We start from the raw sequence: 102,409 nt of genomic DNA on the forward strand, positions 1-102,409 counted from the left end.
CCCCGCGCGTGAGCTCCGACACCGCCACCCACGTGCCCGCCCGACGGCTGAATTTAATCTTGTACGCTTGCTGGTTCATCGCTTTGTTCCCTAAAGACATTCAGGGCGCCCCCGCCCATTCCGATAACCAGCATTCTCGGGAAGCGCGCCTCCCAATACCACTCAACATTTGTTAAATCGCGACCAGGTCCTTCGACTATTTAATATCAAGCGCCAATCCACCGGCCCCCGAGCTGTGGCATCAAGACCCGGATGAGCGATTCAAAAATGCCTCAAACAGGGCAATCGCATAACGGGGCATTAGCAATCAAGGGCTTACGGGAGAGGTGTAAGCTGAATCGATTCAAGCGTTTACTTCTATCTCTCGCGGAGGCATCGGATGGAGAAAGCGCAGCCTCCGAGCATTGCAGACGCGTTTGGCGATTTTTTACGAGACCCACGCAGCCGGACACCTGCTCACGAGTTGACGTCCATGCTGCTGATCGCGTTGTGCGCCATTCTGTCTGGCGCGGATAGTTGGGGGGGCGATTCAGGTTCGGGGCGAGAAAAAGCTGGCGTGGCTGCGCCGCCATACGCTACTGCCACATGGCATTGCGTCACACGGCACCTTCGGCCGGGTGTTCGCGGCGTTCAATGCGCGCCAGTTCGAAGTCTGTTTTATGTGCTGGATGAGCCCGCTGTTGCCTCCCGCACGGCCGACAAAAGCAATGAGATCAAGGCAATCCCGGAATTGCTCGACGCGTTGCTGCTCAAGGGGGCGATCGACGCGATGGGCTGCCAGCAGGCAATCGCCCGACAGATCGTCGAGAACGGTGCCGACTACGTGCTGGCGGTCAAGGAAAATCAGCCGAGCTTGCTGGCGGAGATCCGCTCCAGTCTTGAAGCGATCGAGCGCTTGCCTGCTGATGATCGGGCAGTCTGCGCCAACGAGTTTCGAGAAGTCGAGAAGGATCATGGTCGGATCGAAACGCGTCGCTGCATAGTCAGCGACTTGCTGAGCAAATGGCGTCCGGTCGCGCTCTGGCCGGGTATGCGCTCGATCGCGATGGTCGAGTCCATACGCGAGATCGGTGACACGGTGTCGGTCGAGTGCCGCTATTACGTGAGCAGCCTGCCGCCTGATGCGGCACGCATCGCGCATGCCGTGCGCTCGCATTGGCGTATCGAGAATTCGATGCACTGGGTGCTCGATGTCGCGTTCGGCGAAGATCAGTGTCGGGTGCGGGTCGACAACGCGGCGCAGAACTTCGCCATCCTGCGTCGAATCACCATGAACCTGCTGCGGCGCGATACGTCGACCAAGGCCGGCATCAAGATTCGACGCTTGAAGGCCGCCACCAGTGACCCTTACCGCACCGAACTCCTTGGCTGGTAAGGCTCTTCATGCGATTGCCCTGGCGATTGCGAATGCACCTGACGATTGTTGATCCTCATGCAACCCGATCCTGCCTATCATTGACAGTAACGATCGGTCGGGGTGAAAGGACCGGTAGATCGTGGGTCGTGGTTTGTTGAACTACCTCTCTGTCTCCTCCTCGTTGACGCCGGACATGTGTCCGGCGTTTTTTTTGCTGAGAAGGCACGACCAGGGCTGGTCTGCAACTGGACATGCACGACAAGGCGCGAACAGGGCACGGTCTGTCGGCTCAAGATTGTCGCGGAGCACCGTCGATCCCGCGCGCCGCGTCATGTTCAGCTTCGATCGTCTTGCCACGCTCTGGCCCCTCAGGCTCTGAACGGTTATTTGATGAAACGAAGCCTATCCGTATTGACTATGGTCGTATGCGTTCTGCTTGGGTTTTGCGGGGGAAGGATGTTTGAGCGCTTTGCCTATGACGATGCATGTCTGGACCTGGGAGGAGGGCAACTTCCCAATGGCTATCCGATCTGCGTAATAGAGAAACCTGGCGCACATGAATAAGCTGCGCTGTTGGCGGGCAGAGAGGAGAGGCGCGCCCCGTGCCCCGCTCGGCGCTGGGACCGCCCCTTCCCGTGTTGGCTTGCATCGCAACAAATTGAATGCATTTCGTAATGTTTATGTATACATTTTTAAATATTTGGATAGAATGCTCAAACCCCTTGGTCAGGGCCTTGGCCGTGCCGCTTGCATGCGAGTGGCACGGCGACCGGGCGGTACGCGATCGCATCAAGTGCTCTTCGGTTGCCCTGTTTTTTTGGCGGCTCGCCTGGATGAAACGTTCTGCCACGCGATCGCCTTCGTTGGTCAAGCTGCGCTTCTGGGACGACCGATTTTGGCGCCTCGTGCACGAGCCGCGGCCATCCCCGCACGCGTGCGCTCGCTAATCAGGGAGCGCTCGAACTCAGCAAGCGCCGCGATCAGGTGAAACATCAACATGCCCGTCGGCGATCGCGTATCGATGCTCTCGGTCAGCGAAACAAACTCCACGTTACGCTTTCCTAAACCGCCGACCACCTCCACCAGATGACCCAGCGATCGTCCAAGTCGATCAAGACGCCATACGACCAGGGTATCGCCCGCCTGCACACCACTCAGCGCTTCATGTAGCCCAGCTCGATCGAATCGCGACCCGGAAGCCCCATGGTCCGATAGGATCTTGTCACATCCCGCGGCCTGTAGGGCCAAGAGCTGCAGATCCAGACTTTGTTCCTCTGTTGATACCCGAGCATAGCCGATCTTCATGTTCGACTCTGTTTAGTATTACGAATCCTTGACATCAATTATTCCGCAGACGGAATCAATAAAAACAAAATATATTAAGATTGAGAGAACACAAACTAGATCTTTACCGATTTACATGCGCCCCTCCTTCCTGTAGCACCATGCAAAACCCAAACAACAGTCTTTCATTCGCGTACGAGTCGCATTCCGCTTCCACCTCTCAGAGACGTTGTTTGGGCGCCGCTATCGCGTGCTTCCCGACTGTCAATCGGCCTGGTCCCAAGAAGATCGGTGAGCGTTTTCGGGAGCCGCAGTTCATACTCCCAACGCCCGATTGAGCTGCCAGCCATACTCGAACGTCTCGTTCTCCGGCCGCCGCTCGGCCAGCTCGATGTAGAACACTGACTGCTGCGCGGCAATCATCCCCAGCAGCACGCCATGCCCCTCTGCGCCGCGCACCTGCAGGAACGCCTTCAACGCTGCGATCGTCATCGGGCCAACGCGGCCATCAGTCGAGATGTCCGGGAACGTCTTTTCGTTCTGATTCAGCACGTTCAGCGCACGCTGCAGGAACTTCACGCCCGTCACGGGCCCCGCATTCACGCCGATGTCGAACAGCTTCTCGGCCAGCCTCGATGAGATGGCCTCGAGCTCGTCAAACCTCGGCCCTCGCCAGTAGCGCGCCTCGTAGATCGCTACGGCCATCGCCCGCGGCAACGCCTGCATCGGCCCCGTATAGCCGCTCGTGCGCGCCTGCGCCGCCGTCACTCCCCACATGGTTCCCTCGCACTTGCCGAGATACCAGTTCCCACGATCGTTCGGATCGTCCGAGAACCCGCCTTCGCACCCGATCAACGCCTCAATTTTCGACATCGTCTTCATCTCATTTCTCCCCAAACAGCCGTTTTGCATGACGGCGCAGCAGCGCTTCGAGGGACTGCGATCCCACAATGCCGAGCGCACTCCCGAGACCTAGCAGCGCGATCGGCGGCAGATCGGGGATCTGCAACAGCGCGATGCCGGCCACCATCGACGTGGCGGATCCCAACATCGCTCGCCCGGCCACCAGCCGAAACGTCAGTTGTTCACCGCCCACCAACACCTTCGCAATGCCAATCAGTCCGCCCATCATGATCAGCTCCAGAATCGTCTTTTCGTGGTCTTGCATCGGTTCCCCTTGCCCGATAAGAAGAAAGGCCGCTCCGGTTGCCCGTGAGCGGCCTTCAAATAACAGTGCGCGGCGTTACTTCGGCGCCGGCACCACCAGATCGATCTTCTTGCCCTTCTTCTTCCCGTGTCCGACCTTCGCTTTCCCCTTGTTCCCTCCATTCAAAGTCACGACCGTGACCCACCCGCGCGATGCGAACGTATGTTCGACCGACTCGATCAAAAACTCCCCGTCCACACCAGACTTGAATCCCTTCAGCGCGATCGTCTTTTCCGCCGACAGATCCGACCGGCCGCGCATCGTGAGCCGGCTCGTCGACGTGTGCCGATTGAGCGTCGCCAAGCGTGACGCCGCGCCCGCTTTCGCAGCCTCCGGACTCGCGAACGCATGCCGCTCCGTATGCACCGCAGACGCACCTGGCGGCGCATCCGGATTCGGAATCGTGAGATCGATCTTCTTGCCCGTCTTGCGGTTGTGCACCTTCGTGCGAACGGCCGCGAAGCTCGCACGATCCGGAAAGTTGATGTCGTAATCGATCAGGTCGCCGGGCGCGAGCGTGACGATCGGCAGCGGCTTGCCGCTCGCGCTCCTGCCGCCGCCGCGTGGCAGCACGATCAGCTTGCCGGCCTTCACGGTCGCCGTCGCACCGTACAGGCGAGCCACGCGCGTGATGAAGTGCAGATCACTCTCGCCGAACTGATCGATGCGCGGCACGACGACGTCGACGTCGCACACGGCGACCATTTGTTACGGCGCGCGACGTCGCCGACGATGTCGGCCAGCTTCGCATTCGACCAGCTCCCGTATCGCTGCGTTTTCGACGTCGCGCGCATGTTCGCGGGCTTGCCTCGGATCACGACGCTGGCCGGCGGGCCGCGCAATCCGACCTCGTCGACCGCGTACTCACCGAGCATCGATAGCCCCTCTGGTGCCCAACCGATCGACACCTTCAGCGTCGCGCCCTTCGGCGGAAACGCGATCCGGCCGTCGCGATCGTCGAGCGTGATCGTGCACTCGTCTGCGTCTAGACCGGGTTTGTCGACCGCACGGATCTCCAGCACGCGGTCCTGAATGACCTTGGTCACATCAGAGCCGTTCGCGACGACCTGAAAAATCGCTTCCATCGCACCTCGCTATGTCCAGAGCTGGACCGATTCAACACGCGGCGCATCGAGATCCGGCAGCAGGATCTCGACGCCGGCCGGGAACGGCTGCGGCCGAGCCGCCAGCCCCGGATTCGCGTCGTACACGGCTTCGACCGTTCCCTGCAACGTGCCGTAGTACCGAAAGCAAAGCGTGTCGAGCACGTCGCCGTCAGACGTTCTTAAAGTCTTCGCCATAGCGGCCGAACTCCACCGAAAAAGTTTGCTTGCGCGGCATGCCGTCGACGAGCAGCGCGTCCTGCTCCTCCTCGATCGACTGCAATAGCCACCGGCCGAGCACCTCGCCGTCGCCCGTTGTGAGCTGCACGGGCTTCATGCGCCCGCCGATCGCCCGCAGCCGGTTGATCTGCTTCGTACCGGCCCCAAGCGACGGGAACACGACGCCCGACAGCGTGATCGTCTCGCCCCCTTCGCTGACCGCCTGCAGCGCCTCCTGACGGTTCAGACGCTCCTGCGATGCCACGCGATACCGCGTCGCCCGCCGCAGCTTGTCGTGAGCGGCCGTCGACAGGTTGAAGTGGAACGCGTCGCCCGCGTCGGTCGTGATCGACATCAGGTGCGGCGTGCCCGACGTCGCGCCGTCGACCAGTCCGGACAACATCGAGCCGACACCAGTCGACTTGATGACGTCCATAACCGCCGAGTCCTTCAGACCGACCGCCGCGTTGAACTGATTCCACGCCCCGCCGAGCGCCGACTTCACGCTGTCAGCGGCAGCCTGCACAAGGGGGAAATTCGAGCCGTCGACCGCCTTCAGAATCGAGCCGATCGACGCCTGCGTCGCGTTGAAGCTGCGCAGCACTGCGCCGACCTGCGGGAACAGATCGCCGGCCACCGCGAGCGCCCCCTTCGCACCCGTCAACAGCTCGGCCACGCTGCTCAGATTGCCGGTCGCGAGACGTTGCAGCACGTCGACCGTCGACATGCTCGCCGCGCGATTCCGATCGAATATGCGGACCATCTGCCGCACGCGCTCGGTCGCGATCCCGGCCTGCGTTGCCGCTCTCGTGATCTGTCGAATCACATCCATTGCGCCCTCCCGTTACATATGCGGCGAATCGAACATGGCCGTTCGACTGTTCGCCTTGCGTTGGTGCTCGTCCATCATTCGCGTCAACTGCGGACTGACCTGCGCGAGGAACTTGTTAGCCAGGTCCGTATCGCTCGCTTCGATCTTCACGTGGAAGACCGGGGGCGAAGGTGTTGGTCTGCTCGATACGCGGCTCCGGTCGAGCGCCGACGCCTGCCGCCCCGTCTGTCGCGAGCGCCTTCGCTTTCGCGAGCGCTGCGACGTTTGCTGGCGTCTCGTCCGGCTTGCGGTCCAGCACCTTGCGCGAGATCGCGCTGAACACCTTGTCGCCGGCAAACGTGCCGACGGCGCCGCCGATCACACCGAGCACCGCCGAGCCAATCGGCCCGCCAAGCGCCCCGATCATCGCGCCGACCTTCGCGCCCATCACGCCACCGGCAAGGCTGCCCGCGATCCCCGCGAAGCGGTTCGCTTTCTCCTTGCTGGTATCGGTGCTCGACGCGACGGCGTACGCTTCCCGTGCCGCGAGACCAAACTTCAGCACCGTGCCCGCGACGGCGAGCTTTCCGGCATACGGCGCGACACGGCCGAACAGCGAACGGCCGGCATTGAAGACGCGCCCCAATCGTCCAATCTGCCCGCCCCGAGTTGCAGCACGACGTGCAGCACGGCCGGCACGTCCGCCCCCCATCAGGTCGCCAAGCCCGCGACCATCGACGCCCCCGCCGGGCATGTTCACGACGAACACGCGCTGCACCCCGCCAGCGGCACCGACAGCCCCGCCGAGTGCGTCGACTGCCCGTCCCACGACGCCACCCGCCGAACCGGCCCGCCCTGCGGCTGCTCGACCGCCACGCGCGAGCACCGTGCCGCGCGCGATGTCGAACACGCCCCGGCCAATGTTCCAAAGTGCCTTTGCGCCACGCGCCGCGATCACCGCGCCCGCCACGCCAATGACGGCTGCAGTCGCCTTCGGTGCACCGTCCGCCGCCGACTGGACGCCGCTGCCGACCGCCTTCGCAACCTCGCCCGCTCGATCCGTGATCGGGCGAAGCGCGTCGCCGATACTGCGCATCGCGTCGTCCCATCGTTGCCCGACCTCGCTCCAGATCTGCTTGGACGTCTCGCGGCGAGCCTCCAGATCCTTCTGGATCTCGCCGCTCGCCTGCTGCGCGTTGCGCTTCAGATTGCTGTACAGCTCCGCGTTCTGCATGTAAGCCGTCAGCGCCGCCTTGACCTGCATGTCGTTGAACAAATCGCCGGTCTTCATCGTCTCGGCGAACGCGGCCATCTGCGCCTGACGCTTGGCCGGGTCCATCTCCGAATTGAATTGCTTCGCCGCCGTCGCGAGCTGCTTCGCCTTGGCCGGGTCGACGCGCTCGATGTACGCTCGTGCGAGCACGAACGATGCTTCCAGTGTCGACCAGCCCTTGCCGATCGCCTCGCGCATCTTTGCCTGATAGTCGACGCCGGCCTTCGCGTAGTTGCGCTCGGTCTCACCCGAGCCGATCTTCGAAAACCAGTTCTTGAGGTTGTTCGCCGCCTCGTCGGAGCTGCCCGCCGTCTTCATCTGCACCTGGAGCATCGCCCCGAGCTGCGTCACCGAGTCCTGCCCCGTGATGCCGATCTTCTTCATCTCGGCGAGCAGCACCGGAAACCATCGCGCCATGTCGACCGATTCGAACGAGCCTTCCTTACCGAGATACGCGATCGCTTCGAGCGCCTTCGCCATCTGCTTCGGGTCGACGATCTCGGCGTTTTGCTGCAGTGCCTGAATCATCTTCGCGGTCTCGACCGTCGTCGCCCCTTGCCCGATCGAGAACTTCGCGACGAGCGGTGCGAAGTTGAGCGCCCGATTCAGATCCATGCCACCCGCAACCATCTGGTTGACGGCGTCGGCCAGCTCGTTGCGACCGATACCGTTCGCCCCGGCGTCGCGCCGGATGCGCGCACCCATTGCGGCCTCTTCCTGCGTGCGCGCGATGCCGGCCTTGATCGCGATGTCGCGAATGATCGCCTGATAGTTCGCAGCGATCGTCGCCGGCACCGCGACCGCTGCCGTCAGCTTCATCGCGTCGCCGACCACGCCGCGCCCGGCTTCCTGACCGGCCACCAGACGCTCGTAACCCGCAGCCTTCAGATCCAGCCCGCGCGTCGTCCGCCCAAGCCGCGCATACGCACGGTCGAGCCGATCGACCTCGATGCCGGCGTCCCGCGGCGACTTCAAATTGCCGTCCAGCTTGCGGCGAATCCCGTCCGCCGCGCTGTCGCCCGCCAAATGCAGCCGGCGGAACTCGTCCTGCAGGCGCATCGTCTCGCCGATCTGGCGCTTCCAGAGCCGCGAGTCGTTCGCCCGCTTCTTCATCGCGTCGATCTTCGACGACGTGTCGGTGATTGCCTTACCGAACGTCGCCGACACGGCCCCGCCGATCACGATGCCAAGCGCTAAGTCTTTCGCCATCCCGGCCCCCTCAATCCGTCAACCACCACAGCATGTCGTCGACCGTCATCTCGTCGATCGACGCCGGCGACATGCCAAACTCACGCACCAGCCGGTTCGCCAGCGCCTTGAGCGTCTTTCGGTCCAGCCTTGCGTACGGATCGAAAGGAGTAGTAGGCGTCCTGCACGCGCTCGTAGTCGGCCATGTCCATCTCTTCGATGTCGTCCGGTGCAACGTCGGCGAGCGTCGCGAACAGGATCAGCTCCTGTTGCTCGGCATCGTTCGGCGCGAGCTTCTGAGCCCCGCGCATGTCGCGCACCTTCGGCCGGCGCATCGTGAATTTGTCGCATTCGACGCCATTGAGTTTGATCGGATAGTCGAGCGGGATCGTGACCTTTTCCATTGCGATTCCTGAAAAGAAAATGGCGAGCCATCGGCTCGCCATTGATTGAATAAAGTAGCTTTGCTGCCGAATTTGCTGCGTTAGCGTCGAGTGACGGCCGCGTTGCAGTTACATGCCGAGACCCTTACGGACTTCGGCGAGTTGATCGACGCCGTTGATCACGCGCTTGCACGCGAAGAGGTCGATCTCATGCACGATCGCGCCTGCGATCTCCAGCTTGTAGTAGTCGCACGCCACGCTGAATTTCGCCTCGACCTTGTCACCGGGCTTCCAGTCGCCCGGATCGACTTCGTACAGCATGCCGCGCAGATAGACGGCAACGGGCTTCGCTTTGCCGCTACGGTCCATGAACACCGCGCGAAAGACGCCGTTGAACGCCCCCTGATCCACCAGCCCGAAGAAGCGCAGCACCTCGTATTCCATCGTCGACATCGAAAACGACGCATCGAGCGCTTCCATGCCCTGATCGATCTTGACCGTCGCGTCCATCCCGCCCGCACGGAAGTCGTCCGTCTTGATCTTCAGCTTCGGCGGCGTCATGCTCGTCGCACGGCCCGCGTAACCGCGACCGTCGATATGCGCGGTACAGTTGTACAGCGTTTCCGGAATCATCGTCCCTCCCTTAGATCTGGTTATCGAGCACTTCGGTCAGCCACTGATTCGTGACCTCGAAGCGGAAAATCGGGTTCTCTGCCGGCGGGACATCGGTGAAGCGAATGTTCCAGTACACCTTGCCGTCTTCGAGCTGGCTCGCCGTGTTCAACTGTGGATCCGGGTAGACCTCGAAATTGATCACGGCACCCTGACGCTTCAGGTCGCGCAAGAATGCCCGCAGACCTTCGGTCACGTCGCTGACGTACGTCGCCGTGATGCCGCGATCGACCGCCCACTTGTGGCCGGCCTGGACAGCGTCCATCACGATATCGAGCGTCCGAACACGCGTGACGAACTTCCATTTCGGATCGGCCGACAGCGTGCGGTTTCCCCACAGGCGATAGCCGCCGTCGCGAATGATCGTCGCGATGTTCGCGTTGTTGAGCAGGTTCGCGCGGCACGTCTCGTCACCGTCGAGGTATTCGATCGGCCTTCCGGTTCCCGTGATCTCGACGATCTCCTTGTTCGACGGCGACGCCCAGAAACCGATTTTCGCGTCGGTCTGACAGAACAGCCCCGCCGCGTACGTCGACGCCGGCAGCGAGATGTCGCCGTTCGTCGCGTTGTTCCATGCCTTAGCGCCAGGGTCGACCATGTACAGGCGCTTGCTGCCGAAATTTTTTGCATACGCAATTGCAGCCTCGTCGTCGGTATTCGGACCATCGATCACGGCGACCGCGCGCAGCTTGCCGGCGAGCGAGTCGGCCGCCGTCGCGACCGGTTGCTTGGACGAATGACCGGGCGCGATCAGCAAGCGCGGCTGCGCATTGAAGCGCGACTTCGCGTCGAGCAGCGCCTGCATGCCGGTACGGGCACCGCCGGCCGAAACGCCACCGATGATCGACGACGTGAGCTGCGCCGCGTCGGCCGCTGCCGGCACACCAACCGCGATCACAATCGCGCTGCTCTGCGCATAGATTGCGCGGGCAGCCCGTGCGATCGCGCTGTTCTCCCCAAACGCTCGCACCGCTTCGCCGTGGCTGGTCAATTGCACGGGGACATTCGGCTGCGCCAGATCAGGCCCGGGCGTGTAAGTGTCGACCATGCCAACGACCGACGACGAAGGCACCGCAATCGTACGCGGGCCGCTGTCGACGATGGTCGTCGTGATACCGTGAAAAAAGGATGTCGCTGCCATGCGGATCTCCGGAAATGAAAAAAGCCGCTCGATTGAGCGGCTTACGAAAACGGGACGGCGTGTTATCGCGCCGGGAAAGTTACTTTGTGTCGACCTCAACGGCCGGCGCGGTATCGCTGACGCTTGCGCTGTCGGCTGACGTTGTGGATGCAGCGTCGGCTGCCATTTCGTCCGCGCTATCAACACGGGGGGCCTCCTCCTCACGCCGAGCGGCTTCCTCGGCTTCGCGAGCAGCTTTCTCCGCCCGTTCGGCCTCGACCTTGACCAGCACGGCGGCCGGATCAGGTTCGTCAGGCCACACGATGTCCTTGGGGAAGGTCGGCAGATCAACCACGCGCACAAGTGCGACCTGATATGCGGCCCATGCGTCAAACATCGCCTCCTCGACGTCAGACAGCAGGTCCGCTGCTCGCGCGTCCATCTTGCCGAGATTCTGCTGACGCGCCTTTTCCATGCGCACGTAGAAGTCCGTCATCGCAGCGGCTCGCACCCGTTCGGCGACAATCGCCTCGTCGACGATCCACGCGCCATCTCGCCAGACGTACTCGTCGGACGGACGCGGCAACTCGGTGAGCCCTTCACCGTCCGGGCTGATACCGGCGACCGTGATCTCGCCGGGTTCGCCCGTATCGGTTCGATACAGGCGCACGCCGCGATAGTCAGGACGCACCACCCACTTCCCATCAATCCAGAAGGGCCAGGAACGGGTCGGCACATCGGGAAGCGGTGTGAGCGTGCAAAAGGCCGGCACGAGATACCGGTCCGCGCTCATCGGATCGCGCTCGGCGAGAAAGCTCACCACGTAGCGCCCCGTCAGGTTGTCGTATTGATTGCAAAGCATGTTCTACCTCGATTTAGTAAGCGCGAATCATGGCGAGCAGCGCAAGATTGCGCGGGCGGCTTTCGTTGCCGCCGTCGACGGCGACGCTGATCGTGTGCGAGTGAGCGCCGGCCGCGCCGATTCCGACGTTGTGCGCGTGGTTGCCGTCTGCCGCGATCGAGATCCCCGTGCCGGAGCCCGACGATCCAAAATTGTCGCCCTGATCCCAGTTATATGGGCCGCTGCCCTGACCGTAACCCGTACCGACGACCCCGACGCGACCGATGCGCGTACTGTGCGCGTGCCCCGGATCGTTGACCCCGTGAGCGTGGACACCTTGAGCGTCCGTCCATGCGCCGTGAGAGTGGTCGCCAACAGCAGCGGCAGACGCACCGTGCGCGTGTAAGCGATTCAAGCTGTCCTGCCAGCTCCCGATCTGGCGCTGCGCATCCGCACCGCGCGCATCGTCCCAACAGCGAATAAACTCGCCCCGAAGATCCGGCAGCCGGAACGTCGTGTTGCCGTCTCCACTGGAAAAGCAACCGTGGCGACCCTTGCCCCAATCAGCGTCTGCGACCATCGCACCGCTGCCCTGCGCGTACGCCCACAGCAGCGGATAGTCAGCACGCTTCAGCTCGGTGCCGTTCAGCTTCAGAAAACCGGCACGCGGCGCAGTTCGAGCCTCCCAAACGATCTGCCCGATCTGCACGTCGGCGACCGCCGCCGCAAACCATGCCGATGTGATCAGCTTGTTCGAGTTGTCGCCGGCCGGCGGCGACACGGCAGTGACCATGCCGCCGATCTGCAATTGCGTGGAACCGTCGTCGCCGACCTTCCCGACCACGACGCGCCCGCCCTGCGGCATCAATTGCAACGTGCCGAGCGAATAGCTCGAACCACGAGTCACGTTAATCGCGGCCTGCGAGTTGCTGTACGCGTCGTTGACCGTACGAACCGCCAACGAGCCATCCGCGCCCGCGATCATTTCCCACGTTTTCTGGTCAGTCGGTGCGCCCTCCCGTATCAGATGAAGCGATGTCTGCCCCGCACCACCTCCGTTCGAGGCGACGAGGGCTCCCGCCGAGTTAATGCTCTTGAGCGTACCTTTGTTTTGGAACGACGAACGCCCGTCATCCCACGCGCCCCCGGACAACACGCGCCCGGTGTTTGGTACAAGCTCCAGCGTCTTGATCGACGTGCCGAGATTGACGCGCATGATGCGAATGGCCGGGATGCCGACCGTCCAGTCGTCGTCGAGTGCACGAATGCTCATGCTCTCGTTGTTCGACTGAATGTCCCACATCTTCATATCCTTGCCGGCACCGGCAGCCCGCAGGACGACGTCGCCACCCGTATTGGCGCCGAGCGTGACGCCCGAGCCCATCGTTTTAGCGTTACCTGCGCCGCCGCCGAAATAGCCGACGCCTGCGCATTCCACGTTTCCGGCAACCCGAGCGTAACCGCCGAATACTGTGCCGCAGCCCGTTCCATCGAGCCGCACCACCCCGGTTTCGAGATTCCATGCAAATGGTCGATAGTCGTTCCAAGGCCCGAGTGGATCACCTTTCTTCGTCTGGAACAGATACAAGTCTCGGTCGTCGTTGCGCAGTATGACGCCGTAGTTGCCCCCTACAGCTCGATACTGCCCCCCATAGTTCCGTCAAGGTCCATCCCCGTAGAACGGACCCCGCTTGCGAACGACGCCCGGTATGCAACCTGCAATCCATCGCGCCCGTTGTCAGCCGTCGTCCCCAAGAGCGCGCGCCCCTCGGGAGTAAAGCGCATCCGCTCTGCACCGCCAGAGATAAGTGCAAGCCAACCATTCGCAGCCGCCGGTCCGACGAAGCTGTTGTTGCCCTGGGCTTCGAGGTGCGAAACCCCCTGCGCCCCGATCTGAAGGTACCCGTCTTGCGGCGAGAACATGCCCGTATCCGGATCGTTGTCGAATCCATAGCCGGCGTTATTGGCGTTGTTCGGAGTGATCGCACCCGCCTTCGCCTTCAACACTCCCTTCATTGCAACGCCACCCGCAATCGGCAGCTTGTCGGTGCCGAGCAAGTCGACCTGCTTGCCAATCGCATCGACCCGCTTGTCGTTAGCATCGGCCCGGTCTTTGAGGTGCCGTGTCCGATTCGCGAGTTGCTTTGACGGTACGTTGTCGACCCCATCCGGGCCGCCCTGTACGGGGTCCGACGTCTCGAACTGATAGACCCCGTCCTCCCACTTACTTTCTTCTTTCAGATTGGCCATGTACCGATCACCCCTCGCGTAAATTGACCATTGCGCGTCGCGACACCGTTGTGTCGAATCGCCACCTCAGAAAAATCGAGCCATGCCAGCGCACTGCGAGCCGGCGCGTAGCGCTCAATAGCCCGTTTCAGGTTTTCCCCCTGATCGCGCGTCACCGGTTGCCGTAGCGTCACGATGTACTCGGCCCAAGCAGTCAAACCGCCGTACAGATACCGACCGTTGCGCTTGAATGACCCGTCACGGCGCTTGATCTGTCGCCCCTCCTGAATGTCGATCTCGCCGAAGCCGAGCCGCCGCACGATCTCGCGGATCGCCCAAGGCGTCCCCTTGCGCTGGTAGATCGCCAGCGACGACTTGATCAGCGCCCGTCGCGCGTCTTCGGACTCCGCCAGTTCCCACCCGTCGACCGCGAGTGACCACGCAAGCCACGGAAGGAAAGCGGCCGGACAGCGGTCCGCATCCCACAGCGTGCGGATCGCGTCCGGGTCCACGCTCGGGCGCATCACCTGTGCGAGCGCAGCCTCAAGACTCGTCTGGTTCGTTGGCAGCAGCGCTTCAGTCGTCATCGTTTACCTTCGGATTCAGCACGATCGATGTGCATCGCGCGAACTGGTCGACCGCGCACACAACATCGAGCGCAGACGACTTCAGATCGACACGGACGACGCCCGACTCCTTCGGATGAAGCGCACCGGTAACGGCCGATCGCGGCATGCCAACGCGCAAACCCTCGCCGGCTGCAACAGCGATATCCAGATCCTGCCGTCGTGCGGTAAGCACGACGCCCGGATCAGGCCCGCGACCGACATACACATCGGCGACGATCTCGTAATTGACGGGCCGCGCCGGCACGACAAGCAATTTGTCGTTGAGCGGCCGACGATCTTCCGGCGAAAGCGCGCGGCGCACCGTGTCGAGCAATGCAGCGCTCGCAATTCCACCGTTCGAATACGACTTCACGACCACGCGCACCACGCCCGGCTCCGGACGGTCGACGCGCACGTCGGCGACGTCGGCCGACGCGTCCATTGCGAGTGACCGATACGAACCGGACGGCCCGGCCGTCGACGATCGCTCGATCCCCATCTGCGTGCGCAATCGCAGCCGTTCGTCACGCTCACCTGTCGCGGGAATCGGCGGATGCGCTTCAGGGTCGCCGGGATCAACAATCTCCCGCCGCAGATTCCAGAGCACCGCGAGGTGTTCGAGATCCGCGCCCGTCGCATAGGCCAGCAACACCGCACGCCCCGCATCGTTCACGCGCGCACGAAACCGGATCTCTTCGTATGCCGCCAGCTCCAGCAGCTTGACGACCGGATCGGATTCGAGCGCAGCCGTCCAATCCGGATAGATGCTCTTGAAATGCTGCAGCTTCAATTGATACGCGGCCTCGAAGTCGAGCATTTCGACGAGATCGGGCGGATCAAGCGCCGACAGATCGATCGCTGTCATATCGTCACCTCGAATACAACATCGTCGCCGTCGTAATGACCGGCGATCCGAAAAGTTACTTTGCCGTCCACAACCGACAGCGCGTTCACGCGATCGAGCGCGATGCGCGGCTCCCATCGGCCGATTGCGCGAGCGGCCTCTGCCTGCGCGGCCGAGATCCATCCGCGCGTGACGGGCAGGTCGACCATGGCCGGAAGATCCGAACCGTAGTTGGGCCGCTCACGGCGCGTGCCCTTGCGCGTGCCCAGAATGTCCGCGATGCTCTGCACCAGATGATCGAGTCCGCCGATCAGCCGGCCCGTATGGCAACACATGCCGACCAGCGCGACCATTACTGCACCTTCGTCGGCACGCGCTTGAAGCACCCGCGCGATTCGAGATATGCGATGTGCTCGGGCTGCGTGACTTCCGTCTTGCCCGCCAGCACGGCGACGTGCGAGCCATCCGGAAACACGATCACGCGACTGCGGAACTCGGTGTCGATAAACGTCACGGGCGCTGTCGCCGTGCTTTGCTGCGTGTCTTTCGCCATAACCACCCCCACAAACGAAAAACCCCGCGCGGGGCGGGGTCCAAAGTCACTTTGATTTGCTCAGACTGGCGGGCTAACCAGTTCACCGTCGCCTTGCTCGCGATGCTTGTGCTTGCTGACCGACTTACCCGTCGCGACAACGTCGTCGGTAAATTCAGCGCCGCCCGCGACCTTCATCGCGACGCCGCCACCCTCGCCGGCCCTGCCCTGCATGCCACCGTTGAACGTCAGCAATTTCTCTGTCGTCTGGTTGCCGGTGAACGTCGAGTCCGGCACGTCGGCGAGCAGCTTCGCGCTGCGCAGCAGCGCACCGTCCGCCTTCAGCTCGAACTCCGTCCCCCCGATACGAAACACGATCCGACCACCCGCCGGCACCGACAGCACGTATTCATGGGTCGCATGGTTGTACTGTTCGAATGCGCCGTCCGGGAAGTCGGTCGCAGTCTCGTCAGGACTCGACCGACCAGAACCGCCGTGCTGCTCCGTGTAGTAGCCGGGCGCGACGAACGCGCCTGCGAGATCCCCGGACGGCGCCCACAGCGCGACCTCTTCGTCGACAGACGGCGGACGCCACTGCCTGACCTTGCCAGCGGCTCCGGTCTGCCATTTGAGCCAGTCGCTGACCCAATCGCCAATGCGCACCTTCACGCGCGGCGGATCGTACGAGACCGCCTCGACAACGGCCGACTGCGTCAGGCACGCCATGCGGCGATCCATTTCGCCAAGCTCGAAGTCGCTCACATCTCACCCCGCTACGTGATCCGCCGGATTCCAGTAACGGTCTTCGTGCCCCGGTCCCGTATCGGGATCAACGCCCCACAACACCGTGCGGCCCTTCGCCGGCGGCTCGAATTCGTCGCCCAGGTCGAATTCGTGTTCCCATTCGACGAGCCAGACGAGATACGTATCGAGCTCCGGACGAAACGGATCCTCTCCCGCCGAGCCGACCTGTCTGCCGGGCGTCACGGGCAAATCCCATGTCGCACCGTGTACCGCCTGCAGCACACGCGCGGACAGCTCGCGCACCAGCAGCTCGGCACCAGGCACGATCGGGTCGACGATCACACGCGCCTGCAATCGTCCAACCAGCGGCACACGGCCCGTTCCGTCATCGCGCCCCGGCTCCAGCTCCGACAGCTCGATCGCGATAAACGGCGTCTCGATCGCCTTGCCGATCCTCGGATACGCGTGAATGCGTTCGAGATCCGGCAGCTTTGCGCGCAAGCCGGATTCGACGCCGTCGTGTAGTTGCTTCAGGTTATCGAGCACGGTTCGCCGCCTTTTGCAGTTCATAGTTGACCTCTTGCCGCAGCACCGTCATCAGCCGTGCTTCGCACGCTCGGGCAGCCCGGCGAAACGCCGGATCGCCCGTCTGCGACCATTCGACCTTGACGACCTCGAACGGCGTGCGCGCCTTGCCGATGCGCCGATAAATCGGCCCGTCGGGCTGCCGGTTCGTCTTGCGCCATGCGCTCTCGAACAGCGTTTTGCCCGCCCGCATCCCCTTCTTCGTGCGCCGGACTGAGCCGAGCCGGTGCGCCTCGATCGGGTTCAACCCAAGCCACACCTTGCCGGTATCGAGCGACCGCATGAAGAAGTACATCCGCTGCCGCAGCAGTTTTTGCTGGATCCCGGTCGCGTTGCCGACCTCCTTCGCGGTCTGACTCCTGATCCATGCTCCCGTCTTGCGCAGCGTGCGCCGCCATGCCGCCTGCATCGCGGCAGGCGGCAGGCCCGCGAGCGCTTCGAGCACGCCCTTCACGTCCATCTCGACCTTCAGCAGATCCATCGTCACCTCAGAATCAGGATCGTCCAGCCCGTCCCATCGGGGTGCAGCTCGAAGACGCGATAGCGTCCGCTCGGCGTCACGACGATGCTGCCCTCGGTCACGTCGACCGCGTCGGCGTCGGTGATATGCAGGACGGGGGCAACCAGCTGCGTGCGCTGCGTCCCGAGATCAGGCCCAAGCCACGGCGACGTGAACATCCCGTCGACCGGCCGACCGTCGATCGTGATATCCGCGTCACCGAGATCGCGTAGCACCGCAGCATCGACGTCCGCGATCAAATCCCGGAACGCCATGTCACGCCTTCAGCTTGACGATCGCCTTCGGGCGCGTGCACAGGTGCACCGGATTCGACTGCGCCTCGATGTCGACGCCCTTGCCGAACTGCGCCAGTTCCTGCTTCGCGTAGTACGGCAAGCCGGTCGTATTGACCGCCTCGACGTAGTCGGCCGGCGCAAAGCGCGTGATGAACAGCTCGGGCACGCCTTCGGGCACCGCGTACGCCTCGTCGTCGGCCACGTAGCCGATGTCGCCGACGCGACCGCGATAGCGCTCGAACGTGCAGCCGCCGAAGTCGAATGCGTCGCGCGCATCGCCGCGAAGCGATGCCGCCATCGCGGTCGCGAGATACGTTTCCTTCACCGTCTTCGCGACGATCAGCTTGTTCCAGAATGCCCGGCCGCAGAGCACGCGCACGCCGGTGTACGTCGTCGCCCCGAGCGCATCCTCGATTGCGTCCTGCACCTCGGCGCACTTCACGCGGATTTCCGTGTCGGCCCTGCCCAGCTCGAACGGAACCACAGTCTGCTCGATGCCGAAGTACTTCAGCAGGTCGATCAGGACCGTCTTGCCGTCCGCATCGAGCACCGCGCCCTTGATCGCGCCGATGCGATGAAACTCGTGCGTCGCGTCGAGCTGGCGGCGCAGCTTCGCCAGACGCCGGTTCACCACGGTCTGCAGCGCCTCCAGCTCCGTTTCGGAACCGAACGCGCGCAGATTCTGGATCTCGTCGGCCTTCACGAACGCACGCTGCGGCAGGTGCACCGTGTTGAACGGGATCATGCTGCGCTTGCTGCCGACCACGATCGCCGACGGCGAGCCACGCTCGCCTGCGGAAACCAGCGACAGGGTGTCGCCGTCGCGCTCGATCTGGATCGTCGTCGTGGTGATGCCATCCTCTTCGAACAAACCGAGTGCACCAACGCGGCCGGGCACATGCGGCTGATCATTGATCGCTGCGGTGAGCGACGACAGCGAGAACGCGTCATCTTGAAACAGGGCGATGTCCGCCATACAACCTCCAACAGGAAAATGGATACAAAAAAGCCACGCAGTGCGTGGCCTTGGGTGTGCTTCAGGTGGCGTGTGCTGCGATCAGCGCACGATCACGTGACGCTCGGCGAGATCGTTACGGCCGGCGGCATCCAGACTGGTCAGGCGTGCGGCCGCGACCTCGGCAAGCCGCACAATGCCCGTTGCCGAGCGCGGGGCGTCGGATGCCGACAACGGCGCGTACAGCACCGCTGCGGCAACCTCCGATCCGTCGTTCGCCGCGTTGTCGTACGGCGCGTACTCGCCGGTGCTCGTCACGCCGAGCACCTGGCCGGCCGGCAGCGCCGGTCCCGCCTTGACCACGATGTGTTCGCGCGAAATCTGCCCGTTGCCTTCCGACACCAGAAATTCCGCCGTCTGGCTGCCCTGTACCTTCACGTTCGACATGAGTGTTCCCCTCCTCGGGTTTCGTCAAAGTTACTTGCCGCTCTTGCGAGCCGCGTAGATGGACGCCGCGCGCGGCGCATTCGCGACCACGGCCGGCTCGTTTCGCGCTGTCGGTTGAGCGCGGGGATTGATGCGCGTCTGCGACGCCGTCACTCGCTCGAACAGCCGCGCGCGCACCTGATCGGGCGTCAGTCCGTCCGCGACCAACTGCGCGGTCAGATCCGGCACGCTCGCCGCAAGGCAAATGCCGGCGATATCCGCGGCCTGCTCAATCGCCGCGTCGACAGTTGCCCGGTCCTTCAGGCCGGTCGCCGTCACGATCGCCTCGGCGCAGTGCGACAGACTCGCGTCACGGCAGGCCGCAAACACGTGCGACGCGAGCGCCGACACGCCCGGTGCCGGCGGCACCGGCTGCGGATCGGGCTTCGATTCAGGAACCGGATCAACCTTCGGCTCGGTCGGCTCCTCCGCGTCAACGAGTGCCCGCACGACCTCGGGCACCGCCGAGAAGCGCGCAAGCAGCGCCGTCGAGCTGGCCGACGCCGACAGCTTCACCGCCGCCTCGATCGTGTCGCAGAATCCCTTGTCCTTCGCCTGCGCCGCCGTCAGCCACGTCTCGGCGTCCATCATGGCCCGAATCTCGTCGACCGACTGACCGCTCTTGGCCGCATACGCGGCGAGGATGCCGTCACCCGCGTTATCGAGCAGGTCGGCAACGCGTCGCAGGTCTTTTGCTTCGCCGGCCGTCACCGTATGTGCGTTATGGATCATCAGCAGCGCGTTCTCCGGCATCACGATTTCGTCGCCGGCCATCGCGATCAGCGATGCGGCCGACGCCGCAACGCCATCGACGCGCACCTTCACCTTGCCCTGGTGCCGCCGCAGCGCGTTATAGATCGCGAACGCGTCGAACACATCGCCGCCCATCGAGTTGATCGCGACCACGATCGCCGAAGCGTTGGCCGCTGCTGCGTCGAGCTGCGTCACGAACATCTGCGCGTCCGTGCCCCAAAACCCGATCTCGTTATAGATCCGGATCTCGACCTCGCCGGCCGCGTTCGCCTGCGCCCGGATATCCCACCACTTACGATTGCGCTTCATCTCACTCCCCATTCGTGTGCGCGAGCGGATCGGTGTCGTCCGCCGCGTGCGTGTCGTACTGCAACCCCAACCGTTGCGCTCGCTGCTGGTCGGCTGCGTTCTCGTCGTCGACCTGCTCCGGATCCTCGCCCTTCGCGAGAATCGCGCCGGTGCGGCTCGTCAGCCCCGCCCGGATCTCCGCACGCTTGGCCGACACATCCTGCACCGGGTGGATATACGGCCAGCCCTGCGGCACCCACCGCACGCGCAGGTACTCGCGCCGCGCGCGGTGATAGTTCGGCATCCGCAATGCGCCGGACAGCGCGCATGCGTCGACCCACCAGCGCCAGATCCGCCGGCAGAACTGGTGGATGAACACGTTCTGCTGCAACTGCTCGATCGAGCGCCGGAACTCGTTGAGCAACACGCGCAGCACGCGATCGCTGACGTCGCGCAGGTCGCCGGTCAGCACTTCGTACGGCATGCCGACCGACGCGGCTGCAGCCATCAGCTGCTGGCGCATGAACGGCGCGTAGTCGGCCCCCGCACCGGGTGGCGTTGCGAACTTCACGTCTTCGCCCGGCGCCAGTTCCTGCATCGCGCCCGGTTCCAGCGACACGACCGGAGAGAAGCCGTCGACGTCGAAGTCGATCGGCGCACCCGAGACCGGATCGCCAAGCGGCCCGACCTCGGCTTGCGGCTTCACGATGAAACCCGCGAAGAGGTTGCTCACCTCCTGCCGGAACAGCACCGCATCGTCGAAGTTATCGAGCGAATGCAGCCGCAACAGCACCGTCGACAGCTCCGGCACGCCGCGTACCTGACCGGGCCGCAACCCATGGAACACGTGCGCGATCTCGTCGGCGGGCACGCGCACCGTCTGCACCGCGTCGCCGGCATAGCGGTTGTACTCGCCCGGATGCCGGCGCAACAGGTGATACGCGATGCGCTCGCCGTCTTCGTTGAACTCGACGCCGTTGATGATCTCGCCGCCTGGAACCGGCTCGTTCTTCGTGACCGGCAACAGGTCGCCTTCGAGCAACTGGATCTGCATCGGCACCGCCAGCCCGGCGTGCGGCGGACGCAGGCGACGGCGCACCAGCACCTCGCCGTCGCTGAAAAACGCGCGCGCGGCAAGCGTCTGCAAGCCGTACAGGTCGTGCACGCCGTCCACGTCCAGTTCTCCCGAGCTGTCGTCCCAAAGTTGCTTTTGGGCGCGACGCACCTCGGCGTCGGGGTGCTGCGGGTGCGCCTGAATGCCGGTGCCGATCGTGTTCGACACCAGCCGCTGGATCGCTGTCTTCGCCCACGGGTCGTTACGGATCGCATCACGCGCGCGGTGCCGCATCAGCGGCAGGTTCTGCACGGCCGACGCATTCGGCCCGGCGCTCGACGCCTGCCACGACTTCGCCCGCGCCCCACGTGTGCCCGCCGATTCGTATGCCGCCGCCTTCAGCCGTGTCGGTACGACAAAACCGCGCTGCGCCAAGACCGGATACGCGCGGCTCATCGCACCCCCTTGCCGGCATGACGCAGGCGAATCAGCCGCGAGCGGCCGGTCGCGCCGTCCAGTGCGCGGATGATCTCGGTCTGCGCATCGCGCAGCTCGGCAATCGACCGGTAACGCACCTTGCGATCCGCGTACTGGACCTCCAACTCGCCCTTCGCAATCGCCGACTGGATGCGTTGCAGGTCCGCCATCGTGTATGCCATGTGTTTCTCCTAACGGCGCTTCAGGTACGTCGAACGACCGACACGCCGGCCCTGAATGCGCGAAACCCCGCTCGATGGCGGGGTTTCGGGTAGTTGCGGTGTCGCCTGAACGACTGCGGCCGATTCGACTGCCGATTCGTCCGGCGGGTCCGGCGGTTGCTCGAACGGATGCGCGAGCGGCAACGCCTCGATCACCGGCACCGCATCGAACAACGACACCTGCGAGATGCGGTGTTGCTCCAGCAACCAATGCTGCTCGGTCAGCAGGTGCGTCTTGAGACTGCGCGCTGCGTGCAGCGCATACACTTCGCAATCGAGCGCCTCGTTACGCGCACCAGCCTTCTTCTGCCAGACCCGCTTGCCACCGATCCGGCCCGGCACCTTGACCTCGGCCGTGACCTGATTCAAATAGTCCGAGCGCACGTCGCGATACCAGTGCATCCGCCCCGGCCCGTCGCCGTCCAGCTTCAGCCGGTTGTCGAGGATCAGGTCTTTCGCCTTGCTGACGCCGACCATAAATGGACGCAGGCCGTATTTCGCGGCCTTGCTGTTGTTGCGCGTCGAGTCGATCGACGCCTTCGGTACGCTGAAAATCTCCGCACCGGTGTCGGTACTGCCCTTGATCGCCATCACGTTCAGGCCGGCCCGTTGCGCCGCACGCACATACTTGTATACGGCGTCCGACGTGGAACCGTCCGACGAGTCGATCGATGCCGCGCGGATACGCGCGACACCACCGTTTTCGTGCCGGTACGCCTGCGTCAGCAGCTCGGTCAACGCGCCCCATACGCCGCCGACTAGCGGGTTCTCGCCCTGCTCCAGCACGTTGCCGTGCAGTTCGTCCCACAGCACCAGCCAGCTTTCCTCGCCCCGGCCCCATGCGCGGATGACGATCGCAATGCGATCGTGCTGCACGTCGACGCCGATCGTCAGCAGCAACCCACGCGACGGCACGGTGAATGACGCGTACGGCAGCGCCCGTTCGGCCAGTCGGTCCAGCTCCGGCAAGTCCGACTTGTATTTGTACGGCCGGCCCTGCGTGTTGTTCACGAACGAACGCATCTTCGTGTCGTCGCCCGCGCACAGCGCCCGCTCGGCGGTTAGCCACTTCTTGACCAGCTCACCCATGCGCGAGCCGGGAAACGGCGATACCAGCTCGTTCAGCCGAAAGCCGGCCACGCCGTAGAACGGCGCAGTCGCCAGCCACCTGCCACGCCGCACCGCGCGAATGCGCGCGTTGTCGTCCCACAGGCTGCCGCAGTGCGGACAGGTATAACGCGCGGTCTCGGGCTGCGCCCGGCCGAACACTTCGTGCTCGACTTCGGCCCCCTCCAACCAGGTCACGTTCTCCCACGCCAGTTCGTGCTCTTCGCCGCAATCCGGACATGGCACCAGATAGACGCGCTGATCCGACGACTCGAACGCCTGCTGGATTCGCGAGAAGCCGTCGACGGTTGGCGTGCCCCCGAAAATCACCTTGCGGCGGCTATCCGAATAGCTCTTGTTGCGCTCCTCCAGCAGCGTGATCGAGTCCCCTTGATCGCGCACGTTGGTGTTCGCGTCGTCCGGCTCTTCGACTGCGACGACCGGGGCCGGAGTCGACTTCACGTCGTCCGGTGCGTTCGACGTGATGAACTTCAGAAAACCGCGCGGGAACGTCTTGTGATCCCACAGGTTGTTCTTGTCGCGGCCGGCGTGAACCGGCACCTTGGCAGCGAGGCGAGGCGTCACCTCGACCATCGGCTCGAACTTCTCCAGGTTGAACTTCTTCGCCGACTTCTCTTTCGCGAACATGACGATCATCGGACACGGGTCGACGTCGATGCGCCGGCCGATGTAGTTCAGCAGCACACCGTCCGTCCACGCGACCTGCGCGGATTTCATGCAGACGACCTTCTGTACGCGCGGATCGTCGAGCGCCGCGTGCATGCCGAATACCCACGGCATGATGTTCGGGTTATAGCGGCCGGGACTGGCTGTCGCCTTCGCGCTCATGCGCCGGTACTGACGCGCCCAGTCCGTCGTGCCGATCCGTTCAGGCGGGCGCAGCAACAGCGCAATCCGGCGGATCACCGCGTGGACGGTCTGGATCGTATTGAGATAGCTGCTCAAGGCATCCATACATATGCTCGTTCAACCACTCGACGTCGACCTCGACGTCGTACAGTGCACCCAGCTCCTGAACGAGCTTGTCGGGCAGCGCCAGCAGTTCCGTTTGAAATGCGCCGACCATCTGGCCGAACGCCTGTTCGAGCTGCGCGACGTTGACGAGCTGGCCTTTCTTCTCGGCCAGCGTCAGCAGCTTGATCTCGCGCTCGACGATCTCGGTCTTCGCGCGTTCGGCAACCAGATCGATGCCGGTGCCGCTCGCGCGGCCAGCGGCCATTTCGCGCAGGTGCTGGATATACGCGATGCGGATCGCGTCGAGCGTCGCCGCGCGATAATCGATCTGGACCTTGTCGACAAACCGCGAAACGGCCGACTGATCGAGGTCGAGATGCTCGGCGATCTGTTGTTGGGTCGGCATGAATATGACCCCCTATGGAGATTCGACAGTAGAGAAAAAACGCGGGTCTGCAGCCCCGCATGTCAGGTCGCCTACAGGGTCCCCGCCTGCTCAGAAAATGGGCAGGCCCGCCCCGATCACGACATCCGCGATCGCGCCGTCGTCCGCCCGGTCCATCGCCCACACGATGCGGTCCATCGCATCGTCAAACACGAAGCACCGCGCGCTCACGCGCCCCATGCTTCGATCTTCATCCCACGTCGACCAGACCTCATGCGGCCCGGCGCTCGTCGACTCGATTCGCATTTCAGCGCCCCAATGCAAAAAGCCCCGAGGGCTTTCGCACTCAGGGCTTCAGAATTCATTTCGTAGGGACGAACGCCCCCACACGACCTAACGGGCTCCACTATGTGTTCTTATGTCCCGAGAGGTTTGCACGACTAACGCGCGGTGCCAGCGAATATCCAGTGACGCGGTAAAGGATGTCCGAAGTTTACGCGATCCGCTCTTGGAATGGAAGACGTTTCATTCTCGCAATTGGCGGCGCATTGTGTCGGACACCGATCCATTCACGTGATCGAGCAGCGCGTGCATGTCGTGAAAACGGCGTGACCAGTGCCGGCGATATTCATCAAGCGGGACGCCGATCGCTTGCGCACGCGCTGGTTCGTCGATCGGGCGCTTGCCCGAGCCAGCGCAATCCGGACAAATGTAGCGGCCGTCTCGCCGCACGATGCCGCGCCCTTCGCACCGCACGCACTGATCGTTGATCCATTCGTCGAGCAAGCGCAACGCGAAGCGCTCGACGATATCAACCTTGGCACGCTCGACGTCATGCCCTGCACGCTGATCGCGTCGCTCGTCACGCTTCAGGCCCGTGAACCGACTGCGCTTGAAACGGCCCGACAAGCGGATCATCTGCGCAAACAACAACGTCGCCTTGCGGATCGTTGCTGGCTTCGTCTCCTGCCCTGCCTTGATCCGAACCAGCAACCGACCGAGATCGTTCGCAAAGGCGAGTGCGCCCAAAGTAACTTTAGGATCGGCAATCGGGTCGGTGAACTGACCACGAACGCTCATTGCGATGCCTGCCCGCTCCATCAAATCGATCACGACTCTCTCCTATTCGTCCTAATGTCTCAATGTCCCAAGGGAAAAGGCTTGCAGAGGTGCGCGCCTGCGACATGCGCGACATGCGCCGCTCACGTCGCGCATGTCGCGCCCCCGCCCCCGCACCCGCACCCGCGCCCGAGACCGCGCCTTGGGACGTTGGGACACGGGACGTCCACAGCGCGCCAAGGCGGGGTAAGTGGCGCGCCTAGCGTGCAGGCACAGCGCGCCACGCCATCACAGCGGACTGTCGTCATCGCCCGCCGCGACCAGTTCACGCTCGACTTCCGGTTCCTGATCCTCGCGCACGTAGTACCACCCGCGCGAACCCGTCGACTCGCGCTTGCGCACCCACCCGAGCGACTTCAGCGCCTTGCCGATTCGACGCTGTTCCGGCAGCGACCACTTCGACGTGTCAAGCTTCAGAATGTCGGCCAGGATCTCCTCCATCGTCGTGCGCGTCACGAATTCCAGGGCCTTGGCGATCTTGTCCTCGTACACGTCGCCTTCGTATCGCTCGGCCTGCTCGATCTCGAACAGCGGGCGTTCCTGCTCCGTTACGTGCCATACGACGCCCGAGCGGTACAGGTGGACAGCTTCGGCCCAAAGCTGATCACGGACGGCCACAATGCCGTCGATGTCGACTAGACCGCCGACACGCAGCGGCCAGTAGCGCCGGTTGCCCGATTCATCCTTCAGGTACGTGTCAAAGTTGACGGAACCGGCGAACACGCACTGGCGCGGTACGTCGGTCGCCCGCTTGCCGTAGAAGTTTCGGAAGCGGTCGACGGCCGTCGCAAAGAAGCTCTTCACCGCCGACGAGTCGGCCTTGTTCAGCGAATCCAGCTCGGCCAGCTCGATCACCCACTTGCCGGCCAGCACCGCGTACGTGTCCTTGTTGCCGATCTGGATCGGCGTGTCGGTGAACCACGGAGCGCCCGCCAGCACTTTCAGCGCCGTCGATTTGCGGTGCCCCTGCTTGCCTTCGAGGATCAGCACGTTGTCGACCTTGCAGCCCGGCTCCATCACGCGCGCGACGGCCGCGATCATCCATTTCATGAACGCGAGCTGCACGTACTCGCTGTCGGCCACACGCAGGTACGTCGACGGCATCGAACGCACGCGCGGTACGCCGTCCCATTTCAACCTTTCGAGGTATTCGCCCACGTCGTGGAAGTGGGTCGCGTCTGCAACGAGCAGGACCGCGTTCATCACGACATCGGTGCGCGTATCAAGGCCGTACCGTTGAGAGAGCCAGAGAACGGTCCGCTGATCGTCCATGTCGGTCCATTCGCCCGTCGTACCTTGCGAGAACGGCGAGGCCTTACGCTTCATCACTCGGCCGCCAAAATCGTCTTGTTCGATGACGCCCTGCCACGCCTTGTGGTTCGACAGGATCAGGTGGACATTGCCGAGCGTTGGCAGCAGCCGTCCCTTGTCCGACCGCGCCAGATCCTGCTCCCACGTGTGTGCGCCGTTCTCCGCTTCGCGACCGTCCCATTCCGGCTGTTGTGCGGCAGCGGACGTCGCGGCTGGTTTCGATTGCGCAGCGTCCGCGGTCGACACGGCGATCGTCGCCGGTCGGATGTCTTCGTTCGCTGGCGCGATGACGCGCAAGATTGCCGCTTGCACCTGCTCGGCGACGGCGTCGAGACCGTCCTCGACATGCAGATCGTTGAAGTCCGTGAGCTTGCGTTCGCCACGATTGGCGAATACCGGATAGACGACGCTCACGTCGGCGACCTCGGCTGCCGCCTCGTACGCACGCTTCAGGCCCGTGTTCTCGAAGCGCTTGCGGCGCAACGGCATCACATCGTTACCGTAGCTCACCTCGACGTACGGCACGCCGTTGTCGTCGCGACGGCGAGCTGCGGCGACCATGTACCACGTGTTCTTCGCCTCAATCCGGACCGGTTCCGCACCGAACACCAGTTCGCCACGGAAAGCGAACTCATCGGCGAGCCAGTCGCGCATACGCTGCTCGATCTTCCAGTCGTCGTCGGCGCAGATCAGCACGTGGACGTCCGGGTACGTTGCGCGCAGGTGGCGCACGGCGGGGAGGATGCCGCCCGCATCGAAGCAAACATCGACCGCGAACGCGTCGTCGATCGCCATGCGGATCGATCGTGCGGTTGCGTAGCCTTCGGCAACCAGCACGAGCTGGTCGTCCACGCCGACCTCGCCGAGCAGATACGATGCGCCCTTCTTCTCCATGCCCTTGTTGAAACGCTTCGCGCCGTCCGGCGTGATCTTCTGCAGGCCGACGAGGCGAGCGTCGTCGCCGTACTGATACATCGGCACGAGGATCGTGCCGTCCGCGTCGAAACGCACGCCCTCAGCGCTGATCTTCTTGCGCTCCAGGTACGCGGACTCGCCCTGCTCGGACGCCCGGCTCCACTGATCACGCGCACGGTTCGCGGCCAGCTTCGCCTGTCGCGCGTCACGCTCGGCCTGCTCGCGCTCGGCCGCTTCCTGCCGGCGACGCGTCTCCGCGAGCACTTCCTCGCTCATCGGTGCGCCGCTCCACTCGAAACGCTCGGTGCCCGGATCGTCGCCCGAGAAGTGGCCGAACGTACCGCCATAGCCGATCACTGCGCCCTTACTGATGACCTCGCGAAGCTGATACCAGTATTTTTTACGCGGCCCGTACCGATGATGTTTGCCGTCCGCGACCGGATGGCCGGCGGGCAGGTCGGGATGCCCTGCTGCGCGCAATTGCTGAATGATCTGGTCAAGTGTCGCCATACGAAAATCTGCCCTCTGCAAAAGTTACTTTGGCCGCCCGAGTGACTATTGGCGGCCGGATCACAATTCCTTGAGCTGCGCCTGTAGCTGGCGCAGCACCCGTTAGCTCACGCGCCGGGCCGCTTCCAACTCGGCAAGTCGACGATCCCGCGCGACCTTGTGAGAAAAGCTTCGCCATACGCCCCGTCCGGCCGCGTAGCACTGCCGTCCGCTGGGCGAGCGGCTGTACTGCGATGTGCCGCGCCGCAACGCGCTGCTGATTCCGTTCACGTTCACCAAGGTCTCCGGTTATTTGCCGCGCAGTCGACGCCACTCGGCCGACATGAGATCGTCGAACGCGGCAAGGTCCAACGCACAGAGACGATCGGTAAGCTGATCGCGAAACGCGTGACGTTCCGCCTTGGTTGCAAGCGCGGCGCATGTGCGCGCAGCTCGCTCGACGAACAAGCGCACGCGCCCCGCTGCACTCGCTTCCGCGAGAAACGGAGCAAGGCGATCGGGGAACGTGGCGATCAGTTCGGACAACAAGCGCCCCGCGTCGGCGGGGGCACACTCGAATCGGGATGCGAGTTTCGTAACTGCGCACGCCAATTGCTGCTCAGGCGAGCAGCAGAGGTCGATCTGTTCACGCTCGGGCCGGCAGCAGCCCATGCCGGGCTTAAACCGCTCCATGACGACGGCGGCGACGTGCGGCGAGATTGCGAGCGGCATGAATCAGCCGCTGGAACAGACGCTGGCCCTTGCGGCCGGTCGCGATGATCTTCTCGGCGTCGTGGTCGTCGATTCGCTGATCGGCCAGTGCGCGCGTCACGTCGTCAGCGACGAGACCCACATGTGCCTGCAGGTGCAGCGCCGTTGAAACGAGACGCAGCGTGCCGGGTTCGCTGGCATCGTCAGCGACATGGTCGTCGACGTGTTCGGCAACCAAACCGAATCGCGCATTCAACGCATGCAGCGCATCGAGCGCATACACCTCGCCTTCGGCTTTTTCTTGCATCCACTCGATCAGCAACTCGAACATCTCCATCGACAGGCGGCTGTCGCCGACACCACGCAATCGTAGACGCAGCGATTCCGGCGTGATGTTCTTACCGCGTCGGATCGTCAGGTGATTCGCCGCGTCGGCGACGCCGCCGGGCGTGTTGCGAACGGACGTATAGAGCACGTCCAGCCATTCGGTACTGTCGTATCGGCAGGTCATATCGAAGCTTTGGGATTGAGCCGCTTTCATCCTGTCGTGCATCAGCGCACATCGATAGGATTTGCGGTGGATAAAGCGGAGAGAAAGAGATCCGGGCGTTCGACTTTCACGGCGGAGGGAATCCCGCGTGCGAGCCAGTTGCAAACTCGCTGCGTGCCCCCCTGTTGCTTCCCATAGCCGAGAAGCTCGGCGACCCTTGCGGGGCCACCAAGGCGGGCGATCGTGATACGGTCGGCTTCAATCCGGGCGGTCTTGTCCATCCCCTAATTAAACACCATGTTTATTCAATTTGCAAACAGGCCGTTTAACAACGCCGCGTTTACTTCGCCGACTATTTGTCGCATGAAGAAACTGCACGAAACCATCGAGCGACTGTATCGCGCAGCGAAGGAGCTTCAAGGCGTCGAAGGCCCCGCGAATGTCGCTCGCCTGCTCAACGAATCCCCCCAACTCATCAATAATTGGGAGCGGAGAGGCATGTCTGCAAGCGGAATGATCCGTGCCGCTTCGGTAATAGGCTGCCGAGCGGATTGGCTCAAGACGGGCGATGGCCGCATGGCAGACGAAGGCTCAACGAAAGAAACATTACATTCTAGTAATATTCGCGTCGGCCAACATGATGAACGCCACACCAAGGCACCGGCTGCAGCTCACACCGATGTAGAAACGCGGGCGCGACGCTTGGCTTCCATGCTTACTGAAGCGGCATCGAACGGCATGGTCTCGGAACGATTAATGAGTGCTCTAGAAGGAATGCTGGAAGCGGGAATATCGCAAACCTCGGCGGTGTCATTCGCTAAACACTCACGTGCTGCCGTAAGAGCGTCCGTGAGTTCCGGGGAAACCAGCACCAATGAAAAACCGAAGCGGAGATCAACCCAATAACGTTGTAGACCTCGAAGTCTTCCGATCCACACGCGCCAAACGGCAAGTTTTTGACGAACACGATTTCAGCACCGACATTCGGTTTGCCGTGACCAACCACGGCAAGATCGTCAGCCCTCCTCCTCGCCTCCATCCCCAGCACTTGCTCGCAGTCCTGTCGTGGTGCCACGACATGGCTACGCACGTCCTCGACACATATCTCGAATCTACAGGCTAACCCAAAGTAAACAAATTGTTTGCTCAATACATAAACATGATGTTTAATTCGATTGTCGCGTCATCCGACGCTCAACCGGAGAACAACCATGAAGCCGCCCGATTTGAACGTGGAAGCCCGTCACGACTGGCTCCGCGACGAGCAAACACCTCGCGTTACCCCATCCCAACCGGCCCGCCAAAGCAACTTTGAGAAGTCCGCGATCTTCCGCTGGACCGTCGTCGCTGCGTTGTTGTTTGTCGCCGTCAACATTTTTCAAGACGATCCGGTCGTCGCTCCGACGACCGCCTATCACGTCACCGTCTAATCCGCCCCGACCCTGCCGGGGCAAGCGGCCCCGGCGTCATGGAGACCACCATGCCGCGCAAGAAACTCCTGCCCCTCCCCCTCGTCGACGTCGAGCGCCGCGACACCCTGTCCCTTCGCACGATCGTCCGCTACAACCCGAACGCTCGACGCCCCTCAACGCCGATTCTCGTCGGCAAATACGTTGTTGGTCGCCGCCCCTTGGCGGACAGCGTGCATACGCTGTATATGATCCTCGACGGCACCGAGATTGCAGACAAACAGATCTCGATCCCGAGCGAAGGCGATTGCGCTACAGCGATCAAGCGCCTGCGCGACGCGAAGCGCGCGGCGGGCATGGCAGCATCCGAGGCGATCAGCAAAGCGAAGAAACCCGGCAAGGCGCGCGCGGCGGCGACGCAGGAGGTTGCGTAATGGACGACCGCACGCGACAGCTCGACCTGACCGCGCCGATCCCGACCGGGAACACGAAGGCCGCAGCCGCCGCTGCGGGCGCAACGTCAGCGGACCTGTGGATGGTCCCCTACAGTCAACTTCACTATGACCCGGCGGACAACATTCGCCCGGTCGACCCCGAGTGGGTAACGCACCTCACAGCGCTGATCGAAGAGAACGGGTACGACAAGGGCTCGCCGCTCCATTGCTACGTGCGAAAGGTCGACGGGAAGGATCTGCTGTACGTGTACAAGGGGCAACACCGCTACCTTGCGGCCGGCAACGCAATCAAAGCCGGCAAGGACATCGGCAAAATCCCTGTCGTCGTCCGCGATGCCAAGACCGTCAACCGCGCCGAAATGGTGATCGACGGCTATCTCAGTAACAACGGCAAACAGTCGTCGCCGCTTGATCTGGCCGCCGCCGTTGCAGAGCTGCGCGACATTCACGGCATGACCCTCGCTGCGATCTGTAAGCGCCTGAATGTCACCGACCAAACGGTCCGCGACGTTGGCCTGCTCGAACGCGCCCCGGCCGAACTGCACCAGCTCGTACGCGCCGGTCAATGCACCGGCACGCTTGCGATCGAACAGATTCGCCAGCATGGCGGCGAAAAGGCCCTCGAACGCATCGTCGTCGGCATCTCCAAAGCTGCGGAAGCCGGCAAGTCGAAGGTGACGAAGAAGTATCTCTAAGCCACGCCCCTGCTCGATGCGCTCCCGGACCCGGCATCTTCGGGCGAGCAGACAGCATCTACAGCCGCCACCACCGACGCCGAACCTCTCGCCGCGTCGACGGCCGCGGAAGTCACGGTCGAGACGCAGGCGCTGGCACAGCCAGTCCCGCGCCAAAGCGCCCCCGCGAAGATCAACGACGCGCGCGCAAAGCAACTTTTGCGGGCACTGCAGTCGGTGTTGCACGACGACGGTTTCGGCAAGCTGGCACCCGCGACGATCGATGCTGTTCACACGGCGCTGATGCCGCTCAGCGATCGGCTTGATACGAAGCCCGCCGCGAAATCGTGGCCTGTCACTGAGCCGGATGAAAACGGAGCCTGCCAGCCCGTCGAGACCCTGCGCGGTCCCGAGCGAACCGGCCGGATCAAGGGGCCACTCGCTCACATTCGCATCGCACAGCCGTCTCCGGGAGCGTGGATCTACGCGATCGAATACAACACCGGGACCAGCTTCGCGAGCGACCCGCTGAAGGTGTCGCCCCAGACGCGCGCGGTATGGACGCGCGTTCAAGCGATTCGTTCCGGCGCAGCGCGGCTCATCGACACGATCAAATCACCGGTCCATGGGCGAACGAAGGCCGAGCAGGCGTCATTTAAGCGCATTCTCGAATGGGCGAACGAGATCATCGACATGCCTGATCCCGACATGACTGCCGAATTCTCAACCACCACCGCCAAGGGGGGAACGCCCCGATTTGTCGGATGTGTTAACGGCCATCGGGCATAAGCAGCAGATCTCGTCGAATAAGGCGCTGCTCGATGCCGCATTCCCGGCACGGAAAGCAAAGCCCGGTCTCGACCCCGCGTCCGCATGGCCGTTCCCGACCGGAGCCGCAAATTGACCCCGCGCCCGGCCCTTTCTACCCCACGTCCGCTGCCGCGAAAGCGGGAACACGCGGAGAAGCGCCCGGCTATCGCGCTGGCGAGCGTCAACGGTACTTCGATGCAGTCGAACAACGAGGGGCTGACGCCCGAAAAAGCGATCCAGAAGGACAAAGCGCCGCTCGCGCGGCGCAAACATATCCAGACGAACGAAGCCTTGGCGGATACCCGCCAAGGCAGGCTCGCGCGGTTCGACGCACTTCGCATCGAGATCCGCGCGTTGATCACCGAGATCTCGCACGCGGCCGACGTCGAGCTGCTGGACCTGATGGCCGACGAGATCGGATCGTTCGCTCGCCACAAGGCGGCGCAGGACGCGCGCACCTGGGCAGCAACCGCCAGCATCACGCTGGAAACTGGATTGATGCAGCTCGACCGCGCACTGCCGCACCGTGAGGTTGATTCCACAAACTATGGATTGAAATTGAAATGATCCCATCACGGAACAACCCCGCCGACGTGTACGGACTTAAGCCAGTCAAGCAAGACAGAGACGGCCCTCTCTATAGCAACCTAGAAGCGCTGACGATGGTTGCGAATTACATCAACGCTGAAACACACTATTTTCAAAGACGAGCAAAAGATATGAATACCGATTTCTCAAAAGCCCAATCGACAACTGAAGAAGCAATCGAACTCTTCGCACGCTCGCTGTCCCGTTTGTCCGCCGCCGAAAAGCAAGTTTCTGAGTCCACGAAGAAAGCAGCGGGGAGTGTTCGGAAGTCGGCAAACGAACTCGGCGACACGATGCAACGCCTTTTGAAGACGGCCGACATTGACCGCCTCGAACGGTATGCCACCGTCCTCGAACGCATGGCAACCGCTATGCAAGCATTGGCCACCTTGGAGATCGACGGCAAGCTCGATCGTATTGTCAGCGCCATTCGATAATCGGGGAGCTTCATGGAAAACGTCACCAGCAATTACGATGCGCTGTATGCGGCCGCCGAAAAAGCCACCAAGGGGAACTGGATCAACGTTGGCGCATGGGTTGAGAACGAGCGCGACGACTTGAAGGATATCTGCGATTGCCGCCCGAACGGGAACGAAGACTACGAGCAAGCATTGCTCGACGCCACCTTTATCTCCCTCGCGAACCCGGACACCATCCTTCAACTTCTCCGTGAACGACGCACCGCGCTCGAAGCGGCAAGCGGCGAGCGTGCCGTCATCGAACCGCTGACGGAGCCGGTCACGATCAGCAAGGCACTCCGCGCCGGGCGTGTGGCACGCGTGGAAGGTACCGCGTCTGCCGCCACCGCATTCCTTGCCAACATCCAGATCGCGCCATGGGGCCAATCGAAGGAGTGGGTGCAAGGATATGTAGACGGCTTCAACCGAGCCGCGAAGTGGATGCAGGACGCCCTGAACAGCACGCCCGCATATGCTGGAGCGGCAATTCGCAACAGCGCTCTTGAGGAAGCCGCACAGGCCATCACCGATCACCAGCGCGACGGTCGCGCGTGGATTCGCGAAAACCTGTGGGATACGCTGAATGCAGAAGCAGCATCCCGGATTCGCGCGCTGCAGTCCACCTCACAATCGACGCCCGCCGCGCCTATTTCGAGCGCACCCGCATGGATTAGCGTCAGTGATCGGCTTCCGCCCAACGATACGTGGATACTTGCGCACAACGGAAAATGGACAGGCGTCGCGATGTACGCGTCGGCCGCGGAATTCCTTGACGAAAGCTGGCCAGACGAGCGCCGCGAGTTCATCGAACTGTTAGGCCCCGCCGTGACTCACTGGACACCGCTGCCAGCAGCACCTGCGAGCGCGCAAGCCAAACATACGGGAACGACCACCACCTCGACGCACGCAGTACGCGACATGCTCGCCGAGCGTCGGCGACAGGTTCTGCATGAAGGCATGACGTCTGACCAAGACGACTGCTACACCGAAGCGGAATTGCCCCGTGCTGCGGCCTCGTACATTCTCAGTGCCTGCGGATTCAGCAACGCGATTACTCTGGACTTCTGGCCATGGAGCACGGACTGGTGGAAGCCGACCACGCCTCGACGGAATTTGGTCAAAGCCGCCGCACTGATCATCGCTGAGCTTGAACGGATCGACCGAGATCCGGGCGATGAATCCCACCATGACCACCTGAACGGGGGATCGTTGTGAGCCTGCTGACCCGCGCCTATATCCTTGAAAAGTACGGCCCGCGCATGACACTGGCGCAACTTGCGCAACTGCTGCTGATGTCGGAGGGAACCATCCGCAATCAGATCAGCGCCGAGACATTCCCGATCCCCACGTACAAGGAAGGCGGCGGCCGATTTGCAGCGTACGACGCCGTTGCCGACTACCTCGACCAAATGTCGGCCGAAGCGCGGCGTATGGCCGCTTAACCCCAAGTTACTTTAGAGTATCCAATTGAATCCAATCAGCGAAGAAGAAGCCCGTTATCGAGCCCTTGAACTGCTCCGGACACAGTTTGACGGTATGTCGCTCGGCGACATTAAATATGTTCTTCGTCAGGCCGAAGGCTGGCTAAACGGGCAGCTCATTCTTGATTGCTCTACGAACGATTTTCGGACAGCATCTGAAGAATGCGCTCGCGAGACTGCGAAATCATCTTGACAGCTTCTGGCACATAGTAACCGGACGTCGTATTAGTATTCTTCTCGGCCTGAATCAGCTTCGAGAGAATCAGCACTTGTGTTACCAGCACGGTATCGAGTTTGTCTTGTTCCATCAGGTCGCCCTCTCGTTGAATGTCAATGGTAGCGGAAATCCGCATCCGCATTCTAACGAGAGGCGCGCCCGCAGTTCCGTCTCTTGGCCCGGATGCCGATCGAGCCGAACGCATGCAAGCTATACTCCAGCTGTTGCAACCGTCGCAGACACTTCCGCTTGAAATCCAAACGCAGAGCATCACGATCGCCACTGCTAGGAAAGCACGCTTCGAGCGGCACGCCGATGCGTACACTCGGGTTCCCCGACACCCTTGTCGAGCCGCTATTTTTGTGGCGAGAGGATACCCAGCTCAAAGCAAATCGTTGGTATGCCCAAGCCAAAGCTGGCGACACATTCGCCGCGATCGAGCTAACCCTTGATGTTGGCGAACTGCTTGCGCAACAGGTCAGCGAAATGGTGCTTACGAAGCGCTGGCCCGAACCACTTATATTCGTCGCCCCACACGCGCGGGAAGCACGCGGAGACAATGCGATCCCCCAGGTGCTCGCCGTTCTACTAAGCTTTGGTGTTGGCGAAGTCGACGAACAGATTGTGCAGACGACGAAGGTGTATCACACGGGGGCCGATGCGATGGAACGCCTCATTGCTCGGGCCAGCTTCCAAGGACCGGTGCAACGTGGTGGAAACTACGTTCTTGTCGACGACGTCACGACTCTCGGGGGCACGCTCTGCGATCTATCCGACTACATTCGCCGGAACGGCGGAAACGTGATAGCCGCCGTCGTGCTGGTGAACGCCAGCCGGTCTGGTAAACTGTTTCCTGCACGAAAAACCGTGCGCCGTCTAGAGGAGCAATTCGGCCATGTTATCCGCGAAACGTTCCGCATCGAGCCAACTGCGCTCACGGCCGACGAAGCCCAATACCTCGTCGGCTTCCGTACCGCTGAGGAAGTCGGAGGTCGCAGCGCTAAAGCAAAGCAAACGACAGATCTCCGACTCCGCACGAAAGGCATTTTCTTCGATCGCAGCGGGGCAACGCCGCGCCAAGGTGCGGTAAGGAAAGCGCATCGCGTGCCGTTTCCGGGCGCGAGCGCAGTTCGATCCGGGCGCTGGATCAAAAAGCGCCCGCGATAGGGGGTCTAGTCCCCGTTCACCACCTTCAACTGTCCCTTCTTCGCAACCTGATCCGGCCGCAGATTCGTGTAGCGCTTCAGGTTGCGCCAATCCTTGTGGCCGGTCACGGCCGCTACCTCCGGAATATCCCACCCGTCCTCGAAGAGCGCACTCGTCGCTTCGTGCCGCAGATCGTGCAGTCGAAGGTCGACGATGCCCTTGTCGACGCAGGCCAGCTTGAAATACTTGCTCGCCGTGCTCTTGTCGAACCGAAAGATGTACTCGTTCGGATGCGGCTCGATCTTCGGGTCCGCCTTGCGCTTCGCCTCGTGTGCAGGAGGCACCGGATATCGCGCCTGACGCAGCAGCACTTCGAGCGAGTCGCCGATCAGCGGCACCCACTCGTCGTTACCCTTCTTCTGTCGCGGATGTTTGCGATCGCGGACGAGCGCGAGCCGGCGCTCGACGTCGAGATCCGACCACGTCAACCGAAATAGTTCGCCACGCCGGAATGCGCTTTTCATCGCAACCCGGATCACGTCCGGCACCGCCTGCTCGCGCTCCGGATGTTCGGCGAACCACTCGAAGATCTTCACGATTTCTTCACGCGTCGGCCGCCGGTCGCGGTGCTTCCCCGGGCCGATGAGCTGGAGGTGATCGAGCGTCGGGCGTGCGATGCTCGGCGCGTGTGGCAGCCTCAGATCCAGTAGTGAAGCCATGTGCTTATAGACAGTCCCGAGCTTGGAAATGTCCATGTCGATCGTGTACTGCCCCGCCCCCTCTTTCTTGCGCTCCTGCGCAAACTTGACGAGCCGCTTGGTCGACAGCTTCGCCGCTACCTCATTATCAAAGTGACTTTCCAGCCGCTTGAGCATGTAGTCTTCATTCGACTTCTCGGTCACGGGCCGGCCGGAATCATTCCGAGCGTTCCGATACAGGCGCACCAGTTCGCCGACCGTGATCGTCTGCTCGTCAACGGCGGCCTGACCTTTGTCTATGCCGCCCTCGATCTCACGCGACCATGCTTCAGCCGCGCCCTTGGTTCGAAATGTCTTTGCTATACTCTGTCCCCGCCGGCGGACTTGAGCACGCCAGCGGTCGCCGATCTTGAGGATCGAAGCCATGAAATACCCCGTTTGTGGACTGTAGCAATGCGTCATCCACATACGCTGCTACAGGGTCGATTTGTAGCAGAATTGTAGCAGGCGGGGCGTTAAACTATGCTTCACAGCCTGTCATTCCACGTCATACGCGGACAGGCAAAAATCCCGGAGACGCACACAGGACAAGGCTAAGAGCCTAATTTAAAAGGGGTCAGTCCTCCCCGCTCAAGCTATCCGCTCCCCGTAGTTCAATGGATAGAACAAGCGCCTCCTAAGCGCTAGATACAGGTTCGATTCCTGTCGGGGGGACCAGTTTTTCAGAAAAAATACTGTAAAATCAAGCCTATCAAGGCTCAGGGCATGATGATAGTTACCACAAAAGGTATCACATTATGTCCACATTCCGATTCGGCATCATGGTTGTGCGACTCCAATACTCCTGGCAGAAGCCCGGAAGCTCCCTTCTCTATTACCGCCGCCGCGTCCCCGAGGACCTTCAGGAGGTAGTTGGAAAGAAGCAAGTGGTGGTATCACTCCAGACCTCTGACCCCAAGGTAGCGGCCGAGCGGATCCAGAAGTTGGCCCGCGAACACGACGAGGAATGGGCAGCGCTTCGCAAGCCGACACGCTCCGGGAATCTCAAGCTGGCACAGAAATTGTTGGCCGAGCATGGGGTAGATCCTGTACAACCCGCCGAGGGTCCGCTGTGGGCATTCGAGGATCACCTAGAAGAAAGGCTGGTCAACGACCGACTTCCCGAGCCACACGCGACCGCCCTGCAGCTCGTCCAGGGGACCCGTGAGTTCACCCTGGAGGACTGTCGAGATCAGTACGTGGAAGCGCGGCCTCACAGCAAGGAAGCCGCCGAGCTGACCTACCGCTACCTCCTGGAGTACCTGAAAAGCGACCGAGACATCCGCAAGGTTCGCCGGATGGATGTGAACGGGTTCGTCAAGTTTCTGCTCGCAAAGGACCTGTCCACCACCACCGTTTCCCGCTACTTGGTACCGCTCAAGGCGTCGTTCGGCCGCGCCATCCGCGAAAACGAGATGGGCATCGAGAACGTCTGGGCGAAGGTTGAGATTCCGGATATGGGCAAGGACGCCGAGGACCGCGAGGTCTTCACCCTGAGCCAGTTCAAGGCGCTGGACAAAGCGATCGACAAGGTGCCGCCGGATACCCTGCGGTCGATCTTACTGGTACTCAGCGAGACCGGCGCACGGCTTGCCGAGGTCGTCGGCCTGGCCAAGTCTGACGTTATCCTCACTGGCCCGATCCCGCACATCGCCCTGAAGCCGCATCCCTGGCGAACCCTGAAGACCCCCGGGAGCACCCGGCAAATCCCGTTGACGCCCCGGGCTGCTGAGTCCCTGCGGGCAGCTATCGCACGCTCGTCGGACCCGGTCATCCTGTACCCGCACTACTGCTCGGTGGACGAGTGCAAGTCGGACGGCGCCAGCGCCTCCTTGGTGAAGTGGGTGCGGACCCGCGAGGGCCTCAAGGGTACCAAGCTTGGCAACCACTCGCTGCGGCATGGCATGAAGGACCTGCTCCGCTCCGTAAGGTGCCCGACCGAGGCTGCAGACCAAATCATCGGCCACGCGACGCCGGGGATGGGCGCCAACTACGGAGAAGGGTATCCTCTCGATCTTCTGTATGAATGGCTCCTCCAAGCCAACGCCCTGAAGACCAAGTAGATACGCGATGAAGACCATCCTCACCCTGCTCGCAGTCGGTTTCCTTGCCGGCTGCTCGACCCCTGACATCGACTGGAGCGCGGCCGACCGAACGTGCTCGATGCATTGCTCCGACGCATACAACCAGTGTCTGTCGTCAAACCCGCTGACTCCAGGAATCCAGAAGCTGAACTGCAACTCGTCGCTGAAGCTGTGCGCGGCAACCTGCGGCGGTAAGGTCGTCTCAAACTGAGCTGTTGCAAAAAACCCCCTCCAGGTTCCCGTATGGGTTCCCGAGGGGGTTTTTTGCTGAAGCTCACATTACTCGCCAGGTCTGCGTACAGGAGACCAGTCCACTGACTGCGCCTCCTCGAACTTTAGACGGTCGCGCAACTCGGGATGCACCCCCGCTTGCATCAGCAGAGCCATGCCACCCAGCCGCCGTGCGTCCTCATCGGTGATCTCGCAACCATCGTTCGGCTCGGCGTGCGGTGGGATCGTAATGACAACGCCCTGGTTGATCTCGCGGTCCAGCACTGCCTGCACGTCCTTGCGGAACACGGTACACAACGTTACCTGTTCGGTGTCCTCGTCGTAGAACACGATGGTCGCGCGTCTCGGTTTGCTCATGTCACATTCCTCTGCAAGTCTGGTATTTGTCGAATGCCCGCTGCGAGCATAGCGCATAGGTCCGAGGGTCTTTGTACATCGCGCCAGCAGCCGCGCACATTTCCATGTCGATTTCGTATCGCGCGAAGCACTGTTCTTCCTGAAACGGGTCGACGGCCGCCATCTGCAGCGCGTCACCCAAGGGAGAATCATCCATCGAGAATGGCGCAGCGTCGCCTAGCGGTGTGCTACCTACCAGCCCTGACGCGGTATCTGCAACAGCAGTTCCGGCCCCTGCTACGACGCTCTCCAGATAGCTTATCAGTTCGTCCGCAGTCACGTCGCTAGGTGTTGCCCAGCTCGGTAGAGGGGAGTCTGCGGGTAGCGAGGCCACCCCAGGCACGCTGGAAAACCTGTTTGCCTTGGGAAACGGTGGGGTCGACGGGGAACCGCCAGCAGAACCCCCACGGGATACGGGACGGTCGATAGACACCGCCACGCGCCCCTCCTCAATGGCAGCCCTCAGAGCAGCAACCGGATCTCCGCGAAACACTCCGATCCCTAAGTCTCGTAGGTAACCAGCAGCGGCCGTCGTCAACCCTGTGTACTTCGGCCAGTGCATCATCAATTCGGAGACGGCGCTGCGTTGGTCCGCCGCTAGGGGTGTAGAACCAACAGCGCTAGTCAGCATAGCGCGTTTTCCATCACCCAACTCGATAGTCACAGTGGCCATGAATGTCGTTCTCCGTATGCAGTTCGCATGCAGTGGAGCCGATACTTTACCCTACCAGCTCCTTAGTGAAGGACGAGCTTGGCGATGGTCTCCTTGAGACCCATGGCGTTCACTGCCACTACCGCGCCGGCCCCGTAAAGGCCGTACTGGATCCGAGTGAGGATGCGTTCGATAGCTTCCAGGGAGCGGCCAAAGGTCGCTTGCGTGTCCTTCAGGGTTCGGATCTCGCCGTCCTGAGCATCCGCTCGGAACTCCAGGCGGGCCACACGGCTGTCGAGTTTGTCTTCCATTACGTACCTACCGGTTGTGCTTGGGCGATGATCGCCGTCTTATCGTTGCTCGAGTTCGTGTCGCCGAACCAGAAGTGGATCGTGGCGAGCCAGGCAGTGCCCAGCGAGCCGATGAGGCTGTAGAAGATCGCCTTGTTGGCGTCGGGGATGTTGCAGAACATCAGGGCCGCGACCAGGCCGAAGAAGCCCAGCGTGATGAACAGCGTCAGCACCGGAGGAACCCAGGAGCGCGTCGACGTCTGCATGGTGCGGGCGCCTTGGACGTCCTGAACGTTCAGCGCGGCGAGCGCCTCCTTGTCCTTGAAGCCCAGCTCGGCCATCTGGACCTGGAAGTCCTGGTCGGCCTTGCGCATGTTCGCGAGCTGCTCAGGGGTTGCGCCAGCGATGGCTGCGGCCACGGTGTCCTGGCGCCCCGAGATCGTGTCGGTGGCCGTCGGCGTGAGGCCGAAGACTCGCTCCAGGGCAGAGACCGCCGTGCCGGCGAGCGGGCCACCCACACAAGTGGCGATGGTCGGCGCCAGGCTCTCTACCGCGCTTGCTACGTTTGCCCAGCTCATGCTGCCTCCCCTGTCGTTGCCTGGGCCTGCCCGAGGAGGCTGGGGGACCCTACGGTGAAATCCGCACCGAGCAGAAACTCGGCCATCTCGGCGTTGCGACGATTCAGGAGACCCTGCATCACATGCCCAGCGGCCATGTCCCACTTCAGGAACTCCTGGCTGGCTCCTTCGATGTCCCCAGCGTTCAGCTTGGTGCGGAGCGTCGAGTGGTCAAAGTTGCCCCGGCCCACGTTGTACGTGAAGCTGATGAGCGCCGCCTTCTCCTCGTCGGTGAGCGGGATCTTGACCTCGGAGTCGATGAAGGCCCCGAGGGCCGTCACGCGGTCCAGAAGGTCCTGGTCGGCCTGCACCTGGGTCCATACGGTCGCGGGGCCAATCAGCGGGCCAGTAGCGCCATAGCCGACAGTCCACGGGGCCGCGCCGGTTGCGGGATCCGGGTAGGCCTTGAGCTTACATCCTTCGAACTGCTTAATAAGTTTGCAGGCTTCGGTTTGCCATGCCATGGTGTTGTTCCTTACTTGAAATGGTTGTTGGTTACGGGGTAGGCACCTCGGGCCACACGACGTCCAGCGGGAAACCTGGCTGCTCGGTTATGTCGCGCAGCGCCTTGCGGTACTCCAGCCACGCGGAGGCTTTGGCCTGTACGGACGGGGGAGCGTCAGGAGGGACAACCGAGTAGCGATCCGACCAGTGCAGCCGGTCGTCGCGGTGGTAGCGCACGTACTGAGCGCAGAGGTCCGCCCGGTTCTGCTCGAAGTAGGCCTTCACTGCAGCGTCCGACGGCTGGGGATCCGGGGCGGTCCAGGAGGTGATCCAGGGGTCCCCGCACTGCTCCCCGGTTTCCTTGGAGATCGGGTGAGCGACCTTGTAGTCTTTCCAGTGCGCCAGGTGGGGGAATAGCGCCGCCAGCGCAAGGATCATGTGATCATGCGTGTATTCCATCAGTATTCCTTAGATTTTCAGCCACGCTGCGCGGAGGTAAGTCACGTTGGAGCCGTTCTGCGAGCGCATGCCGCTAAGAACCCACGGGGATCCCGCGTCGGTGGTGTTGTTCGCGTACCCCACGTTGATCGATCCGAATTCGTTGCCGTCCGCTCCGTGGTAGCACTGCGTGCCGTGGTCGGCCTTGGCGTCGAACCAATTGAACAGCCAGGTGTTGCGCCCGTTGAGCCAACAATTGCCGTCCGTTTGGAAGGACGATGGCCCGACGTGAAGGTTGTTGCTCTGCCAGGTTTGCCCGCCGTCGTCACAGGACCATGGAACAGCGTTGTAGGCGCTATTGATGATCTCCAGGCCCCCGTTGTCGCGGGCGCGGATCCACACGTTTGAAGGACCAACGCCTGAACGGTTGTTGGTGAGACCAAGGTCGGCCTGCCAGTTGGAGCCGACCAATGACAGGCGACCCCACATCGTGCTGCCGCCCCGATAGACGTAGTTGTTCGCAAGGAAATTACTAAGCCAGCCGCCCCACACCGAACCGTAGACGTTCCCATCCGTCGCGAAGGTGGCATTGCTTCCGCCGCCGACTGAACTACCCCCGACAGTTAGACTGCCTCGGGTCGCTACTTGCCCGCCGTCGTACACCGACAGGTTGTACGCGGTGTTGGCTGCATTGACGAAGCCGGTCATCGAACTACTGCTCGATGTTTGGATACGAGGTGCGTACCCGTTCGCACTTAGCACTACCCCCGCGTACCCGGTAGAGTTCGACACCGCAATGAAGGGCGCCGTGAGGTTCCCGGTCATCGTCCCGCCGCTCAGGTGCAGCAGGCTGTTCGGATCGACCGACGCGGCGCTGGCCGCTGCTGCGGATGCCGAGTTAGCGGCTGCGGTTGCTGACGAAGAAGCGCTGGACGCCGAGGAGGACGCCGAGGACGCAGACGTTGACGCGCTGCTGGCAGAGTTGCTCGCCGCAGAAGCGCTACTCCCAGCAGCCGTGGCGCTCGAAGTGGCCGAAGAGGCACTTGCGGCGGCTGCAGATGCGCTGGACGCGGCCTGGGACGCGGCGAGTGTTGCATTCGACGAGGCGTTCTCAGCCGTCAGATCCTGGTCCTGCCACCCGGAAGAGGTGTAGACCCGTACCGTCGGAGGGCTAACCGAAGTCTTCAGGTACTCGGCGCCAACCGCCAGAGGGTTTCCGTTGTTGTCGACCGTAGGGTCGCTTGCGTGCGCCCCGAGCCACACCGCGTTCATGCTGGCGAGCACTGCGGCCACTGATGTGGCGTTCGATGCTGCAGAGGACGCGCTGGAGGCGGCGTTGGTGGCCGAAGTGCTGGAGTTCGCTGCTGATGCGCTTGCAGCGTTTTGCGATGCCAAGGCGGCGGCGGCTGACGTGGATGAGGTCTGAGCCTGCGTGGTCGCAATACTGGCCTGCGTGGTGGCCGTGGTTGCCGCCGTGTTGGCCGTGTCAATGGCCGTGTTTGCCTGGGTCAGCGCGGTGTTCGCTGCGTTCAACGTGGTGGTAGCCTGCTGGGCCAGGTTGGAGACGTTCGCCTCCGAGATCCCCGCGTTCTTTGCCGAAGCCTCTGCTGCCACTGCGGCCGCCTGAGCTTCGGTGTTCGCCGTGGCAACCGTGGCAACCTGGGCCGTCAGGGTGTTGATCAGCGCGTTCGTGGAGTCGGCTTCAGGGGGCGTGGAGGACCCGTTGAAGAACCCCGAGTTGTTGACCGGCTCGGCAGTACCGGAGCCGCCAAAGAGACTAGTCATCAATACTCCATGGAATATGCGGGCGAGATCGCCATGGAGGACTGCTCCATGTCGGTCATGCGGCCCTGCTCTTCGATGTCCGCGTAGAGCTGCGTGAATCGGGATTCGAATGCCTGGACGCGGTCGTCGACGAAGTAGTCGGTCGCGTAGCTGAGGGCGCCGTAGATCAGCAGATCAGCGGCGACGTTCGAAAAGAAGTTGGTGTCGGTGTCGACGAGTAGCTGCGGCTGGGCCGCGTAATAGACCATCGTCGCCGTGTCCCCAAGGGCCAGCGTGGGCTTGATCAGGAACGACGCACCGACCCGGCTGTAGTAGCGCGGGTGTGTGCAGTTGCTGAACCCAGGATCCTGTTGGATCTTGAGGAAGTGCCCGAGGTCCTTGTTTTCCATGAGGGTCTCGCCTGCGTACAGGTACTTGAGGCTCAGGAAGTCCGACGGGATGACGATGGCGTTCGTGGGGGCCACGGACGGATCTGCGCCCGTGGTGACGCTCATGTTTTCCATGCCCGGTACGCGGAGCGTGCGCTCGAGACGCGTCTGGGCCATGCTGATGAAGTCGTTCGCCAGATCCGTAGTGCAGTCGTTGCGGTTGAGAATGGCGAGGAACTTGTTACGAAGCTGGGCGAGGTTCATTCTTAGATGTCCTTAGCAGTCGCGAGGAAGTACTCGAGGTTTTCGTTCTTGAGCTTGGCGACCGTCTTCTTGATCGGCTCTTGGAACACGTCGTAGCCTTCACGCAACCAGCGGTCCACAAGGGCCGCAGGGATCGAGGCGACGTGCATCATTTCCCGCTCGCGGACGTTGTGAGACGCGAGGCGCTTGTCGGCGAGGGATTGGAGGAGCGAGTCGGGGATAACTTGATGCGTCTCGATGATGTGGCCGTCCGTGTTGGACGCGACCGACACGTTGACGCCGTTGTCGAGTTTCAGCATGGGGAGAAGAAAAGACCCCGCTGCGCGAGAGTGGACGCAGCAGGGCGAAAAGGAATTTGGAGAGGCCGCGAATGGGCCTCAGGAGGGAACTGCTAAGGGGATCCAGGAGGACCCCCAGGGCCATTACTGGCCGATAACCGGGTTCGAGCCGGTCAGGCCGATGATGCCGGCCGACGCCTTCTGGTTCAGGTGCTTCAGCGAGAACTCGCCCAGGATTTCCTCCTTGTGCGCGTCGCCGGTCACCGCCAGCGGGATGCGCGTCCACGGACGCAGCACAGCCAGCTTCCAGTACTGCGGGTCGAACAGGAAGGCGCGGTCGGCCTTCATGAAGCGGTTGATAACTACCTTCTGCTCACCGAACGGCGAGACGTACAGGTCGACCACGTTCACGACGGTCTTGTCTGCCGAGCCGTCGAACGTACGGTAGCGGCCCGCTGCGGCCGTGAACGTCGCCACGATCAGCGAGTCGGCCGGCTTGATCATCATGATCTTGGCCTCGCCACCGCCCTCGTAGAGGTGCTGGTTTGCCGTCAGGATGTCGTTTTCCGACAGAGCCACCGGGGTAGCCGTGTGGTCGATGATGTTGCCGGCGTCGATCATGTTCGCGCCCGTGGCACCCGTGCCCCACACGTTGCCGAACTTGCGTGCCGTGGTTTCGTTGCCGACCGCTGCGTTCTGCGCGATGCCCAGGAGGGCGTATTCGAGTTCGCGCTTCACTTCAGCCGACTTCTTGCCGAGCTGGTACGCGGTTTCCTTCGCGCGACCGTACGTCGAGATCGTGTCAGCCGTGCCCGACACCGAGATCGCCTTCGTCAGGATCTGGGTGTAGTTCGACAGCATCGTCGTCGGCGTCATCGTGCTGAACGACGCGTCCGCACCTTCAACTGCCGAGTTGGCGCCGACAGCGGCCAGCGAGTCCTCCTGCCACTGGAACAGCGTGTTGTGTACGCTTTCCGTCTTGACCAGCGACTGGAACGGGGTGTTCGTCGGGGAGATGTTGGTGATGACGTCCGAGATGTCTTCCTTCACGCCAACCATGTCGTACGTCTTGAATGCGGTGCTGCTCATAGTTTGTATTCCTTACTAAAAAGAGTGAGTGTTCGGCCGCGTCCTTCCGGCCTTAGGTGTTCTGGAGGGAGCTACTTACTTCTTGACGTTCCAACGGGCGAGGAACAGGTCCGCAGCGTCGTCGGTGGATCCCGTGCGCTGCAGGCGCTGCTTTGCCTTGATCGTCGTGTCGACGCGGGTGTCCTTGGTGGTCACCGTCTTGGTGGTCTTCATGACCTTGGTTGGCGTCTTGTTGACCTTCTTGGTCACGACTGCCTTGGCCTTGTCGAACTGCATGGCCTTGTGGATCATTTCGAGCGCGAACGGATCGACAATCCCGTCCACGATGTGCTTCGGCATGCCCGTCGATTCGGCATAGGTCCGCACTTCGTCGTAGACCTTCTGGTTCCAGCCGCCCGGTACCTTCTCGTTGAGGACCTTGACGGCCTCGTTGGCTGCGGCCTTCATAGACGCTTGGCGCTGTTCGTTCGCGGACTTGACGAACTGGTCGACTTCTTGCGTGATGAAACGATAGTCGTCGTATGCCGCCTGAGCCTCGGCACGCAGCGCCGTGAACTGCTCGGCGTCGAGCTGCTTGCTGGCGACCAGCATGTCGATCTTGCTGTACGGCTCCCACCGGGCCGCAGCCTTCTGATGGAGACGGTCGAGCTGCGCTGCTGCGCGTTGGTTCGCTGTCTCCAGCTCCGTGCGCTGGGTCGCGAGTGCTTGGGACTTCTTCGTCAGGGCCGCTTCCTGGCCGTAGAGACGCTTCAGGTCCTTTACGGATACCTCCAGCTCCTGGTCGTCGACCTTGACTTTGACGATCTTCTCGTCGTCGAGCACGCGGGACTCTGCGGAGTCGTCCGCTTCATCGCCCTCGTCACCCTGGGTCTCGTCCGACTCCTCGTCGCTTTCCTGAGGGTCCTCCTGGTCCTGCTCGTCGCCTTCCGGCGTTTCGTCGGCTTGTTCCTCGACTACCCCGGATTCGTCGGTTTCCGGGGTGTCGTCGTCGCGCTCGGGGTCGTTGGATACCGTTTCCGGGTCCTCTGCGCTCCAGCGCGACAGAAATGCGTTTGCTGCGTCGGTTTCATCGAATGACGGCGCAGCGGTAGCCACGCCCGATTGGGTGGTGGTCGTCATGTGGTTGTTCACTCTTCGGTGGGGGTAAGGATCTGGGCCTTGAGTTGGACCCAGCCCTGGAGTTCGGTGGTGATGTCCTGCAGGCCTCGGAGGAGGAAGAAGCGCGACTCGCGCAACTTCGTGTCCTCCAGGGAACTGCCGGTGATCTCAGCGAAGCTCTGGTTGTAGAGTTCATTCACGCATGTGATGAACGCCTGGTTGGCTAGAAGCTCCTCGGCAGCGGTGCCGCGTTGGAGCGCGAGTTCGGGGGTCATTGGTTACACCTTGGCCACCGCTTGGGTCTGCGGCGGGTTCTGTTCCATCTCCTTCTCGACCAGCTTCAGTTCGTGCTCCTTCATCGCGGCGGTGGACGCTGCGACGAACTGCTTGACGTCGATCTGGCGGTTCTGCAGGAGCGCGTCGATCTGCGCTTGCTGCTTCTCCAGCATGATCTTCATCTGCTCGACCTGCATGTGGTCTGCGACCTTCTGCTGCGTGGTCTTGGCGACGGATTCCTGGACGGCGACCTTGCGTGCCTCGAGCTGCATTTCCTGAACCTTGAACGGATCCGGTTGCGGCGCCGGCAGCGTGCTGGGGTCGGTGAGGTACTGACTGATCTGCTTGATACCGGCCTTCTCCAGGGCAGTACGGAACACCGCATAGCGGTTCTGCTCGCTGTAGATGCGGCCGTTCTGAGGATCGCCGCCAAGCTGCGCGTTGATCGCGATGTACTTCATGGCGTCTTGCTGCTGCTCGTTGTAGCCGAGCTTCATTTCGACGGTACAGGTGACCTGGTCGGTCCACTCCTGCGGGTCTACCTGCACGAACTCGCCCGCCAGTCGAACGATCTTGGTCTGCTTTTCGTTGAGGAGTACCAAGCGATAAACCTCAAGATAAAGCTCCTTGACGAACTGGTTGGCGAAGTTGCGTGCGATGATCTTCTCGCGCTGCTGGGACAGGCTGACCATGTCTTGAACCATGGCCTGACTGTTCTGCTGGGAGATGGCGTCCTTGTTGAGGCCCTGGGACAGCCGGGAGACACCGGTAACCTCCTCCTTGTCCTCGTCCAGGAGCTGGATCGTCTGGAACACGAAGGGGTTGAGGCCGGCCTGCGGGAGGGGCGCGATGCCATCTGGCCGGGTCACGTTTACCAGACCCCCGACGCGGTTCTCCAGTAGCTCCTTGGGGTTCATCACGGCACCCTTAACCACCATCATGCGGGGGTTGTTGGTGATAACCGTGTGATCCAGGATGCCGCGCATGAGCACCGTGCGGGCGTTCTGCGTCGGGATGACGCGAGCAGCGTAGTTGGAGCCGTAGAACGTGTGCGGCAGCGGGATCGGCGTGAACGAGAGGAACGGGCGCTTGTCGACCAGCTCCTTCTCCAGGATCGTGCGGCCGGCCATGACGACCTTCCAGAGTTTGGCCTCGCCGCTGCCGTCCATATCGAGCGGCATGTAGCACTCGTAGACCATGACGTGGCGCGTCTGGAGCTGCTGCTCCTCTTCGCCAAGGTCGATCAGGCCGGCGCCGATGTCCTCGAAACGCGCTAGGCGCTCCGGGTCCATGGCAAGCTCGTCGTTGCCCTCGGAGTCGTTGATCGAGTACACCAGGTCCTTGGGATACCCCATTTCGATCAGCTCGGTGCGAGTCTTTCGGGTCCGGTGTGCTACGAAGGGCGCGTCGGACAGGCTCGGCGCCGTCTCGGTGATCAGGAACTCCTCGGGGGCCACAGGGACGTAGCGCACCTGGGACTTGTCGATCCGGCGCATGAGCGTGCCATCAAACAGGCCGCTGTCTTCGTTGTGCTCCAGCTTGAGGTCGGTCACGTCGTCCTGGGACAGAAGCAGCTCTGCAGCCTCTGCGGTGACGTTGTGGAACTCTTCCTCCTGCTCTTCGAAGCGCTCGTCCCAGAAGACCTTGACGATACCCGTGCGGGCCATCAGACCGTCCTGGATGACCGACGAGAAGACGTTGTATGAGTCGTTCTGCCGGTGGACAACGTAGTCCGCGTACTCGGTCGCGACGCGCATTGCATCGACGTCCTTGTCGGTCTGTGGGTCGAACGACACGATCCGGTTGCCTGCGCTGAAGGTCTCCAGAAGGACAGCCTTCAGGGATTCCACTGCGTCGAAGACGTCCATCGAGACGTACTTCGAGTTGCCCGCGTGGGCGGGACGGGGCTTCTCACCGTGGTAATACTCCATGACGTTCTTGCGCTCTTCCGAGAGCTTCGAGGAGTAGTACAGCACGCTGGATTCTGCGTGCTTCTGGACGATGGTGAGCAGCTCCGATTCCGTCACGGGCTGAAACTTCTTGGAAGCCTTAGCCATTGATTAAATCATTTCGATGTAGAAGGCATCGGTACTCTCAACAGGAGTAAAGTGGCCTTCGTGGATGAAGTTCGCGATTGCCAGCGACATGACGCAGTCGTCGAAACACCCAGGCTCTGCTTCCATCTTCCCGTCGTCGGTGACCACATACGTGATCAGCTCCCTGAGGGTCACCTTGTCGTACACCTGGATGTCTTCCTCGCGGAAGGCCTGGCGCAGCTTGTCGATGATCAGGGGCTTGGTCTTGACGGTCGTGCGGAAACCGTAGACAACGGTCTCGTCTTCCGTCTGCTTGTCGACGTGGGTTTCGAAATAGAGGTTGGGGTACGCGAGGTCTTTGCCGAGGCGGGTCGCGGTGAGGATCCCGTGGTTGTTGTTTTCCACGGCGATCTTGGCGGTGTTGAAGTGGTGCCCGAGGGCGTTGAGGATGGTCGCGAAGTAGTCCGGGTGGACCTGGGATCGGTAGATGCCGACCACGCGCTTGCGAGAGTCGAGGATCTGCGCCACCGACCAGTCGCCTCCTCGGACGCCCATGGCCACGTCAGCGCCGATGTAGTAGGTCTCGCCCGGATCATGCAGCCGGTACAGCAGCAGATCGCCGCGTGGGGCCTCCTCGAGGCGCTCCCCGATCAGCTCCATGCGGACCTTGATGTCCGGGGCCTTCTGGAGGTATCCGTGGATCTGCTGCGTGTGGAACACCGGCCGGCCCGAGGTCAGGAAGGCCTCGTCGGCGTGGCACGGGTATTCCTGCTGGAACATCTCCTCGCCGTTGACCGCGATCTTGTGACGGCGGAACATGAGCTGCTCATCGTCCAGACCGAACTTCTCGACCAGCTCCTCCTCCTTGGGGGTCCGCGAGAACCCCTCGGGCACCGGGGCGCGATACTCCTGCTGGACGAACCAGGGGATGAAGATCGCCTCGTATTCCGACTTGCCCTCGACTGCGGAGGTCCAGATGTTGTGGAACGGGTTGCCGATGCCGTTGGCGGTGCTCTCGACGAACACGAACGTGCCCTTGGCGTTCGGGATGGCCTGCATCAGGCCGTTGATGTTGTCCTTCGCGGTTGCGGGAGGATAAAAGGCGGCTTCTGAGAGGTGGGCGAGCTGGATGGTCTCACCTCGACCGATGCCTTCACCGCCAGCGGTAGCAACCATGTAGCTACTGTCGAGGAGATCGAACGCAAGCTCTTTCCTTGATGAGTATTTCGTGTGGGGACGAAGGATCTCTGGGCAGTTTTCGTGGTACCGCTTGGCCATGTCGAACAGGGCCTTCGTGGACTCCCCGAGGTGGGTCATAACGATGGACTTCACAGCCTTGTGCTGGCTCGTCCACCAGTAGATGATCCCTTCGATGATCGTCGACAGGCCCTGCTGGCGTCCCTTGAGGACGACGATGCGGACCTTGCCGGTGGTGTGAAGCTGGTTGATGACCCGCTTCATGAAAATCTTTTGTGCTGCGTTGAGGACGAGGGGAACAACCGTCCCCTCCTTCGTTCGAATCTTCAGCGCGTGCTTGGCGTAGTACTCGAAATCCTCGTACAGGCGCTTGCGCACCGCCTCAATACTCATTCGTCGTCCTTGTCTTGCGTTGCCAGGTCGGCCAGGAAGTCCTCAGCCTTCTTGACGGTCACGTTGGATTCCGACGCAGGCTTCGCCATCGTGAACTCGAGGACCAGACGGGCTGCTGCCAGTTGATCCTTGGGGCTAATTTCCTTGCGACGGACAATCTCGACCGCCGTCTCGAGGGCTTCACGGGCGAACCCGTCCTTCGGGATGTTGCTGCCGCTCTGTTCCATCAGTTGTACCAATCGTTTTGCTTCGGCTTTCGCCGCTGCGATGCTCTTCTCACGCTCGATGGTTGTGGTTCCGTCGAGCGCACCGTGGGGACGCCCCAGCCCGCGCTTAGTGCCGCGACGGGCACGCCATTCAGCAAGCTGGGCGCGACCTTCAGGCGTTTGGCTCAGTTTTGCGAAGTGGCTTTGCCTTGGACTTCCCTGGACGTTCTTTCGACCCGTCTTGGGGTTCATTACTGCCAATGGGCTTCTCCAATTCGTCGATCCGGTCCCTGATTGAGCGTGTGACGGCTGTCAGGGTCCCCTGGACCGAGTGGAGGATGCGCGCATAGGGTAGTTGTGAGAGAACCTCCTCCCCAATCACGCGCTTTTCCTCGTTGGTTAGCGTGGAGTCCTCATAAACGCGGTTGAAGGCGCTCCACAGGTTGATGATGTCGATCGTTTTCAAGAATTACCTGCCGTAGGTGATCAGCGGCTCGGCCACACGCTTCGCTTCGATCTGTTGAGGGGCCGATTTGCCCTTCATGAAGTCGTTGAACAGCTCCGCGCGGTCTGCCGCCTTACTGGTGGTTGACATTTGGGTGATCAGCTTCTTCACTTCGGGGTCATGGGCCGCTGCGAGCGCGTTCCTCTGCGCCGCTTGGCGGGCCGCGATGCCTGCCTTGTACGCCAGAGGGTTCTGGACGCTGCTCGTCGCCTCTGCAAGGGCCGGCGCGGACTGCGAGACCGCAGCTTGGACTGCCTGCGGGGGTGTCTTGGCGCCGTGGATGCCCTGCAGAGCCGCTTGGATGCCGTAGAAGTCCTGTTTGGGCAGGTTCCGGGCACCCGGCGTGAGCAGTTGGGCGATCTTCTGCCCCATTTCCGGGTTCTGCTGCGCGATCTGGGCCAGTGACTGCTGTACTTCCTTCATCCCCGGGTGGTCGACGTATGAGAGCAGCGTCTGCACCTGGGGCTTGTTGAAGTCGAGACCGCTGAACTGCCCGCTTCCGACCCGGTTTGCTGCTGCCTGCATCTCTGCCTGCGCTGCTTGGGTCTGCGGATCGGCCTGCATCTGCGCCTTCATGACCTTGGAGAACTCGGACATCTCTGCCGGGTTCCTCGGGGCGCCGAATTCGTTCGACATTCCGAGCAGGTACGTGGGGTCAGCGGACTGCGTTTCGGCTAGGGCCTGACGCTGGGCCATTGCAGTCTTTGCCTGCGCCGCTTGGGCCACTTGGACGGCCTTTGCTTGAGCTGCGAGTTCGGCCTGAGCCGGCGCTACGGCTTGCGCTGCTTGTGTGCGGAGCTGGGCACCGCCTTGGACGGCGTTCGCCATCGTCTGACGAGCTTGCGCCGCTGCTGCTGCCTGCTGCGCCGCGTTCTGGACCCGCGCCTGTTGGGCTGCGATCTGCCCGTTCTGGAGCACTTGGGCCGCTTGCGCCTGCCCCGCTGCTGCCTGCTGGCGTGCCTGCATCGCTGCGGCCTGCCCACGCCCAATGAACCCTTGGGCCTGCCGGTTGGCACGCTGGGCCTGCGCTGCTGCCACAGCCGCCTGACGGGCAGCGATGGCGCTCTGCGCGGACTGCGCGAGACCTTGGGCACTTTGGGACGCCTGGGACGGCCCGTACTTCCCGAGGAACGCCTCAGCCTGATCAGCTCGGCCGAGGGCGCTGGCGATGTTGCCGGTGCGATTCTCCCGACCCCCGAGCACGTTCATCACCGCAGTGCGGACGGACTTCAAGTTGAGGAGGTGGCCGGCGACAGGGACCAGTCCGAGGGCGCCGTTGTCGACAGCCGTGCGTGCGACCCCGAGCACCGGGTTGGTGTTAGCAGGGGTCGGCGCGGTCATCGAGAGCGCTCGCTGTCGCATCTGGATTGCATCCGCCACGGCATCGCCGTTGGGGAGTTGTCGCAGCGCGTTTACCTGCTCGTCGTTCATCCCACGGGCGTTGTTGAGCGCGTTGAGAAGCGCCGAGCGCTCCTGGGACGGGTCCGTCGTGCGGATGGCCTGTGCTGCCGCCTGCGTGTAACTGTTGGCGAGAGCGTTGGCATCTGCGGGGCCGAGAGGAGATCCGCCCTGGGTCGAGCGATTCTGGAGAGCCGACAGGCCCTTCACAATCTCTGCGTCCCGCTGGGCGTTACCAACGTCACCACCGGCCTGCCGCAGGAACGAAGAGGCCTTTTGGGCCTGCGTCGCTTCCATGGTGAGGCCGGGTAGCGTGCCACCGACAGCGCCTAGCGCCGCGTTGGTGGTGAGGTTGCCGGTGTCCACCGGACCGTCGTTGTGGCCCAGATAGTTCGCAGCCCCCTCGCCCGCACCAGCAGCCGCACCAGCGAGGACGCGAGCCGCCTTACTGGCTGTGGGGATGGCCTTGGCCGCTGCAATCGGGGCGCTGATGGGAACCAGGGCACCGCCGAGCTGGCCGGCCGTGAACGCGGTTCCGCCGTTCTGGTCCTGCTGCCGCTGCTTGAGCAGCTCGTCATCGTAGGACGTGCCGTTCTTCTGCGACTCGATCAGTGCAGCGAGCTTGTCGGCGCCTCCGAACGTCAAGGTATCTGCCAGGCCTCGAATGCCACTGTCCACCGCATGCACCGGATCGGCTACGATCTGTTGCCCGAGATGGACGAGGCCCTGCTTAGTGTTGTTGACCAGGCTCGCCGCGACGTCACCTGGATGGTTGTAGACCGCCTTGCCGAGGCTTACGAGGCTGTCGAGCGTCGATGGAGCCTTTGCAGATACCGGGGGGCCGACGCTGTCTGCCGTGCCCGGAACGGGAGCCGTAGGAGCGCCAGCAGCAGGCCGCTGGGGTGCAGCCTGCGGGTTTGCTTGGGGAGCACCTTGCGGGGCCGCTGTGGGACTCCCTGCGGGTGCCGGCGAGATCTGGCCGATCATGCCTTGGATCTGGTTAACGGCGTCGGCATCGTTGGCAGACTGCGCTGTCTGCAGACCCTTCTGAAGACGCGGCATAAGCGCGTCCGAGAGTTGCTGCATTGCGTCTGTGTCCTGCGCCGCCTGAGCACGCTGATAAGCGTCAAGGAGCTTAGGAGCAGGAACAGTGGACATGTCCCCAGCGTCGGCTCCAGGGGCATCGGCAGCGTTGGCGCTCGAAATGGGACCTCCTGAACCGCTTTGCCCTAGTGCCTGGGTCACGTACGCCTGGGAGCGCTTCGGCTGCGCTGCCTGCGACGAAGGCAACGATGCCCACGTCTTGCCGTCCTTCTGTACAGCAGCGCTGTAATTACCGTTCACCACGTCCTGCAGCGAGCCGTTCTGGTGCATCAGGTACAACGCACCGATGTCCTGGGAGCGCGGGCCGAAGTCCGGGAGGTTTAGGGCCTTCTGGATGTCACTCCAGGTGCCCTTCTGGAATTGGTAGGCACCCGCCGCAGACGTGGTGGACTGCTTGCCGTTGGTCTGGGTGAACGTCGTGGACGTTCCAGGGTGCTGGCTGAGGTCGTCGATGTGTTTGCCACCGAAGCCTACAGCGTAGGGGTTGCTCGCTTGAGCGGTCCCCTCTGCCGAGGAGAGCATGTGCAAGTAGTTCTGCACATTCGAGTTGTCCAAGGCAGCACTGAGTGTTGCTGTGAGATCGCTCAAGTAGTACCTCTTGGGTTATTGGATGTAGGAGGCTCCGTTGCCCCGGATCGGACTGGCCGAAGCCGCCCCGTGACTGCCGAGAACGCCCTCTGCTGCCTGCGAGATACCGCCGCCCTTCTGGGCACCCGCGTTGACGAGGCTGTGTTGGTAATCGCTGATCTTCTGGACGAACGGCATGTTTCGCTCGAGGAAGGACTTCCACACGGCGTCAGAGTCGGTCGACTTCGGGATGTCGGTTTCGAACTTGTCGAACATGCCCTGCGTGACCACGCCGGCCTTGACGGCCCCCTGCGCGAGCTGGGAGTCGACGCCGACACGGGCGAGGATCTGGTTCTGCGACCCATAGCCGGCAGCGCCCCCCACGGTCGGACTGAACGCAGCGGCCCGCTCTTGCCAGCTTCGGCCCTTGGTGACAATGTCGAGGGCCTGCTGCATGGTGTGGAGCGTCTGATCGGCCTGCATGGCCTTGGGACCTGCCTCGATAGCCGTGGCGCGGGCCTGCTGCGCCTCCTGGCCCTGCTGCTTCATCTGCTGGAGCATGATGGCCTTCGCAAGACCTGCCTGCGACTGCATCTGCACGCGACCAAGCAGGAAGTTCTGCACCTGGTCGTTAGGCATGACCTGCGGACCCTGGCCGGGGAGCTGCACCATCGAGAACGACCCGTCGGCCAGCGGTGTGACCTGCGGGGTGTTGAGACGGCGCTGGTTGTCGAGCGTCTTGTCGAACGTGTCGTTGAACGCTGCGCCCGCGCCGGCCAGCCCCTTCTGGAGGTTTTCACCGCCCATGAGGGCCGAGCCGGCTGCGAGCAGGCTGTTGTTGAGCGCCATCCTGGGGTCCGTGGCCTGGTGTTGGAACATCGCCTGGATCGGCGACATCTGCGGACCTTGGGAACCCTGCGGCGTCAGCATCGGAGGCTGGGCCTGGGGTGCCATTGCCTGAGCCACAGGGGTCTGCGGAGGTGTAAGGCTCGGATCGGCCATAGCAGCTGCGAGGTACGACGGAAGACCTGATTGGTCCGGGTATCCCGTCTGGAACCCGCGCATCGCCTGGGCGAGGTACGAAGGGAGCTGTGCGCCCCCATCGGTTAGGGATCCTGTATTAAACAAGCCCTCGTACTGGTCTGAGGTAGCCATTGGTTATCCGGTCGTGAATCCGTAGGAGTTACCGCCGCCGCTGTAATACGACGACAGGTCAGGAGTCTGGTAGCTCGGGCTTGCCGTGATAGCGCCAAAGGTTGGCGAGCCTCCCGAGTCCGAGTACCCGCCGAGTTTGCCAAAGGCACCCGCGCCCATCATTCCGCCACCAATGGCACCTTGGAGCGCCCCCCCGATCACCGACGGGCCGACCGAGGACACTGCAGGACCTCCCCACTTTCCGTTGATCACGTTCATGTACTGACCGATCAGGTTGAGCGGAGTGGTCTGGTCTTCCTGGAACTTCTGGTATGCGGCCTGGTCCTGGTTCTGCTGCTGGTTCTGGAACATCCCGCCGGCCGCGTTGAGCTGGTCGAAGTTGTTCCCGTTGGCCTGCTGACCGTTGAGGAGCGCCTGGTTACCCATCTGGAACGCTGATCCGACTTGCTGGTTGGCATCTAGGGCGTGCTGCTGGTTGGCGTTGTACTGGTTTTGCGCGGCCGCCATGCCCGTGTTGAACATCTGCCCTTGGATCTGCTGGGCGTTCGCGAGCATGTTCTGCTGCGCGTGCGACTGCATGATCGCTTGGGCTACGCCCGTGCGGGTCGAGTCGGTGTTCCCGGCGCCGGCCGCGTTGACCGCGAGCGTGGGGAGCTGGGACTCGTTGAGGTCCCGAGAAACCGAGAGGTTCGCGGCGTCGATCATGCCCTGCGTGGTCGAGCTGTTCGCGAGCTGACTGCCGGCGTCGATGAAGCCCTGCATCGGGTTTGCACCCTGCGCAGTGTTGAGCAGTCCCTGCGCATTCGCGCCGTACGCCGATCCGGCGCCGGTCATGCCCATGCCGGTGTTGAAGAACTGGTTGGCCGTGTTCTGGCCGTTGCCGTTTGCCCATGCAGCCGTCTGGTTTGCACCTTGGGTCTGGTAGGGATTCAGGCCGGCGACGCGCTCTCCCGAGTACGTGCCCATACCCTGGGCAGCGTGGAGTGCGTCCTGGGCGTTCTTAAACTCGCCCGAGATGTACGGCTGGGCCGCAGACCACGGGGAGTTCGCGGCCTCTGCGGCAGACTTCGCCGCATCCGCCTGATTACTCGAAGAGATCGAGCTGCCCACAGCACCGATGGCTGCAGCGCCTACCGTCGCAGCGGCAACGTTCATCTGCCATACGTTCATGGCTGGGCAAAGGATTTTGAGGAGCGTCTTGAGCATTAAGTACCTTGGTGTACAACCTCTCGGTCTCGTGCCACCCCAAGCGTTCGAAGAGACGCCCCATGTCGAGGTGCAACTTCGTACCCGTGAAGACCTTCTTGACGCCACGCGCCTTAAGGGTCTTCTCCACGTACTTGAACAACTTCACGCCAGTCCATCCCTGCCGGTACTCCGGGGAGATGTAGTAGACGTCAGTAAAGCCGTGGAGGTCGTTCTTGTAGTGGAGATGGGGCCGAACGATGGTGATGTGGTAGCCGACGATCTCGCCTGCCTCGCGGGCAGTCACGATGTGCAGCGCACCGGAATCAGCAAATGCTTCGTACGACTGATAATCCGGGGCCAGCTTGATGGAGTCGCGGTTGATTGCGATCTCCTCCCAATGCGCGGGCCACAGGACTTCCATCTCGGCCACAATGTCGCGCCACTGCTCTACTTGGTAGGTAATCACGGCTTTGAGGTCCGAATGTCCACGACCATGTGAATGCGGTCGCAGGGGGAGTTGTTGATGACTTCGTGCTCTTCGGCGTTCTGGAACCACCAGGTCTCTCCCGGTGCCATGTACACGTCCTCGTCGCCAGAGCGGAAGAACACGCCCGGGGCGCTCTGGAGCACCACATGGAAGCGGTCGTAGTACTCGGCATGAGCTGCCGTGTCCGCGTGCGGGAAGATGCGACCACCCGGGGCGATCTTGTTGATGATCACGCGTCCGAGGCGCTCACCGCCGACCCGAGCCATGAGGCCCATGACGATGGCACGCGCTTCCGGGAGGGTCTTGTAGACATCCTGGTCGACGCATTCGTGCTGATCGAAGGTCTCCATATGCTTCTTCAGGAGTTCCTCGGTCTCATGCACTGAGCGCGGCGGGAAGCGAAGGAGGATCGACTCGATCTGGCCGAACGGACCCTGGGGGTAGTCCCGCAGATACGTGTCTTCCTTCCAGATTTCCGGACGGCGCTGTATGGCGAGGTTCAGAGGGACCGTGTCGAGGCCGCTCGCGATTCGCATGAAGTTCTTCATTTACTCTCTCGTTTAAGGGGTGTTACGCCACTGCCGCGATCTGCTTTAGGGCCTCGTTGATGGCCGTGATCGATCGTTCGATCTTTTTGAGTTCTGCGTCCAGCCAGAGGGTCAGCGACTGACCCTGCGCCGGCGCGGACGTGCGGACGTAGTTGTGCAGTGGGTTGGAAAGGGTTACAGCCATGGTTACCTCCGGGACAGCGACTTGACCTCAACGTCCATACCTGAGATCTGGAAGTTGGAGATCGACGACGTGCTGAACTTGTAGGACAGGTACCGGCCCGAGACCATCATGTCGACCTTGTAGTCCGTTGCCGGGTTGTAGGTCGCCGTGGATCGGTACGTGGGGGTTGCCTCAGGGAGATCCGATGATCCGAACTGGACCGTGAAGGTCCCTCCGGTGTCGTCGAACGAGGCCTCGGGGATCGCGCACTGGACGGTCTTGTAGGAACGCAGAGGCAACCCTTGGACGGCCAGCGATACTCCGGTGCGCTCCACGTAGGCGGGCATCAGGGTCTGCGGGGCTGCTGGCAGGTTAACCAGGCCGATTGTCGGGAGGTCGATGGCATAGACGTATGTCGTCGACAGCGAGTGAGCCTGGTCGGCGATCCCGAGCATCACGGAGATCCGTGGGGTCCCACCGCCCGAGAAGGACGCATACGAGGTGTTGTACAGCGCGTAGCTCGAGGGGGTTGTCGGGAAGAAGTCAGAGACCAGCGCCGAGTTGACCTCGGTGCCCCCGACGATGTTCGGGAGGTCCATGAAGGACCAGGTGTCGTTCTTGTAGTTGTAGACCGCAGCCTGGTTGCAGAACTGTGTGCCGGCGAAGTTCGCCTCGTCCTGCAGCGTCGCGTAGCAGAAATAGATCAGCTTGGCAACCGGGTCATGCAACGTGAAGCAGGAGGTCTGCTTGCTGCGGTCCAGGGTGTCGAAGATCCGGCGGCGTACGCGGCCCTCGGCAAGCGACTGGCGGGTGAAGCCGTCGTGGACGTAGATGTCGTTGTCGCCGAACACGAAGTGCTTGCTCTCGACCTCTACCACGCAGTTCACGTTGACGACGCCGCCCTCGTAGGGGATGCGCCGCCAGTTCCAGACGTTGAGGTCGCCCGACGGCTCCATCATCCAGATCTCGTTCTGCGAGTAGATGAGGAAGAAGTTGCCAAGCGCGAGGCCGTCGCGGATCGGATCCTTCATGTCCCCGATGGTGTTCTCGCCGGACACGTAGTTGGCATTCGCCGGGTTCCATGCAACGGTCGAGACTAGGCTCGAGTACTGGATCGGGTTCGACCATTTAACGAGCGTCGGGAGCTGCTTTCCGTTTCGATTCATGCCGAGCGTGATGCAGTACCCAAGGAACCCCCGGATGACGTTGGGGAAGTCCGTGGCCGTCCAGTCGTTGCCCATCAAGCTGTAGTGCGCGTCCGTGGCGATGTTGCGCACGTACGGCAAGCTACCCGGGCGGGCGAGGAACGAGAGGCCTGCCACCTGGGCATGGCTCCAGGGGCTGTCGTTGGTCGGCAAGGTCCCTGACGTAGGCGTCGCAAACACCAGGGAACCATTGGGGTACGTGCGAACCGTACCGTCGTTGTCGGTCACGAAGACCGTCTCGCCGGCAACCGGATCCGAGTACGTACCGACGAATCGCGAGGTGTTCTCGGGACCACCTGAGGCAGACTCGTATACCGCCGTGTCGTTGGCATACGTGTCCGTATTTGGGTCGGTTGCCCACGTCAGCACCGTGTTGAGCGGGGCGAACAGCGGCTTGAAGACCGGTGCGCGTTGCACCTGGCCTTCGTTGAAGATCACGTTGTTGCCCGCCGAGAACGCGTTGGGCGGGAGATCGTACGGGCTGGAGTCGGTGATCACCCCCACGCCCCCGAGTTGACGAAGCGGGAGGTTAGCCATGGATTACGTCTTCATGATGTAGCAGAGCGCCAGATACGGCGGTAGGCAGGAGTGCGTATGGTCTCCAACCTGGTTGATCGTGTGGGTGTGACCGTTCGTGGTTACTCCGGATAGCACCGTGGCACCGGCCCCTGCAGCGACCGCGAGGTTCGACAGCGTGAGACTGGCTTGTGCCGAGTTCTCGGTGTGCGTGTGCGACCCGCCGAAGCCGGTGATCGCCGACCCGCCGACCTGCAGTGGGGGTACCGAGGAGCCGGCGCCCATAACGAAACTACCGCTGAGGTTCGGGGTGTTGTGCGTCCCGTCACACAGGACGTACCCCTGGGGAATCGCGGAGATTTGCCCGGACCACAGCACGATGGCACCCGAGGGGACCGGGCTGTTCAACTGGGCCGGGGTGGCCGTTACGGGGCCCGAGAGGTTCGGGAACGTATTCGTCAGCGCCAGCTTGATCATCCGAAGATGGTCGTCGGCCTGCGACACCGAGTCGGTGGACAGCGGGTTCGTGGGGACGAGCTGGTTGACGTACTGCGCGGATTCGATGCCCATGCTTACACCTTCATGATCAACGCCAAGGCGTAGTAGGGGTTGCGGATGTCGATGGCAGTGCCGCTACCGGTATTGCCAATCGATACGTTGTGGGCGTGGTTACCTGCCGCATCCATGTAGATGCCGGTGCCCGAGCCACCCGTGGTGCCATTGAAGGTCCCATCGTTGCCGGTGTTTGCCGAGCCGCCCGTGAGAGCGCCCGAGCCACTGCTGTCCACGTTCTGGGCGATAACCGTGAACGGGTGCGCGTGGCCCGGGTCATGCAGCGGGTGTGTGTGGTTACCTTGGGCATCCGTGCTCGCCGAGTGGCTGTGCGCGGGAAGCTGGGCCACGCTCAGGGCAATCTGGGAGTTGCCTCCCGTGTTACCCGTGGTGTACGAGAGACCCGACCCGACGATGAAGCGGTCCCGGAGGTCCGGAGGGGTGATCTGCCCGGTACCGTCCGAGCGATTGACAGCGACGCCGTTACACAGCGTCCAGCCGGCCGGGATCGAGCTGCCCGACCACATCGCGATAAGACCAACGGGGGTGCCGTTGCTCAGGTTTTCGTGCGTAGCCGATACCGCGCCCTTCACGTTCGGGAAGGTGTTCTTGAGGGTCGCCTTGATGAGAGTCAGGTGGCCCTGGGCCTGCGCGACCGCATCGGATGCCACGGGGTTCGTGACGACCAGGTCGCTGATGTAAGTGCCTGTTTCGAGTGCCATAGGGGACGTGCCCCTTGCGGGCACTTAGGGGGTTGGTGGAAGGAGGTGCGGAAGGAAGCGCTCGACCATGCGCTGCAGCGTGTAGCACATGGGTTCGCCCTGGCCCTGGTGGGCAGTGATTCCGGCCCAATCGAGGATGTCGAGGGAAGCGTGGGTGCATTCGTGGACGAGCGCCCCTGCCCCTGCCCCACGGGCAACCCAGATGACGAACGTGGACCCTGCGTTCCAGCAGAGGCCCTCGGTCTCGGGGTCGGGGCTGAAGGACAGGTCGTACTGCCTGGCCAGCCGGCGCATTGCGGCCGAATCTTGGGTGAAGAGGACCCTGCACCCCCAGGGGTCGGCCCGGTGTTCGTGGACTTTCTTCATGGAAAAGTTGTACAACTTTGGGGCACCTGGGGGGTACCTTTATGAAAATGGGGCCGGGTCATTTCTGGACACCCGGGGTGCCCCCAGGGGGGTCTGTGTTTTGGGCGGAAGACTCCCATTCAGGAGGTCTAACAACAACAACAACGCCGAGAGCTTTACCGGCTTTTTTGAAGTGCCCTGAAATGCCGCATGGGGGGTACATCCGGCAGCCAGATTCGCTGGGAAACCGGGGAGCGTTGCGCAACCCCTTGAATTCATTGACGTTACGTTAGATGGACTATCTAATGCGATGGAAACTGGAGGGAATCTAGAGGGATACGTGATCGAATCCCCAGGGGCCGCGCGGGTGTATCGGCGCCCTACCGTTTCGCGTGGCACACATACAACGCCACTAGACGGGGCTGAAAATACTTATGGTGTTTCGCGGGCCGCGTTGATCGAACGGTGGACGAAAAAATTTCTCTGGCCCTATTGTGCAATCTTGTACAACCCTGTTATAGTTCGTCTCACGCTGCAGCAACGCAGCAACAAACGAACAGAGGTGTACAGCATGGCACGAAAACTCATCAGAACCCTTGAGGGCGACCTGCAAACCGTGAAGGTGTACCGCGATTCGGAATGGAATGAATACGTGGTGTGCGTTGTGGGCAACCCGGACGCAGACTATTTCACCAATGACCGTGCGGACGCTATTGCAACCGCTGAACTGATGGCGGATGCCGCGTAACGACACAAGACACTGAGGACTACACACCATGGCACAAGCAAAGAACCCGAACGGCTACATCATTTATCGCGGCCCTTCCCTGCTCGATAGAAGACCGATCGTCGTCGTTGCAATCACGAAGAGCGCCAACAGCAAGACCGGCAATATGGTGCAAACGTATATCATGCGCGACGACATTAAACCGACTGCCGCATTGAAGACCGGCGATGACGCCAGCGTATGTGGGGATTGCAAGCATCGCCCGATTAACGGCGGGGCCTGCTATGTGACCGTGTTTCAGGGGCCTTTGGTCGTCTGGAAACAGGTTCAGAAAGGCGCGTATCCGGTCGCCACACCTGAGCAAGTGGGCGCGATGGTTGCCGGTCGTATGGTCCGTCTGGGATCGTATGGCGATCCGATGGCGGTCCCTGCGGACGTGTGGCAAGCCCTGACGGCGCAAGCTAGTGGTATGACTGGTTACACCCATCAATGGAGAAACAAAAGCATTGACGTTGTACAACGCAATACTGTACTATCTTTAACCATGGCGTCGGTTGATAACGCCAGTGAAGCAAAGCAGGCGAAAGAATCGAACCTGCGTTACTTCCGAATCCGGACGGCCGACGAGCCTGTCGCGAAGGGTGAATTCATGTGCCCTGCTAGCGAAGAGGCCGGTATGCGCAAGACATGCGCAACCTGTGGTGCGTGCAATGGCACGGATTCGAAAGGGAACGCGAAAGCGTCGCCTGTGATTATCGTGCATGGCCCTACTGCGTCGCGTTTTGCGAAACAGAGGGCTTTGGTTTAACCGTCAGTTGTACAACACACTGCTATTCTGTACAGCATGAAAACCAAAAGAAGAGTATGCGCCGTGTCTCATTCGGTTATGGGGCACGGCTGACAAACGGACGCAATACCCGGGCTTTTGTCCGGGTTCGTAATCAGCATATTTGAGGAGCTATACATGTTCGGCACCTATCGCGGAATCCGCATCAAAAAGACCGCCCAGACGTATCAGGCAGTAATCGCCGGCCGGGTTCGTTGGGGAACCCTTGCAGAGCTGCAAGCGGACATCGACTCACACCTGAGGATCAACCATGCGTGAATCGCAAAAGATCGAACGGGCCTTTGCGGGCGCCATTGCCGGCGCAGTGAAGACAGCGACCGGCCGCGTTATCGCGGTTGAGGTAACACTCATCAATCGCGAGCAATTCAGCGTGCTTTGCGATGGAGTCGCGGCACTGAATGAGGCGACCAAGTTTCTGTCATGCGTCGACACGCTCACGCTCGAAAGTATTGAACTCGACGCGGCAATCGGCGCTATCGCTTTCTACCGTTTCAAGTGAGGTCTCTATGACGCTCGAACAGATTGTTAACGCACTGCAAATCCTCCGGGCCGCTTGCGGCACCACTGGCGCAACGTACGAAAACGGACAGTTTCACGCACATTAGGTGACGCAATGAGCACACAGCAAATGGGGGTCGTTGAAAAGGCACGGATACAGGCAGCATGTAACAGACTCGCTGCACTTGACGCACTGCCCTGCGATACCTTGGAAAAGGTCGCGGCGCACTTCATGGCCAATGCGAGTTGTGAGGAAATCGACAGCTTGCGCGGGACCCTGCGAATCCTTTTCCATGCCGTCAAAAACCGTGAGGCAACGACCCATGCTTAATACTCTGGAATCCTACAGAGAAGCCGGCCGGCAGTGCGCCATCGCTCGTAATCAGAAAGACGAGATGCGGGCGCGGCATTGGTCGCAATGGGCAACGCATGCCGGACGTCTGGAGACCCCTGAGGATCGCCGAACGGCTCGCGAAGAATTCCAGAGCGCCTACAGGGAAACACGAACCCCCATAGCGGGCGAGCTACTTTGACCGAACGAACGCACACGACAGAACCCTAGCCTAACCCGCTGGGGTTTTGTCGTATGCGCTCGCTGTTTGTGCGCCTGCCTGCCTTGGGGTTCCCATGGCGGGCCGGTTGCGCTCGCCTATGCGGATGTACGCGCCCATATGTCGACACTTACGAAAGCCAGTGTCGGCGCGGGTTCGCGCATGCGTTGCGTGTGCTTTGCCGCGTCCGCTGTAGGCCGTTTTAACGGCTCGCACGGATGCGCCCTTGCCTACCCCTTACCACGCCGCATGAGCGGCTTTGAGAGGCTGTACGGAATCTTTTGAATGCATTCACCCTAAACCGCCATACAGGCGCCCTGACGGGTTGAGGAGAAACACCCTCACCTACCCCCTTAGGCTCGCCGAGCGAGCGGCTACAGGAGCCTATGCGGCAGCGTGGCGCCGTATCGGCGCGGGGCTGGCATGGTCTCGCCTGTGTACCCCAGAGGGGCCGGCGTGCATCCGAATCAGGGGGTGGTGAGCCGAAAGAATGCCCCTGCGGCGGCACAAGGCTGCTGAGGGGCTTCTGGGTGTCCAGGGAAAACTGGAAAATTTGGCTGCAGGGCTGAAAAAGGTTTGGAAAATTTCCCACCGGATTTTGCCGGGGCCTTTCGCAGTCCGAACTTTTTGACTCGAGCGTGTCCTCTCGGGAGCGAGAGAGAATGCCTGGTTACGGTAGGCTACCGGATAACCAAGAGGACACGCTCGAGTCCCATGCCTTGCGCATGGTCGAGGCCTCGGCGTTGCACGGAGGTCTTGGGGACTCCCCTGCGCCAATCTGGCTAGGCGGGGAGGATCCTGTCGACATTACGCCCCCGACAGTCAGGGCTTCACAGCCACACGCACTTCCTCGCATGCTGAGGAAGGCCCGGTGGACGTCTGTGTCTCGTTACATCCACACCTTCGCCAGGCATTCGAACACCCTGCTCAGTGTCCAGCGAACCCCGAAGAGGGCCAGCTTGAACGGCATTAGGATGTAATCGATGATGGTGGCGATGCCCATCAGCAATCCCCTGAGAACCCCCGGCATTACCAGGGCAATCAGGACGAGTGCTAGCAGGATGTGTGTGGTTGTCATGTTTGGCGCTCCCCGTGGTGCTGCCGGGAGTCTACGCTCGGCCCAACGCTACGGATAGACATTGCACCACACAGTGTTGTGTTGTACAGCAAAAAGGAGCCAAAGGAGTTCCGCAAGACTCTTAGCGGCACCTGCCCATACCCTGGCGATCTGCTTAGATCGTTGCTGTTGGTGCTGAGATTCACCAGGGTCACCTTATGGTGGTCCTGAGGAACTCCTTTGGGTCCTAAGGTTGTCCTATAGGGTAAAACCTATACAACAACCTTACTTCTATCTTATAGGAATCCTATAGATCCCTTGGGGTCCCTTAAGAACCCCCCTACCCCCCTATGAGGGTCTTCTTTCGTAAGTGTCGACTAATTCGTGTTGGTCTATTTCATGGTCGTGGTCTCGTACCTGGTCGCCACCCAGGCGGGTATCGGCGTGTTGCTGAGGGACGCGGTCCCTTCTTTCGTAAGTGTCGACTAATTCGCATCTGGCGGAACCCCCGGTAAATCAAGGGGATGTATTTAGTCGACGCTTACGATAGACGAGGCCGCGCTGGTCTCCGCCGATTTTTTGTACAACATTGTGTTGCACGACGCATACTTGCCTGATAAGATGCCTCTTCCCTGATGCATCGCCTACACGGAGCACCACATGAACCTGATGGACCTCGATCTGAACTACGCACGCCAGGCCGAACTCGAGCAATCGATGATCGAGCGCGGTCAGCAGCGTTACGTCGACCAAAACGAGCGAGCGCTGCGCGACGGCGATGTGGCCCGCAACCAGGGCAAGCTGTTCGCCCAGGCATTCCAGAAGTCCGTGGTCGCCATCGGTGCGGCTGCGCTGGCCGAAGCGGCTAAGGGACGCGGTCGCCCCGCCCCGCACGCTGCGGCCCTGAAGTCCATCGATCACGACCTTCTGACGGCGATGGTCCTCAAGATCCTGTTCAACACTGCGTCGTCCGAGTGCCCCGAGATCATCGAGGCGGCTCTGGCCATCGGCTTCGAGTGCGAGGCCGAGATCGCCGTGCAGAAGCTCGCCGAGCAGGCCAAGGCGACAGACGACAAGGAGCTGAAGAAGCTGGTCGGCCGCAAGGTGACGTCGGCCCGCGCCGGCAAGCTCAAGGGCGAGGCGATTCTCGAGGCTGCAGGATTCCAGGAGAACAACGACGCGCTGGTCAAGTGCGGCATGGGCCTGATCAACGTCGTCCTGCCGGCGCTCGACATGTTCGATCTGGTCGAGGGCAACGAATTCGAGGGGTCGTCGAGCCTCCGTTTCACCGAGGCCGCACAGGCTGAGATGGACGGGATGGCCGAGCTGCAGCAGTGGATGCACCCGGTCTACCAGCCGATGGTCACCCGCCCGAACCCGTGGACGGACTTCAGCACGGGCGCGTACAACGACCCGCGCGTGGCCAAGACGGTCCCGCTGATGGTCACCCTCAACCGCAAGCAACGCCGCGAAGTGGACGCTGCCGCGAGAGCGCAAGCGCCGTTCGTCCGTGCCCTTAACGCGGTCCAAGACGTACCTGTGCAGATCAACGCCAAGGTGCTCGACGTGCTGGAGCACTGCTTCACGGCAGGCATCGCGGTCGGTAAGGTCCCGGGTCTACCCGTGGCCATCCCTGCGGACCTGGACGCGAAGCAAGCGATCAAGCTGCGCAAGGACAACGGCGCGGCGCGAGCCAAGCGCAACGCGATCCGGTCTGTGATCGCCGAGGCCCGCAAGTACGTGGGCACGCCTTTCTACCAACCCCACACGCTCGACTGGCGCGGCCGCGTATATGCCCGCCCAGGCTTCAATCACCAGCGTGCCGACTTCGCGAAGGGCCTGTACGAGCTAGCCAACGGCGAAGTGCTGAACGACGACGGCGTCTACTGGCTCAAGTGGCACGTCGCAACGACAGGTGCGTTCAAGGTTGACGGCCAGTCGGTCGACAAAATGCCTCACGACAAGCGCGTAGAGTGGACCGAGGCGAACCTGTGGCTCGTCCGCGCGGTTTCCGAGGACCCCATTGGTAACCTCGAGCTGTGGAAAGACGCCGACAGCCCCTTCTGTTTCCTCGCCGGCTGCATCGCGCTGCAGGACTACTTCGCGAACCCCGAGACGTACGCCTGCCACATCCCCGTGGCGGTGGACGGTTCGTGTTCCGGCCTGCAGCACTTCAGCGCCCTGCTGCGTGACCCCGAGGGTGGTTCCTACGTGAACCTGCTGCCTTCTGAGCTGCCCGGTGACGTGTACGCTGAGGTCGCCAAGCTGGTGAAGCCGCTCGTCGAAGCTGACATGAGCGACCCCGAGCTTGCCGGCCATGCCGCGAAGTGGCTGAAGTACGGCATCGACCGCAAGGTGGCGAAGCGGGCCACGATGACGTTCGTTTATGGGAGCAAGCAGAAGGGCTTCGCCGACCAGCTCGTCGAGGACATCATCGACGTGGATGGCAAGGGCCGCGAGATTTTCGGCACCGAGTGGTCCGAGCAGGTCCCGGCGGCGCACTACCTGGCCGCGCACATCATGGCCGCAGTCAAGGCGACCGTGAAGGCAGCAGCGGACGCGATGGAGTGGCTGCAGAAGGTCGCCGGCATTCTGGCGCGTCACAACGTGCCGGTGCGTTGGATCACCCCGCTCGGCCTGCCGGTCGAGAACGCCTACTACAAGCCGAACACGAAGCGCGTGCAGACCACCCTGTGGAACCGTGCGCTCAACGTGCCGACCACGTACACCCCGAAGGTCACCGTCGGGTTCACGAAGGACCTGCTGGAGCACAAGCAGCGCAACAGCATCGCACCGAACTTCGTCCACTCGCTGGACTCGGCGCACCTGATGAGCGTCGTCCTGAAGTCGGTCGACAACGGGATCCGCGACTTCCTGCTGATCCACGACTCGTTCGCGGCGCTGCCGAACCAGATGCCGAAGTTCAACGCGCTGATCCGGGACGCGTTCGTCGAGCTGTACGCAGACAACGAACCGCTCGAGGTGGTGCTGTCGAACGCGGTCGAGGACCTGATGGCCTTGGTAGCTACCTGCGAGGACGCGGACGGCATGAAGAAGCTGCAGAAGTCTATGCAGGATCTCGGCAAGCTGGGGATCCCGGCGAAGGGCACCCTGAACCTGGAGGACGTCAGAAAGTCCGCCTATGCATTTGCCTAATTGCTGTACAACACAACACCAAACAGAGGCCCCATGTGGGCCTTTGTGCATTTAATCGACACTTACGAAAGAAGACCCCGTGTGAATTCACTGCGGGTATTTAGTCGACGCTTACGAAAGAAGCCCGCAGTTTTTTCTTGTACAACACACTGTTGTACACCATCACACGGATTTGGAAATGGAACACCGCGCACTCGACACCCACTTCGACGATTTCGTCGGCGGCGACCCCATGCCGCTCGACGCAGCAGTTGGCCTGATGGCCCGAGGTTTCGACCTCAACACCCTCGAGGGCCGCGTGCCCTTCGACCCCTACTTCAACGACTGAACACTATACGAGAAACATGAGCAAGAACATCACCACGCCGAAGGGCTCCGCTGGCTACCTGAACCTGTTGGTCCCGGACACGCGCTTCGATCCGGAAGGCAAGTACAAGGCCAGCGTGACGCTGCCGGATGCTGAGGCAGCGAAGATCATCGAACTCTGCAAGGAGGAAGCGATCGACGAGCTGGGTCCGAAGAAGGCCGCGAAGGCCAAGATGCCCGGTAAGGAGAACGAGGACGGTACGGTCACGTTCACCTTCAAGAGCAAGTCGAAGCCGAAGCTGTTCGACGCGAAGGGCAACCCGATCCGCAACACCTCGTCGGTGGAGCGCGTCGGCGGCGGCTCGACGATCCGCGTCAAGGGTTCGGCGAAGGCCTACGAGAATGGCGCGAACATCGGCGTCACGCTCTACCTCAACGAGGTCCAGCTCATCAAGCTCGTCGAGTTCGGCGGTGGCTTCGAAGCGGTCGACGACGAAGACGGTTTCGTGGCTGACAACACGCCGGCCGCAGCGGAAACGTTCGACGGCGGCGAGGCGCCTGCAGAAGACGGCCCGGTGGACTTCTGATGATCCACCCCCGCCGCTCCAAGGCCTCCTGGTTTGCGAAAAAGAACCAGGTGGTCAAGGTGAAGGCGAAGCTGCGGTCGGGTCTCGAAGACAAGATCGCGGCGCAGCTCGACGAGGCAGGGGTCGCATACGAGTACGAGAAGCTCAAGGTCCCGTACTCGATCCCACACACGTACAACCCTGACTTCCGACTGGCGAACGGAATCATCATCGAAGGCAAGGGACTGTTCACGTCCGAGGATCGCACCAAGCACCTCGCAGTCAAGAAGCAGCACCCCCACCTCGACGTCCGCTTCGTTTTCACCCGTAGTGCCTCCCCCCTGTACAAGGGTTCCAAGACCACGTACGGCGGCTGGTGCCAGAAGCACGGCTACAAGTACGCCGACAAGCTCATCCCCCCTGAATGGTTAGCAGAACCAAAGAGATAGAACTGACGTGACCCAAGAAGACAAGATCCTGAAGCACCTGCGAACCGCAGGGAGCATCACCCAGCGCGAGGCCCTGATGGACCTCAGCATCCAGTCGCTGACCCGGCGCATCACGACGCTGCGCGACCGTGGCTTCAACATCCACGGTGTCCCGAAGATCCACCCGCTCACCCGCCAGCGCTACATGCGCTACGTCCTGGGCACCCCGGAGCGCCACGCGATCAAAGGGAGCCGCTGATGGCACGCGTCAAGCACACCAAGAACGGAAACGTAAAGGTCCTGCTCGACGCTGACGAGGCCGAGGCACTGCGCACCCTCACGCGCTACGGCCCGGGTCTCCTGGAGCGCCACGAAGGCGTCCGCACACGCGTGCTGGACGTCCTGGACTGCATCGACGTCGCCATGTGCGAAGCAGGCATCACTGCCGCGCTATAGCGGCACCTACGAGCGAGAGAGAGAGCATGCAACACCGGTTTCACTACTCCGGCGAACACATCTTCATCAAGCAGACGACGCTGGACGACGACGCGACGTGGATGCGCGTCCTAAGCGAGTTCGCGGACTACCTCGGGGCCATCTACGGCTACTGCGTCAAGGACAAGATCATCGTGAACGTGGGCGGCGAATACGTGCCGCTGCGCCAGCAGATGGTCGACGAGGCCATCAACGAGGCCTTCTGATGAACATCCGAATCCACCGCAGCGACTTCACGTTCGAAGACTTCACCGGGGTCGAGAAGATCGCAAGGAGTTGGAACGACGACCTGCTGATCACCCTCGACGATCCGAACTCGATCTATGGGTCATCCGACCGAAGCGTCAGCGTGTTCGGTTTGACGAGCATCGAGATACGCGTCCCATGACCCTCAACCAGAAGTTCGTGCAGTACCTGATGTCCTCATACCTCTACTACGAGGAGGGCCGTAGCGTGCTTTCGGACACTGAGTTCGACGCGCTCTGCAAGGAACTGCTCGAGCGCTGGGACGAGATCACTCACCGCCACAAGGACCTGACCACCAGGGAGGACCTGGAGGCCGGCACAGGGTACGCGATCAAGTACCCGTCCATCGTCGTCGGCGCGGCCCGCCACTGGTGGTACGCGAATAACCCGCAGGTCCTCGAGGCCCGCAAACCAACTAAGAGAACCCGTGCAACACGAAGAATCCCACCTGATTCGCAAGGGACCCTGTGACAACTGCGGGTCGAGCGATGCAAACGCGCTGTACTCGGACGGACACACCCATTGCTTCTCATGTGGCCACTTCGAGAACGGCGACGGTGAAGTAACGACAAGGAAGAAAACCGTGGCAGCTAGCCTGGACGAATACATCGAAGCAGACGTACGCGGACTGCCCGCGCGGCAGATCAGCGAAGAGACGTGCCGGATGTTTGGCGTCCGCGTTGGGCGGCTGCGTAGCGGCGACGCTGTTCACATGTACCCGTATTTCCGGGACAACCAGGTCGTGGCCTTCAAGGCACGCGGCCAGAGCAAGGAATTCAAGTTCATCGGTGAGACCAAGCACCCGACGATGTTCGGGCAGAACCTCTGGAACGGGGGCAAGAAGCTGGTGGTCACCGAGGGCGAAATCGACGCGCTGACGGTCTCGCAACTGCAGGGCAACAAGTGGCCTGTGGTGAGCGTACCGAACGGCGCACAGGGCGCAAAGCGGGACATGGCACGGCAGATGGACTTCTTCGAGCAGTTCGACGAGATCGTCCTGATGTTCGACAACGACGAGCCTGGTCGCGCTGCTGCGAATGAATGCGCCGAGCTGTTCAACCCGGGGCGCTGCAAGATCGCCACGCTGCCCCTGAAGGACCCCAACGAGTGCCTGCAGAAGGGCCGAGGCCAGGACGTTATCCAGGCCATCTGGAACGCGAAGGCATTCCGCCCCGACGGCATCAAGTCGATCCGGGACGTTGCTGCTGAAGCTGCAGTCGACATCCCCGACGGGGCGCCGTGGTGGCTCCCCAAGCTGACCGAGCTGACCTACGGCCGGCGCGAGGGGGAGTGCTACGCGTTCGGCGCAGGCACCGGTATCGGTAAGACCGACTGGTTCACGCAGAGCATCGCGTACGACCTGCTGGAGCTGAAGCTAAACGTCGGCGTGCTGTACCTCGAGCAGCCGATTGTCGAGACCGCACGACGGATCGCCGGCAAGGCTGCAGGCAAGGTCCTGCACGTACCCCGCAAGGCGACCATTGAGGAGCGCCAGGCGGCGCTGGAGTTGATCTCCGAGGGCGACCGTCTGCACCTGTACGACTCGTTCGGCGCGGCCGATTGGGAAGTCGTGAAGGCGAAGATCCGGTTCATGGTTCACGGCCTTGGCTGCAAGTCGATCTACCTCGACCACCTCACGGCCCTGGCGGCGGCTGAAGAGGACGAGCGTCGCGGGCTTGACCAGATCATGGCCGAGCTGGCCGCGCTGGCCCTCGAGCTGAAGATCTACCTGCACTTCATCAGTCACCTGACGCGCCCCAAGGACGGCCCTCCGCATGAGGAAGGCGGTCGCGTGAAGCAGACGCAGTTCCGAGGCTCCAACGCCATCGGTATGTGGTCGCACTTCATGTTCGGCCTGGAGCGCAACACGCAGGCAGAGGACGAGGAAGGAAAGCTCACCACGTTCCGCGTGATCAAGGACCGAAACACCGGCCAGGCGACTGGCAAAACCATCCCCCTGGGGTACGACACGCAGACCGGGCGCCTCTATGACGCCGACTCGTTCGCCCCTGAACCCAATCTCGAGGACTCGCATGCGTTCTAACCACAAACCGAAAACGACCGTCTACGTCATCCGCCGCACGGACAAGAAGGACCCGACGGACACCTCGCTGATCTTCGGCCACCCGGGCGGCTGCGGCCCCGACTACCCCCAAAACCGCACCTTCGTCACGAACGACCAGCGCCTCGCTAACCGTTTTCGCGACGAGATGGCGGGAAATTGGGGCCACAAGTGCCGATACGAAGTCGAACCGCGCGAGGTCCGCGTCTAACTTTTTTCCAAATCACTTAGGAGTCCCATGCGTATCACGTTCTTTGACCTGGAAACTGATGGCTTCCTGCAAATGGTCTCGAAGATCCACTGCATGTCCATCAAGAACCCCGCCAACGGACGTGTGCGCAGGTTCACCGAAGTGGACATTGAAGAGGGCCTGCGCCTGCTGATGAAGCTGGGCGAGGCTGGCAAGCTGGTCGGACATAACATCATCAACTTCGACATCCCCGTAATCCAGAAGCTCTACCCGTGGTTCAAGGTCCCCTTGGCAAACGTGGTGGACACGCTGGTTCTGTCGCGTCTGTTCTTCGCGGACATGATGACGCGCGACGGGGGGTTCATCAAGGCGGGCAAGCTCCCGGGCAAGCTCGTCGGATCGCACAAGCTGGAGGCATGGGGCTACCGCCTCGGCCTGCAGAAGGGCGAGTACGCAGACGACTTCAAGAAGGGGTGGATCGAGGCAAACGGCTGCGACGCGTGGCATGAGTACCTGGACACCCTGACGCCCAAAGCTGCCGAGAAGGCAGATAGAGAGAAGTGGCTGACGGCCTGGGGCAAGGAGAACTACCCGGCCGGCCTCGAGTGGGCGACCTACTGCGAAGAGATGGGCGCGTACTGCGACCTGGACGTCGAGGTGACCGAGGCTCTGTACAACCACCTGATGAAGATGGAGTACAGCGACTTGGCCATCGAGCTGGAGCACAAGGCGCGGCACTACTGCGCCAAGATGGAGCGCTCTGGCTGGCCGTTCAACCTCGAGGCAGCGGTCGCACTCTATTCGAAGCTGGCGCAGGAGCGGGACACCATCCGTGCCCGCATGATGGCCACCTTCCCTCCCCTCGTCATCGAGCGCAAGTCCGAGAAGACCGGCAAGCGCCTGAAGGACAAGGTGATCGAGTTCAACCCGGCGAGCCGCGACCAGATCGCGCAGCGCCTCATCGCCAAGTACGACTGGAAACCCAAGGAGTTCACCGAGGGTGGTAAGCCCAAGGTCGACGAAGACATCCTGAAGAAGCTGCCGTACGAAGAGGCGCAGATCCTGGCGGATTACTTCCTGCTGGAGAAGCGCGTCGGGCAGATCGCTGAGGGTGACCAGGCGTGGCTGAAGCTGGAACGCAACGGCCACATCCACCACTCGATCAACACGAACGGTGCGGTGACGGGCCGCTGTACGCACAGCTCGCCCAACATCGCGCAGGTTCCGTCGATTCGTGCCCTGCACGGCCCCGAGTGCCGCGAGCTGTTCGGAGTGCGCCCCGGGTTCGTTCAGGTGGGAGCCGACCTTTCCGGTCTCGAGCTGCGCTGCCTGGCGCACTTCATGGCTCGCTGGGACGGCGGGGCCTACGGGAACATCGTCCTCAACGGGGACATCCACACCGAGAACCAGAATGCTGCCGGCCTGCCGACCCGTGACAACGCAAAGACATTCATCTACGCGTTTCTCTACGGCGCCGGGGACGTGAAGATCGGCTCCATCGTCGCACCCACGGAATCTGATCGCGCCCAGCAACGCCGAGGCAAGGCCCTGAAGGAGAAATTCCTGGCAAGCCTACCGGCGCTGAAGAAGCTGAAGGAGGCCGTGGAAAAGGCAGCGAAGCGCGGGTACCTGATCGGTCTCGACGGGCGCCGGGTGATGGTTCGCTCGGCCCACGCGGCCCTCAACACCCTCCTGCAGGGCGCTGGGGCGCTGGTGTCGAAGCAGTGGGTCATCGAAGTCTTCGAGGAAGCCGAGCGTCGCGGCCTGAAGTACGGCTGGGACGGCGACTGGACCCTCATGGGCTATATCCACGACGAAATGCAGTTCGGGGTCCGCAAGGGTCTCGAGCAGGAGTTCGGGGAGATGGTCGTCGAATGCGCACGCCGAGCTGGCGACTTTTTCAAGTTCAGGTGTCCTATCGATGCCGAGTTCAAAGTGGGAGCGAATTGGCGTGATTGCCACTGACCTGATGCATGTACTGCGCGAATGCCGGAGTGCTCCGGTGTTCGTCAAGGGCAACTACGCCCGAACGAACGCCATCGACGTGGCTATGGCTGCGTCGCTGGGCTTCATCACAACCGAGAGCGAGTCGGGAGTGTTCAGCAACCGCTGGCACCTGACTGGCAAGGGCATGGAATGCCTGAACGCCGAGGCGCGGAGCCGAGGCAATCCGAAAACCAACCGTCGGATTCGACGAAAACACTGATCAACAGAGAGCGAGAGAGAACATGAGCAAGAACCAAAAATTCAAGGCAGGCGACCGCGTGCAGTTCACCACCGAGTACTTCAACGCGAAGGTGGGAGACCGAGGCACGGTGCTGGATCACGATGGTGACAGGGACCTCGCCCACCGCCTCTACGACGTTGTTTTGGACAAGGGCGGAAAAACCGTCTGCTGCTTCAACCACCGGTTCATCGGGATCCGCGAGGGGTTCGCAGAAGGTGACCGCGTGGAGTTCGTCGAGCACTACAACCGCTATTCGCCTGCAGGCTCCCAGGGCACCGTGAAGCGCATCCCGCCGGCCGTGGCAGTCGAAGCTGAACCGCAACCGGAGCCGGTGACTTTCCGCATCTGCGTGAACGGCGCCATTGGCACGACCGAGTACGCGACCGACGAAGCCGCCAAGCAGGCTGGCCTGCAGCACGGCGACGTGGGCGAAGAGTTCGCGATCTTCGAGGTCGTCAAGGTCTCGAGCTTCCGCGTGCAGAAGGTCCTGGAGGCTCGCTGATGGACGCCGTGACCAAATACAACGTGTACGAGGCCGAGAAGCTGGTGGCCAGCTATGACGCCCAGGCGCCGGCAACCAGCTTGGCGAAGAACATGAGCCGTAAGGGGCGCTCGCTGGACGTGGTCGAGGAAGTCTTCGGCCATGTCTCGTCGCGCACGGTACGCCACTGCATCGACGGGAAGATCCACAAATGCTCCTGATCGACGCCGACATCACGTGTTTCTCGTCGTGCTCGGGCGCCCAGGAGGAGATTGAGTGGGACCCGGAGACGTGGTCCTACTACTTCGACTTCACGAAGGCCAAGAAGAGCTTCCAGTGGTGGCTCGACAAGGTCATCGACCAGGCAGGCATCAGCGAGTTCAAGCTCTGCTACACCGGCCCCGACAACTTCCGCAAGGTGATCAACCCGTCCTACAAGGGAAACCGGGGCAAGAAGCCGGTGGGCTACTCGGCCCTGAAGGAATGGTCGAAGGAGGTCTACCCGTTCTTCGAAAAGCCTCAGCTCGAGGCCGACGACTGCATGGGGATCCTGGCGACCAGGTTCCCCGGTAAGGCCTTCCCCGCCACGATGGACAAGGACCTCCTCACGATCCCTGGCCGCATGCTCCACCTCAACCAGAAACTGGAGGCCCGATGGGTCGATTCGAACGAGAAGGACGGCAACCGACAGTTCCTGATGCAGGCCCTCATGGGCGATGCGACGGATGGATACGGTGGTTGCCCGGGTATCGGCCCGAAGACCGCCGAGAAGCTGCTGGACAAGCACGGAACCGTCTGGAAGACCGTGGTCGACGCCTACGTCAAGGCTGGACTCACTGAAGAAGACGCACTCATGAACGCACGAATGGCCCGCATCCTCCGCGCCGAGGATTGGGACTTCGAAAAAAACGAGGTAAAACTTTGGACTCCTTCACGTCCTGTATGAACCCGAAAGTACCTGCATGGGAGATGGACCGGCGAGCAGGGGAAGAGATTCGACGCGGCAAGTTCCTGGAGAACGCGTGGGATTCCCCGGTAGCCATGGGGCACCCCTGCCCTCCGGAGATCCCGGACGGTTCCATCGCCCCGACCGAGACAGCCCTGTCGCGCCGCATCAAGGCTGACGCCTTCGCCAACCCGAAGCAGGCATTCGGCGACAAGAAGCCGCCGCTGCACCTGATCCACCCCATTGCGGAGCTGCACGAAAGCGCGGCCCTGCACAGCGGCCGGCGCAAGTACGGCGAGAACAACTACCTCGAGACGGCTGTCGAGGCCATGACGTACCTCGGGGCGATCCTGCGCCACACCAAGCAGTTCATCGCTGGTGAGCGCGTCGACCAGAAGGAGCTGGTGCATCACCTCGGAGCCGTCAAGGCTTGCTGCACGATCCTGCTGACCGCTGAGGCCTGCGGGACCCTGATCGACAACCGTCCGGTCGTCCGTGCGGTCGAGACCACCGCGACCCCGGGGCCGCAGGGATACCGGGACGCCACGGCCGAGACGTTCGCAGAGGTCGAGCGAACCATCGAGCACCTGAACAAGCTCTACCCGGAGCCGAAGTGACCCTTCGATACAAAGACGTGCGGGTATCCCCGAGCAGCCAGCTTGGGGGCGTCCTCATCGAGCTGCAGAACCCGAAGCTGGCGAAGGACGCCCGCGAATTCCTGACGAAGCTCGCAGAGCGCATCTACCAAGACTGCGAGCGCGAGTACCGAAAACACAACCCCTGAAGAGCGAGAAGAGAACATGAAGAACACCAAGCTGATGCTGAAGGCCATCGTCCTGACGCAACTGATGCAGTCTGTCCACGAACAACGCCGCGATGCGACGCAGGCCGAAGCTGAGACCGTCCACGCGTTCAACGCAGAGCTGGACGCAGCCGGTCCCGAGTTGGCAGACCTGCGCATCGACGAGGCATTCCCGGACCTGCTCGCGGCCATCGACCGCCTGGAGGCCTGAAGCGATGAATCAGCAGTACTACGGGGGTTATTTCGTGAACGCCCAACCGATGACGCGCGGTGAGTACGCGTCGACGCAGGGCAAGAGCCTGGACGACAACACCCCCGGGTACCTCGCTGAGATCCCCAGCTTCAACAACCACTCGAGCTGGGTCCCTGCGGACTTCTTCGATAAATTCTTCAAGGCCGTGAAATGAAACGCAACCAAGACACGTATTGGGCAATCGTCCGCGCTGCCGAGCCGGTGAGCGACTACTGTCCCGCCGTGGGCACGTTCCGTGGTGGCCCCTCGGGAACCTCGGCAGCTCCGCACCTGTACCTGAGCGAGGCCAAGGCCCGCGCCCGGTGTGGCAAGGAATGGAAGGTAGTCCCGGTGAAGCTGGTGGTCGAAGGCGATGCCGTCGTGCTGTCGGTGGCCGACCACGAATCGATGCTGAAGGACCAGGAGTTCCTGGAGGCCCTGAAGTCGGCTGGCGTCGACAATTGGGAAGGCTACGACTACGCCCTTGAGGCGCTCCGCGAGGAATCCGAGTGATCAAGGACGTCCACGAAATCTACCAGGAGCTGGGAATCACCGACGAAACCATGTCGGTCGAGATCCAGATCGACCTGGCTCGACGGATCGTGCAGTTCGACGAGATCACTCGGTCCAACCAAGTCAACCAGAACGTCTACCAGATGGCCAAGGAGATCCAGATTCTCGCCACGCGCCTCCGGTGGGCACTCCACCGCGAGATGCGCAAATGAATACCAAGGACGCACTGGCAGCGTACTCCTTTGGCCCGAGCGGTTACAAAAAGGACACCACGCTGACGGTAACGATTCCGCTGGACGAATACGACGCCATGAAGCGGAAGATCGCCCAACTCGAGCGCCAGGCTGCTAGCGACTCCTGGCGCACCAACCCCGACAGGATGGGAGCATGAAGCTGACCGGCGACCGCAACCAGTGCCGAGGCTGCGGCGAGCACTTCAACAGCACCAAGGCATTCGACAAGCATCGCCGTGGGGACTTCGGGAACGAAGAGAACCCGCGACGGTGCCTTACCCCGCTTCAAATGACCGACCGAGGCATGGCAAAGAACGCCGATGGCTTCTGGGTCACCGAACTCAACACAAGGAATTTCAAATGATCAAGTACCTGCGTGACCACCTATACGCGCTGCTCGCAGCAATTCTCGTCGTTGCAACCATCATCGGCGCCATCGCGCTGCCGCATCAGGCCCATGCAGCGAGCTTCAGCGGTGGTCGTGCCTCGTTCTCGTCGGCCCGTTCGTTCAGCTCGTACAGCAGCGTGCGTGTCTACTCGGCGCCGCGCGTGTACGTAGCGCCCCGCCCGGTCGTCGTCGTCGTGCGTCCGCGTGCCGTCGTGGTTGCCCCGCGTCCGATCTATGTGGCCCCACGCCCTGCCGTGATCATCCATCGCCCGATCTACAGCGCTCCGGTGGTCCTGCCGACCGTTTCTCCGGGCGTTGACGTTTCGGACTCCTATGGTCAGCATGCGCCCGTCGGCGTCGTTCCGGTGCAGTCGAGTCTGTGGAGCGCCATGGACGTGTTCCTGCTGATCCTCTTCATCCTGCTGATCCTGAGCCTGTGTGGTTACGGCGTGTGGTTCTACGACCCGTTCGACATCTGGATCGACGACGAAGTGGTGGTGTACTGATGGGAATCCGCGAACGAGCCTACTACGCCGAGCCGCGCGTACGGATCCCGATCCGCAAGTGGGAGAAGGTGCAGCGCCCGGTCTACACCACGCACTGCGACTTCCCGGGCGGTCCCTCGTACCCGGTGCGGCAGCGCTGGGCCGAGAATGAGACCTACCGCCTCGAGGTCATGATCAACGGCGAGATCCTGGGCTGCGACGTGAGCGTTCCGACCTACCTGGAATGCAAGGACCAGGAAGCCTTCCGCCGGCACGTCATCGCATCCCTCAGCCACCAGATCGCAGCAGTTGTATCGGACGAGATCCGAAGGACCATCGCATGAAGAACCTCGTAATCCTCCCCGTCCTGGCGGTGTCCCTGGGTGCCAGCTTGGCGCATGCGGACGACCGCTTGGTCGACACGGACAAGCACAACCTTCCGACGCACAGCCTCCAGTGGAGCGACTCCCTGGACGTGATCGTCGATCTGAAGAACAACAACGTCTGCTACGTGGCCCGCCAGTCCGACAGCCACGCCCTGCAGATGCAGTGTCTCCCCATCCACCGATAACCATGCAAGCACACCAACAGCGTGTGGTCGAAGAAAAGGCCGAGCTGGACGAGCGCATCGAGCGCCTGCAGCAGTTCACTCTATCCCTGACCTTCCGCGACCTCGACTACATCGACCAGGAACTCCTTCGTCACCAGCAGCACCTGATGGAAGGCCTCTCGGCCGTCCTCGGCACCCGAATCCAACGCTTCACCGCGTGACCCCCAACCCCCAGGCCTCCCCGGCTTGGGGATTTTTTCGTCTCACCCATTGCACTGACTTGTACAATCTTGTACTATGCAATCATACCAAACGGAGCCGACATGAAACCGACCAAGACCCCTCAGAACATCACGGAACTCCTCCGAGTTGCCGGCCGTGCGTTGTGGCGTGGCAAAGCGTATGAGTTGACTGCGTACCGTAATGTTGAACACTTCATCAAGGTGGTCGGTGATCTGCCGCTGGACGAGATTCGGACGACGACTATCGACGACTTCGTTAACGAGGTTGCCGGCACCCTTGCGGACTCCACGGTCAACCGCAAGCTCACGAACGTCCACAGCGTGCTGAAGTACGCCCACGACCGCGAGTGGCTCGTCAAGATGCCCAAGTTCGCCTGGAAGACTGAGGACGAGGGCCGCGTTCGGTGGATTACGGCCGAAGAGGAGCAGCAGATGTTCTTCTTCCTGTACTGCTGGGACGAGCTGGAGATGGTCCGCTTCGTCGAGGTCCTGCTGGACACGGGGATGCGCCGGGGCGAGCTGCTAAAGCTGCAACCCAAGGACGTCGATGGTCCCTGGGTGCGCCTGTGGGTCAACAAGACGAAGAAGGCTCGCTCAGTGCCGCTGACGGAACGCGCCGAGGCTGCGCTGGCGGTCGGTCTGCCCTTCCGACTCAACGAGAATAGGCTGCGCCAGGTGTGGGAGCGGCTCCGGTCGGCCATGGGCCTGGAGGATGACGAGGACTTCGTTCTGCATGCTCTGCGCCACACGGCAGCGACCCGCACGCTGGCCCGAACGGGGAACATCGCGATGGTTCAGAAGCTACTAGGGCATCGAAAGATCGAGACGACGATGCGTTACGCGCACATCTCGGACGACGACCTTCTGTCGGCTGTCCGGTAGCGGCGGCAAAGTGTAAACGTCTGAGTAATAGTAAAGTAATATTTGTAACAACTAGGGGACATACTGGATAAACATACAGTGCAGGCGCTACAATCATCTACCCACCTGTTACAGAACGTAACAAGCAAAAAAAACACTGAAGGCCAGAAGGGAACCATGCATCAGATGAGATTGCAACTGCAGGACGGTACGGAAGTTACCCTCACGAAAACCCAGGATACGGAAGAGTTCCCCTACTGTATCGCTCTGGATGGGGTCGCGAAATGCCTGTACAACACCTTTGAGCACGCCTGGGACGACCTGGGTAAGGTGGTGCAGTGCAAGAATTACCTGGAAGCGCTTGATTTTGTTTGAACGAGATTGTACAGTACAACCGAGTTTAGACCTTACCTAGAGAACACGATAATGACCAAGGCCAATCAGTCCGTAGAAGAACAACTGGCAGCGGCACAAGCTGAGATTGCACGCCTGCAGGACCTTGCACGTCAAGAAGCCACACGTAAGGCGAGGTTTCCTTGGGAGAACCCTGAGGTCGTACAGAACCAACAAAAGATGGGATACAACTTCAAGTTCGATCCGGAGTTGTACCTCAAGGTTAAGTGGATCACGGAGAACGTCGGGGGCATCAAGTCGATGCAGGTTTTCCTTGATCGAGCTGCAAACAAACTTGCCGACGAATTACTAGAGAAGCACGGTGCAAAGTAAGGACTGCTTGAGAGGTATCACAACGGCACACTTCCAGTTATCACTGGCCCGTTGTGATTCCTCTTAAGCCCTTGAATCCACAGGATTCTTCTGCATGCCCTGCCCCTGTCGGGGGGACCAGCCAAGCTTCCGACCATCCCCAAGACTCACGAGAAATCCCCCTCAGGCCTGTCCGGCGGCGCGCTAGCTCCCAGCGTTACCCAAGGTTGCTCAGCGGCAACCGGAAAAAGTGTTGGAATTTTTGCTGGTACGTACAGCTTGCGCGCGTCGGGCGCATAGGCATACCGTCCGGGTACTGCCCGCCCGACATGCGCGCGCCGATTTTCGGTATCGCGGCGTCGATCGCGACGATCTCGTCGGTACCGGTTGCAGATGCACATATGCGCGATAGTCCCGGAGCGGCAAGCACGCCATGCACCGACGATACGTCTGCGATCCGTGCGATCGCGCGTAACGCACGCGTATCGAAAGCAATCACTTCTCCGTCGCCGCGATGAGCGATAAAAAGCAGGTTGCGGCTTGTATCGAGACGTCGTCGCCCGCAGCACAATCACCGTGAGCCTTCCATCGACATGAGTTGACAGGAAGCGCGCAGGTTTCGCATCAATGCGTCGCCTTGCATGGATCCTCGCTTCTTTGTCGTTCGACCGTGGCAGCATTACCGCGCCCGGTCGTCGTCTGGTTTGACCTGTCGAAAAGCTGCCAGCAGCGACAGGTCATACGCGATCTTCAGTGCGCCGCATACGACCAGCGGGGCACCGAGCCAGCCAAGACCGAACAAGCCGCCGGCCAACGTCGGCGCGACAGCGGCTGCGAGGCTACGCGGAACAGACGTAAAGCTGGCTGCTGCCGGGCGCTCCGAAGGCGTGACGACCGCCATCACGTAGGCGGTTCGCGTCGGCACATCCATTTGCGAAAGTGCGCTGCGCATCAGCAGCAGCGCTAACGCAAGCGGCAGCGACGGCGCGAAAGCGGCGCCAATCAGGCAGACGCTCGACGGGATATGCGTGAACACCATGGTGTTCAGCAGGCCAATCCTGCGCGATAGCGGCGCGGCCGCAAGCTGCGAGCCGGCCGAGAGCAGGCCTGCCCAGAAGAAGAACTGGCCAGCAGCGGCGATCGAGAGTCCGAAGCACTGCATCAACCACAGCGACAACAGCGAGTTGACGACGAGACCGCCCGCGAACGCATCGACGCTGAACAGCATCGCAAGCCGCATGACGATGGGGCGCGACGGGCCGAGCGGGGGCGCCGCCTTCGACGCGCGGGCATCGGCGCGCGGCAATCGCCGATACAGCATGAAGACGATGACGCCCGTCACCGCGTAGACGAGAAACATGCCGCGCATCGCGCCGAGCGCCGTGATTGCGGTATGCGACGCAACCCAGATCGGCAGTCCTGCCGTCAGGGAGCCGACCGCCGCCGATACGGCCCCGACGAGGCTGTATCGTGCAAACAGTGCAGTGCGAACGTCGCCGCCGGCGGCTTCCGCCAGACGCGACTGTTCGAGCGGCAGAAACAGGCTGACATCGCCCGAACTCGGATTGAGCGTGCCGACGAAGGCGACGACGAGCAGCGGCCACAACGTGGCGAAGCTCACGAAGCCGATGCCCGTTGCGGCCATCAACGCCGCCGCGAGCGTCAACATGCGCCGCTGCGTGAAGCGGCTCGCCAGCATGCCGACTGCGATCGTCGCGATCGCGGAGCCCATCAGCGTCGTGGTGCTGATCAAGCCGACGTCCAGTTGCGAAAACCCGAGCGACAGCAGATACGCAGGCAGCAGCACGGCAATGAATCCATCGCAGAAACCGCGCATGCCGCGGCTTGCGAGGACGAGCGATGCGGCCCGGTCCGCGCCCGCCGGCAGCATCCGACCGGCAAGCGACGACGCGAACCGGCTGCTAGGCACGTGCCTCACGCTGGCACCACGCGTAGAGCGCGTCGTACATCACCATGCCGTGCCGCAGTTGCTCGTGATCGTCTGCGAAGTTCGTGGAAAGGCCAATCGAGATCGCGTACAGGCCGGTGGCTTCCGGCGCGAGATCGAGCCGTCCGGTATCCGCGCCGCGCACGATCCCGGCGAGTTCGAGCAGCGCCGGGTCATTCAGTCGATACTTGTCGAGAAACGCATCGAAGCTGCAACGCTCGCCGTGGTGGCCAAGCTCGACGCCGGGCACGTCGTAGGGAACCGCGCCCGTTTCGTCCGCCAATCGCAGTACGTCCGCGCCCGGGACGTAGAGAAATTCCGGAGCGTCGTCGATAAACCGGGCGATCAACCATGGGCATGCGATGCGATCGATCTTCGGTCGTTCACGCGTAATCCACTTCATGGCGCTTCTCCTGTCTAGCGAAGTGGGTACGCCGACACCACCGCACGGTCGGCCGTCGTCTTCCTCGCTCACCACCGAACGCATGTCGTCCGGTGCGTCTTGATCGCCGCCGCACCATGCAAATCAATGGTGCAGCAACGGGTAGGCCACCAGCCCGAAGAGTGCCGCCGCAGTGACGATTACCGGTTCCTGCAGCTTCTTGAAACGCCACAACAGCAGAACGGTTGCAATGGCGAGAACAGCGGTTGGAATGTCGACAATCGAGCGCTTCGCGATGACGAGGACTGAGCCCGTAATCGCACCCACGGCAGCCGCCGTGATGCCGTCGACGAACGCCTTGACGCTCGGCAGATGGCCGTACTTCTTCACGTAGGGTGCGGGAATGACCGTGAACAGATAGCACGGCAGGAACGTACCGAGCGCGGCGACGATCGCGCCGGGCAGCCCCGCCACCAGATATCCGATGAAGCCGACCGTGATCACGACCGGGCCGGGCGTGATCATCGCGACCGCGACCGCGTCGACGAACTGCTTGTCGTTGAGCCAGTGATGCTCGGTCACGACGCCGCCGTACAGGAACGGCACGATCGCGAGCCCGGAGCCGAACACGAACGCACCCGCTTTCGCGAAGAACGCGCCGATCTGTACGAGTTGCGGGAAATCGATGCCGCTCAGCATGCCGCTGGCCGCCGGTAGATTGGCGCCGGCGAGCGCATTCAACCCGCTCTTGTTCAGCCATTTGGGCGGAGCACGCCACAGCCAGCCGATCAGGCCGGCGACGATGAAGAGCCACGCGATTTCCGATTCCGTGATGAAGGTCACGGCAGCCAGAGTGATGAAGATCGCCCAAAGCAGCTTGTCGTTGCCGACGGTTTTCGTCGTGAGCTTGTACGCGCTCATCGCGATGATGCCGACCACCGCAGCCCCGACGCCATAGAAAACCGCCTGCATCCACGACAGCCCGCCGAAGTGCGAGTAGGCAAACCCGAGCGCGAGCACCATCAGGAACGACGGCAGCACGAACGCGAATCCGACGAGCGTCGCGCCACGGAGGCGATAGTGGACGAACCCCAGATAGATCGCGAGCTGGGCAGCCATCGGCCCGGGCGCGAGCTGCGCGAGTGTGATGCCTTCCTTGTAGTCCGCTTCCGTGATCCACCCTCGCCGCTCGACGAGATCGCGGCGCATGTATCCGGCGAGCGCGACGGGGCCGCCGAAGCCCAGCGCACCGAGTCGCAACATGTATCCGACCAGCTGGCCCAGCGAGTAACCCGGCGCGTTTGTCGTCACCGTCGTGGTCATGGCCGTCCCCCGGTTTCGTTCTTTCCGTTCGACGCGAAGTGCGCATGGAGCGAGTCAAGCACCGCACTCATCTGCTCCAGCAGCTGATCGTCGTTTTCCGTGCGTTGACGCGTGCCGGCCATCACGGCCTCGAAGCCGATCGCCTCGGGCACGGCGGGACCGCCTACATCGAGCGAATGCACGATCTCCCCGAGCCGCAGCAGTGCCGAATCCTGATCGAGCCCGAAACTCGCGAGCAGGACCTCGAACGTGACGCGTTCGCCGACATGGGTGAATGCAGCACCATCGAAATCGAAGCCCAGCGCGTCAGCCGGGCAATCGGAAGACGACGCGAGCCAGATGAAGTGCGCACGCGGGTCGATGAAGCGGCGGATCAGCCACGCGCTGGCGACGCGATCGACCCACATGCGCTGTCGCGTCGCCCACTTGCGCCCCTGGTATTCGTCGATCGCGAGCAGGCGGATGGCGCGCTCTGCAGCGTGCGGCTCGCCCGGCGACAGCACGGTGTCGACAAGAGCGACGAAATCCTGCAGCGCGACTTCGGCACGTGTGGCCGCGTCGTCCGGGAAGTAGTCGATCGCCCTGATAGCGTCGAAATCCTTGCGTACGCGGCGAAGCAGGCGCGTGAGTTCCGTGGCGGACTGTCCGGCGAGCGTCTTGCGGGCTTCGGTCAGTGTCTGGATGAAGGCGGCGTAATCCTCTCCGCGATCGAAGAGCATTCGGAATTCCAGCTCCTGCGACGCGTCAAGACTCGGCGCGCGTAACAGGTGAGCGGTGCCGCCGCTTTCGGCAATCACGCCCGCGAGTTCGCGCAGCGCCCCTTCATGCTCTTCCGTGCAGGGCAGAAGGTAGATGCCGTCGCGCAGCACGGCGCAACCCTTCGCCTTGAGCGCGCGCCAGACCCGCATGCGGGCCGTAGCGTTCTGGGTGGGAAGGGTCAGAACGAGGATCGACCAGGCAGAGATAGCATTCATGTATTAAATGCTACTTCGTTGTAGTTACCTCTACAAGCCTACCTTTGATGATGAATCCATGACCACGGGAACGGACCGGTCGCTGTCGTTCGACCTACCCTGCCCATGCTCTGTCGCCGGTTGGCATTTGTGTTGGCATCCATGGTCGGATATCGCCGCAAGACCCTTTACAGCCGAGAGATCTGCCGGAACCGCGCACGCAGAACGCCATCAGGCGACCGTACCCGTCCCCACGCCGAATCCCGGCCCCGCTCCTCACATCACTCCCGTCCGCACCTGCGGCATAAGACTCGCATTCGCCCCCGTCACGGTAAACGCCCCCGTCGCCGACGCGCCTGACGGCCGAGCCAGCACACTGCCGTCGCCCAGCCGGTTCGCGTCGACGACGATCTGGCTCGCCGCACAACCGCGCGACAACAGCGACACCGGCAAGCCTGCGATCGACGAGAACGTATTGCCCGTCACACTGAACGAGCACACGTTTCCATACGCCCGGAAACCCGCATAACCGGAGCCGGACACGCGGTTGCCGGTCACCGCGACGTCCGCGACCGTTCCCGTCCACGTGTCGAGCTCGATCGCCGCCTGCTGCGTCGGCTGCAATCCGTTGTTCACATTCGAATTCTGGATGTTGGTCACGGCATTGCCGGTGATCACCACGTTCGACACGCCGTAGGTCTTCCAGCTGTCCTCCTGTGCAACGAGGATGCCCGCCGCCTTCTGCACGCCGTCGACCGTGTTGTTCGAGATCGTCACGGCCTGGCCGCCGACCACCGAAATGCCGCGCCCCCACGCGTTGCCGGACACCGCGTTATGGTCGATCAGCACATTGCTGTTGACGCGGCCGTCGCCGACATAGCTGACGACGGCGATCAGGTCGTCGCCGGTGCCCGTCACCGTATTGTTCTGCACGAGCACGTTGGTCGAACCGTAGGTCGTATGGATGCCGTCGGCAAGCGTCGCACGAACCGTATTGCCGACGATCGCGACGCCGCTGCCGCCGAACACGAAGATCCCGCCACTGGCGCCGCCGTCTATCGTCACGCGAAGCACCTGGACGCCCGCCCCCGTCACCTCGACCTTGGTCGACGCCGGCGTCGTGAGCCGCGTCGTGCCGGTGCCGGCCAGCGTCACGCCCACGAGCGTCGAACCGGTGCCGCTCATCACGATGGTCTGGTCGGCCGGATTCGTGGCGGCCAGCGTCGCGCCGTATCCGGAAATCACCACCCGGGGCACGGTCACCGCGAGCGAATGCCCGACGACGTAGCGGCCCGGCGCGATGACCAGGCGCTGGCCCGCCTTCAGGCTGTCGAATGCCTTTTGCAGCGCGTCGGCCTGGTCGCTGCCGTCGGCGGCCGGAAAGACCGTTACGTCCGCGACGAGAACAGGATTTGCGCCGGGGGTGGGTGAAAGCGTCGCGCCGGGCGTCGTGCCGGCCGGACTGGCCGCCGGCGCCGGGCTGACGGGATTCGTCGACGAGGGCGTCGTGCCGGATGCCGCGCTGACAGGCTCGGCGGCGGATGCAGGTGTGCTCGCAACCGTCTGCGTTGCCGGCGCGGCACTGTTGTTGTCGCCGCCGCACGCGGTGACGCCAAGGCAAAGCGCGGCAAGCATCACTCGATCGACTGTACGCATACGATTTCTTGCGAGCCCGAGGTGCCCTCATCGTAAGTACGCCCGGCGTTTTTGTAAATGAACGCCTTCGCCCGACCGGCGGCGCTGTGCGCCTCACGCGCACACCGTTGGCGGTCCCCTTCGATTCATCTCCATGACATGCGACATGCGATCGCACTTTGCCCGATCGCCACGGACACGCACCGGGCATTGCGTAGAATCCCGAACCTTTGCATGTACAACGGACCCAAGGACCGGACCATGATTCGAACGATCGCGGCACTGGCCGCGCTTTCGACCCTGACCTGCACGGCGAACGCCGCCGATACCGGCACCACATCCGGCACCGCGCACGCGAAGCAGCGCTACGTCAGCCCGGGCATCGCCAACATCACCGGCGCAGCAGCACCGCGCCCGGAAAACGCTTCCCCCGACGCACGCTGCAGGGAACTGGCCGCCGGCATCGATGCTGTAATGCATGCACCCGACCGCGGCCAGAAAATCGTGCGCGGAATCGGCCCGGACGGCAAGCCGCGCAACGAACTGCGCGCTTACGACAAGCGGGCCGACCTGGAAACCGAGCATCGACGGCTCGGCTGCCGATAACGAACGCAACGCCGCCCGGCCAAATCACGCCGGGCATCGGCATTTACGCGTTCGCGCCGCCATCGATCGTCAACCCGGTTCCGTTGATCGACCGCCCTTCCGGCCCGACGACGAACGCAACGAGCGCCGCCACGTCATCGGCCTTGCCGTACTGCGGAATCGCCATCCGCGAACGCTGCGCACCGGCATGTTCGCCGTCGGCCGGATTCATGTCGGTATCCGTCGACCCCGGATGCACGATGTTGACCGTGACGCCGCGCGGCCCGAGATCGCGCGCGAGCCCCTGCGTCCAGCCGATCAGCGCGGCCTTGCTCGCCGCATAGAGGCTCATCCCCGCATCGGGCACGCGCGTCGCGAGGCAACTGCCGGTCGACACGATGCGCCCGCCCTCCCCGAGATGCCGCGCCGCCGCCTGCGAAGCGACGATCACCGCGCGCACGTTCACGTTCAGCGTCGCGTCGATATCGTCGAGCGTGAGGTCGTCCAGCGCGCCTGCACGGAAGATCCCTGCGTTGTTCACGAGGATGTCGAGACCGCCGAACGCTTCCGCGGCACGATCGACCGCGTTGCGCACCGCTGCCGGATCGGCGCTGTCGGCCTGGATCGCGACGGCGCGCCGACCCAGCGCCTCGATGCCGGCGACGACGGCCTGCGCCCGCTCGGCAGATTTTTCGTAAGTGATCGCGACGTCCGCGCCATCGGCCGCCAGCCGTTTCGCGATGGCCGCGCCGATGCCGCGGCTGCCGCCCGTGATAAGTGCACGCTTGCCCTGAAGTCGATTCATGTTCGTTCCTTTCCTCATTTATGTAACGGTCGATACAGAATGTGGCAAGTTGCGCGGCGCTGTCAATTGAATTATTTTATCGATCGATACAGATATCGACGAAGGGATGGATGCAATGGCTGAACGGGGCCGACCGAGAAGCTTCGACAAGGAGGCGGCGCTGGATCGCGCAATGGAGGTGTTCTGGCGGCTCGGCTACGAGGGTGCGTCGATGGCGGACCTGACGGCCGCGATGGGCATTGCGTCACCGAGCCTGTATGCGGCGTTCGGCAGCAAGGAAGCGTTGTTCCGGCAGGCGCTCGAGCATTACCGCGCAACGGAGGGACGGGAAATCTGGGACGGCGTCGAACAGGCCGGCAGCGCGCACGACGCCATGCGGAACTACCTGATGGATACCGCGCGCGTGTTCACGCGGCGGTCGAAGCCGGCCGGCTGCCTGATCGTGCTGTCGGCGCTGCACCCGGCCGAGCGTTCCGACACCGTCCGGCAAACGCTGATCGCGATGCGCGAAAGCACGGTCGAAGCGCTGCGCGAGCGCCTCAGGCAAGGTGTCGCGACCGGCGAGATCGCGGCGCACGCGAACCTCGACGCAATCGCGCGGTACTACGTGACGGTTCAACAGGGGATGTCGATCCAGGCGCGCGACGGCGCGAGCCGTCGCGATCTGGAGGCGATCGCGCAGGCCGCGCTGGCCGCGTGGCCGGCGCTCGTCGGCGCGAGCGGCGTCTAGCCGCAGGACGCCGAAGCCGCGCGAGCCGGCACGTTACTGCTTCGCCGCGTGCTGCACGTCCTTCGACGCATGCCACACGCGATAGCGCACCTCGAAGCCGTCCGGCACATACACGACGAGCGGCAGGCGGCTGTTGTAGCGCAGCAGCTGGCCGTCGCCGCGCACCTGCACGAACCGCTGCTGCGGCGCCTGGCCCGGGCACGCCATCAGCGTCGATGCCGGCCCCTTCACGTCGGTAAGCCGGTAGTACGTATAACCCCAGCCCTTCACGTCCTCGGCGGTCAGCTCGCCGCCGAACCACTGCTGGTTGCAGTCGGTCTGCAGCGTCTTGCCGATCATCAGCTCGACGCGCGCATCGCCCTCGTTCTCGAGCGCGGGCAGCGCGATCACGACGCGCTGCTGGCCGGCCGCTGCTTGCGGAAACATCTTGATCGACTCGGCCGGCACGGCGGGCGCCGATGCGGGGCCGGCCACGCACGCGGCGGCAGTCGTGACGCAAAAAGCGGCCAGCGCGGCCCGGATCGCGAATTTCATCGATGTGCTCCTGAAAAACAAATGAGCCCCGGATGCTAACACTTTCGTCGCGAGACCTTACGGCGCTGTAATTTGACGACACAATTCCGAACAGCCGGCAATCCCCGCGCGCGGTACTTATAGAGCAACCAACGGAGAACATCATGCTGAAGCTCATTGCTGCCGCCGGCGTCGCGACCCTGCTGGCCGGCTGCGTCGTCGCTCCCGACGCCGGATACGGATACGGCTACGGACAGCCCTACTATTCCGATCCCGGCTACGCGTACGGCCCTTCCCCCGTGTACGGCACGGTCAACATCTGGGGCGGTGGCGGCGGGCGCGACTGGGATCGCGGCCGGCGCGACTACCATCGCTGGGACGGCGATCGCGGCGATCGCGGCAACGGCTGGGGGCGCGGCGGCGGACGCCGCGGCGACTGGAACGACGGCTGGGGGCGCGGCGAAGGCGGCGGCGGCCATCGCCACTGACGCACATTTGCAACCGTTTGTATCCGCGCACGGCCCGCCGACGGCCGGCACGTCACGCGGACGAACGGACGGGCGCGGAAAAACAAAGGCCCTCGCGTAAAAGCGAGGGCCTTTTGTCGTCCGGTCCGGCAAAGCAAACTTCAGTGGGTGCCGGCCAGCCGGCACCGAACCCGATCACGCGTCGCGCACCCGCCTGCCCGGCCTGCCTACCAGCCGGCCGGTTGCGCGTAGCCGCGCGACACCGGCGCACCGCACCGATACGCGCGCTGGTAGCGGTCGTAGCAATAGTTCGGGCCGTCGTCCTGGTACTCCGCCTGCTGGTAGGTCGGATAGGCAGGCTGCTGGTACGCAGGCGCCTGATAGTACGTCGGCGGCTGATAGGCCGGTGCCTGGTACACGGGCGCCTGGTACGCGACGGGCGGATTCATCGCGGACGTCACGATCGCGCCCAGCACCGCGCCGCCGATCAACGCGCCGATGACGGCGCCGCCGTCGCGGCCATGCGCTGACGCCGGGCCCGCCACGGCGAGCGAACCGGCGAGGACACACACTGCGGCAATCTTTTTCATGATGGACTCCCACGCGAAGTGGTACTGGATGCGATGCATTGTGGCGGCACGCGGCCGTAATAGATGCAGCAAGTGGTAACGCGCCATTACGCGTATCGCGCACGCCGAAACGCGTCACCGCCGTGCTACGATTTTCGGCACACAGGAGACGCCTTCATGCAGCCCGAAACCGCCCGCCGTTTCGATACCGAATTCGCGCCGCGCATCGCGCAGGCAATCGCCGCCTTCTTCGCCGATCACGTGCTGACCGACGTCGTCCCGTACGGCGGGCACGGGCACCCGACGCGCGTACAGATCCGCAGCGCGCCGCACGAGCATGTGAGCGGCTTCGTGCATCCGCTGAATCTCGAACTGACCTGGGACACCGACGAAATCGAGCGGCTGATGGAGCCGGACGGCCCGCAGCGCTTCGAACACTACCTGGCCGCACTGCCGAAAAAGCTGGGCGCGTGGCAGGGCGCACGCGACATCGATCTCGCGTCGCGCACGCAGGCCGACCCGCTCGTGCGGCTCGGCGGCCTCGACTTCGAAGGCTGAGTGCCCGCGCCGGCCGGCAGCCGCGCAGGCCGGCGTCGCGCAATGCGGCCCGGTGATACACTCGACCGGCCCCGGTCCGGCGCAGCCGCGCGGGCCGGGCCGTTCATCGCCGCCTCCGCCCTTTCGCATGGTTGCGCACGCAACCGGCAACCGGGCGCGCGGACAACCGCCCTTTCGCTCCCGTCATGAACGCCGATACCGGCCTGCCGCTTCCGCAACGCTACTGGGCGATCGTCTGCGTCGCACTGGGCATCACGCTCGCCGTGCTCGACGGCGCGATCGCGAACGTCGCACTGCCGACGATCGCGCGCGACCTGCACGCATCGGACGCCGCGTCGATCTGGATCGTCAACGCGTACCAGCTCGCGGTCACGATCACGCTGCTGCCGCTCGCGTCGCTCGGCGAGCGCATCGGCTATCGCCGCATCTACATCGCCGGGCTCGCGCTGTTCACCGCGGCGTCGCTCGGCTGCGCACTCGCCGGCTCGCTGCCGATGCTGGCCGTGATGCGCGTGATCCAGGGTTTCGGCGCGGCCGGCATCATGAGCGTCAACGCGGCGCTCGTGCGGATGATCTACCCGTCGTCGATGCTCGGGCGCGGGCTGTCGATCAATGCGATGGTGGTCGCGCTGTCGTCCGCGATCGGGCCGACGGTCGCGTCCGCGATCCTGTCGTTCGCGTCGTGGCCGTGGCTGTTCGCGGTCAACGTGCCGATCGGCATCGCCGCGGTACTCGGCAGCCTGCGCGCGCTGCCGGCCAACCCGCTGCACGACGCGCCGTACGATTTCCCGAGCGCGCTAATGAACGCGTGCGTGTTCGGCCTGCTGATCACGGCCGTCGACGGGCTCGGCCACGGCGAACGCCATGCGTACGTCGCGGCCGAGCTGATCGTCGCGTTCGTCGTCGGCTACTTCTTCGTGAAACGCCAGCTGTCGCAGCCGGCGCCGCTTTTGCCCGTCGACCTGATGCGCATCCCGATGTTCGCGCTGTCGGTCTATACGTCGACGGCGTCGTTCACGTCGCAGATGCTCGCGTTCGTCGCGCTGCCGTTCTGGCTGCAGAATTCGCTCGGCTTCTCGCAGGTCGAGACCGGCCTGTACATGACGCCATGGCCGCTCGTGATCGTGTTCGCCGCGCCGCTCGCGGGCGTGCTGTCCGACCGCTATTCGGCCGGCATCCTCGGCGGGATCGGGCTCGCACTGTTCGCGGCCGGGCTGCTGTCGCTCGCGACGATCGGCGCGCACCCGGGCACCGTCGACATCGTGTGGCGGATGGCGCTGTGCGGCGCGGGCTTCGGGCTGTTCCAGTCGCCGAACAACCGCGCGATGCTGTCGTCGGCGCCGCGCGAGCGCAGCGGCGGCGCCGGCGGCATGCTGAGCACCGCACGGCTCACCGGCCAGACGTTCGGCGCCGCACTCGTCGCGCTGATTTTCGGGCTCGCGCCCGATCGCGGGCCGACGGTCGCGCTCTATGTCGCCACGGCCTTCGCGGCGGTGGCCGCGGTCGTGAGCATGCTGCGTATCGCGTCGCCGCGGCCGGACGCGGCGGCCTGACACCAACGCGCACCGCACACACGGACGCACACGCGCGTCATGCGGCGTCGAGCGCGTCCATCACGAAGCGCACGCGCGCCTTCACGCTCACGCGCGGCAACTCGATCAGCCGGTACCCGTACGCCGTATAGCAATCGACCATCGCGTCGTAGGTGCGCACGGCTTCCGCAAAATCCTGCCGGCGCTCGGTGTCCTGCACATAGATGTCCGGCCAGGGCGGCGCGATGAACACGCGCCGGTGATAACGGAAACGGCGCGCCGCGGCTTCCGCGTGCGCGGGCACGGCCAGCCCCGTCAGCCGCAGGTAGCCGACCACGTCCGGCACGCCGCGGTCGAAGAACACGGGCCCGCGCGCGTGCCGCGCGAGATGGTACGAGCGCATCTCCCAGCTCAGCATCAGCTCGGCGAACGCTGCCGGGTCGCGCCACGGCAGCGCGTGGCCGTCGACGGCCACCTGGTCGCGGATCACGCCTCGCCCGGCCTCCTGCGAGCGCGCGAAACCGGCGCGCTCGAGCGCGTCGAGCAACGTGCTCTTGCCCGAGCCCGGGCCGCCCGTCACGACGAAGAAACGGCCGGTGGCATCGCCGGTCGCGTCATCGCCCCCGGCCCCGGCTCCGTGCACGAACTCACGCATGCGCGACCCGCCGGCCCGCGCGCTGCGTGACCGATACGGCCGCCGCGACACTGCGCAAGTCGGCGACGAACGTATCGCGCCAGACCGACAGGTCGTTCTCGCGCAACCGCGCGAGGTTCTCCTCGTGACGCGCCTGCCGCTCCGCGAGCGGCATCGACAGCGCGCGCTCGAGCGCCTCGGCCATCTGCGACAGGTCGTACGGATTGACGAGAAGCGCGCCGGTCAGCTCGGCCGCCGCACCCGCGAACTCCGACAGCACGAGCACGCCCGGATCGGCCGGATCCTGCGACGCGACGTATTCCTTCGCGACGAGATTCATCCCGTCGCGCAGCGGCGTCACGTAGCCGACCTGCGACATCCGGAAAAACGCCATCAGCAGGTTGCGCTCGTACTTGCGGTTCAGGTACTGGATCGGCGTCCAGTCGAGCTGCGAAAAACGGCCATTGATTCGGCCGGCTTCGCCTTCGAGCGTTTCGCGGATGTCCTGGTAGGTCTGTACGTCGGAGCGCGTCGGCGGAGCGATCTGCACGAGCGACACGCGCCCCTGCCAGCCCGGAGCGTTCGCGAGCATCCGCTCGAACGACTGGAAGCGCTCGACGAGCCCCTTCGAATAATCGAGGCGGTCGACGCTCATCACGAGCCTGCGGCCGTCGAGCGCCTCGCGCAGCATCTTCACCGGCTTGCGCGCGCCGTACTGGACGGCCGCCTGCGCGATCGCGTCCGGATGCACGCCGATCGGATAGGCGGCGACCTTCACGACGCGGCCGTGCGCGTGCAGCATCCCGTCCTCGCTCGCCGCGCCGATCCCGCGCCGCTCGATGTAGTCGGTGAACGCCTGCTTGTCGGCATCGGTCTGGAAGCCCGCGACGTCGTACGCGCACATGAACTTCACGAGTTCCTCGTGCGGCGGCACGAGGCGCAGCATGTCGGGCGACGGAAACGGGATGTGCAGGAAGAAGCCGATCGGGTTCTTCACGCCGAGCTCGCGCAGGAAATGCGCGAACGGCAGCAGATGATAGTCGTGCACCCAGATCAGGTCGTCGGGCCGCAGCAGCGCGGCGAGCTGCTTCGCGAGCATCGCGTTCACGCGCAGATACCCTGCGTACTCCTGCCGGTCGAAGCGCGCGAGATCGCCGCGGTAATGGAACACCGGCCACAGCGTCGCGTTCGAGAAACCGCGGTAGTACTGGTCGTAGTCGCGCCGGGTCAGCCCGACCGTCGCGTAGGTCACGTTGCCGTCCCGCTGGATCGCGGGCTCGGCGTCCGGCGCACCGACGATCTCGCCGTTCCAGCCGAACCAGACGCCGCCCGTTTCCTTCAGCGCGTCCATCACGCCGACGGCGAGGCCGCCCGCGCTCGGGCGCGTGTCCTCGCCGGCGGCGACACGGTTCGATACCACGATCAATCTGCTCATGCGGCTTCCCCTCCTCGATTCGATTGACTGGCGCGGCGCGCGCGCCAAGGCGGACGCGGCGGCCCGAAGGCGGCCGCGCGGCAATTCAGTTCCGAGAAATGCAATGAAATGCGGCAGCGGAATGCGACGACGGGATCAAGCGTCCTGTTCCTGGCCGAGGTCGCGTTGATAGTCGAGCCCTTCCGGGCGGGCGCCGCCCTGGTTGTGATCGCCGTCGGACGGCGTCTCGCCGGGCGCACCGGCAGGCGGTGCGGGTGGTGCGTCGGTCTGCGGACGCGGGTGGTCTGCCCCCGCGTCGGATGGCCGGTGCGAAAACCGTTTCGAACGACGCATGGCTGGGTGTCTCATATGCGGTGCGGCTCGAAGCCGTCGTAGAAACATTCCATAACAAAACAGTCTAGGTCGGTTCCTCGCACGCCAAGGTAACAATTACCTTCAATTTGTAACGTTTCGACCCCTCGTCAGCCACCTGTCCGAAAATAGCGCCGCGCGCACGCGCGACATGCCGTCCGGCGATTTGTCAAAGCTTTGCATTTTTCCTATGACAATTGCGAAACAATGACGCGGCATGGGGCGCGCATGCGTCGCCGCTCACCCAGACAGGACTTGCATTCAGGGATGAACATTCGTTTCGAATCGTCGCACCGGACCGTGCCGGCGCGCGTCGTGCTGGCCGCACTCGCCACGGCCGCACTGCTGTCCGGCTGCAACTCGCTATACAGCGAAGGCGCGACAGCCGGTGCCGGTATCGCGGGCGCCGCGATCGCTTCCAAGGTCACCAACAACGCCGCCGTCGCGACGGGCATCGGCCTCGGCGCCGTGGCCGGCGCGCGTGCGGGCGTCCAGTACTCGCAGCGCGTCGCGCACCGCTACACGCAGGAACAGATCGCGAAGGCGGCCGGCCCGCTCGACGTGGGCGGCGTCGCGCCGTGGTCGACGCACCACTCGTTCCCGATCGAGGACGACGAGCAGGGCCGCGTGACGGTCAGCCGGACGATCAGCGTCGGTCCGCTCGACTGCAAGGAAATCGTGTTCGCGGTCGACACGCCCGCGAAGCCCGACAAGGCTGCGCAATCGGCGTTCTACGTCGCCACCATCTGCCGCGACGGTCCCGTGTGGAAATGGGCGTCGGCCGAACCGGCAACCGAACGCTGGGGCGCGCTGCAATGAGCGTCGCGATCCGTATCGCGGCGATCGGCGCGCTTTGCGCGGCGGCGGCCACGCTATCGGGCTGCGGGTCGGTCGGCGCGGCGAGCGGCGCGCTCGCCGGCGCGGCGACGGGCCTCGTCACCGCGAACCCGGCGGTCGGCGTCGGCGTCGGGATTGCCGTGCAGGCCGCGACCGACGAGGCCGTCAACCGCACGATGAAGCAGCTCCATCAGAACCAGCAGGACGCGATCGCGAAGGCGGCCGGCAGCCTGGCCGTCGGCGAAGTGAAACCGTGGAAGGTGAAGAACACGCTGCCGCTGGAAAACGGCGAAGGCGAGGTGCGCGTCACGCGCGCGTACTCGTCGGCGCTCGCGCTGTGCAAGGAATTCGCGTTCTCGGTGAAGGACGGCGACAAGGCCGACTGGTATTTCGCGAATGCGTGCCAGCAAGGCACGCACTGGAAGTGGGCGTCGGCCGAACCGGCCGTCGACCGCTGGGGCAATTTGCAGTAACGGGGCGATGCGCTGCATGACGCGCGGCGCACGCGGCTGCCGGGCCGCACGGCCCGGCGCGATCGATCAGGACTCGACGTCCTCGAGGCTGAAGATCTCGGTCTGGTCGTTGTACGAGAAGATCTCGCCGTAACGGCCCCAGTCGATCACCGCGTCGAGCGTTTCCTCGGCCGCGCCGTCCGACAGGGAATCCTCGAGCTCCTGCTCGAAGCGCACGCGCGGCGCACGATGGCCCGGACGCTCGTTCAGCACCTTCTTGATCCGTGCGGCGAGCGGCACGTGCTTCAGCAGGTGATCCGCGAACATCAGCTTGCGCTCCTGCGTGCCGAACTCGGCGAACACGCGCCCCGGCGGCGTCAGGAACACGTCGCCTTCCCGCACGTCCGCGAAACCGAGGTACTGCAGCACTTCGGCGATCGGGAACAGATCGTCGACTTCCAGATGCAGCGTGCGCGCGATTTCCGGCATGTCGGCGCGGCCGTGGTACGGCGCCATCGCGAGCGTTTCGATCAGGCCGGCCATCAGGTTGGTCGACACCTGCGGCAGCCAGCTGCCGAGCTCGAGCCCCTTCTTCGTCGCCTCGCCGGTCTGGCGGGCCGTCATCTTCGCGTAGATATCGTCGACGAGCTTGCGGAACGCCGGATCGAGCCGGTTGCGCGGGTGCTTGAACGGCACCTTGATCTCGGCGATCACGCGGCCCGGATTCGACGACAGCACGAGAATCCGGTCGCACATGAACACGGCTTCCTCGATGTTGTGCGTGACGATCAGCACCGACTTGATCGGCATCCGCCCTTGCGTCCACAGGTCGAGCAGGTCGGTACGCAGCGTCTCGGCCGTCAGCACGTCGAGCGCCGAGAACGGCTCGTCCATCAGCAGGATCGTCGGATCGACGACGAGCGCGCGCGCAAAGCCGACGCGCTGGCGCATGCCGCCCGACAGCTCGCGCGGGTACGCGTTCTCGAAACCGTCGAGACCGATCAGGTCGATCGCGGCCAGCGCGCGCTCGCGCCGCTCGCGCGCGCCGACGCCGAGCGCTTCGAGGCCGGCCTCCACGTTCTGCAGCACGGTGAGCCACGGGAACAGCGCGAAGGTCTGGAACACCATCGCGACGCCTTCGGCCGGGCCGCGCAGCGGCTGGCCGAGGTAGGTCACTTCACCGCCGGTCGGCTCGATCAGCCCGGCGATGATTCGCAGCAGCGTCGACTTGCCCGAGCCGGAGCGGCCGAGCAGCCCGACGATCTCGCCTTCGCGCAGCGACAGGTTCGCGTCGTCGAGCACCAGCAGCTCGCCTTGCGTCTTGTTGAAGCCGCGGCAGACGTGATCGACGCGCAGGATTTCCTCGCCGAGGCGCGGCGGCTGGGACGTCTGGACGGGGGCGTTTACAGCATTCGGATTGTGCATCGCGTTTCGCTCTCAATCGGTCTCAGTCGAGCCGCAGCTTCGCTTCGGCGAAGGCATACAGCGGACGCCACAGCAGACGGTTGAACAGGGTGACGAACAGGGACATCACGGCGATGCCCAGGATGATCTTCGGAAAGTCGCCGGCGGCGGTCGTTTGCGCGATGTACGCGCCGAGGCCGTGCGCCTCGATCCTGGTGTTGCCCCACTGCACGGCTTCCGACACGATGCTCGCGTTCCACGCGCCGCCCGATGCGGTGATCGCGCCGGTCACGTAGTACGGGAAGATGCCGGGCAGGATCGCCTGCCGCCACCACTGCCAGCCGCGGATGCGGAAGTTCGTCGCCGCTTCGCGATAGTCGTTCGGGTAGGACGTTGCGCCGGCGATCACGTTGAACAGGATATACCACTGCGTGCCGAGCACGATCAGCGGCGACAGCCAGATATCGGGGTTCAGGTGGAAGCGCGCGATCACGATCACGAACACCGGGAACAGCAGGTTGGCCGGGAACGCGGCGAGGAACTGCGCGAGCGGCTGCAGCTTCTCGGCCAGCCTCGGGCGCAGCCCGACCCACACGCCGATCGGCACCCAGATCACCGATGCGATCGCGATCAGCACGACCACGCGCAGCAGCGTGATGAGCCCGAGCATGAGCACATGGCCGACCTCGGCCATCGTCACGCCGGTCGAAACGAAACTGACGACCCGCCACACGATATAGGCCGTGCCGATCAGCACGAGGGCCGCCCAGGCGATGTCGACCGTGCGCGACGCCTTCTTCTCGACGCGCGGCAGCGTGAAGCGCATCGCACCCGACAGCGGCAGGCGCAGCGGAATCCGCGCCGCCTTGGCGAAGAACCAGCCGGCCGGCACGAGCAACTGATGGATCAGGCGCGTGCGGCGTACGAGGTCGAGCAGCCACGACTCCGGCGCATTGCCCGAGCTCGTGTTCTCCATGCGGAACTTGTCGGCCCACGCGACGAGCGGGCGGAACAGGAACTGGTCATAGGCGAGGATCACGACCGTCATCGTGAGGATCACCCAGCCGATCGCGCCGAAGTTCTTCTCCGAGATCGCCTGCGCGAGATACGCACCGATTCCCGGCAGCGTGATCGTCTGGTTGCCGACCGTGATGGCCTCCGACGCGACGACGAAGAACCAGCCGCCCGACATCGACATCATCATGTTCCAGATCAGGCCCGGCATCGAGAACGGCACCTCGAGCTTCCAGAAGCGCTGCCAGGACGTCAGGTGGAAGCCCCGCGACACTTCGTCGAGATCGCGCGGCACCGTGCGCAGCGACTGGTAGAAGCTGAACGTCATGTTCCACGCCTGGCTCGTGAAGATCGCGAAGATCGCCGCAAGCTCCGCGCCGAGCACACGGCTCGGGAACAGCGCGAGGAAGAACGTGACCGTAAACGAGATGAACCCGAGCACCGGCACCGACTGCAGGATGTCGAGGATCGGGATCAGCACCATGCCCGCACGACGGCTCTTGGCCGCGAGCGTGCCGTAGACGAGCGTAAACACGAGCGCCGCGACCATCGCGGCAAGCATCCGCAACGTGGTGCGCAACGCGTATTCGGGCAGGTTCGACGGATCGAGCGAGATTTTCTGCGTCTGCAGCACGCCGATCGGCGCCATCGTTTCGTGGAAACCGACGACCGCCATCGCGATCAGGCAGATGATCAGCGGAAACGCGATGAAGTCCCACCGGTTCGGCAGAACGCGCCATGCGGACGCGTTGGCGGTCCGGTTCGGATTGAAGAATCCGACGTCCATCAGGCGCCCTCCCCGGTAAGGCCGAACGAAGCCGGCAGTCGATGTTGATTCATGGCAAAGCGCACGGGCGCGGTAATTCGATTGACTGACGATCTCGCGCGGGCGCAATGCGCCGTGCGTGCAAGCTGCGCCCCGCGCGGTCGCGGTCGAGTCGGCCCGCGACGGCACGACACTACACCAACCTGTATTTCAGGTACAACCGTCCGGGGACGGCGCAGGCGGCGCACGGATCGTGCCCGGCCCGCGGGGCGGACCGCGGGTGCGCGTGACGGAGCAACCCGGCCGCAGTCCTTCGGCCGGCATGCAGGCCCGAATTATGCCGTGATCCGGCCCGGCCGTGAACCCGCTCGCCGCACGCGTGTGCAAACCGTGTCGGGCGTCAGCAGACGGATACCGCGAAGCGGGTATGATCGGGACTAGCCCTTAGGGTCTGTTGCAGCCGTTCTCGTGGCAACGCATGCCCGTTCCACATGTAAACAGACTTCGAGGATCGACCGACGAGCGGGAGGAAGGGAATGGCAGGAAACTTGGTGATCGTCTGCCGCGATCAGGATGCCGACGCGTTCTACGAACTGATGCAGGAGTACGGGTCGTTCCAGACGCGGCTGTCGTCGACGGCATGGTACCTGAACATGAACGTCGTGCCGGAATCGCTGCAGGAGGAAATCCTGGAGCGCCTCGGCCGCTATACGACCGTCTACATCTTCGAGGCCACCACCGTGACCTACAACACGATCGACAGCAACGCAGCCGAGACGCTCGGCACGCTGTTCGGCGAATGACGCCGCGCGGCGCTTGCCTGCCCGGGCAGGCGCCGCAGCCGCTTACGCCGCCTGAGCGTGGGGCTCGTCCTTCGGCACGACCTCGAACGGGAACGTCATCGCGACGCGCAGGCCGCCTTCGGGGCGGTTGCCGATGTCGCACGCCCCGCCCAGCCTGAGCACGAGCCGCTCGACGATCGCAAGCCCGAGCCCGCTGTGGCCGTTGCCGCCGCGTGCGGGGTCGAGCCGCACGAACGGCCGCGTCGCGACCGCGAGGTCGCGCGGCGCGATCCCGCCGCCGCTGTCGCTGACCGCCAGCACGTAGCCGGTTGGCGTGCGCGCCGTCTCGACGAATACGGGCGGCGCGCCGTACGCATGCGCGTTGTCCAGCAGGTTCGACAGGATCCGGTCGAGCGTCGCCGTCGGCAGCCGGAAGCCCGGATCGGCGTCGAGCCGTGTCTGGACCGTCGGTGCGTTCGGCGCGACCGCACGATAGCTGCGTGCGATCCGCTCGCACGCCTGGTCGACCGGCACCGGCTCGCTGCGATCGGACCCGCCGTGCGCAAACACCAGAAACTGATCGACGATGTGCGACATCGAGTCGACGTCGCGCACGACGCCGTCGCGCAAGCGCGCGTCGTCCATCATTTCCGCGCGCAGGCGCATCCGCGCAAGCGGCGTGCGCAGGTCGTGCGCAACGCCCGCCAGCATCACCGCGCGGTCGTTGTCGGCCTGCGACACCTGCTCGACCATCTGGTTGAAGCCATGCGTGAGCTGGCGCAGCTCGCGCGGGCCGCGCTCGCGCAGCGGCGGCACCGGCTGCCCGCGGCCGAAGCG

131 protein-coding genes, 1 tRNA gene and 7 pseudogenes are annotated in these 102,409 nt (G+C 63.0%); 61 read left to right on the forward strand and 78 right to left on the reverse strand.

The window, feature by feature from the left end:
- Positions 1-100 (reverse strand): ESPR-type extended signal peptide-containing protein (locus ACPUER_RS11575; protein ID WP_425131236.1); only part of this gene is annotated, 100 nt, incomplete at its 3' end.
- A 279-nt stretch (positions 101-379) separates the two neighbouring features.
- Here ACPUER_RS11575 and ACPUER_RS11580 point away from each other — a divergent pair.
- A pseudogene (locus tag ACPUER_RS11580) lies at positions 380-1,375 on the forward strand (ISAs1 family transposase).
- An 858-nt stretch (positions 1,376-2,233) separates the two neighbouring features.
- Here the strand turns inward: ACPUER_RS11580 and ACPUER_RS11585 are convergent.
- The 34 genes and pseudogenes from ACPUER_RS11585 to ACPUER_RS11750 all read right to left on the reverse strand — a co-directional run.
- Positions 2,234-2,662, reverse strand: a pseudogene (locus ACPUER_RS11585) (recombinase family protein); the annotation flags it as partial.
- Between the two features lie 294 nt (positions 2,663-2,956).
- The gene (locus ACPUER_RS11590; RefSeq protein WP_425131131.1) at positions 2,957-3,523 is read right to left on the reverse strand and encodes a glycoside hydrolase family 108 protein; all 567 of its coding nucleotides are present in this window, start codon (positions 3,521-3,523) and stop codon (positions 2,957-2,959) included.
- 1 nt (position 3,524) lies between these two features.
- Complete coding sequence (locus tag ACPUER_RS11595) at positions 3,525-3,809, reverse strand: phage holin family protein (protein ID WP_089484279.1); 285 nt, start codon at positions 3,807-3,809, stop codon at positions 3,525-3,527.
- 75 nt (positions 3,810-3,884) lie between these two features.
- Positions 3,885-4,933, reverse strand: a pseudogene (locus ACPUER_RS11600) (phage late control D family protein).
- Positions 4,934-4,942: 9 nt separating this feature from the next.
- Positions 4,943-5,149 carry a tail protein X gene (locus tag ACPUER_RS11605; protein ID WP_069227262.1) on the reverse strand — a complete coding sequence of 69 codons (207 nt, stop codon included), beginning with the start codon at positions 5,147-5,149 and terminating at the stop codon, positions 4,943-4,945.
- Entirely contained in the window at positions 5,124-6,002 is an 879-nt protein-coding gene (locus ACPUER_RS11610; RefSeq protein WP_425131132.1) for a phage tail protein, read from the reverse strand. Before ACPUER_RS11610 ends, ACPUER_RS11605 begins: the two co-directional genes overlap by 26 nt.
- Positions 6,003-6,014: 12 nt before the next feature.
- Positions 6,015-8,463: pseudogene (locus ACPUER_RS11615) on the reverse strand (phage tail tape measure protein).
- Between the two features lie 80 nt (positions 8,464-8,543).
- Positions 8,544-8,846, reverse strand: a complete 303-nt coding sequence (locus ACPUER_RS11620; RefSeq protein ID WP_425131133.1) for a phage tail assembly protein — start codon at positions 8,844-8,846, stop codon at positions 8,544-8,546.
- A 108-nt stretch (positions 8,847-8,954) separates the two neighbouring features.
- Entirely contained in the window at positions 8,955-9,458 is a 504-nt protein-coding gene (locus tag ACPUER_RS11625) for a phage major tail tube protein (protein WP_425131134.1), read from the reverse strand.
- 10 nt (positions 9,459-9,468) lie between these two features.
- Positions 9,469-10,638, reverse strand: a complete 1,170-nt coding sequence (locus ACPUER_RS11630; protein WP_425131135.1) for a phage tail sheath subtilisin-like domain-containing protein — start codon at positions 10,636-10,638, stop codon at positions 9,469-9,471.
- A 79-nt stretch (positions 10,639-10,717) separates the two neighbouring features.
- The gene (locus ACPUER_RS11635) at positions 10,718-11,479 is read right to left on the reverse strand and encodes a tail fiber assembly protein (protein ID WP_425131136.1); all 762 of its coding nucleotides are present in this window, start codon (positions 11,477-11,479) and stop codon (positions 10,718-10,720) included.
- A gap of 13 nt (positions 11,480-11,492) precedes the next feature.
- Positions 11,493-13,046, reverse strand: coding sequence for a phage tail protein (locus ACPUER_RS11640; protein WP_425131137.1), 1,554 nt, complete (start codon positions 13,044-13,046; stop codon positions 11,493-11,495).
- 41 nt (positions 13,047-13,087) lie between these two features.
- Positions 13,088-13,708: a hypothetical protein gene (locus ACPUER_RS11645; protein WP_425131138.1), complete on the reverse strand. Its 621-nt coding sequence runs from the start codon at positions 13,706-13,708 to the stop codon at positions 13,088-13,090.
- The gene (locus ACPUER_RS11650; RefSeq protein ID WP_425131139.1) at positions 13,696-14,274 is read right to left on the reverse strand and encodes a phage tail protein I; all 579 of its coding nucleotides are present in this window, start codon (positions 14,272-14,274) and stop codon (positions 13,696-13,698) included. Before ACPUER_RS11650 ends, ACPUER_RS11645 begins: the two co-directional genes overlap by 13 nt.
- Complete coding sequence (locus ACPUER_RS11655; RefSeq protein WP_425131237.1) at positions 14,264-15,160, reverse strand: baseplate assembly protein; 897 nt, start codon at positions 15,158-15,160, stop codon at positions 14,264-14,266. Before ACPUER_RS11655 ends, ACPUER_RS11650 begins: the two co-directional genes overlap by 11 nt.
- Positions 15,157-15,492: a GPW/gp25 family protein gene (locus ACPUER_RS11660; protein WP_425131140.1), complete on the reverse strand. Its 336-nt coding sequence runs from the start codon at positions 15,490-15,492 to the stop codon at positions 15,157-15,159. Before ACPUER_RS11660 ends, ACPUER_RS11655 begins: the two co-directional genes overlap by 4 nt.
- A complete protein-coding gene (locus ACPUER_RS11665) occupies positions 15,492-15,653 on the reverse strand; it encodes a hypothetical protein (RefSeq protein WP_368042323.1) in 162 nt (53 codons plus the stop codon). Before ACPUER_RS11665 ends, ACPUER_RS11660 begins: the two co-directional genes overlap by 1 nt.
- Positions 15,654-15,752: 99 nt before the next feature.
- The gene (locus ACPUER_RS11670) at positions 15,753-16,433 is read right to left on the reverse strand and encodes a phage baseplate assembly protein V (RefSeq protein ID WP_425131141.1); all 681 of its coding nucleotides are present in this window, start codon (positions 16,431-16,433) and stop codon (positions 15,753-15,755) included.
- Positions 16,434-16,436: 3 nt separating this feature from the next.
- On the reverse strand, positions 16,437-16,961 hold the full coding sequence (locus ACPUER_RS11675; RefSeq protein ID WP_425131142.1) for a hypothetical protein: 525 nt from the start codon (positions 16,959-16,961) through the stop codon (positions 16,437-16,439).
- Positions 16,951-17,481, reverse strand: a complete 531-nt coding sequence (locus ACPUER_RS11680) for a phage tail protein (protein ID WP_425131143.1) — start codon at positions 17,479-17,481, stop codon at positions 16,951-16,953. The genes ACPUER_RS11675 and ACPUER_RS11680 overlap by 11 nt, the downstream gene beginning before the upstream one ends.
- A 2-nt stretch (positions 17,482-17,483) precedes the next feature.
- A complete protein-coding gene (locus ACPUER_RS11685; RefSeq protein ID WP_059546359.1) occupies positions 17,484-17,774 on the reverse strand; it encodes a head-tail joining protein in 291 nt (96 codons plus the stop codon).
- A gap of 1 nt (position 17,775) precedes the next feature.
- Positions 17,776-18,771 carry a major capsid protein gene (locus tag ACPUER_RS11690; RefSeq protein WP_425131144.1) on the reverse strand — a complete coding sequence of 332 codons (996 nt, stop codon included), beginning with the start codon at positions 18,769-18,771 and terminating at the stop codon, positions 17,776-17,778.
- Between the two features lie 81 nt (positions 18,772-18,852).
- On the reverse strand, positions 18,853-19,197 hold the full coding sequence (locus ACPUER_RS11695) for a head decoration protein (protein ID WP_425131145.1): 345 nt from the start codon (positions 19,195-19,197) through the stop codon (positions 18,853-18,855).
- A 30-nt stretch (positions 19,198-19,227) separates the two neighbouring features.
- Entirely contained in the window at positions 19,228-20,298 is a 1,071-nt protein-coding gene (locus tag ACPUER_RS11700; RefSeq protein ID WP_425131146.1) for a head maturation protease, ClpP-related, read from the reverse strand.
- A 1-nt stretch (position 20,299) separates the two neighbouring features.
- Complete coding sequence (locus ACPUER_RS11705; RefSeq protein ID WP_425131147.1) at positions 20,300-21,787, reverse strand: phage portal protein; 1,488 nt, start codon at positions 21,785-21,787, stop codon at positions 20,300-20,302.
- Positions 21,784-21,990, reverse strand: coding sequence for a phage head-tail joining protein (locus ACPUER_RS11710; protein WP_011657129.1), 207 nt, complete (start codon positions 21,988-21,990; stop codon positions 21,784-21,786). The genes ACPUER_RS11705 and ACPUER_RS11710 overlap by 4 nt, the downstream gene beginning before the upstream one ends.
- A gap of 9 nt (positions 21,991-21,999) precedes the next feature.
- A complete protein-coding gene (locus ACPUER_RS11715) occupies positions 22,000-24,021 on the reverse strand; it encodes a phage terminase large subunit family protein (protein WP_425131238.1) in 2,022 nt (673 codons plus the stop codon).
- Positions 23,948-24,517: pseudogene (locus ACPUER_RS11720) on the reverse strand (MarR family transcriptional regulator). Before ACPUER_RS11720 ends, ACPUER_RS11715 begins: the two are co-directional and overlap by 74 nt.
- A 90-nt stretch (positions 24,518-24,607) precedes the next feature.
- Positions 24,608-24,736, reverse strand: a complete 129-nt coding sequence (locus ACPUER_RS11725; protein ID WP_425131148.1) for a hypothetical protein — start codon at positions 24,734-24,736, stop codon at positions 24,608-24,610.
- A 285-nt stretch (positions 24,737-25,021) separates the two neighbouring features.
- Positions 25,022-25,609, reverse strand: coding sequence for a hypothetical protein (locus ACPUER_RS11730; RefSeq protein WP_425131149.1), 588 nt, complete (start codon positions 25,607-25,609; stop codon positions 25,022-25,024).
- Positions 25,610-25,843: 234 nt separating this feature from the next.
- Entirely contained in the window at positions 25,844-28,351 is a 2,508-nt protein-coding gene (locus ACPUER_RS11735) for a VapE domain-containing protein (protein ID WP_425131150.1), read from the reverse strand.
- Positions 28,352-28,639: 288 nt separating this feature from the next.
- Positions 28,640-29,023: a hypothetical protein gene (locus ACPUER_RS11740; protein WP_425131239.1), complete on the reverse strand. Its 384-nt coding sequence runs from the start codon at positions 29,021-29,023 to the stop codon at positions 28,640-28,642.
- On the reverse strand, positions 29,010-29,552 hold the full coding sequence (locus ACPUER_RS11745) for a phage regulatory CII family protein (RefSeq protein WP_425131240.1): 543 nt from the start codon (positions 29,550-29,552) through the stop codon (positions 29,010-29,012). The genes ACPUER_RS11740 and ACPUER_RS11745 overlap by 14 nt, the downstream gene beginning before the upstream one ends.
- 41 nt (positions 29,553-29,593) lie before the next feature.
- Positions 29,594-29,812 (reverse strand): hypothetical protein, encoded by a 219-nt coding sequence (locus ACPUER_RS11750; protein ID WP_425131151.1) that lies wholly within the window; start codon positions 29,810-29,812, stop codon positions 29,594-29,596.
- An 82-nt stretch (positions 29,813-29,894) separates the two neighbouring features.
- Between ACPUER_RS11750 and ACPUER_RS11755 the strand changes: the two genes are divergently transcribed.
- The 9 genes and pseudogenes from ACPUER_RS11755 (at position 29,895) to ACPUER_RS11795 (ending at position 35,367) form a co-directional block, all read left to right on the forward strand.
- The gene (locus ACPUER_RS11755; protein WP_425131152.1) at positions 29,895-30,437 is read left to right on the forward strand and encodes a hypothetical protein; all 543 of its coding nucleotides are present in this window, start codon (positions 29,895-29,897) and stop codon (positions 30,435-30,437) included.
- Positions 30,438-30,742: 305 nt separating this feature from the next.
- Positions 30,743-30,961, forward strand: coding sequence for a hypothetical protein (locus ACPUER_RS11760; protein WP_425131153.1), 219 nt, complete (start codon positions 30,743-30,745; stop codon positions 30,959-30,961).
- A 50-nt stretch (positions 30,962-31,011) separates the two neighbouring features.
- On the forward strand, positions 31,012-31,374 hold the full coding sequence (locus tag ACPUER_RS11765) for a beta-hexosaminidase (RefSeq protein ID WP_425131154.1): 363 nt from the start codon (positions 31,012-31,014) through the stop codon (positions 31,372-31,374).
- A pseudogene (locus ACPUER_RS11770) lies at positions 31,374-32,330 on the forward strand (ParB/RepB/Spo0J family partition protein); the annotation flags it as partial. The gene ACPUER_RS11765 and the pseudogene ACPUER_RS11770, both read left to right, overlap by 1 nt.
- Complete coding sequence (locus tag ACPUER_RS11775) at positions 32,310-32,858, forward strand: hypothetical protein (protein ID WP_425131241.1); 549 nt, start codon at positions 32,310-32,312, stop codon at positions 32,856-32,858. The pseudogene ACPUER_RS11770 and the gene ACPUER_RS11775, both read left to right, overlap by 21 nt.
- An 84-nt stretch (positions 32,859-32,942) precedes the next feature.
- The gene (locus tag ACPUER_RS11780) at positions 32,943-33,446 is read left to right on the forward strand and encodes a hypothetical protein (protein WP_425131155.1); all 504 of its coding nucleotides are present in this window, start codon (positions 32,943-32,945) and stop codon (positions 33,444-33,446) included.
- Between the two features lie 95 nt (positions 33,447-33,541).
- Positions 33,542-33,904, forward strand: a complete 363-nt coding sequence (locus ACPUER_RS11785) for a hypothetical protein (protein WP_425131156.1) — start codon at positions 33,542-33,544, stop codon at positions 33,902-33,904.
- Between the two features lie 12 nt (positions 33,905-33,916).
- Entirely contained in the window at positions 33,917-35,140 is a 1,224-nt protein-coding gene (locus tag ACPUER_RS11790) for a DUF551 domain-containing protein (protein WP_425131157.1), read from the forward strand.
- On the forward strand, positions 35,137-35,367 hold the full coding sequence (locus ACPUER_RS11795) for a hypothetical protein (RefSeq protein ID WP_085539461.1): 231 nt from the start codon (positions 35,137-35,139) through the stop codon (positions 35,365-35,367). The genes ACPUER_RS11790 and ACPUER_RS11795 overlap by 4 nt, the downstream gene beginning before the upstream one ends.
- Positions 35,368-35,537: 170 nt before the next feature.
- Here the strand turns inward: ACPUER_RS11795 and ACPUER_RS11800 are convergent, their stop codons facing one another.
- A complete protein-coding gene (locus ACPUER_RS11800; protein WP_425131158.1) occupies positions 35,538-35,714 on the reverse strand; it encodes a hypothetical protein in 177 nt (58 codons plus the stop codon).
- Positions 35,715-35,938: 224 nt separating this feature from the next.
- Between ACPUER_RS11800 and ACPUER_RS11805 the strand changes: the two genes are divergently transcribed.
- On the forward strand, positions 35,939-36,790 hold the full coding sequence (locus ACPUER_RS11805) for a phosphoribosyltransferase (protein WP_425131159.1): 852 nt from the start codon (positions 35,939-35,941) through the stop codon (positions 36,788-36,790).
- A 5-nt stretch (positions 36,791-36,795) separates the two neighbouring features.
- On the opposite strand, the gene ACPUER_RS11810 is transcribed toward ACPUER_RS11805, so the two are convergent.
- Complete coding sequence (locus ACPUER_RS11810) at positions 36,796-37,935, reverse strand: site-specific integrase (protein ID WP_425131160.1); 1,140 nt, start codon at positions 37,933-37,935, stop codon at positions 36,796-36,798.
- Positions 37,936-38,109: 174 nt separating this feature from the next.
- Between ACPUER_RS11810 and ACPUER_RS11815 the strand changes: the two genes are divergently transcribed.
- The 3 genes from ACPUER_RS11815 to ACPUER_RS11825 all read left to right on the forward strand — a co-directional run bounded on the left by ACPUER_RS11815 (position 38,110) and on the right by ACPUER_RS11825 (position 39,801).
- A tRNA-Arg gene (locus ACPUER_RS11815) sits at positions 38,110-38,184 on the forward strand.
- 104 nt (positions 38,185-38,288) lie between these two features.
- Positions 38,289-39,569, forward strand: a complete 1,281-nt coding sequence (locus ACPUER_RS11820; protein ID WP_425131161.1) for a DUF6538 domain-containing protein — start codon at positions 38,289-38,291, stop codon at positions 39,567-39,569.
- Positions 39,570-39,576: 7 nt separating this feature from the next.
- Positions 39,577-39,801, forward strand: coding sequence for a hypothetical protein (locus ACPUER_RS11825; protein ID WP_425131162.1), 225 nt, complete (start codon positions 39,577-39,579; stop codon positions 39,799-39,801).
- A 68-nt stretch (positions 39,802-39,869) separates the two neighbouring features.
- Here the strand turns inward: ACPUER_RS11825 and ACPUER_RS11830 are convergent, their stop codons facing one another.
- The 7 genes from ACPUER_RS11830 to ACPUER_RS11860 all read right to left on the reverse strand — a co-directional run bounded on the left by ACPUER_RS11830 (position 39,870) and on the right by ACPUER_RS11860 (position 43,366).
- Positions 39,870-40,178, reverse strand: coding sequence for a hypothetical protein (locus tag ACPUER_RS11830; RefSeq protein ID WP_425131163.1), 309 nt, complete (start codon positions 40,176-40,178; stop codon positions 39,870-39,872).
- Position 40,179: 1 nt separating this feature from the next.
- On the reverse strand, positions 40,180-40,374 hold the full coding sequence (locus ACPUER_RS11835; RefSeq protein ID WP_425131164.1) for a hypothetical protein: 195 nt from the start codon (positions 40,372-40,374) through the stop codon (positions 40,180-40,182).
- A gap of 578 nt (positions 40,375-40,952) precedes the next feature.
- Positions 40,953-41,180, reverse strand: a complete 228-nt coding sequence (locus ACPUER_RS11840; RefSeq protein WP_425131165.1) for a hypothetical protein — start codon at positions 41,178-41,180, stop codon at positions 40,953-40,955.
- Positions 41,180-41,737: a hypothetical protein gene (locus tag ACPUER_RS11845; protein WP_425131166.1), complete on the reverse strand. Its 558-nt coding sequence runs from the start codon at positions 41,735-41,737 to the stop codon at positions 41,180-41,182. Before ACPUER_RS11845 ends, ACPUER_RS11840 begins: the two co-directional genes overlap by 1 nt.
- Entirely contained in the window at positions 41,734-42,240 is a 507-nt protein-coding gene (locus ACPUER_RS11850; protein ID WP_425131167.1) for a lysozyme, read from the reverse strand. The genes ACPUER_RS11845 and ACPUER_RS11850 overlap by 4 nt, the downstream gene beginning before the upstream one ends.
- A gap of 31 nt (positions 42,241-42,271) precedes the next feature.
- Entirely contained in the window at positions 42,272-42,679 is a 408-nt protein-coding gene (locus ACPUER_RS11855) for a phage tail assembly chaperone (protein WP_425131168.1), read from the reverse strand.
- Between the two features lie 9 nt (positions 42,680-42,688).
- A complete protein-coding gene (locus ACPUER_RS11860; protein ID WP_425131169.1) occupies positions 42,689-43,366 on the reverse strand; it encodes a hypothetical protein in 678 nt (225 codons plus the stop codon).
- On the opposite strand from ACPUER_RS11860, the gene ACPUER_RS11865 reads away from it, so the two are divergent.
- From ACPUER_RS11865 to ACPUER_RS11875, 3 genes are all read left to right on the forward strand, one after another.
- Positions 43,350-43,811, forward strand: a complete 462-nt coding sequence (locus ACPUER_RS11865) for a hypothetical protein (protein WP_425131170.1) — start codon at positions 43,350-43,352, stop codon at positions 43,809-43,811. The two genes, ACPUER_RS11860 and ACPUER_RS11865, sit on opposite strands and share 17 nt — an antisense overlap.
- A 117-nt stretch (positions 43,812-43,928) precedes the next feature.
- Entirely contained in the window at positions 43,929-44,084 is a 156-nt protein-coding gene (locus tag ACPUER_RS11870; protein WP_425131171.1) for a hypothetical protein, read from the forward strand.
- Between the two features lie 6 nt (positions 44,085-44,090).
- A complete protein-coding gene (locus ACPUER_RS11875; protein ID WP_425131172.1) occupies positions 44,091-44,285 on the forward strand; it encodes a hypothetical protein in 195 nt (64 codons plus the stop codon).
- A 157-nt stretch (positions 44,286-44,442) separates the two neighbouring features.
- On the opposite strand, the gene ACPUER_RS11880 is transcribed toward ACPUER_RS11875, so the two are convergent.
- The 18 genes from ACPUER_RS11880 to ACPUER_RS11965 form a co-directional block, all read right to left on the reverse strand.
- On the reverse strand, positions 44,443-45,075 hold the full coding sequence (locus ACPUER_RS11880; RefSeq protein ID WP_425131173.1) for a phage adaptor protein: 633 nt from the start codon (positions 45,073-45,075) through the stop codon (positions 44,443-44,445).
- Between the two features lie 2 nt (positions 45,076-45,077).
- Positions 45,078-45,374: a hypothetical protein gene (locus ACPUER_RS11885; RefSeq protein WP_425131174.1), complete on the reverse strand. Its 297-nt coding sequence runs from the start codon at positions 45,372-45,374 to the stop codon at positions 45,078-45,080.
- Positions 45,375-45,497: 123 nt separating this feature from the next.
- Complete coding sequence (locus ACPUER_RS11890) at positions 45,498-46,442, reverse strand: SU10 major capsid protein (protein WP_425131175.1); 945 nt, start codon at positions 46,440-46,442, stop codon at positions 45,498-45,500.
- Positions 46,443-46,517: 75 nt separating this feature from the next.
- Entirely contained in the window at positions 46,518-47,561 is a 1,044-nt protein-coding gene (locus tag ACPUER_RS11895; RefSeq protein ID WP_425131176.1) for a hypothetical protein, read from the reverse strand.
- 8 nt (positions 47,562-47,569) lie between these two features.
- Positions 47,570-47,815: a hypothetical protein gene (locus tag ACPUER_RS11900; RefSeq protein WP_425131177.1), complete on the reverse strand. Its 246-nt coding sequence runs from the start codon at positions 47,813-47,815 to the stop codon at positions 47,570-47,572.
- 3 nt (positions 47,816-47,818) lie between these two features.
- Entirely contained in the window at positions 47,819-49,873 is a 2,055-nt protein-coding gene (locus tag ACPUER_RS11905; protein ID WP_425131178.1) for a portal protein, read from the reverse strand.
- A gap of 3 nt (positions 49,874-49,876) precedes the next feature.
- A complete protein-coding gene (locus tag ACPUER_RS11910; protein ID WP_425131179.1) occupies positions 49,877-51,442 on the reverse strand; it encodes a hypothetical protein in 1,566 nt (521 codons plus the stop codon).
- Complete coding sequence (locus ACPUER_RS11915; RefSeq protein ID WP_425131180.1) at positions 51,439-51,900, reverse strand: hypothetical protein; 462 nt, start codon at positions 51,898-51,900, stop codon at positions 51,439-51,441. The genes ACPUER_RS11910 and ACPUER_RS11915 overlap by 4 nt, the downstream gene beginning before the upstream one ends.
- 217 nt (positions 51,901-52,117) lie before the next feature.
- Positions 52,118-55,243 (reverse strand): hypothetical protein, encoded by a 3,126-nt coding sequence (locus ACPUER_RS11920; RefSeq protein ID WP_425131181.1) that lies wholly within the window; start codon positions 55,241-55,243, stop codon positions 52,118-52,120.
- A 15-nt stretch (positions 55,244-55,258) separates the two neighbouring features.
- Positions 55,259-56,152 carry a hypothetical protein gene (locus tag ACPUER_RS11925; RefSeq protein WP_425131182.1) on the reverse strand — a complete coding sequence of 298 codons (894 nt, stop codon included), beginning with the start codon at positions 56,150-56,152 and terminating at the stop codon, positions 55,259-55,261.
- Positions 56,153-56,380: 228 nt separating this feature from the next.
- Positions 56,381-57,532 (reverse strand): hypothetical protein, encoded by a 1,152-nt coding sequence (locus tag ACPUER_RS11930; RefSeq protein WP_425131183.1) that lies wholly within the window; start codon positions 57,530-57,532, stop codon positions 56,381-56,383.
- Positions 57,462-58,031 (reverse strand): GNAT family N-acetyltransferase, encoded by a 570-nt coding sequence (locus ACPUER_RS11935; protein ID WP_425131184.1) that lies wholly within the window; start codon positions 58,029-58,031, stop codon positions 57,462-57,464. Before ACPUER_RS11935 ends, ACPUER_RS11930 begins: the two co-directional genes overlap by 71 nt.
- Positions 58,028-58,600 carry an aspartyl/asparaginyl beta-hydroxylase domain-containing protein gene (locus ACPUER_RS11940; RefSeq protein ID WP_425131185.1) on the reverse strand — a complete coding sequence of 191 codons (573 nt, stop codon included), beginning with the start codon at positions 58,598-58,600 and terminating at the stop codon, positions 58,028-58,030. Before ACPUER_RS11940 ends, ACPUER_RS11935 begins: the two co-directional genes overlap by 4 nt.
- A gap of 22 nt (positions 58,601-58,622) precedes the next feature.
- A complete protein-coding gene (locus tag ACPUER_RS11945) occupies positions 58,623-58,784 on the reverse strand; it encodes a hypothetical protein (RefSeq protein ID WP_301819506.1) in 162 nt (53 codons plus the stop codon).
- A 2-nt stretch (positions 58,785-58,786) separates the two neighbouring features.
- Positions 58,787-60,505, reverse strand: coding sequence for a hypothetical protein (locus tag ACPUER_RS11950; RefSeq protein WP_425131186.1), 1,719 nt, complete (start codon positions 60,503-60,505; stop codon positions 58,787-58,789).
- Positions 60,506-60,508: 3 nt separating this feature from the next.
- Positions 60,509-61,054, reverse strand: a complete 546-nt coding sequence (locus tag ACPUER_RS11955) for a hypothetical protein (RefSeq protein ID WP_425131187.1) — start codon at positions 61,052-61,054, stop codon at positions 60,509-60,511.
- Between the two features lie 2 nt (positions 61,055-61,056).
- Positions 61,057-61,758: a hypothetical protein gene (locus tag ACPUER_RS11960; protein WP_425131188.1), complete on the reverse strand. Its 702-nt coding sequence runs from the start codon at positions 61,756-61,758 to the stop codon at positions 61,057-61,059.
- A gap of 24 nt (positions 61,759-61,782) precedes the next feature.
- Positions 61,783-62,124, reverse strand: coding sequence for a hypothetical protein (locus ACPUER_RS11965; RefSeq protein ID WP_425131189.1), 342 nt, complete (start codon positions 62,122-62,124; stop codon positions 61,783-61,785).
- Positions 62,125-62,674: 550 nt separating this feature from the next.
- Here ACPUER_RS11965 and ACPUER_RS11970 point away from each other — a divergent pair.
- The 5 genes from ACPUER_RS11970 to ACPUER_RS11990 all read left to right on the forward strand — a co-directional run bounded on the left by ACPUER_RS11970 (position 62,675) and on the right by ACPUER_RS11990 (position 64,506).
- On the forward strand, positions 62,675-62,851 hold the full coding sequence (locus ACPUER_RS11970; RefSeq protein ID WP_425131190.1) for a hypothetical protein: 177 nt from the start codon (positions 62,675-62,677) through the stop codon (positions 62,849-62,851).
- Positions 62,852-62,879: 28 nt separating this feature from the next.
- On the forward strand, positions 62,880-63,638 hold the full coding sequence (locus ACPUER_RS11975; RefSeq protein ID WP_425131191.1) for a hypothetical protein: 759 nt from the start codon (positions 62,880-62,882) through the stop codon (positions 63,636-63,638).
- Positions 63,639-63,794: 156 nt separating this feature from the next.
- A complete protein-coding gene (locus tag ACPUER_RS11980) occupies positions 63,795-63,935 on the forward strand; it encodes a hypothetical protein (RefSeq protein ID WP_425131192.1) in 141 nt (46 codons plus the stop codon).
- Complete coding sequence (locus ACPUER_RS11985; RefSeq protein WP_425131193.1) at positions 63,928-64,176, forward strand: hypothetical protein; 249 nt, start codon at positions 63,928-63,930, stop codon at positions 64,174-64,176. The genes ACPUER_RS11980 and ACPUER_RS11985 overlap by 8 nt, the downstream gene beginning before the upstream one ends.
- A gap of 114 nt (positions 64,177-64,290) precedes the next feature.
- Positions 64,291-64,506 carry a hypothetical protein gene (locus tag ACPUER_RS11990; protein ID WP_425131194.1) on the forward strand — a complete coding sequence of 72 codons (216 nt, stop codon included), beginning with the start codon at positions 64,291-64,293 and terminating at the stop codon, positions 64,504-64,506.
- 1,109 nt (positions 64,507-65,615) lie between these two features.
- Here the strand turns inward: ACPUER_RS11990 and ACPUER_RS11995 are convergent.
- Positions 65,616-65,804: a hypothetical protein gene (locus ACPUER_RS11995; RefSeq protein ID WP_425131195.1), complete on the reverse strand. Its 189-nt coding sequence runs from the start codon at positions 65,802-65,804 to the stop codon at positions 65,616-65,618.
- Positions 65,805-66,443: 639 nt separating this feature from the next.
- Between ACPUER_RS11995 and ACPUER_RS12000 the strand changes: the two genes are divergently transcribed.
- The 31 genes from ACPUER_RS12000 (at position 66,444) to ACPUER_RS12150 (ending at position 81,918) form a co-directional block, all read left to right on the forward strand.
- Positions 66,444-68,939, forward strand: a complete 2,496-nt coding sequence (locus ACPUER_RS12000; protein ID WP_425131196.1) for a DNA-directed RNA polymerase — start codon at positions 66,444-66,446, stop codon at positions 68,937-68,939.
- Between the two features lie 178 nt (positions 68,940-69,117).
- On the forward strand, positions 69,118-69,267 hold the full coding sequence (locus ACPUER_RS12005) for a hypothetical protein (RefSeq protein WP_425131197.1): 150 nt from the start codon (positions 69,118-69,120) through the stop codon (positions 69,265-69,267).
- A 16-nt stretch (positions 69,268-69,283) separates the two neighbouring features.
- The gene (locus tag ACPUER_RS12010) at positions 69,284-69,832 is read left to right on the forward strand and encodes an ssDNA-binding protein (protein ID WP_425131198.1); all 549 of its coding nucleotides are present in this window, start codon (positions 69,284-69,286) and stop codon (positions 69,830-69,832) included.
- A complete protein-coding gene (locus tag ACPUER_RS12015; RefSeq protein ID WP_425131199.1) occupies positions 69,832-70,260 on the forward strand; it encodes a hypothetical protein in 429 nt (142 codons plus the stop codon). Before ACPUER_RS12010 ends, ACPUER_RS12015 begins: the two co-directional genes overlap by 1 nt.
- A gap of 7 nt (positions 70,261-70,267) precedes the next feature.
- The gene (locus ACPUER_RS12020; RefSeq protein ID WP_425131200.1) at positions 70,268-70,498 is read left to right on the forward strand and encodes a helix-turn-helix domain-containing protein; all 231 of its coding nucleotides are present in this window, start codon (positions 70,268-70,270) and stop codon (positions 70,496-70,498) included.
- Positions 70,498-70,695, forward strand: a complete 198-nt coding sequence (locus tag ACPUER_RS12025; RefSeq protein ID WP_425131201.1) for a hypothetical protein — start codon at positions 70,498-70,500, stop codon at positions 70,693-70,695. Before ACPUER_RS12020 ends, ACPUER_RS12025 begins: the two co-directional genes overlap by 1 nt.
- A 26-nt stretch (positions 70,696-70,721) precedes the next feature.
- Positions 70,722-70,940: a hypothetical protein gene (locus ACPUER_RS12030; protein WP_425131202.1), complete on the forward strand. Its 219-nt coding sequence runs from the start codon at positions 70,722-70,724 to the stop codon at positions 70,938-70,940.
- Positions 70,940-71,122 carry a hypothetical protein gene (locus tag ACPUER_RS12035; RefSeq protein WP_425131203.1) on the forward strand — a complete coding sequence of 61 codons (183 nt, stop codon included), beginning with the start codon at positions 70,940-70,942 and terminating at the stop codon, positions 71,120-71,122. Before ACPUER_RS12030 ends, ACPUER_RS12035 begins: the two co-directional genes overlap by 1 nt.
- Positions 71,119-71,451, forward strand: a complete 333-nt coding sequence (locus tag ACPUER_RS12040) for a DNA ligase LigA-related protein (RefSeq protein WP_425131204.1) — start codon at positions 71,119-71,121, stop codon at positions 71,449-71,451. Before ACPUER_RS12035 ends, ACPUER_RS12040 begins: the two co-directional genes overlap by 4 nt.
- A gap of 112 nt (positions 71,452-71,563) precedes the next feature.
- Complete coding sequence (locus ACPUER_RS12045) at positions 71,564-73,024, forward strand: toprim domain-containing protein (protein WP_425131205.1); 1,461 nt, start codon at positions 71,564-71,566, stop codon at positions 73,022-73,024.
- Complete coding sequence (locus tag ACPUER_RS12050) at positions 73,014-73,253, forward strand: hypothetical protein (protein WP_425131206.1); 240 nt, start codon at positions 73,014-73,016, stop codon at positions 73,251-73,253. Before ACPUER_RS12045 ends, ACPUER_RS12050 begins: the two co-directional genes overlap by 11 nt.
- Before the next feature lie 27 nt (positions 73,254-73,280).
- Positions 73,281-75,197, forward strand: coding sequence for a DNA polymerase (locus ACPUER_RS12055; protein WP_425131207.1), 1,917 nt, complete (start codon positions 73,281-73,283; stop codon positions 75,195-75,197).
- Entirely contained in the window at positions 75,184-75,438 is a 255-nt protein-coding gene (locus tag ACPUER_RS12060; RefSeq protein ID WP_425131208.1) for a hypothetical protein, read from the forward strand. The genes ACPUER_RS12055 and ACPUER_RS12060 overlap by 14 nt, the downstream gene beginning before the upstream one ends.
- Positions 75,439-75,460: 22 nt before the next feature.
- Positions 75,461-75,961, forward strand: coding sequence for a hypothetical protein (locus ACPUER_RS12065; protein ID WP_425131209.1), 501 nt, complete (start codon positions 75,461-75,463; stop codon positions 75,959-75,961).
- On the forward strand, positions 75,961-76,161 hold the full coding sequence (locus ACPUER_RS12070; RefSeq protein ID WP_425131210.1) for a hypothetical protein: 201 nt from the start codon (positions 75,961-75,963) through the stop codon (positions 76,159-76,161). Before ACPUER_RS12065 ends, ACPUER_RS12070 begins: the two co-directional genes overlap by 1 nt.
- On the forward strand, positions 76,152-76,886 hold the full coding sequence (locus ACPUER_RS12075; RefSeq protein ID WP_425131211.1) for a 5'-3' exonuclease H3TH domain-containing protein: 735 nt from the start codon (positions 76,152-76,154) through the stop codon (positions 76,884-76,886). The genes ACPUER_RS12070 and ACPUER_RS12075 overlap by 10 nt, the downstream gene beginning before the upstream one ends.
- Positions 76,883-77,503 carry a dATP/dGTP diphosphohydrolase domain-containing protein gene (locus ACPUER_RS12080; protein ID WP_425131212.1) on the forward strand — a complete coding sequence of 207 codons (621 nt, stop codon included), beginning with the start codon at positions 76,883-76,885 and terminating at the stop codon, positions 77,501-77,503. Before ACPUER_RS12075 ends, ACPUER_RS12080 begins: the two co-directional genes overlap by 4 nt.
- A complete protein-coding gene (locus ACPUER_RS12085; protein ID WP_425131213.1) occupies positions 77,500-77,670 on the forward strand; it encodes a hypothetical protein in 171 nt (56 codons plus the stop codon). The genes ACPUER_RS12080 and ACPUER_RS12085 overlap by 4 nt, the downstream gene beginning before the upstream one ends.
- 16 nt (positions 77,671-77,686) lie before the next feature.
- Positions 77,687-77,899 (forward strand): hypothetical protein, encoded by a 213-nt coding sequence (locus ACPUER_RS12090; protein ID WP_425131214.1) that lies wholly within the window; start codon positions 77,687-77,689, stop codon positions 77,897-77,899.
- Positions 77,900-77,903: 4 nt separating this feature from the next.
- On the forward strand, positions 77,904-78,095 hold the full coding sequence (locus ACPUER_RS12095; protein ID WP_425131215.1) for a hypothetical protein: 192 nt from the start codon (positions 77,904-77,906) through the stop codon (positions 78,093-78,095).
- Positions 78,092-78,433: a hypothetical protein gene (locus ACPUER_RS12100; protein WP_425131216.1), complete on the forward strand. Its 342-nt coding sequence runs from the start codon at positions 78,092-78,094 to the stop codon at positions 78,431-78,433. Before ACPUER_RS12095 ends, ACPUER_RS12100 begins: the two co-directional genes overlap by 4 nt.
- On the forward strand, positions 78,430-78,645 hold the full coding sequence (locus ACPUER_RS12105; protein WP_425131217.1) for a hypothetical protein: 216 nt from the start codon (positions 78,430-78,432) through the stop codon (positions 78,643-78,645). The genes ACPUER_RS12100 and ACPUER_RS12105 overlap by 4 nt, the downstream gene beginning before the upstream one ends.
- Positions 78,642-78,824: a hypothetical protein gene (locus tag ACPUER_RS12110; protein WP_425131218.1), complete on the forward strand. Its 183-nt coding sequence runs from the start codon at positions 78,642-78,644 to the stop codon at positions 78,822-78,824. Before ACPUER_RS12105 ends, ACPUER_RS12110 begins: the two co-directional genes overlap by 4 nt.
- Positions 78,821-79,030, forward strand: a complete 210-nt coding sequence (locus ACPUER_RS12115; protein WP_425131219.1) for a hypothetical protein — start codon at positions 78,821-78,823, stop codon at positions 79,028-79,030. The genes ACPUER_RS12110 and ACPUER_RS12115 overlap by 4 nt, the downstream gene beginning before the upstream one ends.
- Entirely contained in the window at positions 79,027-79,560 is a 534-nt protein-coding gene (locus ACPUER_RS12120) for a hypothetical protein (protein WP_425131220.1), read from the forward strand. Before ACPUER_RS12115 ends, ACPUER_RS12120 begins: the two co-directional genes overlap by 4 nt.
- Positions 79,560-79,883, forward strand: coding sequence for a hypothetical protein (locus ACPUER_RS12125; protein ID WP_425131221.1), 324 nt, complete (start codon positions 79,560-79,562; stop codon positions 79,881-79,883). The genes ACPUER_RS12120 and ACPUER_RS12125 overlap by 1 nt, the downstream gene beginning before the upstream one ends.
- Entirely contained in the window at positions 79,880-80,110 is a 231-nt protein-coding gene (locus tag ACPUER_RS12130; protein WP_425131222.1) for a hypothetical protein, read from the forward strand. Before ACPUER_RS12125 ends, ACPUER_RS12130 begins: the two co-directional genes overlap by 4 nt.
- A 2-nt stretch (positions 80,111-80,112) precedes the next feature.
- Positions 80,113-80,310 carry a crAss001_48 related protein gene (locus ACPUER_RS12135; RefSeq protein WP_425131223.1) on the forward strand — a complete coding sequence of 66 codons (198 nt, stop codon included), beginning with the start codon at positions 80,113-80,115 and terminating at the stop codon, positions 80,308-80,310.
- Between the two features lie 102 nt (positions 80,311-80,412).
- Entirely contained in the window at positions 80,413-81,213 is an 801-nt protein-coding gene (locus ACPUER_RS12140) for a tyrosine-type recombinase/integrase (RefSeq protein ID WP_425131224.1), read from the forward strand.
- Between the two features lie 156 nt (positions 81,214-81,369).
- Positions 81,370-81,567, forward strand: coding sequence for a hypothetical protein (locus ACPUER_RS12145; RefSeq protein WP_425131225.1), 198 nt, complete (start codon positions 81,370-81,372; stop codon positions 81,565-81,567).
- A 51-nt stretch (positions 81,568-81,618) separates the two neighbouring features.
- Positions 81,619-81,918 carry a hypothetical protein gene (locus tag ACPUER_RS12150; RefSeq protein WP_425131226.1) on the forward strand — a complete coding sequence of 100 codons (300 nt, stop codon included), beginning with the start codon at positions 81,619-81,621 and terminating at the stop codon, positions 81,916-81,918.
- 248 nt (positions 81,919-82,166) lie between these two features.
- On the opposite strand, the pseudogene ACPUER_RS12155 reads toward ACPUER_RS12150, so the two are convergent.
- The 6 genes and pseudogenes from ACPUER_RS12155 to ACPUER_RS12180 form a co-directional block, all read right to left on the reverse strand.
- A pseudogene (locus tag ACPUER_RS12155) lies at positions 82,167-82,447 on the reverse strand (YncE family protein); the annotation flags it as partial.
- A 129-nt stretch (positions 82,448-82,576) separates the two neighbouring features.
- Complete coding sequence (locus ACPUER_RS12160; RefSeq protein ID WP_425131227.1) at positions 82,577-83,788, reverse strand: MFS transporter; 1,212 nt, start codon at positions 83,786-83,788, stop codon at positions 82,577-82,579.
- A 31-nt stretch (positions 83,789-83,819) separates the two neighbouring features.
- Positions 83,820-84,248, reverse strand: a complete 429-nt coding sequence (locus ACPUER_RS12165) for a chromate resistance protein ChrB domain-containing protein (RefSeq protein WP_175962914.1) — start codon at positions 84,246-84,248, stop codon at positions 83,820-83,822.
- 123 nt (positions 84,249-84,371) lie between these two features.
- Positions 84,372-85,550: a chromate transporter gene (locus tag ACPUER_RS12170; RefSeq protein WP_425131228.1), complete on the reverse strand. Its 1,179-nt coding sequence runs from the start codon at positions 85,548-85,550 to the stop codon at positions 84,372-84,374.
- Positions 85,547-86,524, reverse strand: a complete 978-nt coding sequence (locus ACPUER_RS12175) for a chromate resistance protein ChrB domain-containing protein (protein ID WP_347065683.1) — start codon at positions 86,522-86,524, stop codon at positions 85,547-85,549. The genes ACPUER_RS12170 and ACPUER_RS12175 overlap by 4 nt, the downstream gene beginning before the upstream one ends.
- Before the next feature lie 255 nt (positions 86,525-86,779).
- A complete protein-coding gene (locus ACPUER_RS12180) occupies positions 86,780-88,138 on the reverse strand; it encodes a right-handed parallel beta-helix repeat-containing protein (RefSeq protein WP_425131229.1) in 1,359 nt (452 codons plus the stop codon).
- A gap of 234 nt (positions 88,139-88,372) precedes the next feature.
- On the opposite strand from ACPUER_RS12180, the gene ACPUER_RS12185 reads away from it, so the two are divergent.
- The gene (locus ACPUER_RS12185; protein WP_425131230.1) at positions 88,373-88,744 is read left to right on the forward strand and encodes a hypothetical protein; all 372 of its coding nucleotides are present in this window, start codon (positions 88,373-88,375) and stop codon (positions 88,742-88,744) included.
- 43 nt (positions 88,745-88,787) lie between these two features.
- Here ACPUER_RS12185 and ACPUER_RS12190 read toward each other — a convergent pair whose 3' ends face one another.
- A complete protein-coding gene (locus ACPUER_RS12190) occupies positions 88,788-89,528 on the reverse strand; it encodes an SDR family NAD(P)-dependent oxidoreductase (RefSeq protein WP_425131231.1) in 741 nt (246 codons plus the stop codon).
- A gap of 115 nt (positions 89,529-89,643) precedes the next feature.
- Between ACPUER_RS12190 and ACPUER_RS12195 the strand changes: the two genes are divergently transcribed.
- Entirely contained in the window at positions 89,644-90,258 is a 615-nt protein-coding gene (locus tag ACPUER_RS12195; protein WP_072440861.1) for a TetR/AcrR family transcriptional regulator, read from the forward strand.
- 33 nt (positions 90,259-90,291) lie between these two features.
- Here the strand turns inward: ACPUER_RS12195 and eco are convergent, their stop codons facing one another.
- The gene (eco, locus tag ACPUER_RS12200; protein ID WP_174418134.1) at positions 90,292-90,792 is read right to left on the reverse strand and encodes a serine protease inhibitor ecotin; all 501 of its coding nucleotides are present in this window, start codon (positions 90,790-90,792) and stop codon (positions 90,292-90,294) included.
- A gap of 143 nt (positions 90,793-90,935) precedes the next feature.
- Here eco and ACPUER_RS12205 point away from each other — a divergent pair, with 143 nt between their 5' ends.
- Positions 90,936-91,259, forward strand: coding sequence for a hypothetical protein (locus ACPUER_RS12205; protein ID WP_175962820.1), 324 nt, complete (start codon positions 90,936-90,938; stop codon positions 91,257-91,259).
- 206 nt (positions 91,260-91,465) lie between these two features.
- Here the strand turns inward: ACPUER_RS12205 and ACPUER_RS12210 are convergent, their stop codons facing one another.
- Positions 91,466-91,867, reverse strand: a complete 402-nt coding sequence (locus ACPUER_RS12210; RefSeq protein ID WP_175962819.1) for a hypothetical protein — start codon at positions 91,865-91,867, stop codon at positions 91,466-91,468.
- A gap of 117 nt (positions 91,868-91,984) precedes the next feature.
- Between ACPUER_RS12210 and ACPUER_RS12215 the strand changes: the two genes are divergently transcribed.
- The gene (locus ACPUER_RS12215; RefSeq protein ID WP_047898717.1) at positions 91,985-92,365 is read left to right on the forward strand and encodes a DUF5594 family protein; all 381 of its coding nucleotides are present in this window, start codon (positions 91,985-91,987) and stop codon (positions 92,363-92,365) included.
- A 185-nt stretch (positions 92,366-92,550) separates the two neighbouring features.
- Positions 92,551-93,918 carry an MFS transporter gene (locus ACPUER_RS12220; protein ID WP_175962818.1) on the forward strand — a complete coding sequence of 456 codons (1,368 nt, stop codon included), beginning with the start codon at positions 92,551-92,553 and terminating at the stop codon, positions 93,916-93,918.
- Positions 93,919-93,955: 37 nt separating this feature from the next.
- Here the strand turns inward: ACPUER_RS12220 and ACPUER_RS12225 are convergent, their stop codons facing one another.
- The 3 genes from ACPUER_RS12225 to ACPUER_RS12235 all read right to left on the reverse strand — a co-directional run bounded on the left by ACPUER_RS12225 (position 93,956) and on the right by ACPUER_RS12235 (position 96,299).
- Entirely contained in the window at positions 93,956-94,552 is a 597-nt protein-coding gene (locus ACPUER_RS12225; protein WP_175962817.1) for an AAA family ATPase, read from the reverse strand.
- A complete protein-coding gene (otsA, locus tag ACPUER_RS12230) occupies positions 94,545-95,966 on the reverse strand; it encodes an alpha,alpha-trehalose-phosphate synthase (UDP-forming) (RefSeq protein WP_425131232.1) in 1,422 nt (473 codons plus the stop codon). The genes ACPUER_RS12225 and otsA overlap by 8 nt, the downstream gene beginning before the upstream one ends.
- A gap of 135 nt (positions 95,967-96,101) precedes the next feature.
- Positions 96,102-96,299 carry a hypothetical protein gene (locus ACPUER_RS12235; RefSeq protein WP_175962816.1) on the reverse strand — a complete coding sequence of 66 codons (198 nt, stop codon included), beginning with the start codon at positions 96,297-96,299 and terminating at the stop codon, positions 96,102-96,104.
- Between the two features lie 246 nt (positions 96,300-96,545).
- Between ACPUER_RS12235 and ACPUER_RS12240 the strand changes: the two genes are divergently transcribed.
- Positions 96,546-97,136, forward strand: coding sequence for a hypothetical protein (locus ACPUER_RS12240; protein ID WP_425131233.1), 591 nt, complete (start codon positions 96,546-96,548; stop codon positions 97,134-97,136).
- Entirely contained in the window at positions 97,133-97,627 is a 495-nt protein-coding gene (locus ACPUER_RS12245; protein WP_175749798.1) for a hypothetical protein, read from the forward strand. Before ACPUER_RS12240 ends, ACPUER_RS12245 begins: the two co-directional genes overlap by 4 nt.
- Before the next feature lie 66 nt (positions 97,628-97,693).
- Here the strand turns inward: ACPUER_RS12245 and ACPUER_RS12250 are convergent, their stop codons facing one another.
- A complete protein-coding gene (locus ACPUER_RS12250; protein ID WP_034184771.1) occupies positions 97,694-99,031 on the reverse strand; it encodes an AAA-associated domain-containing protein in 1,338 nt (445 codons plus the stop codon).
- A gap of 22 nt (positions 99,032-99,053) precedes the next feature.
- Entirely contained in the window at positions 99,054-100,811 is a 1,758-nt protein-coding gene (locus tag ACPUER_RS12255) for an ABC transporter permease (RefSeq protein ID WP_425131234.1), read from the reverse strand.
- A gap of 515 nt (positions 100,812-101,326) precedes the next feature.
- Here ACPUER_RS12255 and ACPUER_RS12260 point away from each other — a divergent pair.
- A complete protein-coding gene (locus ACPUER_RS12260; RefSeq protein WP_011545926.1) occupies positions 101,327-101,593 on the forward strand; it encodes a hypothetical protein in 267 nt (88 codons plus the stop codon).
- A 42-nt stretch (positions 101,594-101,635) separates the two neighbouring features.
- Here the strand turns inward: ACPUER_RS12260 and ACPUER_RS12265 are convergent.
- Positions 101,636-102,409 (reverse strand): ATP-binding protein (locus ACPUER_RS12265; protein ID WP_425131235.1); only part of this gene is annotated, 774 nt, incomplete at its 5' end.

This window comes from Burkholderia sp. DN3021 (assembly GCF_049805555.1).
In the GTDB taxonomy this organism is placed as follows: domain Bacteria; phylum Pseudomonadota; class Gammaproteobacteria; order Burkholderiales; family Burkholderiaceae; genus Burkholderia; species Burkholderia pyrrocinia_C.

Coding starts and splice junctions, on each gene's coding strand:
- ACPUER_RS11590 (WP_425131131.1), bottom strand. CDS start 3,523: ATGAAGACGATGTCGAAAATTGAGGCGTTGATCGGGTGCGAAGGCGGG.
- ACPUER_RS11595 (WP_089484279.1), bottom strand. CDS start 3,809: ATGCAAGACCACGAAAAGACGATTCTGGAGCTGATCATGATGGGCGGA.
- ACPUER_RS11605 (WP_069227262.1), bottom strand. CDS start 5,149: ATGGCGAAGACTTTAAGAACGTCTGACGGCGACGTGCTCGACACGCTT.
- ACPUER_RS11610 (WP_425131132.1), bottom strand. CDS start 6,002: ATGGATGTGATTCGACAGATCACGAGAGCGGCAACGCAGGCCGGGATC.
- ACPUER_RS11620 (WP_425131133.1), bottom strand. CDS start 8,846: ATGGAAAAGGTCACGATCCCGCTCGACTATCCGATCAAACTCAATGGC.
- ACPUER_RS11625 (WP_425131134.1), bottom strand. CDS start 9,458: ATGATTCCGGAAACGCTGTACAACTGTACCGCGCATATCGACGGTCGC.
- ACPUER_RS11630 (WP_425131135.1), bottom strand. CDS start 10,638: ATGGCAGCGACATCCTTTTTTCACGGTATCACGACGACCATCGTCGAC.
- ACPUER_RS11635 (WP_425131136.1), bottom strand. CDS start 11,479: ATGCTTTGCAATCAATACGACAACCTGACGGGGCGCTACGTGGTGAGC.
- ACPUER_RS11645 (WP_425131138.1), bottom strand. CDS start 13,708: ATGGCCAATCTGAAAGAAGAAAGTAAGTGGGAGGACGGGGTCTATCAG.
- ACPUER_RS11650 (WP_425131139.1), bottom strand. CDS start 14,274: ATGACGACTGAAGCGCTGCTGCCAACGAACCAGACGAGTCTTGAGGCT.
- ACPUER_RS11655 (WP_425131237.1), bottom strand. CDS start 15,160: ATGACAGCGATCGATCTGTCGGCGCTTGATCCGCCCGATCTCGTCGAA.
- ACPUER_RS11660 (WP_425131140.1), bottom strand. CDS start 15,492: ATGGTCGCGCTGGTCGGCATGTGTTGCCATACGGGCCGGCTGATCGGC.
- ACPUER_RS11680 (WP_425131143.1), bottom strand. CDS start 17,481: ATGGATCTGCTGAAGGTCGAGATGGACGTGAAGGGCGTGCTCGAAGCG.
- ACPUER_RS11685 (WP_059546359.1), bottom strand. CDS start 17,774: ATGGCGTTCCGGGATTTGATCGCGGACGTCGATGCTGCGGTGCTACGC.
- ACPUER_RS11690 (WP_425131144.1), bottom strand. CDS start 18,771: ATGGCGGACATCGCCCTGTTTCAAGATGACGCGTTCTCGCTGTCGTCG.
- ACPUER_RS11695 (WP_425131145.1), bottom strand. CDS start 19,197: ATGTCGAACGTGAAGGTACAGGGCAGCCAGACGGCGGAATTTCTGGTG.
- ACPUER_RS11700 (WP_425131146.1), bottom strand. CDS start 20,298: ATGAAGCGCAATCGTAAGTGGTGGGATATCCGGGCGCAGGCGAACGCG.
- ACPUER_RS11705 (WP_425131147.1), bottom strand. CDS start 21,787: ATGAGCCGCGCGTATCCGGTCTTGGCGCAGCGCGGTTTTGTCGTACCG.
- ACPUER_RS11710 (WP_011657129.1), bottom strand. CDS start 21,990: ATGGCATACACGATGGCGGACCTGCAACGCATCCAGTCGGCGATTGCG.
- ACPUER_RS11725 (WP_425131148.1), bottom strand. CDS start 24,736: ATGGGGCGCGTGAGCGCGCGGTGCTTCGTGTTTGACGATGCGATGGAC.
- ACPUER_RS11735 (WP_425131150.1), bottom strand. CDS start 28,351: ATGGCGACACTTGACCAGATCATTCAGCAATTGCGCGCAGCAGGGCAT.
- ACPUER_RS11740 (WP_425131239.1), bottom strand. CDS start 29,023: ATGGAGCGGTTTAAGCCCGGCATGGGCTGCTGCCGGCCCGAGCGTGAA.
- ACPUER_RS11745 (WP_425131240.1), bottom strand. CDS start 29,552: ATGACCTGCCGATACGACAGTACCGAATGGCTGGACGTGCTCTATACG.
- ACPUER_RS11750 (WP_425131151.1), bottom strand. CDS start 29,812: ATGGACAAGACCGCCCGGATTGAAGCCGACCGTATCACGATCGCCCGC.
- ACPUER_RS11755 (WP_425131152.1), top strand. CDS start 29,895: ATGAAGAAACTGCACGAAACCATCGAGCGACTGTATCGCGCAGCGAAG.
- ACPUER_RS11760 (WP_425131153.1), top strand. CDS start 30,743: ATGAAGCCGCCCGATTTGAACGTGGAAGCCCGTCACGACTGGCTCCGC.
- ACPUER_RS11765 (WP_425131154.1), top strand. CDS start 31,012: ATGCCGCGCAAGAAACTCCTGCCCCTCCCCCTCGTCGACGTCGAGCGC.
- ACPUER_RS11780 (WP_425131155.1), top strand. CDS start 32,943: ATGGCCGTTCCCGACCGGAGCCGCAAATTGACCCCGCGCCCGGCCCTT.
- ACPUER_RS11785 (WP_425131156.1), top strand. CDS start 33,542: ATGGTTGCGAATTACATCAACGCTGAAACACACTATTTTCAAAGACGA.
- ACPUER_RS11790 (WP_425131157.1), top strand. CDS start 33,917: ATGGAAAACGTCACCAGCAATTACGATGCGCTGTATGCGGCCGCCGAA.
- ACPUER_RS11800 (WP_425131158.1), bottom strand. CDS start 35,714: ATGGAACAAGACAAACTCGATACCGTGCTGGTAACACAAGTGCTGATT.
- ACPUER_RS11805 (WP_425131159.1), top strand. CDS start 35,939: ATGCGTACACTCGGGTTCCCCGACACCCTTGTCGAGCCGCTATTTTTG.
- ACPUER_RS11810 (WP_425131160.1), bottom strand. CDS start 37,935: ATGTGGATGACGCATTGCTACAGTCCACAAACGGGGTATTTCATGGCT.
- ACPUER_RS11820 (WP_425131161.1), top strand. CDS start 38,289: ATGGTTGTGCGACTCCAATACTCCTGGCAGAAGCCCGGAAGCTCCCTT.
- ACPUER_RS11825 (WP_425131162.1), top strand. CDS start 39,577: ATGAAGACCATCCTCACCCTGCTCGCAGTCGGTTTCCTTGCCGGCTGC.
- ACPUER_RS11830 (WP_425131163.1), bottom strand. CDS start 40,178: ATGAGCAAACCGAGACGCGCGACCATCGTGTTCTACGACGAGGACACC.
- ACPUER_RS11835 (WP_425131164.1), bottom strand. CDS start 40,374: ATGGATGATTCTCCCTTGGGTGACGCGCTGCAGATGGCGGCCGTCGAC.
- ACPUER_RS11840 (WP_425131165.1), bottom strand. CDS start 41,180: ATGGAAGACAAACTCGACAGCCGTGTGGCCCGCCTGGAGTTCCGAGCG.
- ACPUER_RS11845 (WP_425131166.1), bottom strand. CDS start 41,737: ATGAGCTGGGCAAACGTAGCAAGCGCGGTAGAGAGCCTGGCGCCGACC.
- ACPUER_RS11850 (WP_425131167.1), bottom strand. CDS start 42,240: ATGGCATGGCAAACCGAAGCCTGCAAACTTATTAAGCAGTTCGAAGGA.
- ACPUER_RS11855 (WP_425131168.1), bottom strand. CDS start 42,679: ATGGAATACACGCATGATCACATGATCCTTGCGCTGGCGGCGCTATTC.
- ACPUER_RS11860 (WP_425131169.1), bottom strand. CDS start 43,366: ATGACCGGCTTCGTCAATGCAGCCAACACCGCGTACAACCTGTCGGTG.
- ACPUER_RS11870 (WP_425131171.1), top strand. CDS start 43,929: ATGCTGGCGAGCACTGCGGCCACTGATGTGGCGTTCGATGCTGCAGAG.
- ACPUER_RS11880 (WP_425131173.1), bottom strand. CDS start 45,075: ATGAACCTCGCCCAGCTTCGTAACAAGTTCCTCGCCATTCTCAACCGC.
- ACPUER_RS11885 (WP_425131174.1), bottom strand. CDS start 45,374: ATGCTGAAACTCGACAACGGCGTCAACGTGTCGGTCGCGTCCAACACG.
- ACPUER_RS11890 (WP_425131175.1), bottom strand. CDS start 46,442: ATGAGCAGCACCGCATTCAAGACGTACGACATGGTTGGCGTGAAGGAA.
- ACPUER_RS11895 (WP_425131176.1), bottom strand. CDS start 47,561: ATGACGACCACCACCCAATCGGGCGTGGCTACCGCTGCGCCGTCATTC.
- ACPUER_RS11900 (WP_425131177.1), bottom strand. CDS start 47,815: ATGACCCCCGAACTCGCGCTCCAACGCGGCACCGCTGCCGAGGAGCTT.
- ACPUER_RS11905 (WP_425131178.1), bottom strand. CDS start 49,873: ATGGCTAAGGCTTCCAAGAAGTTTCAGCCCGTGACGGAATCGGAGCTG.
- ACPUER_RS11910 (WP_425131179.1), bottom strand. CDS start 51,442: ATGAGTATTGAGGCGGTGCGCAAGCGCCTGTACGAGGATTTCGAGTAC.
- ACPUER_RS11915 (WP_425131180.1), bottom strand. CDS start 51,900: ATGAACCCCAAGACGGGTCGAAAGAACGTCCAGGGAAGTCCAAGGCAA.
- ACPUER_RS11925 (WP_425131182.1), bottom strand. CDS start 56,152: ATGCTGACGCCGCAGGGTTCCCAAGGTCCGCAGATGTCGCCGATCCAG.
- ACPUER_RS11930 (WP_425131183.1), bottom strand. CDS start 57,532: ATGAACGTTGCCGCTGCGACGGTAGGCGCTGCAGCCATCGGTGCTGTG.
- ACPUER_RS11940 (WP_425131185.1), bottom strand. CDS start 58,600: ATGAAGAACTTCATGCGAATCGCGAGCGGCCTCGACACGGTCCCTCTG.
- ACPUER_RS11945 (WP_301819506.1), bottom strand. CDS start 58,784: ATGGCTGTAACCCTTTCCAACCCACTGCACAACTACGTCCGCACGTCC.
- ACPUER_RS11950 (WP_425131186.1), bottom strand. CDS start 60,505: ATGGCTAACCTCCCGCTTCGTCAACTCGGGGGCGTGGGGGTGATCACC.
- ACPUER_RS11955 (WP_425131187.1), bottom strand. CDS start 61,054: ATGGGCATCGAATCCGCGCAGTACGTCAACCAGCTCGTCCCCACGAAC.
- ACPUER_RS11960 (WP_425131188.1), bottom strand. CDS start 61,758: ATGGCACTCGAAACAGGCACTTACATCAGCGACCTGGTCGTCACGAAC.
- ACPUER_RS11965 (WP_425131189.1), bottom strand. CDS start 62,124: ATGAAGAAAGTCCACGAACACCGGGCCGACCCCTGGGGGTGCAGGGTC.
- ACPUER_RS11970 (WP_425131190.1), top strand. CDS start 62,675: ATGGCACGAAAACTCATCAGAACCCTTGAGGGCGACCTGCAAACCGTG.
- ACPUER_RS11975 (WP_425131191.1), top strand. CDS start 62,880: ATGGCACAAGCAAAGAACCCGAACGGCTACATCATTTATCGCGGCCCT.
- ACPUER_RS11980 (WP_425131192.1), top strand. CDS start 63,795: ATGTTCGGCACCTATCGCGGAATCCGCATCAAAAAGACCGCCCAGACG.
- ACPUER_RS11985 (WP_425131193.1), top strand. CDS start 63,928: ATGCGTGAATCGCAAAAGATCGAACGGGCCTTTGCGGGCGCCATTGCC.
- ACPUER_RS11990 (WP_425131194.1), top strand. CDS start 64,291: ATGAGCACACAGCAAATGGGGGTCGTTGAAAAGGCACGGATACAGGCA.
- ACPUER_RS11995 (WP_425131195.1), bottom strand. CDS start 65,804: ATGACAACCACACACATCCTGCTAGCACTCGTCCTGATTGCCCTGGTA.
- ACPUER_RS12000 (WP_425131196.1), top strand. CDS start 66,444: ATGAACCTGATGGACCTCGATCTGAACTACGCACGCCAGGCCGAACTC.
- ACPUER_RS12005 (WP_425131197.1), top strand. CDS start 69,118: ATGGAACACCGCGCACTCGACACCCACTTCGACGATTTCGTCGGCGGC.
- ACPUER_RS12010 (WP_425131198.1), top strand. CDS start 69,284: ATGAGCAAGAACATCACCACGCCGAAGGGCTCCGCTGGCTACCTGAAC.
- ACPUER_RS12015 (WP_425131199.1), top strand. CDS start 69,832: ATGATCCACCCCCGCCGCTCCAAGGCCTCCTGGTTTGCGAAAAAGAAC.
- ACPUER_RS12025 (WP_425131201.1), top strand. CDS start 70,498: ATGGCACGCGTCAAGCACACCAAGAACGGAAACGTAAAGGTCCTGCTC.
- ACPUER_RS12030 (WP_425131202.1), top strand. CDS start 70,722: ATGCAACACCGGTTTCACTACTCCGGCGAACACATCTTCATCAAGCAG.
- ACPUER_RS12035 (WP_425131203.1), top strand. CDS start 70,940: ATGAACATCCGAATCCACCGCAGCGACTTCACGTTCGAAGACTTCACC.
- ACPUER_RS12040 (WP_425131204.1), top strand. CDS start 71,119: ATGACCCTCAACCAGAAGTTCGTGCAGTACCTGATGTCCTCATACCTC.
- ACPUER_RS12050 (WP_425131206.1), top strand. CDS start 73,014: ATGCGTTCTAACCACAAACCGAAAACGACCGTCTACGTCATCCGCCGC.
- ACPUER_RS12055 (WP_425131207.1), top strand. CDS start 73,281: ATGCGTATCACGTTCTTTGACCTGGAAACTGATGGCTTCCTGCAAATG.
- ACPUER_RS12065 (WP_425131209.1), top strand. CDS start 75,461: ATGAGCAAGAACCAAAAATTCAAGGCAGGCGACCGCGTGCAGTTCACC.
- ACPUER_RS12070 (WP_425131210.1), top strand. CDS start 75,961: ATGGACGCCGTGACCAAATACAACGTGTACGAGGCCGAGAAGCTGGTG.
- ACPUER_RS12075 (WP_425131211.1), top strand. CDS start 76,152: ATGCTCCTGATCGACGCCGACATCACGTGTTTCTCGTCGTGCTCGGGC.
- ACPUER_RS12080 (WP_425131212.1), top strand. CDS start 76,883: ATGAACCCGAAAGTACCTGCATGGGAGATGGACCGGCGAGCAGGGGAA.
- ACPUER_RS12090 (WP_425131214.1), top strand. CDS start 77,687: ATGAAGAACACCAAGCTGATGCTGAAGGCCATCGTCCTGACGCAACTG.
- ACPUER_RS12095 (WP_425131215.1), top strand. CDS start 77,904: ATGAATCAGCAGTACTACGGGGGTTATTTCGTGAACGCCCAACCGATG.
- ACPUER_RS12100 (WP_425131216.1), top strand. CDS start 78,092: ATGAAACGCAACCAAGACACGTATTGGGCAATCGTCCGCGCTGCCGAG.
- ACPUER_RS12110 (WP_425131218.1), top strand. CDS start 78,642: ATGAATACCAAGGACGCACTGGCAGCGTACTCCTTTGGCCCGAGCGGT.
- ACPUER_RS12115 (WP_425131219.1), top strand. CDS start 78,821: ATGAAGCTGACCGGCGACCGCAACCAGTGCCGAGGCTGCGGCGAGCAC.
- ACPUER_RS12120 (WP_425131220.1), top strand. CDS start 79,027: ATGATCAAGTACCTGCGTGACCACCTATACGCGCTGCTCGCAGCAATT.
- ACPUER_RS12125 (WP_425131221.1), top strand. CDS start 79,560: ATGGGAATCCGCGAACGAGCCTACTACGCCGAGCCGCGCGTACGGATC.
- ACPUER_RS12130 (WP_425131222.1), top strand. CDS start 79,880: ATGAAGAACCTCGTAATCCTCCCCGTCCTGGCGGTGTCCCTGGGTGCC.
- ACPUER_RS12135 (WP_425131223.1), top strand. CDS start 80,113: ATGCAAGCACACCAACAGCGTGTGGTCGAAGAAAAGGCCGAGCTGGAC.
- ACPUER_RS12140 (WP_425131224.1), top strand. CDS start 80,413: ATGAAACCGACCAAGACCCCTCAGAACATCACGGAACTCCTCCGAGTT.
- ACPUER_RS12145 (WP_425131225.1), top strand. CDS start 81,370: ATGCATCAGATGAGATTGCAACTGCAGGACGGTACGGAAGTTACCCTC.
- ACPUER_RS12150 (WP_425131226.1), top strand. CDS start 81,619: ATGACCAAGGCCAATCAGTCCGTAGAAGAACAACTGGCAGCGGCACAA.
- ACPUER_RS12160 (WP_425131227.1), bottom strand. CDS start 83,788: ATGCTGCCGGCGGGCGCGGACCGGGCCGCATCGCTCGTCCTCGCAAGC.
- ACPUER_RS12165 (WP_175962914.1), bottom strand. CDS start 84,248: ATGAAGTGGATTACGCGTGAACGACCGAAGATCGATCGCATCGCATGC.
- ACPUER_RS12170 (WP_425131228.1), bottom strand. CDS start 85,550: ATGACCACGACGGTGACGACAAACGCGCCGGGTTACTCGCTGGGCCAG.
- ACPUER_RS12175 (WP_347065683.1), bottom strand. CDS start 86,524: ATGAATGCTATCTCTGCCTGGTCGATCCTCGTTCTGACCCTTCCCACC.
- ACPUER_RS12180 (WP_425131229.1), bottom strand. CDS start 88,138: ATGCTTGCCGCGCTTTGCCTTGGCGTCACCGCGTGCGGCGGCGACAAC.
- ACPUER_RS12185 (WP_425131230.1), top strand. CDS start 88,373: ATGTACAACGGACCCAAGGACCGGACCATGATTCGAACGATCGCGGCA.
- ACPUER_RS12190 (WP_425131231.1), bottom strand. CDS start 89,528: ATGAATCGACTTCAGGGCAAGCGTGCACTTATCACGGGCGGCAGCCGC.
- ACPUER_RS12195 (WP_072440861.1), top strand. CDS start 89,644: ATGGCTGAACGGGGCCGACCGAGAAGCTTCGACAAGGAGGCGGCGCTG.
- eco (WP_174418134.1), bottom strand. CDS start 90,792: ATGAAATTCGCGATCCGGGCCGCGCTGGCCGCTTTTTGCGTCACGACT.
- ACPUER_RS12205 (WP_175962820.1), top strand. CDS start 90,936: ATGCTGAAGCTCATTGCTGCCGCCGGCGTCGCGACCCTGCTGGCCGGC.
- ACPUER_RS12210 (WP_175962819.1), bottom strand. CDS start 91,867: ATGCATCGCATCCAGTACCACTTCGCGTGGGAGTCCATCATGAAAAAG.
- ACPUER_RS12215 (WP_047898717.1), top strand. CDS start 91,985: ATGCAGCCCGAAACCGCCCGCCGTTTCGATACCGAATTCGCGCCGCGC.
- ACPUER_RS12220 (WP_175962818.1), top strand. CDS start 92,551: ATGAACGCCGATACCGGCCTGCCGCTTCCGCAACGCTACTGGGCGATC.
- ACPUER_RS12225 (WP_175962817.1), bottom strand. CDS start 94,552: ATGCGTGAGTTCGTGCACGGAGCCGGGGCCGGGGGCGATGACGCGACC.
- otsA (WP_425131232.1), bottom strand. CDS start 95,966: ATGAGCAGATTGATCGTGGTATCGAACCGTGTCGCCGCCGGCGAGGAC.
- ACPUER_RS12235 (WP_175962816.1), bottom strand. CDS start 96,299: ATGCGTCGTTCGAAACGGTTTTCGCACCGGCCATCCGACGCGGGGGCA.
- ACPUER_RS12240 (WP_425131233.1), top strand. CDS start 96,546: ATGCGTCGCCGCTCACCCAGACAGGACTTGCATTCAGGGATGAACATT.
- ACPUER_RS12245 (WP_175749798.1), top strand. CDS start 97,133: ATGAGCGTCGCGATCCGTATCGCGGCGATCGGCGCGCTTTGCGCGGCG.
- ACPUER_RS12250 (WP_034184771.1), bottom strand. CDS start 99,031: ATGCACAATCCGAATGCTGTAAACGCCCCCGTCCAGACGTCCCAGCCG.
- ACPUER_RS12255 (WP_425131234.1), bottom strand. CDS start 100,811: ATGGACGTCGGATTCTTCAATCCGAACCGGACCGCCAACGCGTCCGCA.
- ACPUER_RS12260 (WP_011545926.1), top strand. CDS start 101,327: ATGGCAGGAAACTTGGTGATCGTCTGCCGCGATCAGGATGCCGACGCG.